Below are 100084 nucleotides of genomic sequence, written 5' to 3'. Positions count from 1 at the left end.
GAGATACGCGACGACATCCACGAAGCCTTCCTCACCCTCGGATGCGCACTCATCTGCTGGAGACGCCTGAAGTCATTGCGATAGGAGTTCTTAGGGGTCCTTTCACCATGCCCGCCCGGGTCGCGTGGTCCGGCACCGCACCTCGCCGCGTTGCCCAAGGGTCCTGGTAGCTCCGCTACGAGGACCTTCCGGCGCCTTGCGATGCACGACACCGGACCACGCGACCTGATCGGACGCTCATAGTGAAAGGACCCCTTAGGGGGCGCGGGAACTCCGCGACAGGCCACGGCGAACCCGCCGTCACCGAGCCGCAGACGCCCCCGCGGCGACCCCATGCCCTACCCCGCCACATGAACGAGGAGTGACCACTTCCCCTCGGTTCCCCTTACCTTCGGCAACCCCCGGCGAACACCCACCGCCCTCGAAGATCCACGTACGGTGATCGGCGCCACCCGTTGCCACCTCGTTAACGTCCAGGTCACCCCGGCTGCCAAGCATTCAGTACGAGCGGGAACCCCACTCCGGCCCCCATCGCGGAGCGGCCCCGCGACCACTGCCGACGCGTTCGCACTCGGGGAGACCGCGCCATGTCGCGCATACGCTCAGTCGCTGCCGCCGCCACCAACCCTGACCGCCGCGCCTTCCTCGCCGCCACCGGCGCGGTCGGCCTCTCGGCGGGCATCGGGATCGCCCTGCGGCCGGAGACGGACGCCCACGCCGCCGCCGCGCGGACCGCCACCGAGGTCCCCCTGGCGAACCTCTCCAACCGCGAGGCCCCGGCCGCCCCGCTCGCGCCGTACACGCGGGGCACCACCCTCGCCTCGGTCGCGGCGCCGCGCAACGCCTCCGGCTACCGCCGCCTCGGCGACGGCCCCGCCTGGAAGCGGGTCGTGCGCTCCGACCTCGCGACGCCCAAGTCCGGCCGGGAGAAGCGCCGTACGGCGCTCGCGTCGTTCGTGCAGTTCACCGATCTGCACATCGTCGACGTGCAGCACCCGCTGCGCTACGAGTACCTGCGCGCCCAGACCGCGAGCGCCTGGCGTCCGCAGGAGGCCCTGTCCGTGGCCGGGGCGGTCTCGCTCGTCGAGCGGGTCAACTCGCTGCGGGGCGCCCCCGTCACAGGATCGCCGCTGCACTTCGTGATGACGACCGGCGACAACACCGACAACAACTCCAGGACGGAACTGGACTGGTTCCTGAAGGTGATGAGCGGCGGCCGCGTCACCCCCAACTCCGGTGACCCGCGCCGCTACGAGGGCGTCCAGAACAGCGGCCTGGGGCTCTACTGGCAGCCGGACTCCACCCTCCGCGACGCCGACAAGAAGCTCGGCTTCCCCCACCTGAACGGCTTCCTGGCGGCCGCCATCCGCGAGGTCAACAGCCCCGGCCTGAACGTCCCCTGGTACTCCACGGTCGGCAACCACGACTCCCTCCCCGGCGGCTGCTACGCCCCCGGTGACTCCTTCTTCGCGGACTTCGCGGTCGGCGGCAAGAAGCTGATGACCCTGGACGAACAGGTCGGCAAGGCCCTCTGGGACAACGTGAGGAGCGGCGGCGACCCCCGCGGGGCCGACTGGAAGGCCGTGCTCAAGTCCCAGGCGAAGAAGATGCGCTCGGTCACCCCCGACGAGGGCCGGGCACCCTTCACGCCCCTGGAGTACCTGAAGGCCCACCTCGACCCGGCCCGCACCGGCCCCGGCCCGGTCGGCCACGGCTACTCGCAGGCCAACCTCGACGCCCGCACCCAGTACTACGTCTTCCGGATCGCCGACGACGTCATCGGCATCAGCCTCGACTCCACCGACCCCGGCGGCCACTACGAGGGCTCACTGGGCACGGCCCAACTGAAGTGGCTGGACCGGACGCTGAAGGAACACGGCAAGAAGGGCACGTACGCCGTCGTCTTCAGCCACCACACCAGCGCGACCATGCGCAACCTCCGCAAGGACCCGTCCCGGCCGGGCGAGGCCCGCCACGGCGGCGACGAGGTGCTGGCCCTGCTGGGCCGCCACCGCAACGTCCTCGCGTGGGTGAACGGCCACAGCCACCGCAATCGCGTCACCCCGCACAAGTACGCCGACGGCGGCTCGTTCTGGGAGGTCTCGACCGCCTCCCACATCGACTTCCCCCAGCTGGCGCGGGTGATCGAGCTGGTGGACAACAAGGACGGCACGATCTCCCTGTTCACGACCCTGATCGAGTCGGCCGCCCCGCACACCACCCGCTTCACGGACCTCAGCCAGACCGGCCTGGCGGCCCTCTACCGCGAGCTGTCGTTCAACGCGCCGGGCCGCCGTGACAGCCTCACCGGAACCCCCGGAGACCGCAACACGGAGCTGGTACTCCGAAAGGGCTGAAAACCGCTCAACGCCCGTGTGTCTGTCAACTCCGGCCACACCACCGGGGTCCTCCTCCGTGACCGGACGATCTTCTCGGACACAGGGGGAACGATGTCAGTACGTACGGGTCTGGTGGCGGCGACCGCGGTGGTCGCGGCGGTGGCGCTCGCCGCCCCGGTGGCGGCGGCCGCGCCCGCCTCCGCGAGAGGCGGCCACGGCGCGACCCGCGAGGCGATGGACGCCAACGTGAAGGACGGCGTCGTGGGCATCGCCCTCCAGGCGAAGGACGCCCACGGCGTGTGGAAGGCGACGGCGGGCCTGGGCGACCTGAGGACCGGCGGGCCGCGCAGCGCCCAGGACCGCTTCCGGGCCGGCAGCATCACCAAGACCTTCGTGGCGACGGTGCTGCTGCAACTGGAGGCCGAGGGCAGGCTGTCGCTGGACGACAAGGTGGACAGGTGGCTGCCCGGCCTGGTGCGCGGCAACGGCCACGACGGCCGGAGGATCACCGTCCGGCAACTCCTCAACCACACCAGCGGGATCTACAACTACACCTCCGACGAGCAGCTCGGCCGGGACTTCTTCCTCGCCGAGGGCTTCTTCAAGAACCGCTACCGCACCTACACCCCGCAACAGCTGGTCGGCATCGCCATGAAGCACAAGCCGGACTTCGCTCCCGGCACCGACTGGAACTACTCCAACACCAACTACCTGCTCGCCGGTCTGGTGATCCAGAAGGTCACGGGCAACCCGTACGGCGACGAGGTCCGCGCCCGCATCATCGAACCCCTCGGCCTGCGCGGCACGAAGCTCCCCGGCACCTCCTCCACCCTGCCGGGGCCGCACAGCCGCGCCTACTCCAAGCTGGCCGAGACCGCGGACGGCAAGACGTACGACGTCACGAAGCTCAACCCCTCCGTGGCCGGCGCGGCGGGTGAACTGGTCTCCAACGCCGCCGACCTGAACCGCTTCTACTCGGCGCTGCTGCGCGGCCGCCTCCTGCCGAAGAAGCAGCTCGACGCGATGAAGACGACGATCCCCGTCGAGGGACTCGGCAGCTACGGCCTCGGCCTCATCGAGCGCAAGCTCTCCTGCGGCGTCCAGCTGTGGGGCCACAGCGGCGGCATCCACGGCTCCCTCTCCGAGTCCGTCACCACCCCCGACGGCGACCACTCCCTCAGCTTCAACCTCAACAGCGACTGGACGGGGGACACCGAGGCGATCGTGGAGGCGGAGTTCTGCGGCAAGTAGGCGGAACCCCGGGGCAGGCGAGAGGGCAGGGGAAGTCTCGGACCTGAAGAGGGGCCGCCGCGAGGTGCGGCGGCCCCTCCTCTCCCCTCCTGCGCTCCGCCCGTACCGGGTTCCCGGATTACCGGGGAAGCACCACCACGTACGCGGCCGGATCGCGGTCGGACGACGCCATCAGCGCGGTACGGACGACCGCCGCCTGTTGCTCCAGGGAATCACGCAGCTTGTGGGGGGTGATGTGGACGACGGTGATGCCGAGCCGTTCCAGAGTCTCGCGCTTGCGGGCGTACTCGGACCGGAGCGCGTCGTCCTCCTGCCGCGGGGTCCGTGTGTCCAGCTCCACCGCGACGGCCTGCTCCGGCCAGTACGCGTCGAGTCCGCCGAGCCGGGGACCGCCGGGAAGCCGTAGCTCCACGTTCCAGACCGGGTCGGGAAGGGTGAACTCCCCGACCATGCGGTACAGATCGTCCTCCGCGATCGCCCGGCCCTCGGCGAGCAGCGAGTCCACCGCGTCCGCGACCTGGGGCCGGCTCAGCAACCGGGCCTGCGTCAACTCCTTTACGATCGCGGTCGGCTCGGTGTGGCCGCCGCGCACCGCCTCCGTCAGCAGCCGGCGTACGGAGTCCGCGTCGGCCGCCTCCGCCACCGCGTCGGCCAGGGCGCGCGGCACGGGGGCGACGGGCAGACCGGTCACGTACTGCGGGGCCGGCACGGTCGCGGTGCGGATGACGCGGGCGCAGCCGACCGAACGCAGCCGGCGCAGGCGCGGGACCAGGACGTCGATGGTGTCCAGGGACAGCAGCGGGGGAGTGGACGAGAAACCGTGCAGCGTCAGGGCCGCGAGGCCCGTGATCACGGCGTCCGGGTAACGGGGCGTCGCGCGGGGCTGGTCGGCGTTCGGCTGCGCCGGGACACCGGCCACCGGCTCACGGAACGGGGCGCGGGCCGCGTACGCCAGGACGGCGTGCAGCCGCTCCTCGGAGGTGGGCGGACCGGGGTGCAGCAGGTAGACGCCGGGGAGGAGCTGCTGCCAGGGACCACCTTGCCGGCACTGCTGGTTCGTCTCGGCCGGGGTGACACCCTGCGCGCGCAACTGCGCGGCTGTCAGTACGCGGCGGTGCACGTCCGCGAGCCGGCGGAGGGGGCGGGAGGAGAGCGGGGTGTTGTGGTTCATGCCCCGGAGGTTCCCGCGCCGGGAGCGACCCCGAACCTCTGTTACAAGTCTGTCGACAAATGCGGACAACCCTGCACTAAAGTACGTGCGTTCGACTGCCGATAGTCGCTGGTCCACCCCATGATCGGGAAGGTCACGGCTGGCGACTACCCGAATTACGTAACGCGGAACCCGGGGAGCGGGGTTGACGCGGATCAGCTCGGCCGGACGTGCGGGAAGGCGACCCGCGGGCGGCCGCGGCGGCCGCGGCGCACCCGGAGCGCCGGAGCCGCGCACCCGGGCCCCCGCTGAGCGGTGGCCGCCGGGCGCGCAACTCCGCAGCCGCCCGGCGGTGATTACCCCGCTGCCCCCGCCCCGGCGTCGCACTCCTGTGCCCGCAGCGCCCGCGCCAGGTCGTCGCGGGCCTCCACCACCAGTCGGCGCAGCGCGGGCGCGGCGTCCTCGTGGGAGGCCAGCCACGCGTCCGTCGCCTCCAGCGTCACCGGGGAGTCCTGCAGCGACGGGAACAGCCCCCGCACCACATCCATCCCGATCTGGATGGACCGCTCGGCCCACACCCGCTCGATCACCTCGAAGTACCGCTCCGCGTACGGCGCCACCAGCTCCCGCTGGGACGGCCGCGCGAACCCCGCGATGGTCGCCTCCGCCAGCGCGTTCGACAGCACGTCCGACTCCACCACCGACGCCCACGCCTGCGCCTTCACCGCGGCCGACGGCCGGGCCGCCAGGCACCGCACCTGATGCCGCTTGCCGGACGCCGTGTCGTCCCGGGCCAGTTCCGCCGCGAGGATCCCCTCGCCGGCCACCCCGTAGGTCGCCAGCGGCTCCAGGAACGCCCACCGCAGTTCCTGGTCGACTTCCAGCCCGTCGACCTTCTCGGTGCCGGCGAGCAGCCCCTGGAGCACCCCGAGGTCGGGCTCGCTCGACGCCACCGACGCGAAGAACCGCGCCCACGTCAGCTGGTGCTGGCTCCCCGGCTCGGCGGCGCGCAGCTCCCGCAGGGCGCCCTCCGCCAGCAGCCGGCCGCCGGTCTCCCGCCACTGCGGCGCGGCGTAGAAGGTGAGCGCCGAGTTCGCCCAGGCGTGCAGCATCTGCAGCACACCGATGTCGGACTCCCGGCCCGCGAACCGCAGCACCAGGTCGACGAAGTCCCGCGCCGGGAGCAGCGCGTCCCGGGTCAGGTTCCACAGCGCCGACCAGCACAGCGCCCGCGCCAGCGGGTCGGAGACGTCCCCGAGCCCGGCCCGCAGCGTGTCCAGCGACCCGGCGTCGAACCGGATCTTGCAGTACGTCAGGTCGTCGTCGTTGACCAGCACCAGCTCCGGCGCCTCGGCCCCGGCCAGCTCGGCCACGACCGTACGCGCCCCGTCGACGTCCGCCTCGGCCCGCGCGTACCGCTCCAGCGCGCCGCCGTCACCGCGCCGGTAGAGTCCGATCGCCACCCGGTGCGGCCGCAGCTCGGGGTGGGACTCGGCGGCCTCCTGCACCACCGCCAGCTCGTCGATCCGGCCCTCGGCGTCGAGCAGCACCTGCGGGGTGAGGGAGTTCACGCCGGCCGTCTCCAGCCAGGCCCGCGACCAGGCCGCCATGTTCCGCCCGCTGGTCTCCTCCAGGACCGACAGCAGGTCACCGAGGCGCGTGTTGCCGTACGCGTTCCGCTTGAAGTAGCGCCGGGCGCCCTCCAGGAACGCCTCTCGGCCCACGTACGCCACCAGCTGCTTCAGGACGGACGCGCCCTTGGCGTAGGTGATGCCGTCGAAGTTGAGCTTGGCGTCCTCCAGGTCCCGGATGTCGGCCGTGATCGGGTGGGTGGAGGGCAGCTGGTCGGCGCGGTACGCCCAGGACTTGCGGTTGTTGGCGAAGGTGATCCAGCCGCTCGTGAAGCGGGTCGCCTCGACCATCGAGAAGGAGCCCATGAAGTCCGCGAAGGACTCCTTCAGCCACAGGTCGTCCCACCACACCATGGTCACGAGGTCCCCGAACCACATGTGCGCCATCTCGTGCAGGATGACGTTGGCCCGCCGCTCGTACGACGCCTGGGTGACCTTGCCACGGAAGATGAACTCCTCGCGGAAGGTGACGAGCCCCGGGTTCTCCATCGCGCCGAGGTTGTACTCGGGGACGAACGCCTGGTCGTACTTCCCGAACGGGTACGGGTAGTCGAAGTGGTCGTGGAAGAAGTCCAGGCCCTGCTTGGTGATCTCGAAGACGTCATCGGAGTCGAAGTAGGGAGCGAGCCCCTTGCGGCACATCGCGCCGAGCGGGATCTCCAGCCGCGTACCGTCCGCGAGGACCCGCTCGTAGGAGTCGGTGACGTAGTGGTACGGGCCGGCGACGACGGCGGTGATGTACGTCGAGATCGGCTTGGTCTCCGCGAAGCGCCACACCCCGTCGGTCCGCTCGCCGACCCCGTTGCTCCACACCACCCAGTCCTCGGGCGCCCGCACCTCGAAGCGGAAGGGGGCCTTGAGGTCCGGCTGCTCGAAGTTGGCGAAGACGCGGCGGCAGTCGGCGGGCTCGTACTGCGTGTAGAGGTAGACCTCGCCGTCCTCGGGGTCGATGAAGCGGTGCATGCCCTCGCCGGTGCGGGAGTAGGCGCACTGGGCGTCGACCACCAGCTCGTTCTCGGCGGCCAGGTCCTCCAGGACGATCCGGGAGCCGTCGAAGACCTCGCTCGGGTCGAGGTCCTTGCCGTTGAGGGAGACCGACGTCACACTCGGCGCGATCAGGTCGGCGAAGCTGGTGGCGCCCGGGTCGGCGCACCGGAAGCGGACGGTCGTCACCGAGCGGAAGGTCCGCGGCGCCTCCCCGCGTTCGCCGACGGCGGACCGCAGGTCGAGGGAGACCTCGTAGCCGTCGACGGACAGCAGCGCGGCCCGCTCCTGGGCCTCGTCGCGGGACAGATTCTCACCGGGCACGGGCGGCACTCCCTCAGGGGTGGTGTTCAGTATGCGGACAGGGCCGATCCTGCCATGTGCTCCTGACCCCGGGCAGTCGGGAATGAGGCGAGCGGTCGCCGGTGTTGCGGGTTGTTGCGCTGTAAACCGACCATCGCACTCTTGCTCTCCCCGAGGAGAACCATGTCCGAGCAGACCTCAGGCAAGACCCCCGTCGACTTCTGGTTCGACCCCCTGTGCCCCTGGGCGTGGATGACCTCGCGGTGGGTTCTGGAGGTGGAGAAGGTCCGGGACATCGAGGTCCGCTGGCATCTGATGAGCCTCGCGGTCCTCAACGAGAACAAGCTGGACGAACTCCCCGAGGAATACCGCGAACTGCTGGAGACAAAGGCCTGGGGCCCGGTCCGGGTGGTCATAGCCGCCCAGGAGGAGCACGGCGCCGAGGTGCTCGGCGACCTCTACACGGCGATCGGCACGCGCGCCCACAACCAGGGCGAGGGCGCCGGCAAGGAGGTCGTCGCCGCGGCACTGAAGGAGGTCGGGCTGCCCGACTCCCTGATGGACCACTGGGACTCCACCCCGTACGAGCCGCAGCTGCGCGCCTCCCACAAGGAGGGCATCGACAAGGTCGGCCAGGACGTCGGCACGCCCGTCATCGCGGTCCCCGGCGCCGACGGCGAGCAGATCGCGTTCTTCGGCCCGGTCGTCACCCCCGCCCCGCAGGGCGAGGAGGCCGCCAGGCTCTGGGACGGCACCCTTCTCGTCGCCTCCGTCCCGGGCTTCTACGAGATCAAGCGCACCCGCACCAAGGGCCCCGACTTCAGCAACCTGGTCTGACGGGTCCGCGGGCCCGGTGGCCGAGGCGGCCCGTCGGCCGAGGGGCCGCCTCGGGGCGCTCACCGCGGCCGGTGCCGGGCGGTGCTCAAGCCGGCCGGTGTTTCGCGTACAGGGCGGCCAGACGGGGCAGTCGGCGCTCCGTCTGCGCCCAGTCGTCGAAGTCGACGTCCCAGGACTGGTCCAGCTCCGGGTGGCGGATGCGGAAGCAGTCCGGGGGCAGCTCCTGACCGGTGGCCTCGCGATGGGCGTCCCCGGCGATCCCGAGCGTGCTCTCGCACTCGACCTCGGTGAAGTCCTCGGACGCCCGCTGGATGACGGGCAGCTCGGCGAGGGAGTCGGGGTCGGCGACGGCACGCCCGAAGACGGCGCGGCCCTGGATCACGAGCCGACCCCGGAAGCAGTCGAAGCCGTCGTCCGAGCAGCCTCCGTTGATCGTGTATGCCGCGGCCCACAAGGGAGCGCGGTACGACGCGCCCAGCAGGTCCCACAGGATCTGCTGGGCGGCCACGATCGCGGTGGCCGGCCGGGCCGCCGGCAGCGCGGCGGCCGCTCGGCGACAGCTTCGGCGCCGTCCGGCTCCTCAGGGGCCGCGGCTGCGCCGGCGCCTCGTCGGCGATGCTCCAGAACTCGTTCACGTCCATGGGCCGAAGAGTGACAGCGGGGTCTGGCAACGCGCCCCGACTGCGGCTCACTCCAGCTCGTCGGGCAGGCGCTTGGTCAGCCTGAAGTGCTTCTCGTTGCCGGCGGTGCGGAGGTTGAGGCAGGTCTTGCCGTCAGGACGGTTGTTGACGCACTTGTAGTAGTTGTCCGGGACCCGGTTGCCGAGCTGTCCCTGGAGCCACTCGCGCTCCTTCGGGGTCAACGGCTCGTGCGGCTCCTCGGAGCGGCACGTCTGGCAGGTCAGTCGTCTCAGCGTGGGCATCCCCCAAGAATTGCGTTGAAACCGCCCGTAACGGAAGACCTTGCGCCGAAAGACCCCCCGAACAGGAGGGCCCCCGCGAGTCACGTCCTCGCGGGGGGCCCTCCCCTCATCCGCCTGCCCGGTGAACGATGAGAAGACGATCACGAGCAGGAGACCGGGAAGCCTGTCTCAGGGGGTCAGCAGCAGCACGTCCGTGCGGGACTTCGCCGCCGCGAGCCGCCGGGCCACGTCCTGCCAGTCGACGACCCGCCACATCGCCTCGACGAAGTCCACCTTCTGGTTCCGGTACTGCAGGTAGAAGGCGTGCTCCCAGGCGTCGAAGACGAGGATCGGCGTCGAGCCCTGCCCGACGTTGCCCTGGTGGTCGTAGACCTGCTCGACGATCAGCCGTCCGCTCAGCGGCTCGTACGCGAGGACACCCCAGCCGGAACCCTGCGTCGTCGCCGCCGCCTTCGACAACTGTGCCTTGAAGGCGGCGAACGACCCGAACGACTCGGTGATCGCGTCCGCCAACTCGCCCACCCCGTCCGCGGCGAGCGGCTCGCCGCCGCCGTCGCCCGTCATGTTCTGCCAGTAGACGGAGTGCAGGATGTGGCCGGAGAGGTGGAAGGCCAGGTTCTTCTCCAGACCGTTGACCGCCGCCCACGACTCCTTGTCCCGCGCCTCGGCCAACTGCTCCAGCGTGTCGTTGGCCCCCTTCACATACGCCGCGTGGTGCTTGTCGTGGTGCAGCTCGATGATCTCCGGGCTGATCACGGGCGCGAGCGCCGCGTAGTCGTACGGCAGTTCAGGGAGCGTGTAGACGGGCATGACAGGTCCCCTCCGACCCCTTATTGCAAGTTCCTTGCAAATGCACGTTAGCAGCAAGAGTGCTGGTGGAGGGTGACGAGGCGCCGGGAAGGGGTGACGGGGCGCGCGAAAGGGGGGAGTGTGGGAGCGGCGGGGCCGATTTACCATCGGTCCTCGTAGACGGGGGATTGGGGGAGGCATGGGACCCGAGATCGCCGATCTGGCGCGGACGGCCGGTACGACGATGGTGGCGCTGATGGCCACCCAGACCTGGGAGTCGGCGCGGGAGGGCGTGGTCGCCCTGTGGCGGCGCTTCCAGCCCGAGCGCGCGGAGGCCGTCGGCGGCGAACTGGAGGCCACCCGCGAGGACCTCCTCCTCGCCCAGCGGGCCGGCGACACCGAGACCGAGGCCGAACTGACCGCCGAGTGGCAGGCACGGGTCCGCCGTCTGCTGGTCGCCCGCCCCGAGGTCGCGGACGAACTGCGCCGCATCCTCGCCGAGCTGAGCCCCGCCCTCCCCGAGGAGCGGCCCGCCGGCGACATCCGGCTTCGCGCGGAGGCCTCCGGCAACGGCCGGATCTACCAGGCGGGCCGCGACCAGCACATCACCGAACGCGCCGACCGGTGAGCGACCTCGGCGCCCGCGCGTCGGGACAGGGCCGTGTCTTCCAGACCAGCGGCGACCAGTACATCCAGGAGCACCACCACCACTACGACGCCGGAGCCGGCGGCCCCCTCTTCACCGGCGAGCCGCAGTCCGCCACCACGCTCCCGGCCGCCCCCGACTCCGTCCGCGTCCCCCTCGTCGGCCGGCCTCCCGGCATCCTGCGCGACCGGGAGGAACTGCGGCAGACCCTCACGGCGGCCGTCACCGGACCCGGCGGCGGGATCCACGTCGTGCACGGCATGGGCGGCTGCGGCAAGACCGCGCTGGCGCACTGGCTCTTCACCGAGGCCGTACGCGCCCACCACCGCGTCGGCTTCTGGGTCAACGCCTCCGAACGGATGTCCCTGCGCGCCGGGATGCTGGCCGTCGCCGGCGACCGGGGCGCCACCGCCGGCGAACTCGCCGCCGCGGCCGCGGGCCAGCGGGCCGCCGCCGACCTCGTCTGGCACCACCTCGACCACTCCGCCGACCCCTGGCTCCTCGTCCTCGACAACGCCGACGACCCCGCCGTCCTGGAGGACGGCGCCTGGCTGCGCGGCAGCGGGCGGGGCACGGTCCTGGTGACCACCCGCCACGCCACCGCCCCGTTGTGGCGCGGACCGGGGGTGACCCGGCACGCGCTGGGCGTCCTGCCGCTGGACGACGCGGCGCGGATCCTGTGCGACCTCGCGCCGGACGCGGGCGACCTGGCCTCGGCCCGCAGGGTCGCCGAGCGGCTGGGCCGCCTGCCGCTCGCCCTCACCCTCGCGGGTTCCCATCTGGCCCACCAACTGCTGGAGTCGTGGTCCATGGACGAGTACGACCGCAAGCTCGGCGAGGAGTCCACGGCGATCGTCGACCGGGGCGCCGCCGGCTACGGCACCGGCCGCTCCCGCCAACTGGTCGGCCGCACCTGGCAGTTGTCCCTGGACACCCTCGCCTCCCAAGGCCTGCCGGAGTCGACGACACTGCTACGGCTGCTGTCCTTCCTCGCGGCGGACCCGGTGCCGCTGACCGTGCTGCTGCCCGTGGCCCGGGGCGAGGTGCCCGTCGACGGCCTCGAACCCCCGCTCACCGCACACCGGTTGGAGCCGGCACTGCGGGGCCTGCTCGACCACTCCCTCGCCGAACTGGTCGAGACGGACGGGGTGCGGTGCGTCCAGGCGCACGGGGTGCTGCTGGACAGCGTGGCGGCGGGGGTGCCGGGGAGGCAGCGGCCGGTGCTGGCGGGGATCGCGGCCGACATTCTGGAGGTCGGCCTGCCGGAGCTGGGCGATGAGTCCCCCGAGGCCAGGGGACGACTGGCGTCGCTGGCACCGCACACCTCGGCGCTGCTGGCCGCCGCGCCGGACGAACGAACAGCGGCACTGGCCGTGCGCGTGGTCCGACAGGTCCACGAGGCCGGGGACTTCGCGGGTGCCCGGGATCTCGCGCCCGCTGTCGCCCGGAGAGTGGCGGACCGCCTGGGGGGTGAGCACCCCGTCACCCTGGACGCCCGGGAATGGGAAGCCAGGGCGCTCTTCCGGATGGGCCTCTACGAGGATTCCGTCGGGTTGCACCGGCAGGTGCTGGAGGCACGTGAACGTCTGCTCGGCGTCGACCACGTGGACACCCTGCGCAGCTGCGAAGGCCTGCTGGCGCCACTCCTCCTGCTCGACCGGCACTCGGAGGCCGTCGCTTACGGCCGGCGCGCCCTGGACGGATACCGCCGGGTGCGGGGCGAGGACTCGCTGGAAGCGCTGAACACATGGGCCGACCTGATCGAACTGCTGCCTCACACCGAAGAGGAGCGACAGTACGAGGAGGAGGGGCGCGCCCTCATCGCCTCCTGCGAACGCGCGCTGCCGCCGGCCCACCCCACGACTGTCCGGGCCCGGCAGAACTACGCATGGACCCTGTGCATGGTGGAGCGGTACGAGGAGGCATGGCGGCTCGCCCCCCAGGTGCTGGCCGACCGGATCCGCGCCCAGGGGAAGGACCACCCCTTCGCTCTGGCGGCCCTGTGCCTCAACGCTGTGGCCGCCCACGGTCTGGGCAGGACCGCCGAGGCCATCGGGATGCTGGAGGAGCTCATCGAACGCCGCGAAGGGGTGCTCGGCCCCGAGCACCCCTTCGTCGTGGAGAACCGCGAGTGGCTCACCCGGTGGCGGGCCGACGCGGCCACCTGATCAGCGCCTCTCCCGTGCCCGCTGCCACCCGTACCCCACGGCCGCCAGCACCGCCGTCATCCCGCCCGACCAGTACAGCTGCACCCGGGTATCCGGCTCCCGCGCCATGAGGACGAACACCGCCGCCATCCCGGCCAGCGCCACCCACGTCAGCCAGGGGAAGGCCCACATGCGTACGACGAGCCGCTCGGGGGCCTCGCGTTCGATGCGGCGGCGCAGCAGCAACTGCGAGACGGCGATGAGGATCCAGACGACCAGGATCACCGCGCCGATCATGTTCAGCAGCCAGGCGAAGACGTCGTCGGGCCGCCAGTAGCTGAGCACGACGCAGAGGAAACCGAAGACGCTGGAGGCCAGCACCGCCACCCTGGGGACACCGCCCGCGACCCGGCCGAGGAACCTCGGGCCCTGCCCGCGCTCCACGAGGGAGTACGCGATGCGCGAGGAGCCGTAGATGTTGGCGTTCATCGCGCTCAGCAGCGCCACGAACACCACCACGTTCATCAGCTGTCCGGCGCCGGGGATGCCGATGTGGTCGAGGGCGGCGACGTACGGGCCCTTCTCGACGACCGCCTTCGAGTCCCACGGGACCAGCGTCACGATGACGGCCATGGAGCCGATGTAGAAGACGGCGATGCGCCACATCGCCGTGCGGACGGCGGTCGCGACGCCCTTCACGGGGTTCTCCGATTCGGCCGCCGCGATCGTCACGGTCTCCAGACCGCCGTACGCGAAGATCGAGGCGAGCAGGCCGACGACGAGGCCGTCCGTGCCGTTGGGCAGCAGGCCGCCCTCGCCGGTGAGGTTGGCCAGGCCCGGCGTGTCGCTGCCGGGGAGGACCCCGGCGACGGCCAGGACGCCGAGCACCAGGAACAGGGTGATCGCGCCGACCTTCAGCGCGGCGAACCAGAATTCGAACTCGCCGAAGTTCTTCACGGCCGCCAGGTTGGTGCCGAGGAACACCAGCATGAACAGCGCGACCCACGCCCACTCGGGCGTCCCGGGCAGCCACCCGGTCACGATCTTCGCGGCGCCGATGCCCTCCAGGCCGACGGCGGTGCACAGCAGCACCCAGAACGACCAGCCGGCGGTGAAGCCGGCCCACGGGCCGACAGCGCGTTCGGCGTGTGCCGAGAAGGAACCCGACGAGGGATACGCGGCGGACATCTCGCCGAGCATCCGCATCACCAGCATCACGAGGAGCCCGGAGAGGGCGTACGCGAGGACGATCGACGGGCCGGCGGCGGCGATCCCCGCTCCGGAGCCGACGAAGAGTCCCGCGCCGATCACCCCGCCGAGGGCGATCATCGACAGATGGCGCTGTTTGAGGCCGTGAGAGAGGGAGGCGTCCTGCTCTTGTGGAGCCTTGACGGTGCTGCTGGGCATGGGCGCGGCTCGTCCAATGCGTGAGAGGGCAAAAACGTCCACAGTCTGGACAGACCTGTCGCGGACAGAAGGCGCCGTCCGCTATCCGGACGCGTCCGGTACGCAGGGTGTCCAGGCGGCTACGGAGACGGTCACCGGGGTGCAGTACGTCGCGTTCTCCTCGATCGAGTGGCTCTCCTTGCCGCGAGGGAGAAAAACGGGAGGGAACGGGAGGGAACTGGGGGGAGACGGGGAACGGAAGGGGAAAGAGTGGGTGCTGCCGCGGTACGGGGCGTCGCGATCATCCTCGGGTGCGGGTCCGACACCGCGCCGTTGTGAGGCAAGGCGCGCCGGAGCCGCCTCACCCGGGGCGGCGACAGGTGGCCGTGCCCGCACGTTCGCAGGACGACGCAGCGACGCGACGAGAAGTACCGGCCCGGGCAGCCATGTGCTCGGCCGGCACAGCGACCCACCGCTGCCCGGACGGCGACCGACGGGTGAGACAGTAGCTGTCCAGCCCCACAACCCGATTGGTGAAACCCTACAGATCCCTCCGACCAGGCCGGCGTGGCCAATGCCACTCCACCTCAGTGACCGGCGTCACGCCCTGCCCGGTGTAACCCAAGGTCATTGTGAAAAGCCCACCAAGCGGCCGTTCTCGCCTTTGTCGACGGCTGACGGTGTCCTGTTCATGACCGCTGGGATAGCGTCACCGTGTTCGATGCCACTTACACCCTTCCTCATCCTCTACCTTCGCGGAGTCCCCATGAGTACGGCCGTCGCCCCCGCCCGCACCGGTCAGGTCCTCGCCGACCTGCTCCCCGCCTCCCGTGTACGGGACATCGCGCTGGTGGCCGGCGGCGCCGCCCTCACCGGGCTCGCCGCGCAGATCGCCGTGCCCGTGCCGGGCTCGCCGGTCCCGGTGACCGGGCAGACCTTTGCCGCGCTGCTCGTGGGCACCGCGCTCGGCGCCGGCCGCGGTGTGGCGTCGCTCGCCCTGTACGCGCTCGCCGGGCTCCTCGGCGTCCCATGGTTCGCGAACGGCACCTCCGGCGTCGGTGTCTCCTTCGGCTACATCCTCGGCATGATCCTCGCCTCCGCCGCCGTGGGCGCCCTCGCCCGCCGGGGCGCCGACCGTTCCGTGCTGCGCATGGCCGGCACGATGCTCGTGGGCGAGGCCATCATCTACGCCGTCGGCGTCCCCTACCTCGCCGCCACCGCCGAGGACATCACCCTCGCCTCCGCCGTCGCGGTCGGCCTCACCCCCTTCCTGATCGGCGACGCGCTCAAGGCCGCGCTGGCGATGGGCGCGCTGCCCACCGCGTGGAAGCTGCTCGACAAGTGACGCCGTAGCCGAAAGCCGGTGACCTCCTCCTCGGACCCTGCGTTACGGGGCACCAGCAGGTCCGCCGCCTTCAGCTCCTTCCCTCGGCTCTTCTGCGTCCCCGTACGCAACACGGTGCCTCCGCGGCCGGACCGCGGAGGCACCGCCGTGCGTGGCGCCCACCCGGGGGCCGGGTGCGGCGCTCGGCCGGTGCTCACCGACGTGTCATGCCTCCCGCCGGCCGCGCCGGTGGCTCCACCACAGGCCCGCCGCGCCGGCCGAGATCAGTGCGGCGCCGACCATGCCGAACGGCAGGACCTGGTCGGCGGGACCGGTCTGCGGCAGCTCGGGCTTGTCGTCCTTGCCGCCCCCGGCCCCGCCGCCCGGCGTGACCGGGCTGTTGTCGGTGCCGAGGAGCAGCGGAGTGGCCGGCTCGTTGGGTGACAGGTTCGTCGTACCGAACGGCACCGGCCCCTGCTGCCAGAACGTCTTCGAGCCGTCGGCGTTCTGCACCGGCAGGCAGATGTCACCCTTCTTCTTCAGGTCGTAGGTGGCGTCGATCGCATAAGTCTTCGACTTTCCGGCCGCGAGATCGTCGATGGCGCAGGCGAAACCACTGTTTGCCCCGTCGGGCAGATCACCCTTCGTGATTTCCGTGCAGCCTGCGACATTCTTGACCGTCAGGCCGTCAAAACCGACCACGAGCAAGCGGATTTTCCCGCTCGCCTTGCTTCCCTCGTTCTTTACGACCCCGGTGATCTCCGTTTCCTGAGACGTGTTGTCGACTTTGATCTCCTTGGACAGCAGTGTCGACAGCCTCACGCCCGCCGGTGCCGCGTCCATGGCTTTTCCGCCGTGATCGCTCAATCCCCCCTCGTCATCAGCCGAGGCCGTGAAGCCGAGGACCATCACCGACGAGAACGCCGCGGTGAGCAGCGATCCCGCGATGGTCATCCTGGCCGTCCCACGCCGAGAACTCATGTTCCATCCCCCTTGCGTCCCCCTGGCCGTGCCTGAATTCACGGCCATTGAAGAGGTACCACAAGATTTCTCACCACTATGCTGGAGCGGCGAGAAGTGTGACCAATGCGCGACTTTTTGGTTCGGCTGTTGCGTTTGTGGGCACGTGTCGGTCGAAGGGGGGCATGGGGGTGCCGGGAATAACGAGGGGCGGCGTGCCGGGGCTTTTGGTGGCCGGCCGTTACACGCTGGTCGAAAGCATCGGCCAGGGCGGAATGGGGCGGGTGTGGCGGGCCGCCGACGAAATACTCGACCGGCAGGTCGCGGTCAAGGAAATGCGTATCGACGGCCTCGATCCGGAGGACACCCGCACCCGGCGCGAGCGAACCCTGCGGGAAGCCAGGGCCACGGCCCGCATCGACCACCCCCATGTCGTCCGTATCTACGACGTCGTCGACGAGGGAGAGCGGCTCTGGATCGTCATGGAACTGGTCGACGGCCGCTCCCTGGAACGTCTCGTGACCGAGGACGGCCCCCTCGACGTACCCGAGACGGCCCGCATCGGTCTCGAACTCGTCGACGCTCTGGGCCAGGTGCACGCCCAGGGCGTACTGCACCGCGACATCAAACCGGCCAACGTCCTCGTCCGGCGCACCGGCGGCCGCCGCGTCGTCCTCACCGACTTCGGTATCGCCGCCATCCAGGACGCGGAAGCCCTGACCATGGCCGGCATGCTCGTCGGCTCCCCCGACTACATGGCCCCCGAGCGGGTCTCCGGCCGCCCCCAGGGCCCGCCCTCCGACCTCTGGTCCCTGGGCGCCACCCTCTGCGCCGCCCTCGGCGGCCGCTCCCCCTTCTCCCGCAGCACCACCCTCGCCACTCTGCACGCCGTCCTCTACGAGGAGCCGGAACTCCCGGCGACCGCGGGCGACTTGCGCGAGGTCCTGGCCGCCCTCCTGGAGAAGGAACCGGACGTACGCCCCGGCCTGCCCGAACTGACGGTGGCTCTCCGCACCCTCGCGACACCCCCGCCCGCCCCGGCCGAGGGAACGGTCGACCTGGATCCGCCGGCCGAGCGGAGGGCTGCCCCGCAGCCCCGGGCCGTCGCACCGCACGGCGCTGATCCGAGAGCTGTCGCACCGCACGGGGCCGATGCCCGGGTCGCCGGGACACATGGCGCCGATCCCCGGGTGGTTGCACCGGACGCCGCCGATCCCCGGGTCGCCGGGAGGGCCGGTCCACAGCCGCCGGTCGTGGGGACGGTCGTCCCGGAACCTCCGGGAAGTACAGAGGAGGCCGCCCATGCCACGGGGCCGGGCTCCGACGGCCGGGAGGCGGTGGCGGGGGCCGTGGTGGGGGCCCCGGCGGCCCCCTCGGAGCCCCCGCGCGAACCCACACTCGTCGTGCCGCCGGCCTCCGAGCAGCCGACGCCGACGTTGCGGAACGCCCTCAAGACCCCGCCGGAGGCGGATCCCGGACGCGAAGCCTCATCCGACCCACCGCCCCCGGCAACTCCCGAACTCCCCACCCGGCCTCGGCCCGCACCCGCGGCCGACCTGCTCGGCCCGCCGACGCCCACCAGGCCTGCCGAACCCCGGCGGAGCAGGCGCCGTACGGTGCTGATCGCTGCGGCCGGGGTGGCCGTGGCCGGAATCCTCGCGGCCGTGCTCGTGCCGACGCTCGACGCGTCGTCCGACGACAAGAAGAAGGCGTCCCCCTCGACATCGTCGAGTCCGTCCCCCACCGTCGCCGGCACGTCACGTCCGCCGACCCTCCCGCCGGGAGCCCGAACCGAGGCCGGGGTCTTCGCCTGGGTCCCGCCCGACGGCTTCTCCCGCGAGGTGCACGCCGGTGCCGAGGTCCACTACACCTCGCCGGACGCCCGGCAGGAGATCGTCGGCAAGGCCTCCCTCGCTCGCGGCGACCTGCTGGACCAGTGGGAGAAGAAGGAGAAGAGCACCAGCAGGGGCCCCGGCTACCAGCGGATCCGCCTGGAGGAGACCGAGTTCCGCGGCAGGCCTGCCGTCATCTGGGAATACACCGTCACCGCCCAGGAACTCCCCTGGCACGTCCGCTCCCTGGGCTTCAACATCGGCGGCAAGTCCTACCAGCTCACCACCTGGTACCACCCGGACATCGAGGACCGGGCCCTGCCTGTGTACAAAAAAGTCGAGAAGAGCTTCACACCGCTGTGAAGCCCTTCTCGACCCACTACCACCTGCCAAGTAGGCACTGCCCGACTGCCCGACTGCCCGACTGCCCGACTGCCTACGGACCAGGCTCCTCAGCCCACCTTGTCGGTGATCTCGGCAGGGGCGGCCGCCTTCGGCCCGCTGATCTTCTCCTTGATCAGGGAGATACCGACGACGGCGGCCGCGACCAGCAGCGAGAGCAGCAGGATCTCCCGGTTGCCGTGCTCCGTGTCGGTGAGCATATAGGCGAGGACGAAGAGGATCAGCCCGATGGTGGCCCACGTCAGATACGGGTACAGCCACATCTTCACGACGAGCTTCTCCGGGGTCTCGCGCTCGATGATCCTGCGCATCCGGAGCTGGGAGAAGCAGATCACCAGCCACACGAACAGCGCGACCGCGCCGGAGGAGTTCACGAGGAACAGGAAGACGCCCTCGGGGAAGAAGTAGTTGAAGATCACCGCGACGAAGCCGAAGACCACCGACGCCAGGATCGCCGTCATCGGCACACCGCGCGACGTGGTCCGCCCGAACGACCGCGGCGCATCCCCGCGCTCACCCAGGGAGAACGCCATACGGGAGGCCGTGTAGAGGCCCGAGTTGAGGCAGGAGAGCACCGACGTCAACACGATGAAGTTCATGATCTGCCCCGCGTGGGCGATCCCGAGCGAGTCCAGCGCGGCGACGTAGGAACCCTTCTCCTTGATCGAGGGGTCGTTCCACGGCAGCAGGGCGACCACGACGAAGATCGACCCCAGGTAGAACACACCGATACGCCAGATGATGCTGTTCGTGGACTTCGTGACGGCCTTCTGCGGGTCCTCCGTCTCCCCGGCCGCGAGCGTGGCGATCTCACTGCCCATGAACGAGAAGACCACCAGCAGGACGCCGATGAGGATGGCGCCCGGACCGTTGGGCAGGAACCCGCCGTGGTCGGTCAGGTTCGCCAGCCCTGCCTTCTCGGCCTCCACACCCGGCAGTACGCCGAACACGGCCAGCCCGCCCACCACGATGAACGCGGCGATCGCGACGACCTTGATGCCGGCGAACCAGAACTCGAACTCGCCGTAGGAGCCCACCGAGACCAGATTGGTGGCGGTCAGCACCACCATCACGATCAGGGCCCAGCCCCACTGCGGTATCGCCGGGATCCAGCCCTCCAGGATCACCGCGCCGGCGGTCGCCTCCACCGCCAGGACGACGACCCAGAAGAACCAGTACAGCCAGCCGATCGAGAACCCGGCCCAGCGCCCCAGTGCGCGGTCGGCGTGCGCGGAGAACGACCCGGAGGTGGGGTTCGCCGCGGACATCTCACCGAGCATCCGCATGACCAGCACGACCATCGTGCCGACCAGGGCGTAGGACAGCAGGATGCCGGGACCGGCGGTCGCGATACCGGAGCTCGACCCGACGAAGAGTCCCGCCCCGATCACACCTCCGATCGCGATCATCGACAGGTGGCGGTTCTTGAGGCCGGCGTGCAGGCCGGGGGAGGGGGAAGAGGAGGAGCCTGATGTGCCGGTGTCGCCCGGCAGAGTCGGCTGGGAGGTCATGGGGGGAGTTTCCTTTGCGCCGTTGTGGGGACTTCCGTGCGTCTGCCCACGCATTCCCCCCGTGACTCTCGTCAGAGCGGGACACGAGAGGCGGCAGGGGGCGCCGCGTGAGCCTCCGTAAAGATCGGTCCAGTGAATCGGAGGTGAAAGAGATCCTGCACCTTTGAATCCAGATCGTTACTTGAGGTTTACTTGAGGTTCCGTGGTGCGGCTCAGGGTTCTCGAGGTCCCGCCCCCCGTCGCGCCCCGACGAAACCGGCGTGTCACACTCGGACCATGCGCGTCTACCTCGGCTCCGATCACGCCGGATACGAACTCAAGAACCACCTCGTCGAGTGGCTGAAGGCCGCCGGTCACGAGGCCGTCGACTGCGGTCCCCACATCTACGACGCCCAGGACGACTACCCGCCGTTCTGCCTCCGCGCGGCGGAGCGCACGGCCACCGACCCCGACTCCCTGGGCATCGTCATCGGCGGCTCCGGCAACGGGGAGCAGATCGCCGCGAACAAGGTGGCCGGGGTGCGGGCCGCGCTCGCGTGGAGCGTCGAGACCGCCGCGCTGGGACGCGAGCACAACAACGCGAACGTGGTGGCCGTAGGGGCGCGTATGCACTCCCAGGAGGACGCCACCAAGTTCGTGGAGACGTTCCTCAACACGCCGTTCTCCGGTGACGAGCGGCACATCCGCCGCATCGACATGCTGGCGGCGTACGAGACCACCGGCGACCTCCCGCCGATTCCCGCGCACCACCCCCAGGCGTAGCCAGGCTCCAGGACGCCTGACAACTCGGGGCCGTGCCTCTCGCCGGCGGCTGCGGGCGGGTCGTGGTCGCTCGCGCAGTTCCCCGCGCCCTGAAAAGCGGCCGGGGCTGCGCCCCGCGCTTCTCAGCTGAAGGGCGGGCCGCAGCAGGCCCGTTCCTCTCAGGGACGCGGGGAACCGCGCGAGCAAACCCCCACCCACCCGCACCCGCGCACGCACGTCACCCACCCCCCCACATGCAGCGCCCCGCCCAGCCCCCGGAGGGCCCCGTGCCGGAAGGCCACACGATTCATCGCCTGGCCGAGGACTACCTCACCCACTTCGGCAACGGCACGAACACCCACGTCACCAGCCCCCAGGGAAAGTTCGCCGACGCCGCCGCCCTCCTCACCGGCACCCCCCTCACCGCTGCCGAGGCGCACGGCAAGCACCTCTTCCTCCACTTCGGCGCCCCCGACGCGGAGGACTGGGTCCACATCCACCTCGGCCTCTTCGGGAAGGTCGACTTCGGCCCCGCCCCCGCACCCCCGCCCACCGACACCGTCCGCCTCCGCCTGCGCAACGACACGTCGTACGTGGATCTCCGCGGCCCCACCACCTGCGCCCTGATCACGGACGCCGAGAAGCAGGCCGTCCACGCCCGCCTCGGTCCGGACCCCCTCCGCCCTGACGCCGACCCGGCCCGCGCCTACACCCGTGTCTCCCGCAGCCGTACGACGATCGCCGCGCTCCTCATGGACCAGAAGATCATCGCGGGCGTCGGCAACGTCTACCGCGCGGAGGTCCTGTTCCGGCACGCCATCGACCCGTACCGCGCCGGGAAGGACATCACCCCGGCGGAATGGGACGCGATCTGGGCCGACCTGGCCGCCCTCATGCGCGAGGGCGTCCGCAACAACCGCATCGACACCGTCCGCCCGGAACACACCCCGGAAGCAATGGGCCGCCCGCCCCGCGTCGACGACCACGGCGGCGAGGTGTACGTGTACCGCAGGGCCCATCTGCCCTGCCACATCTGTGGCGGCGAGATCCGCACCGCCGGTCTCGCCGCCCGCAACCTCTTCTGGTGCCCGACCTGCCAGCACCGCTGACCGGCCCGCAGGCACCCGGCGTCAGAACGAGTGCGGCAACCAGGGCGCCACGGTCGACGAGAGGAAGCCCATCGACGCCTCCTTGAGCGCCCCCTCCCGCAGCTCCCGCACCCTCCCGGCAGCCCCCAGCGACGCGAGGCTCACCCCGCCCAGGTAGGCCGACGCCAACTCCCGTACCGACAGAGCGAGATCGGCGGCCTCCTCGGTCCGCTCGCAGCTCGCCCCCTCCGCGTCGCCCACAAGCCGCCAACGCCCCTCGTTCCAGGGGCAGAAAGCGTCCTCGACCTCCAACACCAGGTCGACCGGGGCCTGATAGGTCCGCGCCCGCAGCGCCGCGCCGACGTCCACGAGCCGTACGTGCAGATCGTCCTGCACCCGCAGCCCGCACCGCCGTACGTCCGACACCATGTGCAGCCACGGCTCGTCCACGGGCCGCCGGTGCGCGACGACCGACGACGTGAGGTCGATGTCGAAGAGAAACCGCCACAACGCGGCGTGCGCGGCGGGATCCACCGCCTCCAGCGCGCTCAGCTGGACGACCCCCGCGGGCCCCTTGGGCTCCCAGCCCGGTTTGATCCGGAACCGCGCGTACCCGACGAGCCCCTCGCCCCCGTCACCCCGCTCGGCCACCACGCACTGCAACGGCGAACTCCCCGCCCGGCGCTGGTCCGTGTCCAGCACCTCCACCTGTTCCCAGCCCGGCCGCCGCACCAGCATGCCCGGCCGCTCCGGCACCCGGCGCGCGTACACCGCCTCACAGGCGTCGAGGACTTCGGCCGGGTCGGCGTACCGCAGCCGTACGTCATCGGTGCCGGGCGGCACGGCCAGCCGTACCCGGGTGGTGTCGATGTCGACGCCGAGCCGGTGCGTGGCGACGCCGTACCCGAACCGGCCGTAGATCGCCGGCTCCGACGCGACCAGCACGGCCAGCGGCTCGCCCCAGGAGCGGACGTCCGCCAACTGCCGCCGCATCATGGACGTCAGGACGCCGCGCCGCCGGTGCGTGGCGGCGACCCCCACCATCGTGACGCCCGCGGCCGGGAGAACCACGCCGCCGGGAACCGTGATCCGGAAGTCGAACGCCGCGGCCGTACCCACGCATTGGTCGCCGTCCCAGGCGCCGAGCGCACGGTCGTGGTCGATCAGCGACTCGTCGAGGTCGCGCTCCTCGGCCGGGACCGGCATCCCCCCGAAAGCGCGGAGAAGGTTCGCGTACCAGACATTCCAGTCGTCCTTGCGTAACGCCCGCAGCTCAGTCGTCATGTGCCATGCGTAGCAGTGCGATTCGTTACGAGCGAGTGAATTTCCCCGTGCGGCGCCGGGACGCCGTGGGATCCTTCACAGGTGCCGCGCGAGGGCCGCAGGACGGGCTCTCGTGTGAGATCTGTGTGAGATTCGTCGTGAACCGGCCCTCGGAAGGGGGACAAGTAGGACCTCCTGTGCACAGGGGCTGGTCCGATGGATAAGGTCCCGAACAATGGCAGCAGGACGAGAGCGGCGCGCGGCAGCCGATACGTTCACGGCCCGGATGAAGAAGCTGGCTCACCGGGTCCGTACCGGCGTGCGCAAATCCGCCGTCGACTACTTCCGGGGCGACGGCTCCGACTGGGTCGCCCTGGCGGGTCTGCTGCTGATGATCCCGCTCATCGCGATGCTCACGATGATCGACCCGGTGTGGTTCTCGCCCGCCGCGCTGGTCCTGCCCATCGTCGCGGGCGGTCTTCTGCTGCGTCCCGCCAGCCTGCTCGGCCTGTACGCGGCCGCCGCGACCGCGCTCATCATCGAGTCCGTGAATCTCGGCCCCTACACCGAGGGGCCGGCCCGAGTGACGCCCGGCATCGTGCTCGTGGTCGCCGCCTGCGGTTTCTTCGGCCTGCTCATCGCCCAGTTCCGCAGCCGCGTCGGCGTCCCCTGGCGCCGCGGCGGCACCATGCTCTTCGACCTCCGCGAACGCATCCGGGTGCAGAGCAAGCTGCCGCAGCTGCCCGCCGGTTGGCATCGCGAGATGGCGCTGCGCCCCGCGGGCGGCCAGTCGTTCTCCGGTGACTTCGTCGTCGCGGCGCGTACGAACGGCGGCCGCACCCTCGAAGTCGTCCTCACCGACGTCTCCGGCAAGGGCATGGACGCCGGCTCCCGAGCGCTCCTTCTCTCCGGCGCCTTCGGCGGGCTGCTGGGATCGCTCCCACCACACGCGTTCCTCCCCGCGGCGAACGGCTACCTCCTCCGCCAGGACTGGGACGAGGGCTTCGCGACCTCCATCCATCTCGTCCTCGACCTCGACTCCGGCGACTACGAACTCTTCTCCGCGGGCCACCCGCCCGGCCTCCAGCTCAGCGCCGGCACCGGCCGCTGGGAGGAGAAGGCCGCCGAGGGTCCGCTCCTCGGCGTCTACGACGGCGCCCAGTTCGACCCCGTGAAGGGCTCGCTGCGCCCGGGCGACGTCCTCATGCTGTTCACCGACGGCCTCGTCGAGACCTCCGACCGCGACATAGTCGAGGGCATCGACCGCCTCACCGGCGAGGCCGACCGCTACGTCCCCGGCGGCTTCCACGGCGCCGCCTGGCATCTCATCGAGGCGGTGGCCAAGGACGTGAACGACGACCGGGCCCTGCTCCTCATCTGCCGAGAGGGCCCCACGGCCCCGAAGTGACAGGGGTGACCCCAGGGGTGCGGGGACCGAGCGACCGACCACAGCAAGCCAGCCCGCTCGACACCACAGGAGCCCACCCATGCCCCTCTCCCTCCCGGACATCGAAGCCCTCGCCCGCAGCGCGCACGCCGCCCAGACCGACAAAGCGGGCCGCCCCTACGCCGAGCACCTCCAGGCGGTGGCCCACGGCGTGGCCGCCCGCGGTGGCGACGAGGACCAGATCGCCGCGGCCTGGCTGCACGACGCCATCGAGGACGAGGCACTCACCGAGGACTGGCTCTCCGAGGCCCCCCTCACCGCCCGTACGAAGAACATCGTGCTGGCCCTCACCAAGCGCCCCGGAGAGGCCCCGGAGGCGTACGCCGCGCGCATCCTGGCCACCCCTGGCGCCCTCCTCGTCAAACAGTCCGACCTCGCCCACAACGCGAACCCGGCCCGCCTGGCCGTCCTGGACGAGTTCACCCGCGCCCGGCTGACGCACAAGTACGCCCACATGCGAAACCTCCTCGGCCTGCCGGACGAACCGGCGACCGAGGAGGTCACGGACGAAGGAGACGAGTGAGGACTAGGTCCTGGCGCCGGCCTTCCCGCGCTCCCGAGCCAGCTCGGTCGCGTCCCGCTTGAAGGCCCACTCCATCTTCGGCTCCATCGCGAACCGGAACATCCGCTGCACCGGCGGCGTGCACAGCACGGTGATGACGGCGGCCGCGAAGAAGGTGACGAAGAGCTCGCCGAGCGGCTGGTAGATCCACGCGTTCAGGTCGTACCAGTCCCAGAAGCGCGAACCCTTCGCGAGGAACCCGTGCAGCAGGTAGCCGTACAGGGTGCCCGCGCCCAGCACGGTGAACCACATCTTCCGCCGGGGCACCCAGGCGAAGAAGCACGTGGTCAGCACCATGGAGCAGCCGAACAGCGCGAAGGTCATCACGACACCGGCCCACCACGGCGCACCCAGCTCCTGGGCGCTGTCCCGGTGGTAGAACCAGGCCGAGTTCATGTCCGGGCCCAGCCAGTACGCCATCGCCAGCGCGCTCGCCATCACCGGCACGGACAGGATCCGCACCTCACGGCGGCGCATGAACTGGAAGTGCGCCGGCTTCATGAACAGACCCACCACGAAGAACGGCAGGAACTGCAGGACGCGCTGGAGATCCAGGTCGTCACCGATGTCCGGCGACACGGAGGCGAGCGCCGCGATGGCGAGTGCGAGCGGCACCGGCCACCGCACCACCTTCCACAGCGGCGTCGTCAGCCGCCAGACGAACAGCGCGATCAGGAACCAGGTGAGGTACCAGGGGTCGAGCAGGCTGATCGGGTGCGACGGGTCGTCGTCGGCGTACCACTTGAAGACCGAGTACGCGACCTCGAACAGCACGTACGGCACGGCGATGCCGGTGACCAGCCGCCGCAACCGGTCCGGGCGCATGTCGAAACTGCGCGAGAAATAGCCGGAGATGATGATGAACGCCGGCATGTGAAAGGTGTAGACGACCATGTACAGCGCCTCGGCGGCGCGACTGTGGTCGGTCAGCGGCTCCCAGGCGTGGCCCATCGCGACGAGCACGATGGCCAGGTACTTGGCGTTGTCGAAGAACGCGTCGCGTTGTCTGGCCGGTCTGGTGTCCGGGGTGGCGCCGCTCGGGGCCGGGTGGGGGGACGAGGACTTCAGCGAGCGCGGACTCGGCACTCCGTCCGCCGGCGCCTGGGCCGGGGGGAGCGGCGCGCTGGTGTGGCCATGCGGTCGCAGCGAGTTCGTCACAGACCCTCCCGCCGGGAACGGCGCGGGCTGGTCCGAGCACTCGCTGCGCAAGAGGGGGACGAGGCAGCGGTGAACATCTGAGGCACCCTAGCGTTGTCTGTGCGATTCAGTAAAACCATCGACGTTAATCCCGTATTGAGGACCGTGTGTCCTCTCCGGGTACCCGGCATTCGGTGAAGTGAGCATCAGTCAGAGCGTCACTGTCTGTGCACCGAGGAGCATGACGTAGGCACCTTCTGTCCGCATTCATCCGGACTAAACGGTGCATAACATGCTCGGGCGACTCCGGCGGAATGTCCGGTTAATTCCCGTTCTCCGCATGGCCCTTGATGTGTCTGTGGCAACAATTCGAATTACCTGCGAACGGGATGTGTGTGCACGGAAATGATCACCTGGAATTCCCTCCCCGTGCCCTCTCGTCGCTCGCAGACCGGGGCTGCGGTTCCGCGTCACAGTGGCCGACGTTGCCTCACCTGCCGCATAGGACGGCCTGGTTGGTGGCACGATGGTTCTGGCGGGGTGCGCGTGGGGTCGGCGCCCCGGGCCGGGAGTGCGGACCGACCGAGGGTGTGATCTGTTGTGGCCATTTCGCTGTCAGTGGTTCTGTTGCTGGGGATCATCCTCGTCGTCCTGATGCGAGGCGGGACGATCAAGGCCGGCCCGGCCGTCGTCGCCATCCTCTTCGGCTTCTTCCTCGCCTCCACCGGCATGGCCGACGACATCCAACGCTTCCTGAACTCGATAGCGGAAACGATCAACTCGATCCAGTTCTAGCGACGCGACGTGATGCGACGCGCGGCGCCGCCCCGGCTGCGCCCCCGACGGCGCTCCGGCCGTGACAAAAACCTCCGGCCCGGATCCGAGGAAGTCCCTCGAAGCCGGGCCGGAGGCCGTTGGAGCGGGCGACGGGAATCGAACCCGCGTAGCTAGTTTGGAAGACTAGGGCTCTACCATTGAGCTACGCCCGCACAGGTCGCGCCGCAGGTCGGGAGACCGCGGCACTGAAGGCATCGTAGCGGGTCGGGCGCCCTCGTCGCACACCCCTTCCGAGTCGCCCCCGGTGTCCGCCCGCGCGCACGCCCGCGCACTCGGCAAATGCGGCGGTCCGGCTGTCCTGGGGCATGTACCCTACGTGTCGCACCAGACGGGGTGTGGCGCAGCTTGGTAGCGCGTCCGCTTTGGGAGCGGAAGGCCGTGGGTTCAAATCCCGCCACCCCGACCACCAGCCGGGACCCGATGGGCCGACCAGCCGGGACCCGCCGGGGCACGACCCGCGGGGCACCCGGTGTCTCAAGATCACCTTTTGGGGCGTGTACCGCCTGCGGTTACTATGCAAGCTGCGCGCCCGTGTGTCTGCACTCTCACGTCTCTCAAGGGCCGCTAATCCGCTGAGGCTCTGCCGGATCCGGCAGGGGGCCCAGCAGAACCCCAAGAAGTCAGCCACAAGGAGACCGAACCGTGAAGAGCGCCGTGGAGACCCTGAACCCGACCCGGGTTCGGCTCACTGTCGAGGTGCCCTTCGAGGAGCTCAAGGACAGCCTCGACGCGGCGTACAAGAAGATCAACCAGCAGGTCACGGTGAAGGGCTTCCGCAAGGGCAAGATCCCGGCCCGGGTCATCGACCAGCGGTTCGGTCGCGGCGCCGTGCTGGAGGAGGCTGTCAACGACGCACTTCCGAAGCTCTACACCGAGGCGGTCAACGAGGCCGAGCTCAACGTCCTCGGCCAGCCCGAGGTCGACATCACGGAGCTGAAGGACGGCGAGACGCTGAACTTCACCGCCGAGGTCGACGTCCGCCCGACCATCGAGATCCCGGACTTCTCCGGCATCGAGGTCGAGGTCGACGCCGTCGAGGTCACCGACGAGGACATCGACAAGGCGGTCGAGCAGCTCCGCGAGCGCTTCGCCTCCACCTCCCCGGTCGAGCGTGCCGCCGAGGACGGCGATGTCGTCACGATCGACCTGCAGGCCAAGGTCGACGGCGAGGTCCTGGAGGACGGCGTCGCCGAGGGCGTCTCCTACACCATCGGCTCGGGCGAGCTGCTCGACGGCATCGACGACGCCGTGAAGGGCCTGGAGGCCGGGGCCGAGGCCACCTTCACCTCCGAGCTCAAGGGCGGTTCGGCGGCCGGCAAGGAGGCCGAGGTCACCGTCAAGGTCACCCAGGTCGCCGCCCGTGAGCTGCCGGAGCTGGACGACGAGTTCGCCCAGCTCGCCTCCGAGTTCGACACCCTCGAGGAGCTGCGCGCGGACAGCCGCAAGCGCCTGGAGAACATGAAGCAGTACGACCAGGCCACGCAGGCCCAGGAGCGCGTCCTGGAGAAGCTGCTCGAGCTGGTCGAGGTGCCCGTCCCCGAGAAGCTGCTCGAGGACGAGATCAACACCCGCAAGCACAACCTGGAGCACCACCAGCTCGGCCAGATGGGCCTCGACCTCGCGAAGTACCTGGAGATCCAGGGCAAGACCGAGGAGGAGTTCGAGACCGAGACGCGCGAGGCCGCGATCAAGGGCATCAAGACCCAGTTCGTCCTCGACGAGCTGGTCTCCAAGGAGAAGCTGAACGTCAACCAGGAGGAGCTCACCGAGCACCTCATGCGGCGTGCGGCCTCCTCCGGCATGTCCCCCGACCAGTTCGCCCAGGCCGTCGTCCAGAACAACCAGGTCCAGCTCCTGGTCGGCGAGGTCGCCCGCGGCAAGGCCCTGGCCCTGGTCGTCGAGGCCTCCACGGTGAAGGACACCAACGGCGAGCTCGTCGACCTCGACGACGAGGACGAGGACGAGACCACGGAGGGCTCCGCCGAGGCCGCCGAGGAGACCCCGGCCGCCGCCGAGGAGAAGGCCCCCGAGGCCTGATCGCTCCGTTCACAGCGCCATGACGGGCCCCCGGATCACTTGTGACCCGGGGGCCCGTCTGCCTACCCGGGGGCGCGGGGAACTGCGCGACCAGCCCCGTACGAGCCGCACTCGCGTCTGCCACGCCAGGCGGATCGGCGGGTGCGGCTTTGTTGTGGGCCGGTCGCGCAGTTCCCCGCGCCCCCGGGTGGGGCCGGGGGTGACACGGTGCCCTGTTCCCCCAGCGGAGCGCATGCGCTGACAGCGAACAGTTCCCTTTGCGGGATTCCCCGGCGGAGCCTCCGCGTTAGGGTCCATGAATACGGGGCCGGAGCACTCGGCGAAACCGCCGCCAGGCCCCCCGCAGGGAAACGTGAGACGGCCCGGCGCCGTCGTAAGACGAGCAGGTGGATACGTGACGAATCTGATGCCCTCCGCCGCCGGCGAACCTTCCATCGGCGGTGGCCTCGGCGACCATGTCTACAACCGGCTGCTCAACGAGCGGATCATCTTCCTCGGCCAGCCGGTCGACGACGACATCGCGAACAAGATCACCGCACAGCTGCTGCTCCTTGCCGCCGACCCGGACAAGGACATTTACCTGTACATCAACAGCCCGGGCGGTTCGATCACGGCCGGTATGGCGATCTACGACACCATGCAGTACATCAAGAACGACGTGGTAACCATCGCCATGGGCCTCGCGGCCTCGATGGGCCAGTTCCTGCTCAGCGCGGGCACGCCCGGCAAGCGCTTCGCGCTCCCGAACGCGGAGATCCTGATCCACCAGCCCTCCGCCGGCCTCGCCGGCTCGGCCTCGGACATCAAGATCCACGCCGAGCGGCTGCTGCACACCAAGAAGCGCATGGCCGAGCTCACGTCGCAGCACACCGGCCAGTCGGTCGAGCAGATCACCCGCGACTCGGACCGCGACCGTTGGTTCGACGCCTTCGAGGCCAAGGAGTACGGCCTCATCGACGACGTCATCGCCACGGCCGCCGGCATGCCGGGCGGCGGCGGCACCGGGGCCGGGCAGGCGTAACGGCACCCGCCGTGCCGCGCGTCGCCGTGTGCGAGCCCGGTCGCGTCCTACCGCCGTAGGAGCCCCCAGGAGGGCCTACGGCGGAGGGATCGGCTCCGGGCCCCGTACGGGGCGTACGACGGCCGTCACGGACGTACGACGGCGCGCAGCCCGGCGCGGCAGCCGACCCCGCACCCCCGAAAGCCCCCAGCCGACCGCCTCAGCCCCTCTCAGGCTCCCAGGAGACCCACAGTGAACGACTTCCCCGGCCACGGCCTCTACGACCGTGCGAGCTCCCAGTACACCGGCCCCACGGCCGAGTCCCGCTATGTGATCCCGCGCTTCGTCGAGCGCACCTCGCAGGGCATCCGCGAGTACGACCCGTACGCGAAGCTCTTCGAGGAGCGGGTGATCTTCCTCGGCGTCCAGATCGACGACGCCTCCGCCAACGACGTCATGGCACAGCTGCTGTGCCTGGAGTCGATGGACCCCGACCGTGACATCTCGGTCTACATCAACAGCCCTGGCGGCTCGTTCACGGCGCTCACCGCGATCTACGACACGATGCAGTTCGTGAAGCCGGACATCCAGACGGTCTGCATGGGCCAGGCGGCCTCCGCCGCCGCGATCCTGCTGGCCGCCGGCACGCCCGGCAAGCGCATGGCGCTGCCGAACGCGCGCGTGCTGATCCACCAGCCGTACAGCGAGACGGGCCGCGGCCAGGTCTCCGACCTGGAGATCGCCGCCAACGAAATCCTCCGGATGCGTTCGCAGCTGGAGGAGATGCTGGCCAAGCACTCCACCACGCCGATCGAGAAGATCCGCGAGGACATCGAGCGCGACAAGATCCTCACGGCCGAGGACGCGCTGTCGTACGGCCTGATCGACCAGATCATCTCCACGCGGAAGATGAACAACAGCAGCGTCCGCTGACGGCGGAAAGGCTGTATTGTTCGCCGCCCCTTGGCATGGTTGGCACCGTTTGACCCAGTGCACGACAAGGTGCACGTCAAAGCGAACCGTGCCAAGGGGGGCCCGAACGGGGGGCCCGGCAAGGTACCGTCGACATAAGGCAGCACCAGGAGCCGCTGGATTCCAATCGTCCAGGCGTCTCCCAGGCGAAGGGGAAGCACACCGTGGCACGCATCGGTGACGGCGGCGATCTGCTCAAGTGCTCGTTCTGCGGCAAGAGCCAGAAGCAGGTCAAGAAGCTCATCGCAGGGCCCGGTGTGTACATCTGCGACGAGTGCATCGACCTCTGCAACGAGATCATCGAGGAAGAGCTCGCGGAGACCAGTGAGGTCCGCTGGGAGGAGCTTCCGAAGCCCCGCGAGATCTACGAGTTCCTCGAGGGGTACGTGGTAGGCCAGGAGGCCGCCAAGAAGGCCCTGTCGGTCGCGGTGTACAACCACTACAAGCGCGTCCAGGCCGGGGAGAACGGCGGCGGCCAAGGCCGTGACGACGCGATCGAGTTGGCCAAGTCCAACATCCTCCTGCTCGGCCCCACCGGCTCCGGCAAGACCCTGCTCGCCCAGACGCTGGCCCGCATGCTGAACGTCCCGTTCGCCATCGCGGACGCGACGGCGCTGACGGAGGCCGGCTATGTGGGCGAGGACGTCGAGAACATCCTCCTGAAGCTCATCCAGGCGGCCGACTACGACGTCAAGAAGGCCGAGACCGGGATCATCTACATCGATGAGATCGACAAGGTCGCGCGGAAGAGTGAAAACCCGTCGATCACGCGGGACGTGAGCGGCGAGGGCGTGCAGCAGGCCCTCCTCAAGATCCTCGAGGGCACGACGGCCTCCGTGCCGCCGCAGGGCGGCCGCAAGCACCCGCACCAGGAGTTCATCCAGATCGACACGACGAACGTCCTGTTCATCGTGGGCGGTGCCTTCGCCGGCCTGGAGAAGATCATCGAGTCGCGGGCGGGCGCCAAGGGCATCGGCTTCGGCGCGACGATCCGCTCGAAGCGGGAGTTGGAGTCCAAGGACCAGTTCGAGGACGTCATGCCCGAGGACCTGGTCAAGTTCGGCATGATCCCCGAGTTCATCGGCCGCCTTCCGGTCATCACCTCGGTCCACAACCTGGACCGGGAAGCCCTCCTCCAGATCCTGGTGGAGCCCCGCAACGCCCTGGTGAAGCAGTACCAGCGCCTCTTCGAACTCGACGGTGTCGAGCTGGACTTCGAGCGCGAGGCCCTGGAGGCCATCGCCGACCAGGCCATCCTCCGCCAGACCGGCGCGCGCGGCCTGCGCGCCATCATGGAGGAGGTCCTGATGTCGGTGATGTACGAGGTCCCGTCCCGCAAGGACGTGGCCCGTGTCGTCATCACCGCCGACGTGGTCCACTCCAACGTGAACCCGACGCTCATCCCGAGGGACGCGCGGGGGCGGGGGCCGGGGGAGCAGAAGACGGCGTAACCGCCGGACACGTGCACCAAGAGGGCACCCGAGGCATCGCCTTGGGTGCCCTTTTGCGTTGACCGCCGGCGGGATCCAGCCAGGCACGGCAAACGCGCTGGCGTCATGCGCACTTCAAGTGATCTTCTGTGTGTCTCGGGTCCGACCACCCCGAGCCCGTGAACGGAAGGAATGTGACGATGAGGGCAAGGCGCTTTCTGGCAGTGCTGAGTGTGGTGGCGGCAGCGGGGGTCATGCCCGTGGTCACGGCCGGCCCCGCGCAGGCCGACCCGTTCGACTGCGTGGAGTACCTCAAGGACCAGGGCTACCGTGTGGGTCCCAGGGTGACGCAGGCATGCGGCTACAACCGGGTCTCCAACAACTGGAAGTGCGTGGGTCAGCTCTCCCTGCTGATAACCAACACACGTCACATCTCCGCCGCGTGCAACAAGGCGTTGGGTGACTGACGGCGCCACGACAAAGGGGCACCCGCGCCGGATTGGCCGGGTGCCCCTTCGCGTAGGGGTCAGATCTTGACGCGAACTTCCTTGCGGAGCTTCGCCGCGATGTCGGCCGCCGTGTTCGGGTCCGTCGACTTGCCCGCCGCGAGGTCCGCGTACTCCATGGGCATCACGAAGCCGAGGGTGCTGTAGTCGCCCCAGACGCAGTAGACCAGGTTCATCTCGCTCGGCCCGCCGTTGCCGGTGGCACTCTCGTCCAACTCCCCCTTCGCCTTCTGGCACTTCATGATGGCGCCGTCCAGCGAGTCGGGCGTGTACTCCTCGGGCTCACCGACGAAGGTGACGTCGTTCTTCTCGGCCTCCTCCTTCTGGAGGGCGAGGAACCCGTCGACGGCCTTCCCCGGGTCCTCGATCTCGCCGTAGACGCCGCCGTACGTGATCGCCTTCCCGGACAGGGGGTTGTTCTTGTCACCGGCCTGGTAGCTGGCGCTGACGTCCTTGGGGTTCTTGATACCGAAGCTCTCGGCCTTCTTCAGCTCCTCGGCGGTCATCCCGTCGCCGGAGTCGTTGCCCTTCTTGTACTCACTGAGCACCGTCTCGGGCGCAGTCAGCTTGTGCGGGCCGTCGTCCGCGATGTCTGCGCTGCCGCTTGCGCCGAAGACGAAGTACGCGCCGACCGCGACCGCCGCGACCACGGCGACCGCGCCCAGGATGATGCCGATCTTCTTGCCGGCACCGCCGGGGGCCACCGGGGGCTGGGGCACCGTCGGGTAGCCCGGCTGCTGGCCGTACGGGGCCTGGGGCTGGCCGTAGGGCGGGGTCTGGGGCGGGACACCCTGAGGGGTCTGCTGCGGGTACCCGTAGCCCGGCTGCTGCGGGGGCGCCTGCTGCGGGTAGCCGTAGCCGGGCTGGGGGGCGGCCTGCGGCTGCTGCTGGCCGTAGGGGCCCGGCTGACCGTACGGCCCGGGCTGCTGGGGCTGCCCGCCGTACGGGCCCGGCTGGTTGTGACTCATGTTCTGGGTTCCCCTCCAGATGCTTATGTGTTCCTGACATCCTGGCGCAAAGTCGATGGGTCCCACGCACCGGGGGGCACACCGTTACCGAAGAATCGAGTTTCGGGACCACCCCGTGACACCCCTAAACTGAGCGCGTGACCGAGAACGCTCAGCAGCAGCCTCCAGCGCCCGCCACCGATCTGCCGACCCAGTACACGCCGGCCGATGTAGAGGGGACGCTGTACGAGCGCTGGGTAGAGAAGGGTTACTTCGCGGCCGACGCCAAGAGCGACAAGCCCGCGTACACCATCGTCATCCCGCCGCCGAACGTCACCGGCAGCCTGCACCTCGGGCACGCCTTCCAGCACACCCTCATGGACGCCCTGACCCGGCGCAAGCGCATGCAGGGGTACGAGTCGCTGTGGCTCCCCGGTATGGACCACGCCGGTATCGCCACACAGAACAAGGTCGAGCAGCAGCTCGCCGAAGAGGGCAAGTCCCGCCACGACCTGGGCCGCGAGGAGTTCGTCGAGCGCGTCTGGCAGTGGAAGGAGGAGTACGGCGGCAAGATCCTCGGCCAGATGCGTCGGCTGGGCGACGGAGTCGACTGGGACCGTGAGCGGTTCACCATGGACGAAGGGCTGTCCAAGGCCGTCCAGACCATCTTCAAGCGGCTCTACGACGACGAGCTGATCTACCGCGCCGAGCGCATCATCAACTGGTGCCCCCGGTGTCTGACGGCCATCTCCGACATCGAGGTCGAGCACCAGGAGGACGCCGGCGAGCTGGTCTCCATCCGGTACGGCGAGGGGGAGGACAGCCTCGTCGTCGCCACCACGCGTGCGGAGACGATGCTCGGTGACACCGCCGTCGCCGTCCACCCGGACGACGAGCGCTACCAGCACCTCATCGGCAAGCTGATCAAGCTGCCGCTCACCGACCGCAGCATCCCGGTCGTCGCCGACACCCACGTCGACCCGGAGTTCGGCACCGGCGCCGTCAAGGTCACCCCCGCCCACGACCCGAACGACTTCGCGATCGGCCAGCGCCACGGCCTGCCCTCCATGACGATCATGGACGAGCACGGCATCATCACGGTCCACGGCCCGTTCCTCGGCCAGGACCGCTTCGAGGCCCGTGACGCCGTCGTCGGCGCGCTGCGCTCGCAGGGCCGGATCGTCGCCGAGAAGCGCCCCTACATCCACTCCGTCGGCCACTGCTCCCGCTGCAAGACGACCGTCGAGCCGCGGCTGTCGATGCAGTGGTGGGTCAGGGTCGCGCCCCTGGCCAAGGCCGCCGGTGACGCGGTCCGCGACGGCCGGGTCAAGATCCACCCCGAGGACATGTCGAAGCGCTACTTCGACTGGGTGGACAACATGTTCGACTGGTGCATCTCCCGCCAGCTCTGGTGGGGCCACCGCATCCCGGTCTGGTACGGCCCGGACGGCGAGACGGTCTGCGTCGGTCCCGACGAGGAGCCGCCCACCGGCGAGGGCTGGACCCAGGACACCGACGTCCTCGACACCTGGTTCTCCTCCGGCCTGTGGCCGTTCTCCACGCTCGGCTGGCCCGAACAGACCGAGGACCTGCGGAAGTTCTACTCCACCGACGTCCTGCTCACCGGCCACGACATCATCTTCTTCTGGGTCGCCCGGATGATGATGTTCGGCCTCTACGCGATGGACGGCGAGGTCCCCTTCAAGACCATCGCGCTGACCGGCCTGGTCCGCGACGAGCGCGGCAAGAAGATGTCGAAGTCCTTCGGTAACGTCGTCGACCCGCTCGACTGGATGGACAAGTACGGCTCCGACGCGCTCCGCTTCACCCTCGCGCGCGGCGCCAACCCGGGCACCGACGTCCCGATCGGCGAGGACTGGGTCCAGGCCTCCCGCAACTTCGCCAACAAGATCTGGAACGCCACGCGCTTCGCGCTGATGAACGGCGCCACGGTCGAGGGCCCGCTGCCGGACGCGTCGAAGCTCTCGGCGACCGACCGCTGGATCCTCGCCCGCCTCGACGAGACGATCGAGCAGGTCGACGCGTACTACGAGGACTTCCAGTTCGCCAAGCTCAGCGAGGCGCTCTATCACTTCGCGTGGGACGAGGTCTTCGACTGGTACGTGGAGCTGTCCAAGACCACGTTCCAGGCGGGCGGCGAGCCGGCCGAGGTCAGCAAGCGGGTCCTGGGTGAGGTCCTCGACGTCACCCTGAAGCTGCTGCACCCGATCGTCCCGTTCGTCACGGACACCCTGTGGACGACGCTGACCGGCGGCGAGTCCCTCGTCATCGCCGACTGGCCGAAGGCCGTGTCCGTTCCGGGTGCCGAGGCGCCGGGCGGCTTCCGCGACGACGCCGCCGAGCGGGAGATCGAGCTGGTCCAGCAGGTCGTCACCGAGGTCCGCCGCTTCCGCGCCGACCAGGGCCTCCAGCCCGGCCAGCGCGTCCCGGCCCGTCTCACCCTCGACGGCACGGCGCTCGCCCCGCACGAGGCGGCCATCCGCCAGTTGCTCCGTCTCCAGCCCGAGGGCGAGGGCTTCTCGGCGACCGCGACCCTGCCGGTGGCCGGGGCCGAGGTCGCGCTGGACCTCTCCGGTGTGATCGATGTCGCCGCCGAGCGCAAGCGGCTCGCGAAGGACCTCGCCGCCGCCGAGAAGGAGAAGGCCCAGGCCACGGCCAAGCTGGGCAACGAGGCGTTCCTCGCGAAGGCCCCGGACCAGGTGGTCGAGAAGATCCGTGGCCGCCTTGCCAAGGCGGACGAGGACATCGCCCGCATCGCCGCCCAGCTGGAGCGGTTGCCGAAGGCGTAGCCGTCCTAAGGGCTGTCCCGTAATCCGCGGTGGATCAGCGCACGGCGTCGGATGCTGGGGGCACCTCCCACGCCGTTCAGGCAGTGGGGGAGCATCGCAAGGCGGAGGGGCGTCCGCATACTGGATGTATGCGGGCGTTCCGACAACGCGGCGAGGTGCCGTAGCCGGCGTCGTGCGCCCGCCGGGGATTACGGGACAGCCCTTAGGCCCACGAAGGCCCCCGGTGCTCCTGGGCACCGGGGGTTTCCGCTTGCCGGGGCGGGCCGCACGACCCGGCGCTCACCAGTGCCGCCCCAGCGGCACGACTGCCCGCAGCTGAACAGGGCGACGGGTAACCGCTGGAGACAGGGGGCGCGGGGAACCGCGCGGCCGGCCACACACCACCCGCACCCGCACTCGCCCTCGAACGCGTACCCCGAGCCGTTGGGCGCCCGGCGGTCGGTCCTCCGTAGACTGGGCCCCGTGAGCGAACGCAGTGACCAGCAGCCCGACCCGATCGACCCCTTCGAGGAGATCATCGCCGCTGAGACGGACCGTGACCCGGACCTCGCGGTGATCGAGGCCGGCAGCCGTACCCTGCGCGCGCAGGGCGGGGCCCCGCAGACCGACGTACCGTCGCGGCCCGCGGACCCGGAGGTCGACAAGGCACTGCGCGAGGTCGAGGCCGACCTCGCGACCCGCTGGGGCGAGACCAAGCTGGAGCCGTCGGTCCAGCGGATCGCCGCGCTGATGGACGTCCTGGGCGAGCCGCAGCGGTCGTACCCCTCGATCCACATCACCGGCACCAACGGCAAGACCTCCACCGCCCGCATGATCGAGGCCCTGCTCGGCGCCTTCGAACTGCGCACCGGCCGCTACACCTCCCCCCACGTCCAGTCGATCACCGAGCGCATCAGCTTGGACGGCGCGCCGATCTCGGCCGAGCGGTTCGTCGAGACGTACCAGGACATCAAGCCGTACGTCGAGATGGTGGACGGCTCCCAGGAGTACCGGCTCTCCTTCTTCGAGGTGCTCACCGGTATGGCGTACGCCGCCTTCGCCGACGCGCCGGTGGACGTTGCCGTCGTCGAGGTCGGCATGGGCGGCTCCTGGGACGCCACCAACGTCATCGACGGGGACGTCGCCGTCATCACCCCCATCGACCTGGACCACACGGACCGGCTGGGCACGACGCCCGCCGAGATCGCCGGGGAGAAGTCCGGGATCATCAAGCAGGACGCGACGGTGATCCTGGCGCAGCAGCCGGTCGACGCGGCGCAGGTGATGCTGAAGAAGGCCGTGGAGGTCGACGCGACCGTGGCCCGTGAGGGCCTGGAGTTCGGGGTCGTCTCGCGGCAGGTCGCCGTCGGCGGGCAGATGCTCACCCTGCGCGGGCTGGGCGGCGAGTACCCCGAGGTCTACCTCCCGCTGCACGGCCCCTACCAGGCGCACAACGCGGCCGTTGCCCTCGCGGCCGTCGAGGCGTTCTTCGGCGTCGGGTCGCAGCGGCCGGAGCCGCTGGACGCGGACACGGTCCGCAAGGCGTTCGCGTCGGTGTCGTCGCCGGGCCGACTGGAGGTCGTTCGTCGCTCCCCGACGGTCGTGCTGGACGCGGCGCACAATCCGGCGGGCGCCCGGGCCACGGCCGAGGCGGTCGGTGAGGCGTTCGACTTCAGCCGGCTCGTCGGAGTCGTGGGCGCGAGCGGCGACAAGAACGTACGGGGTGTCCTGGAGGCCTTCGAGCCGATCTTCGCCGAGGTCGTGATCACCCAGAACTCCAGCCACCGCGCGATGGACGCCGACGAACTGGCGGCGATCGCGGTGGAGGTCTTCGGCGAGGAGCGCGTCCAGGTCGAGCCGCGGCTGCCGGACGCCCTGGAGGCGGCGATCACGCTCGCCGAGGAGGAGGGCGAGTTCGCGGGCGCCGGTGTCCTCGTCACCGGTTCCGTCATCACCGTCGGCGAAGCCCGGCTGCTGTTGGGGAAGGGCTGATCTCACCCATGCGTACCCTCTGTGCCTCCACCCTGATCGGTGAGCTCTTCGTGATCGGCTTCGCCGGGCTGGTCGCCATGAAGGACCCGGACCTGGCCATGTCGACCGTCTGGACGGTCAGCGGTGTCGCCATGTTCCTGTGCGTCGTGCTGTGCGGGCTGGTCACCCGGCCCGGCGGTGTCATGCTCGGCTGGGCGCTCCAGATCGCGCTGATCCTGTCCGGGTTCTTCGTGCCCACCATGTTCTTCATGGGCGCGGTGTTCGCGGCCCTGTGGTGGGCGTCCGTCCACTTCGGCCGCAAGGTCGACGAGGCGAAGGCACGGTTCGCGGCCCAGGCCGCCTCCACCGAGGCCGGTGCGGGAGCGTCCTGAACCGTCCGGCCGCGGTTTGTCCCGGCCCCGTCCCGCGGCGGGCATCCTGACGCTGCGTGACACCCTCTCGGGCCCGCCCTGTAGCCTCTGAGCTCCGCACACTTGTGAAATGAAGGAGTCACCACCGTGAGCCAGCGCACCCTCGTCCTCCTCAAGCCCGACGCCGTCCGGCGCGGCCTGACCGGCGAGATCATCAGCCGTATCGAGCGGAAGGCCGGCTGGCAGATCACCGCGCTGGAACTGCGGACGCTGGATCAGGACACCCTGGAGCAGCACTACGGCGAGCACAAGGGCAAGCCGTTCTACGAGCCGCTGGTGGAGTTCATGTCCTCCGGGCCGGTCGTGGCGCTGATCGTCGAGGGCGAGCGTGTCATCGAGGGTGTGCGGGCGCTGGCCGGTCCGACCGACCCGATCGCCGCGGCGCCCGGGTCCATCCGTGGTGACTACGGCGTCATCGTCCGCGAGAACCTCATCCACGCGTCGGACTCCGAGGAGTCGGCCGAGCGCGAGGTCAAGATCTTCTTCCCCGGCCGGGCGTAGTACCCTTCGCGGCGGCGGGGGCGTTGAGGTCCGCTCGCCCCCATCGTCCTTGTCCCGCCGCGGTATTCGGCCACCACCCACACGGCCTACTCCCCGCCTGACCTGCCAAACCGCCGAAAAACGGCCGTACAACGGCATATGCGTGGCGATCGGGGGAACGCGCACCCCCGATGGACCGTCTCCAGAGGCGAGGCGACGCATCGCATGCCCACAATGGCGAAGACCCTCGCGCAGTGTTCGTGCGGGCGAGACTACGATGTAAGCCTTCACGTCACAGCACCCACTTCGCCGACCCGTAAAAGCCCTGAAACGCCCTCAAAAGCCCTCAGCGCTCAACTTGGGAAGGCCAGACGAATCCTGATGGGGAACTCAATGTCGTTCATCGGCCGTGACATGGCTGTCGACCTCGGGACCGCCAACACGCTGGTGTACGTCAGGGGTCGCGGGATCGTACTGAACGAGCCGTCCGTCGTCGCGATCAACACCAACACCGGTGGCATCCTCGCGGTCGGCGCGGAGGCGAAGAAGATGATCGGCCGGACGCCCGGCAACATCGTTGCCGTACGGCCGCTGAAGGACGGTGTGATCGCCGACTTCGAGATCACCGAGCGGATGCTCCGCTACTTCATCCTGAAGATCCACAAGCGGCGCTATCTCGCCCGGCCCCGGGTCGTCGTCTGCGTGCCGTCCGGTATCACCGGGGTCGAGCGACGCGCCGTCATCGAGGCGTCCTCCCAGGCCGGCGCGCGTCAGGTGCACATCATCGAGGAGCCCATGGCCGCGGCCATCGGCTCCGGCCTGCCGGTCCACGAGGCCACGGGCAACATGGTGGTGGACATCGGCGGCGGCACCACGGAGGTCGCGGTCATCTCCCTCGGCGGCATCGTCACCGCCCAGTCCATCCGCGTCGCGGGCGACGAGTTGGACAATGCGATCATCCAGCACATCAAGAAGGAGTACAGCCTCCTCCTCGGTGAGCGGACGGCCGAACAGATCAAGATCACGATTGGTTCGGCGTACGACCTCGACGCTGACGAGCACACCGAAATCCGCGGCAGGGACCTGGTGTCCGGGCTGCCCAAGACCGTCGTCATCTCCGCCGCGGAAGTGCGGAAGGCGATCGAGGAACCCGTCAACGCCATCGTCGACGCCGTGAAGACGACCCTCGACAAATGCCCGCCGGAACTCTCCGGTGACATCATGGACCGCGGCATCGTCCTCACCGGCGGAGGTGCCCTGCTCCGCGGACTGGACGAGCGGCTGCGCCGGGAGACCGGTATGCCGATCCATATCGCCGAGGACCCGCTGGACAGCGTGGCGCTCGGTTCCGGCAAGTGTGTCGAGGAGTTCGAGGCGTTGCAGCAGGTGCTCGACGCCCAGCCCCGCAGATGACGTAACACTTCGATTCCGCCGTACGGGACGTTCTCCTCTCGTACGGCGGATCATTGATATTGAGGCATAAGCTCCCCCAAAGGCCCCTGCCGTTCCCGTCCGGGGAATCCCAGGGGCTACCCGAATTCCCCAATTCCTGTCGAATTGCTATGAGGAAGGCACGGCCGCCGCACGTGAGGGACACACGAGAGAGCCGGCTGCTCCTGGTGCTGCTGGTCGCCGTCGCGTTCGCACTGATCACGGTGGACATCCGCGGCGGGGAGGACTCACCGGTCGACGGTGCCCGACGTGCCGCGGCCGCCGTCTTCGGCCCGATCGAGGACGGGGTGTCGACCGCCGTCGACCCGATCGGCAACGCCATAAGCGCGGTCCGCGACTCCGGGTCCCGCCACGACCGCCTCGCCGCACTGGAGAAGGAGAACGCCGAGCTGAAGGCGTCGCTCGGCAGCGACGCCCGTAACAGCAGCAGGGTGCGCCAACTCGACAAGATGCTGAAGACCGCCGCCAACGGCCGGTACGGCATCAAGGGCGCCGAGGTCATCGCCGTAGGAGCCGCCCAGGGCTTCTCCTGGACCGTCACCATCGACATCGGCACCAACGACGGCATCACCCGCGACATGACGGTCCTCAACGGCGACGGACTCGTCGGCCGCGTCACCACCGTCGGCCCGAACACCGCGACGGTCCTCCTCGCCAACGACCCCGACTTCACCGTCGGCACCCGGATGGAGGCGACCGACGAACTCGGCTTCGCCTCCGGCCAGGGCGACCGCCCGCTGCGCGTCGAACTCCTCAACGGCAAGGCCAAGGTGAAGGCGGGCGACCGTCTCGTCACCTTCGGCTCCCAGGCCGACAAGCCGTTCGTGCCCGGCGTTCCGGTCGGCGTCGTCTCCCGCGTCGACCCCTCCGGCGGCGACCTCACCCGCACCGTCTACGTCAAGCCGTACGTGGCCTTCACCCAACTCGACATCGTCGGCGTCGTCGTCCAGCCGCCCCGCAAGGACCCACGCGACACGGTGCTTCCGGAGAAGCCGAAGCCCACCCCGCGGCCGACCGTGACGGTCACCGTCACCCCGCGCGCCGACGAACCCGGCGACGGCGCCGGCGTGCAGCAAGAGCAGTAGACGTAGGACAGTAGGAGCTGACCCCTTCATGCGTTTCAACCGGATGCTGCTCTCCACCACCCTGGTGATCGTCGCCCTGGTGATCCAGGTGAGCGTCCTCGCCAGACTCCACCTGCCGGGCGCCGTACCCGACCTGGTCCTCCTCACCGTCCTCGGCCTCGCCCTGGTGTACGGCCACGTCGGCGGCGCCCTCATCGGGTTCGGCGCCGGACTGCTGTCCGACCTCGCCCCGCCGGCCGACAACGCCGCCGGACGGTACGCCCTGGTCCTGTGCGTCATCGGCTACCTCGCGGGCCTCGCCAAGCCCGAGACGGGCCGCCTGAAGTCGGCCACCGGGCCGATGCTCGTGGTCGTCGTCGCCGCGCTCGGCGCCACACTGCTGTACGCCGGTGTCGGCGCCCTCGTCGGCGACGACGCCGCCCGCCATGTCGGCCTGCCCGGCCTGCTGTTCACCGCCGCGCTCTACGACCTGCTGCTCGCACCCTTCGTCGTCCCCGGCATCATGGCGCTCGCCCGGCGCGCCGACAACGACCCGCTCGCCGAGACCAACAACGCGGCCAAGGCCGCCGACGTCTCCGCCGGCTGGCTCTCCTCCGGCACCGGCCTGCGCATCGGCAGCCAGCGCGGGGGCCTGCGCATCAAGGCCGCGCGGTCACGGGCGGCCCGGGCGGGCCGCATCAAGGGGGTCAAGCGGCTGTGACGGGACGTCAGATGGCATGGCAGACGGAGACGGGAACCCATCACGGCCGAGCGGTGCACTCCCCGCACCGGCATCACTCGTCCACGCACTGAGAGGGGGAGACAGTGACCAACATCCCGGAGACCGGGCGGACGCCACGGGTCCAGATCCGGCTCGTCATCATCCAGATCCTCGTCTTCTCCCTCCTCGGCACCCTCGGCGGACGCCTCTGGTACCTCCAGATCCGCGAGGGCGACGCCTACGCCAAGGAGGCCTCCGGCAATCACGTCCAGCAGGTCGTCCAGCCCGCCGTGCGCGGCTCGATCCTGGACGCGCGCGGAGTGCCCATCGCGGACAACGAGACACGGCTCGTCGTCTCCGCCTCCCGCACCGAGCTGCTGAAGATGGACGACGACGGAAAGGGCGTCCTCACCAAGCTCGCCGGCGTCCTGGGCATGAAGCCCAAGGAGGTCATGGACAAGGTCCGGCTGTGCGACTCCGAGACCCCCCAGCCCTGCTGGAACGGCTCGCCCTACCAGCCGATCCCCATCACCGACGAGGCCACCGCCAAGCAGGCCCTCCAGATCCGCGAGCGCTCCGAGGACTTCCCCGGCATCACCGCCGAACCCCAGGCCGTACGGCGCTACGCCAGCCCCGGCGGCGCCGACACCGCCCAGGTCCTCGGCTACCTCTCGCCGGTCACCGACGAGGAGATCACCAAGGCGCAGGACACCGACTCCCCGTATCTGCGCTCCGACCAGGTCGGCCGGTCCGGCCTGGAGCGGCAGTACGACAAGGAACTGCGAGGCAAGGCCGGCGTCACCCGCTACGAGGTGGACAACCTCGGCCGCGTCATCGGTGAGGCCGAGGCCGACCCCGCCAAGCCCGGCGCCAACCTGGTCACCAGCATCGACGCCCGGGTGCAGCGCATCGCCGAGTACGAACTCAACGAAGCGATGAAGGAAGCCCGCAAGCAGGTGGACCGGAACACCGGCACCAACTACAAGGCCGACTCCGGTGCCGTCGTCGTCATGGAGGCAAAGACCGGCCGCGTCGTCGCCATGGCCTCCAACCCGGACTACGACCCGAACGCCTGGGTCGGCGGCATCTCCGCCAAGGACTACGCCAAGCTCACCGGCAAGAAGTCCAACTACCCGCTGCTGAACCGTGCGATCCAGGGCCAGTCGGCCCCCGGCTCCGTCTTCAAGGTGGTCCCGACCGCCGCCGCGGTGAACGCGGGCTACTCCTTCAACGGCCCGTACGAATGCTCCAGTTCGTACGCCATCGGCGGCCAGGTCTTCAAGAACTTCGAGTCCAAGGGATACGGCGCGATCAGCCTCGGCCGCGCCCTGGAGGTCTCCTGCGACACCGTCTTCTACCGCCTCTCCCACGAGGAGTGGAAGCGCGACGGCGGCACCGAGCCGAAGAAGAACGCCAAGGACTGGTTCTACAAGACCGCCCACCAGTTCGGCCTCGGTGCCGAGACCGGCATCGACCTGCCCAACGAGGTCACCGGCCGCATCCCCGACCGCAAGTGGAAGCAGAACTACTGGAAGGCCAACAAGGACGTCTGGTGCAAGACCGGCAAGAAGAGCGGCACCTACGCCGAGCGCATCGCCTACGAGAACTGCCTCGAAGGCAACCGCCTGCGCGCCGGTGACTCCGTCAACTACTCCATCGGCCAGGGCGACACCCTCGTCACCCCCATCCAGATGGCCACCATCTACGCCGCCATCTCCAACGGCGGCACCCTGTACGACCCCACCGTCGGCAAGGCCATCATCAGCGCCGACGGCAAGCACGTGCGGGAGATCGCGCCCAAGTCGCACGGCAAGCTCCCGATGTCGAAGCAGACCCGCGACGAGATAGACGAAGCCCTTGAGGGAGTCGCCACCCGCGGTACGGCAGCCTGGCGTTTCCAGGGCTGGCCGCAGGACGAGATCCCGATGCACGCCAAGACCGGTACCGCCGAGGTCTACGGCAAGCAGACGACCTCCTGGTTCACCACCTACACCAAGGACTACGCGATCGTCATGACGATCTCCCAGGGTGGTACGGGTTCCGGCGCCTCGGCGCCCGCCGTGCGCAAGCTCTACAACGCGCTCTACGGAGTCTCCGAGGACGGCAAGATCGACAAGAGCAAGGCGTTGCTGCCGACCCCGCAGAAGAAGCTGCCGAAGATCGAGTCCGACGGCTCGATCGACGCCCCGAAGGTGGAGACGTACCCGCCGAAGAAGACCGACGAGGAGCAGGCCACCGAAGACGCCCGGACGCTGGCCGCGGGGCCGGGCGCCCTCCCCGTCTCCTACCGTCAAGGGACGGACGGCGCGGTCACCGCACCGGCGACGGGACCCCTCGGCACCGCGCCGTTGACGGCGGCCGTCGTCACCGAGCCGGGCGCCCGGACCATGGCGCCCGACGAACCCGCGGCGATCGTCAGCACACGCGGCGGCGCCGGCAACCGCGCGGCACGACGGCGTACCGGCTGCGGCAGCGCCCCGAAGGGGCGCGGGGAACTGCGCCACCAGCCACGGCAGCGCCGCAGCCGACCGACGACGGCCTCCATCGGCACCCCCGGCGGAGAGCCCACGCGGAGGACATCCGTATGACCGGCAACAGCTTCTCCGTCTCCGGGTACGGGCCCGAACGCTCCGGCTGGACCCGGCTGCTGGCCCGTGACTCGCTCGCCCGCCGGCTCGACTGGCCGATACTGCTCTCGGCCATCGCGCTCTCCCTGATCGGCGCGGCCCTCGTCTACTCGGCGACCCGCAACCGCACCGAGCTCAACCAGGGCGACCCGTACTACTTCCTGCTCCGCCACCTGCTCAACACCGGCATCGGCATCGCCCTGATGGCCGGCACGGTCTGGCTCGGCCACCGCACACTGCGCACGGCCGTACCGATCCTGTACGGCATCTCGGTCCTGCTGATCCTGCTGGTGCTGACCCCCCTCGGCGCGACCATCAACGGCGCCCACGCGTGGATCGTCATCGGCGGCGGCTTCTCCCTCCAGCCCTCCGAGTTCGTGAAGATCACGATCATCCTGGGGATGGCGATGCTGCTCGCGGCGCGGGTCGACGCGGGGGACAAACCGCACCCGGACCATCGCACCGTCGTGCAGGCCCTCGGGCTCGCCACCGTGCCGATACTGATCGTGCTGCTCATGCCCGACCTCGGCTCGGTCATGGTCATGGTGGTCATCGTGCTGGGTGTACTGCTCACCTCCGGCGCGTCCAACCGGTGGGTCTTCGGACTCATCGGCACCGGCGCGATCGGCGCGATCGCCGTCTGGCAGCTCGGGGTGCTCGACGAGTACCAGATCAACCGGTTCGCGGCCTTCGCCAACCCCGAGCTGGACCCGGCGGGCGTCGGCTACAACACCAACCAGGCCCGGATCGCCATCGGCTCCGGCGGCCTGCTCGGCACCGGGCTGTTCAAGGGCTCGCAGACCACCGGACAGTTCGTGCCGGAGCAGCAGACCGACTTCGTCTTCACGGTGGCCGGGGAGGAGCTGGGCTTCGTCGGAGCCGGGCTGATCATCCTGCTGCTCGGTGTCGTCCTGTGGCGCGCCTGCCGGATCGCCCGCGAGACCACCGAGCTGTACGGCACGATCGTCGCCGGCGGCATCATCGCGTGGTTCGCGTTCCAGTCCTTCGAGAACATCGGCATGACCCTCGGCATCATGCCGGTCGCCGGTCTGCCGCTGCCGTTCGTGTCGTACGGCGGTTCGTCGATGTTCGCGGTATGGGTGGCGGTGGGGTTGCTGCAGTCGATCAGAGTGGAGCGGCCCATGTCGGCGTAGCGTGGACGCCGGCCCACCTGAGCCCTCAGGGCGCCTGTGGTCTGCCCTTCTGCCGCCGTGCCGACTAGATTCGGTTCATGGCGGACACCAAGCGCGAGATCGAGCGTAAGTACGAGTCCGACGAGAGCGGCCTGCCGGATCTGACCGGTGTGGCCGGTGTCGCGACGGTCATCGACAAGGGCGTGGCGGAGCTGGACGCCGTCTACTACGACACCCCCGACGAACGTCTCGCCGCCGCCTCGATCACACTGCGGCGCCGCACCGGGGGCGCCGACGCCGGCTGGCATCTGAAGTTCCCCGTCTCCTCGGGGGTACGGGACGAGATCCGCGCCCCGCTGTCCGACACGCTGCCCCGCGATCTGGCGGGGCTCGTGCGTTCCCGGGTCCGTGAGGCGGAGCTGGTGCCTCTGGTCAGGCTCCGGTCCACACGGGACGTCAGCGATCTGCTCGACGCGGACGGTGCCCTGCTCGCCGAGGTCAGTGTGGACGCCGTGCACGCCGAGCGGCTCACCGGCGGCGGCCGTACCGCGCAGTGGTCCGAGATCGAGGTGGAGCTCGCGGACGACGGAGATCCGGCGTTCCTCGACAAGGTCGAGAAGAGGCTGCGCAAGGCGGGCGTACGGCCGTCCGCGTCACCGTCGAAACTGGCGAGAGCCCTGCGGGAGACGGCCGGGAAGCCCGAGGCCGAGAACGGCAAGCGCGGGAAGAAGGGCGGCGGGGGCGGCGCCGGGGAGCCCCGCGGCGCCGCCGCGCACGTCCTCGCGTACATCCGCGTCCAGCGGGACGCGATCGTCGAGCTCGACCCGGCCGTCCGCCGGGACCTCTTCGACTCCGTGCACAGCATGCGGGTGGCCACCCGTCGGCTGCGGAGCACCTTCAAGTCGTACGGGAAGGTGCTGGACCGTACCGTCACCGACCCGATCGGTGCGGAACTGAAGTGGCTGGCGGGGGAGCTGGGCATCGGCCGGGACCACGAGGTACTGGCGGAGCGCGTGACCGAGGCGCTCGCCGAACTGCCCGAGGGGCTGGTCGTCGGTGCGGTGCGGACCCGGATGCGGACGTGGGTGGAGGCAGGGAGCACCGGGTCCCGGCGCGCTCTGCTCGCCGCACTGGACGGCGAGCGGTATCTGGCGCTCCTGCGGACCCTGGACGCCGTGATCGCCGAGCCGCCGCTGGTCGAGGGGGCCGGGGGCGATCCGGAGAAGGTGATCGGCAAGGCGGTCGCCCGGGCCTTCGGCAAGGTGGCGGACCTGGTGGAGGAGGCTCTGGCCCAGCCGTCCGGCACTGAGCGGGACCTCGCCATGCACGAGGCCCGCAAGAAGGCCAAGCGCACCCGGTACGCGGCCGAGGCGGCCACCCCGCTCCTCGGCGAGCCCGCCAAGCAGCTCGCGCGGGACATGAAGTCCCTCCAGTCCCTGCTCGGCGACCACCAGGACAGCGTGATGGCCCGTGAGGCCCTGCGGGACATGGCGTTCCAGGCCGACCAGGCGGGAGAGAGCTCCTTCACGTACGGCGTGCTGTACGGGAGGGAGGAGCGCAGGGCGGAGCTCGCGGAGGCGGCGCTGCCGGAGGCATGGCGGACGATCACGGCCGAGGGGGCCTTCTGAGGGGCCCGGGTGCGGGGAACGCCGGCGTGCGAGGGGTGGCTCCAGGGGCGTTACGCTAGATGGTCACCCCTGTCAGCTCACGAAGGTAACCCCCGCGATGTCTGTCGAGTCGGTCTTCCCACAGCTAGAGGCCCTGCTCCCGCATGTGCAGAAGCCGATCCAGTACGTGGGCGGCGAGCTCAATTCCACCGTCAAGGACTGGGACGCCTGCGACGTCCGCTGGGCGCTCATGTACCCGGACGCCTACGAGGTCGGCCTGCCCAACCAGGGCGTCATGATCCTCTACGAGGTACTCAACGAGCGCGAGGGCGTCCTGGCCGAGCGCACCTACAGCGTGTGGCCCGACCTCGAACAGCTGATGCGTGACAACGGGGTGCCCCAGTTCACGGTGGACAGCCACCGCCCGGTGAAGGCCTTCGACGTGTTCGGCCTGTCCTTCTCCACGGAGCTGGGCTACACGAACATGCTGACCGCCCTGGACCTCGCCGGGATCCCCCTGGAGTCCAAGGACCGCACCCTCGACGACCCGATCGTCCTGGCCGGCGGCCACGCGGCCTTCAACCCGGAGCCGATCGCGGACTTCATCGACGCGGCGATCATCGGCGACGGCGAGCAGGCCGTTCTCGACATGACCGAGATCATCCGCGCCTGGAAGGCCGAGGGCCGTCCCGGCGGCCGCGAGGAGGTCCTGCTCCGCCTCGCGAAGACGGGCTCGGTGTACATCCCGGCCTTCTACGACGTCGAGTACCTCCCCGACGGCCGTATCGCCCGCGTCGTCCCGAACAGGTCGGGTGTGCCGTGGCGGGTGTCCAAGCACACCGTCATGGACCTGGACGAGTGGCCGTACCCCAAGCAGCCGCTCGTGCCGCTCGCCGAGACGGTCCACGAGCGCATGTCAGTGGAGATCTTCCGCGGCTGCACCCGCGGCTGCCGCTTCTGCCAGGCCGGCATGATCACCCGCCCGGTGCGCGAGCGTTCCATCACGGGCATCGGCGAGATGGTCGAGAAGGGCCTGAAGGCGACCGGCTTCGAGGAGGTCGGCCTGCTGTCCCTGTCCTCCGCGGACCACAGCGAGATCGGCGACATCGCGAAGGGCCTGGCGGACCGGTACGAGGAGGACAAGATCGGTCTGTCGCTCCCGTCGACCCGCGTGGACGCCTTCAACGTCGACCTGGCGAACGAGCTGACGCGCAACGGCCGGCGGTCCGGTCTGACGTTCGCGCCCGAGGGCGGCTCCGAGCGCATGCGCAAGGTCATCAACAAGATGGTCTCGGAAGAGGACCTGATCAGGACCGTCGCCACGGCCTACGGCAACGGCTGGCGCCAGGTGAAGCTGTACTTCATGTGCGGCCTGCCGACGGAGACCGACGACGACGTCCTCCAGATCGCCGACATGGCGATGAACGTGATCGCGAAGGGCCGTGAGGTCTCCCGGTCGAACGACATCCGCTGCACCGTGTCGATCGGCGGGTTCGTCCCCAAGCCCCACACCCCCTTCCAGTGGGCGCCGCAGCTCTCCGCCGAGGAGACGGACGCGCGTCTGGAGAAGCTCCGCGACAAGATCCGCGGCGACAAGAAGTACGGCCGCTCCATCGGCTTCCGCTACCACGACGGCAAGCCGGGCATCGTGGAGGGCCTGCTCTCGCGCGGCGACCGCCGGGTCGGCGCCGTCATCCGCGCCGTCTACGAGGACGGCGGCCGCTTCGACGGCTGGCGCGAGCACTTCTCCTACGACCGCTGGATGAGCTGCGCCGACAAGGCCCTCGCCGACTTCGGCGTGGACGTCGACTGGTACACCACCCGCGAGCGCACCTACGAGGAGGTCCTGCCCTGGGACCACCTCGACTCCGGTCTCGACAAGGACTGGCTGTGGGAGGACTGGCAGGACGCCCTCGACGAGACGGAGGTCGAGGACTGCCGCTGGACGCCGTGCTTCGATTGTGGGGTGTGTCCTCAGATGGACACCCACATCCAGATCGGCCCCACCGGCAAGAAGCTGCTGCCGCTCACGGTCAAAAAGTAGCCGTTACCTGCGGCGATGCCATCCGGCGGATGGCTGAGACGCTTGCCGACGTACCCGAGGCGGACCGCACCGAAGCCTTTCGAGGGCTCGGCGCGAGGAGCGCGAGCCGGCTCCCCGCCCCACGCGGTGCACGCCGCTTCCCCGCCCCTCGGCGGGACCCGGGCATCGTCTCGGCAGTCGAGTGCGCGTAGCGCGTAGAGAGGCGTTCGGACGATCCTGTCCGGGCGCCTCTCGGCGTTTCCGGGGGCTACGGGAGGCGTACGAGATGAGCAGCGAGCAGACCACCATGCCGGGCCCCGTACACCTGTCCCTTCCGTCTCCACCTCCGGACCCCGTTCGGTCGGCCCTGACGGGGTGACCTGCCCGAAGGCAGGCGTGGCGGGCCGGTCGGGCCCGTGACGAAGTCGAGGGTGCGGGGCTGCATCCGGACAGGGTCGCTACGGCGTCTTGGTCGGCATGGACCTGGAGAAGCGGCCCGCGCCGCAGCCCGCCGAGCCGTCGGCGGGGCGGACGCCCCCGCGGCGGACGCCCGCGCCTGAGACACCCGAGGGGTGCCTCACCGTCGCGATCCGGATTCCCGTACGGATCGCCGTGCTGGTGCTGGTTCTTCCGGTGCGGATGGCGTGGGACGCGCTCGTCGCGGCGGGCCGGTTCCTGAGCGACACCGTGCTGCGGCCCGTGGGGCGGGCCCTGCTGTGGGTCGCCGAGGCCGTCCTCGTGTGGCCGTGGGTGGCGCTGTGGCGCCATGTCGTCGTACCGGTGGCCAAGGGGCTCGGCCGGCTCGGGTACTGGCTGCTCGTCCTGCCGCTGGTCTGGCTCTACCGGTACGTCCTGTCCCCGGTCGGCCGCGCCGTCGCGTGGGCGGCGGCGGGTGTCCGGGCCGGGCTGGCCTGGGGCGCCACAGGTCTCCGGGCCGGGCTCGTGTGGCTGTGCGGGTGGACGCTGGTGCCGCTCGCGCGGGGGCTTGTCTGGCTGGCCAGGGGGATGTGGCGCGGGATCGCGGCCGTCGGGCTCGGGGTGTTCACCGTCGTGGCGTGGCTGGTGCGGTACCTCGTGGTCGTACCGGCCGTGTGGCTGTACCGGTACGTGTTGACGCCCGTGGGCCACGCCCTCGCGTGGACGGCCGGGGGAGTCGTCCGACTCATACGGATGATCTTCACCGGGCTCGGGCTCGGCCTCTACTGGACGCTGCGCGTCCTGCTCGTGCTGCCCGCGCTCGCGCTGTGGCGGTGGGTGCTCGCGCCGGTCGGGCGGGCCCTCGCCGTCGTGGGACGCGAGGTGCGGGACGCGCTCGGCCATGCCTGGCGGATCGCCGGACGGGTGTCGCTGGCCGTCGGACGGGCACTGGCCACCGTCTTCCGGTGGATCGTCGTCGAGCCGACGCGCTGGGCGTACCGGACCGTCCTCACCCCCGTCGGCCATGTCGTGCGGGACGTCCTCTGGAAGCCCGCCGCCGCTGCCGCGCGCACCGTCGGCCGCACCGCCCGCCAGGCGCTGGACACCGCCCGTGAGTCCCTCCGGCAGGCCCGCGCCGGTGTGCGCTCGGCACTCTTCGGACAGCCGACGGAACCGACGCCGGTCGCCCGGCGGGAACCGGGAGCCGCCGAGGCACGTACTCTTGGTAGCAGTACGACCGCTCTCACGAAGGAATGAACGACACTGGGCAAGCGACAGCCCGAAGGCCCGCCGCCCGCACCCGCGGTGCAGCGCATCCGACTGCGCTACACCAAGCGCGGCCGCCTCCGGTTCACCAGCCACCGTGACTTCCAGCGCGCCTTCGAGCGTGCGCTGCGCCGCGCCGAGGTGCCCATGGCGTACTCGGCGGGGTTCACGCCGCATCCGAAGGTGTCGTACGCCAATGCCGCACCCACCGGCACGGGCAGTGAGGCGGAGTATCTGGAGATCGCGCTCACGGACGCGCGTGACCCGGAGAAGCTCAGGCTCCTCCTCGACGAGTCACTGCCCGCCGGGCTCGACATCGTCGACGCGGTCGAGGCCCGCACCTCCGGCCTCGCCGACCGGCTCACGGCCTCCGTCTGGGAGCTGCGGCTGGACGGCGTGGACCCGGCGGAAGCCGCCCGCGCGGTCGCGGCCTTCAACGCGGCCGACGCCGTCGAGGTCCAGCGCATGACCAAGAACGGCGTACGGACGTTCGACGCCCGTGTCGCCGTGGTCGAGCTCGACAGCGTCGACGGTTCCGAGAAGCGGAGTCCAGAGGCTGATAGGCCGACCGACCAGCCCTGTGCGATACTGCGGCTGGTTGTTCGGCACGTGACGCCTGCCGTACGACCCGACGACGTCCTGTCCGGTCTCCGCGCCGTGGCCGACCTGGCGCCGCCGGTCCCCGCAGCGGTGACCAGGCTGGCGCAGGGGCTGTTCGATGAAGAGACCGGCACGGTGACCGACCCGCTCGCGCCCGACCGCGAGGCAGCGGCGGCCCTCACAACGGCCGCCCCCACTGCCGCCGCGAAGGCGTCGGCGCCGGAAGGCTCCGCGTAGGACTGACGTCGTAGCGCCGCCCTCGTATCCGGGAGCCACCTGGGTCGGGCAGCGCACCCACCACAAGACTTTCGCCAGGCCGTCCGCAACACGGCGGACGGAACCGGCGAGACAGGACACAGAGAGCTCCCGAGCGGCGCCCGCGCCCCGGACGGCGGCAGTCGCGTACGACGCGAGCCGCGGACGTCACCGGCCACGCCGGACCCGGGTGCGGCGCCCGGGAGCCTGACGGGAGAAACGCCCGCATGCCCGAACAGATCGAACCCGCGGAGTCCGCACAGGGCTCCGAGCACAACACGCCGAGCGACACCCTGCCGCCGCGCCGTCGCCGCCGCGCCGCGTCCCGCCCCGCGGGACCGCCGTCCACGGCGAACGAGGCGTCCGCCGAGACCGTCGAGCCGACCGTGTCGGCGGCGGAGCCGGCGGACCTCGCGACCGTCGAGCCCGATGAGGCCGTGGTGACCGACGAGAAGGCCGTGGATGCCGAGAGTGATGTGGCTGCTATGACCGGCGAGGCCGAAGAGGCTTCTGAGATCGAGGCCACCGCTGACGCGGAAGCCGACAAGACAGCCGAGCCTGCGCCTGCCGGGCGCACGCGCCGACGTGCCACGCGCCGCGCCTCCGCGCCCGCCGGCGCCCCCAAGGGCGCCGAGGCCGTCGAGATCGCTGAGACCGTCGTGCCGGCCGCCGCCGAGGAGAGCACTGCCGCTGTCACCGAGGCGCCCGCTGCCGCCGAGGTGTCCGCGCCCGCCGAGGAAGCCGCGCCCGCCGCACGTCCGCGTCGCCGCGCCACCCGTCGTGCGTCGGCCCCCGCCGGCGCGCCCCTGGGCGCCGAGAGCACCGAGACCGTGGTGGCTGCCGAGAGCACCGGGTCGGCCGCGCCCGAGGCCACCGCCGAAACCTCCCCCGGGGAAGCGGACAGCAAGGCCGCCGAGGTCGTCGAGGCCGCCCCCGCCGGGCGTACGCGCCGGCGTGCCACGCGCCGTGCCTCCGCGCCCGCCGGTGAGCCGAAGGCGGCCGAGGCCGTGGCGGCCCCCGCCGAGACCCCGAAGGCCCCGGAGACCGTGGCGCCGGTGGAGACCGCGCCTGCCGCCGTCGCGGACCCGGCCACCGCCGAGCCCGCTCAGGACGCCGCGCCCGTCGAGGCGGCGGCCGAGGAGGCCGCGCCGCGCCGGACGCGCCGTCGTGCCACGCGTCGGGTGACCGCTCCCACGAGCACCCCGGAGGGCGAGACCTCCGCCGACACCCCGTCGGCCGAGGCCCCCGCCGCTGAGACCCCGGCCGCTGCGACCGCTCAGGCCGCCGTCGGCGAGCCCGCGCCTGCCCAGGCACCCTCAGCCCCGGCCGGGAAGGCGTCCGCCGAGGGTGAGGACGGCGGGGCACGGCGTGCCCGGCGCCGGGTCGCCCGGAAGGCGGCCGTCGGGTTCTCCGAGCCGACGGCGTCCGCGGCCGAGGACGCGCCCGTGCGGCCCGCCCGGCCCGCCGTGGCCGTGTTCCAGGCGCCGGTGTTCACCGAGCCGATGTTCCAGACGCCGGAGCGGGCGGCCGCGCAGGCCGCCGCCGAGGCCGAGGCGGAGGTCGCCGGGAGCGACGAGACCGCCGACCTCGGCGGGCAGGCCGAGGAGGAGAACACCGGCGGTTCGCGTCGTCGGCGCCGCCGCCGCGGCGAGCCCGCCGAGACGGAGCCCGTGACGGCCGAGGAGGCCGCCGAGGCCGACGAGGCCGGGGAGACGGACGAGTCCGAGGAGCCCGAGGGGGCCGCCGAGGACGAGGCCGACGGCGAGGAGTTCGGCGAGGAGGAGACCACCGGTTCGCGTCGTCGCCGTCGCCGTGGTGGCCGTCGTCGCCGCCGGGGCGAGTCGGCCGAGGGCGAGGGCGACGACCTCGGCGCCGAGCAGGCCGCTCAGGACGCCGAGGACACCGCCGAGCAGGTGGACGAGGACGCCGAGGACGAGGGCGACTCCGACGAGCGCGAGGAGGCGTCCGGCTCCAGCAGCAGCCGGCGTCGCCGTAGGCGTCGTCGCCGCGCCGGGGACTCCTCCGGCGAGGCCGAGGCGGCGACGGACGACCCCGAGCGCACCGTCGTCAAGGTCCGCGAACCGCGTGAGCGCCGCGCCAAGGAGACCGAGCCGTCGGACGAGGTGCAGTCCATCAAGGGCTCGACCCGTCTGGAGGCGAAGAAGCAGCGCCGCCGGGAAGGCCGTGAGCAGGGGCGCCGTCGCGTCCCGATCATCACCGAGGCCGAGTTCCTCGCCCGCCGCGAGGCCGTGGAGCGCGTCATGGTCGTCCGCCAGAGCGGCGAGCGCACCCAGATCGGCGTCCTCGAGGACAACGTGCTCGTCGAGCACTACGTCAACAAGGAGCAGGCCACCTCGTACGTCGGCAACGTCTACCTCGGCAAGGTGCAGAACGTGCTGCCGTCGATGGAGGCCGCCTTCATCGACATCGGCAAGGGCCGCAACGCCGTCCTGTACGCCGGTGAGGTCAACTTCGAGGCACTCGGCATGGCCAACGGGCCGCGCCGTATCGAGAGCGCGCTCAAGTCCGGGCAGTCGGTCCTCGTCCAGGTCACCAAGGACCCGATCGGACACAAGGGCGCCCGCCTGACCAGTCAGGTCTCGCTGCCCGGCCGCTACCTGGTGTACGTCCCCGAGGGGTCGATGACCGGTATCAGCCGCAAGCTGCCCGACACCGAGCGGGCCCGGCTGAAGACCATCCTCAAGAAGATCGTCCCCGAGGACGCGGGCGTCATCGTGCGTACCGCCGCCGAGGGCGCGAGCGAGGACGAGCTGCGCCGTGACGTCGAGCGACTGCAGGCGCAGTGGGAGGACATCCAGAAGAAGGCGAAGAGCGGCAACGCCCCGACGCTGCTGTACGGCGAGCCGGACATGACCGTCCGCGTCGTGCGCGACATCTTCAACGAGGACTTCTCCAAGGTCATCGTCAGCGGTGGGGACGCGTGGGAGACCATCCACGGATACGTCTCCCATGTCGCGCCCGACCTCGCGGACCGGCTGCAGAAGTGGACCTCCGAGGTCGACGTCTTCGCGACGTACCGCATCGACGAGCAGCTGATGAAGGCGCTGGACCGCAAGGTGTGGCTGCCCAGCGGTGGTTCGCTGGTGATCGACAAGACCGAGGCCATGGTCGTGATCGACGTCAATACCGGCAAGTTCACCGGCCAGGGCGGCAACCTGGAGGAGACGGTCACCAGGAACAACCTGGAGGCGGCCGAGGAGATCGTGCGTCAGCTGCGGCTGCGCGACCTCGGTGGCATCGTCGTCATCGACTTCATCGACATGGTGCTGGAGTCCAACCGGGACCTGGTGCTGCGGCGCCTGCTGGAGTGCCTGGGCCGTGACCGTACGAAGCACCAGGTGGCCGAGGTCACCTCGCTGGGCCTCGTGCAGATGACCCGCAAGCGGGTCGGGCAGGGTCTGCTGGAGTCCTTCTCGGAGACCTGCGTCCACTGCAACGGGCGTGGCGTGATCGTGCACATGGACCAGCCGACGGCTGCCGGTGGCGGCGGCAAGCGCCGCAAGCGCGGGCGGGGCGGCGCGGAGCAGGACCACGAGCACGTGGCCGCGCCCGAGGCCGTCGAGCCGGAGACCGTCGAGACGGAGACCGTCGAGACGGTGGAGCCTGTCGAGGCCGAGGTCGCGGAGGTGGCCGCCGAGGTCGCCGAGCCGGTGGCGCTCCCCTCGCCGGAGTTCGAGCCGGACGAGGAGCTGTACAGCAGCGTCGCCGAGGCGGAGGCCGCGGTCACGCGCGGTCGTTCGCGGCGCCGGGTGACCCGTCGGGCCTCCGCGCCCTCGGGCGCGCCGAAGAGGCGGGAGACCGTGGCGGCGGTCGTGTCCGACGAGGTCGAGGAGCGGGCTCCCAAGTCCCGCGAGGCCGCCGAGGCCGAGCCGGTCGCGGTGGAGGACCCGGTCGTCGAGACGCCGGCCGCGGTGAGCGCCGAGGAGGCCGCGCCCAAGGGCCGCACGCGCCGTCGGGCGACCCGGAAGGTGTCCGCGCCCGCGGGTGCCCCCGCCGGCACGGCCGCGGACGACGCCGTCGTGACGGTGGCGGAGTCCGTCGCGGAGCCGGTCGTCGAAGCCGTGGCCGAGCCGGTCGTGGAAGCGGCGGCGGAGCAGCCCGAGGCGGTCGCCGCTGCCGAGAGCGCGGCTCCGGCCCGCCCGAGGCGGCGTGCCGTGCGCAAGGCGACGGCGCCCACCGCGTCGGAGGAGGCCGCTGTGGTGGTCGTCCCGTCCGCCTCGGCGGAGGAGACGGCGCAGGCTCCGGCCGAGGAGGCCGCCGAGGTCGCGGAGGCGTCCGAGGCGCCCGCCAAGAAGGCGACGGCGCGGAAGACGGCCAAGAAGGCGACGGCGAAGAAGGCCGCCACCAAGAAGACGGCGGCCAAGAAGACGGTCGCGAAGAAGGCCACCGCCAAGAAGGCGGCGACGAAGAAGTCGGCCTCGAAGAAGACCACGGTCGCCGCCGAGCAGGCGTCGAACACGGTCACCGCTTCGACCGAGGAGAGCTGAGCCCCACGGGGCGGGCCACGGCCCGCCCCGGACTGAGGCCCCCGTCCGGCGGATCAACTGCCGGGCGGGGGCCTTCGCGTTGCCCCGACAGGGGGAGAAACCTCACACAACGCCGGGGTGTTTGGGGGCGTTTGGGAGGCGCTTTTGGCGCGTAAGCACCTTCCGCCTCTTGGATCACCGGCAGACGCCTGCAAGACTCACGTAGTCGTACGAGCAAGAGCGTTGAAGCACTACCCCGACAACGCGGTCCGCCCGTGGAAGCAAGTGCCCGGGACCGTGAGCGGGGAACGGGGAGGGGATCGCATGGCGCGTGCGCGCCTGACGAGGACAAGGCGGCACCGTGCTGTGGGGCCGGTCGGGGCAGCGCGCAAGGCGGTGGCGCTGGCCACCGTCCTGTCGGCGGCCGGGGTGCACACGGCGGTGTCCGCCGGGACCGCGCAGGCCGCCCCCACCTGGACCGAAGGGCCCGTCTTCAACGACCCGTTGGGCGAGGAGAGCGAGCAACTCGCCATCCGCACGCGCCTCATCGACCTCACGGCCGCCGCGCTGCCAGGCTCCACCATCAAGGTCGCCGTCTACCACGTGTGGGAGGCGCCCGTCGTCAACGCGCTCGTCGCCGCCAAGGACCGGGGCGTCAACGTCCAGGTCCTGCTCGACGAGTCGAGCATCAGCGACCGCCCCGCCAACACCGCGTACAGCAGCCTCGCCGCCGCCCTCGGCACCGACCGTACGAAGGGCTCGTACATCGCGACCTGTCCCGTCGACAAGTCCTGCCTCGGCGACCCGAAGTACGGGCAGTCGATCATGCACAACAAGTTCTGGCTGTTCTCCGCGGTCGAGGGCGCCAGGAACGTCGTCGTGCAGACCACCTCGAACTCGACGCCCTCCGCGCACACCAAGTTCTTCAACGACGCGCTGCTGCTGCCGAACAACCCGACGATGTACGACGCCTACGCGGACTACTTCGACACCATGGTGGCCCGGGACTGGGCGGGCTGGGAGTACCGGACCGTCAGCAACGGCCTCTACAAGGCGTACTTCTTCCCCCGCGCAGGGAACACCCGGGCCACCGACAGCGTGTACTCGGTGCTCAACAACGTGCAGTGCTCCTACAAGGACACCGGCGGGGTCACCCGGAGGACCTGGGTGCGGGTGGCGATCTTCAAGATCACGCGGATGGCGATCGCGGAGAAGCTGGTCGCGCTGAAGAAGGCCGGCTGCAACGTGAGCATCGTGTACGCCGAGTCGGACAGTGCGAAGAGTTCGGGCGGCACGCCGGGCACCTGGGAGAAGATGCACACCTCCGGCGGGCCGACCGTGCGCTGCTACAACGACGACCGGGACCCGCTGAACCCCGGTCAGAAGCTGACCACGCCGTACATCATCCACTCCAAGTACATCCTCGTGGACGGCATGTACGACGGGGTCCGCAACAAGATCAGCTTCACTGGGTCCGGCAACTACACGGGGCCCGCGCTGCGCGAGAACGACGAGTCGATCGTCAAGGTCGACGACGACGCCGTGCACGACATGTACAAGGCCCACTTCGACCAGGTGATCCGTGTCGCGTACCCGGGCAGGTCCGACACCACGGACCTCTGCAAGGGTGTGAAGCCGCTGCCGGCGGACGGCGAGAAGCCGACCGGGTGAGGACCGCGGGCGTCCGGCGGGGCTCGGTTTGACCCGTTCGAGCGTCGCCCCGTAACCTTGACCGTCGGCGTGTCCGTAAGCAGACGCGCCACATCCCCGTAAACCTCATCCTTCCGGGCGCCGGGCGCCCCGGGAGAGGCCGTCCGCATGCCGGGTGGCTGGACTGCGGGGGTGCCGTTCCCGAGCGAGAGAGTGAGATCCGCGTGTACGCCATCGTGCGCAGCGGTGGTCGCCAGCACAAGGTTGCTGTCGGCGACATCGTTGAGGTTGACAAGATTTCCACCGCCAAGGTTGGCGACACGGTCGAGCTCTCGACCCTGCTCGTTGTCGACGGCGACGCTGTGACCAGCGACCCGTGGGTGCTGGCCGGCATCAAGGTCCAGGCCGAGGTCGTGGACCACCACAAGGGCCAGAAGATCGACATTCTGCGCTACAAGAACAAGACCGGCTACCGCCGTCGTCAGGGCCACCGCCAGCAGTACACGGCGATCAAGGTCACTGAGATCCCCACGGCTGCGAAGTAAGGGACTGAGGAGAGATGGCACACAAGAAGGGCGCATCGTCCACCCGGAACGGTCGCGACTCGAACGCCCAGCGGCTCGGCGTGAAGCGCTTCGGCGGTCAGGTCGTCAACGCGGGTGAGATCCTGGTCCGCCAGCGCGGCACCCACTTCCACCCGGGCGCGGGCGTCGGCCGCGGCGGCGACGACACGCTGTTCGCGCTGCAGTCCGGTGCGGTGCAGTTCGGCACCAGCCGTGGCCGCAAGGTCGTGAACATCGTTCCGGTCGCCTGAGTCTTCCGACCAGGGCTTCCGTAGAGCGATTCGTCGAGGCGGACCTCACTTCCCGTAGCGGGAAGCGGGTCCGCCTTTGACGTGTTACAGCTGAGACAATTCCGTACACCACGCATTGCGCGTAACTGGAGGCACCCACCATGACCACCTTCGTGGACCGCGTCGAGCTGCATGTCGCCGCGGGTAACGGAGGCCACGGCTGTGCCTCCGTCCACCGTGAGAAGTTCAAGCCGCTGGGCGGCCCCGACGGGGGGAACGGCGGCCGGGGCGGCGACGTGATCCTCACCGTGGACCAGTCCGTCACGACGCTGCTCGAATACCACCACTCCCCGCACCGCAAGGCCACCAACGGCAAGCCGGGCGAGGGCGGCAACCGCTCCGGCAAGGACGGCCAGGACCTCGTCCTGTCCGTACCGGACGGCACGGTGGTGCTCGACAAGCAGGGGAACGTCCTCGCCGACCTCGTCGGCCACGGCACCTCCTTCGTCGCCGCGCAGGGCGGCCGGGGCGGCCTCGGCAACGCGGCCCTCGCCTCCGCCCGCCGTAAGGCGCCCGGCTTCGCGCTGCTCGGCGAGCCGGGAGACCTGCGGGACATCGTCCTGGAGCTGAAGACCGTCGCCGACGTGGCGCTGGTCGGTTACCCGAGCGCGGGCAAGTCCTCGCTGATCTCGGTGCTGAGCGCGGCGAAGCCGAAGATCGCGGACTATCCCTTCACGACCCTCGTCCCCAACCTCGGGGTCGTGACGGCCGGCTCGACGGTCTACACGATCGCCGACGTGCCGGGCCTGATCCCCGGCGCCAGCCAGGGCAAGGGCCTCGGCCTGGAGTTCCTCCGCCATGTGGAGCGCTGCAGTGTCCTCGTCCACGTCCTGGACACGGCGACGCTGGAGTCCGAGCGCGACCCCGTCTCCGACCTCGACGTCATCGAGGAGGAGCTGAAGCAGTACGGCGGGCTCGACAACCGGCCGCGGATCGTCGTCCTCAACAAGATCGACGTGCCCGACGGCAAGGACCTCGCCGAGATGGTGCGGCCGGACCTGGAGGCCCGCGGCTACCGGGTCTTCGAGGTGTCCGCGGTCGCCCACACCGGTCTGAAGGAGCTGTCCTTCGCGCTCGCGGACCTCGTCGGCAAGGCGCGGGCCGCCAAGCCGAAGGAGGAGGCGACCCGGATCGTCATCCGCCCGAAGGCGGTCGACGACGCGGGCTTCACCGTCACCCGCGAGGACGACGGGCTCTTCCGTGTGCGGGGCGAGAAGCCGGAGCGCTGGGTACGCCAGACCGACTTCAACAACGACGAGGCGGTGGGTTATCTCGCCGACCGTCTGAACCGGCTCGGCGTCGAGGAGGAGCTGATGAAGGCGGGCGCCCGCTCCGGCGACGGCGTCGCCATCGGCCCCGAGGACAACGCGGTCGTCTTCGACTGGGAGCCGACGGTCACGGCCGGCGCGGAGATGCTCGGCCGCCGAGGCGAGGACCACCGCTTCGAAGCGCCCCGTCCCGCCGTCCAGCGCCGCCGCGACCGCCAGGCCGAACGCGACGAGATCGAACAGGCCTACGACGACTTCGAGCCGTTCTAAAGGGGCCGAAGCGTTCCGGGGGCCCTGTCGCTGTCTCCTCAAGGCCCCCGGCAGCTGCTGCCGACCGGGGCCAGGCCGCCCCACTCGGCGCTCCCAGGCACCGCCGCGGGCTGAAGCGTTCCGGGGGCCCTGTGGCTGTCTCCTCAAGGCCCCCGGTAGCTGCTGCCGACCGGGGCCAGGCCGCCCCCCTCGGCGCTCCCAGGCACCGCCGCGCCCACCCGTGCCGCCCCAGCGGCACGACTGCCCGCGGCTGGAGCGGCGGCAGCGGGGGCGGCGGGGGCGGCCACGAGCGCGACCCGGACGCCGGCCGGGGCGGGCGACGGTGACTTTTCGCGGCTGGTGGTCCGGCTCCTGAGGGGCGCGGGGAACTGCGCGACCAGGCCCCACGGACCCGCAGTCGCCTCACCCCCCTGGTGCCCCCGAACCCGTGGCGTGGGACAGGCAAGGCAAAGGCCCCGGCCGACGATCGCTAGAACTCAAGATCCACCACCGGGGCCTTTTTCGGCTGCACCTAGCGGAGCGCCTCCGCGTCGCTGGGCTCGCCCTCGGCCGCCACTTCGTCCTGGGACTGGCGGGGGGAGGGGATCTCGGCCGCGAGGCGGGACTCCATACGGACCCGGCGGTCGTCGGCCTTGGCGCAGAGCGCCGTGACGGCGGCACCGAACCGGACGATGGACGGCGGGTCCGACGGCCCGAGCAGCTGCTCCTTCAGATCGGCGCGGGCCTGCGTGAACCTGTCCTTCTCCGGGTGGCGCACCGCGTCCAGCAGCCCCGGCACCTGACGGGCGTCCGGCGTGATCACCACACCCGCCGACACGGTCGGGAACGCCGCACGGAACGCCGCCTCCGGCAGTCCGGAGGTGTTGCCCACGGCGTACGGCTTCTCGCTGGACAGCCAGTCCGAGACCACCGACGAGACATCGCTGATCAGCAGGTCGGACGCGTTGAAGCAGGCGAAGATCGCCGGCCTGGCCTCGGTGATGATGAGGTGCTCCCACTCGGGGAACGACGCCCAGTACGCCTTCTCCCAGGCCAGCGTGGCCTCGGCGATGGCCGCCTCACGGTCACCGCTCGGCGTGCCCTGGAGCAGCATCCGCTCCATCTCGTCCGCGCTGGAGCGGAACGACGTCGACGTCAGCCTGTCCAGCTCGGCCGTGCGGCGCACCAGCTCCGCGGCGGCGTCGGCCCCCGGCCGCGCCCCCGAGCGCTTCGTGTTGGCCTCGCGGATCATCGCCTTGATGCGCTCGTTCGCCGCGCCCGCGCGCGGGTCGACCGAGCCGGTCATCGGGTGCGGCTTGTACAGCAGCCGTACCTTCTCGTCGGCGAGCAGCGCGCGGACGATGTTCTCGCCGGCCAGGACCACCGAGGTGTTGCCGGGATTGCCGTCCCAGCCCTCCCACGTGGGGGCGTACAGGACGGTCGTGTACGTGCCGGTCGGCGGGCCCGCGTACGGGCGGATCGGGGCCAGCTGCGGCCGGCCCACCTCGACGATGTCCTTGTCCTCGACACCGACCTCGGCGAGCGCGTACCGCTCGCGCGCGGCGGGACCGGCGACCCACACCTCGTCGTACGCCTTCGCGTACGGGTTGCACGAGGACAGCTTGTCGCTCTCGCCGTGGTTGATGAAGGCGTGCTTGATGGTGGGGATGCGCAGCACCTGGGAGGTCTTCGCGGCGTTGGCCGGGTGCAGCATCATCTTCAGGGTCGAGTTCTCCAGGGAGAACATCGTCGCGACCTTCGGGAAGCAGATGATCGGGACGTCCGTGGCGTCGATCTTCTGGACCATGAAGCGCTCGCGCAGCACGATCAGCGGCTTGTCCAGCTGGGACAGCGTGGAGAGCCACATGTTCGCCTGGTACGCCGAGGTCGTGCCGCCGGAGAAGTACATGGCGACGGTCGGCTGGTAGCGCTCCAGCCACTGGTCCAGCCACTCCATGACCTGCTGCTCGCTCTTCGCCCGCTTCTTGGGCAGCAGCCAGGTCGCCAGGTACGCCGTCCCCCCGACGAGGAGGGTGAGGCCGAAGCCGAGGCCGACGCCGCCCCAGGTGGCGTCCTTCGTGGCCGCCGTGACCAGCAGACCGGCGGTGATCGGCAGCGAGAAGGTCAGCAGACGGTGGGCCTGGCGGCGGGCCAGGATGCGCGGCGGGGCGGCGGTCAGGCGCAGCTCGGAGGCGTCGATGTTGCGCGTGACGATCGGCAGCGTCCGGCTGCGGCGGACCAGCACGGAGACACCCTGGCAGGCGAAGTGCACCGCGTAGAAGAGGCACAGGCCGACCAGCAGCGGGGCCTGCTCGCGCAGCGGGTCGATGCCGTCGATGCGCAACAGCCCCACCAGGATCAGCATGTCGCGCAGCAGCTGGCGCACCAGCGCGTCGAAGCGGACCTTGCCCAGCAGTGCGAGGAGTCCGGGGTCCCGGTACTGCAGATACGTGTCCAGGACGAGGCCCGCCGCGCCGGCGGCGACGAACAGGGGGATGTTCGGCAGCAGCGCGGAGACGATCTGGACCGTGAAGAGCGCGAACATCGCGAACAGCGCTGACAGCTGCACGATGCGGCGGGGTACGAGGCCTGCGGAGGGCACGGGCTGGGCTCCTGCGGAGGGTGCGACGGACGGAGGGGGGAATGAGAGTAGTGGGGCCGGCCCGCCACGGTGCGCGCGCCCCCGGGCGCCTTCCGACCCAGGAACGCCGCGCGAGAGGAGGAAGGCCGATCCTGACCGTATGACCTAGGGCGGTCGGGGAGCAATCTTCCGTGAGATCAATCACCGGCAATCGGGCATAACGCCCGGAAATCCCGGGGTGTTCGCCACCCTCTTCCTCTCGTGGGCTCAGCCGCGGGCCGGAGCGGACCCGAGCCGTCCGCTCCTCGAAATGAAGACGCGTCCGGCCCGGCCGCTCACGTAGATTGCGCACTGCACACACCGGGCTGGTTCGGAACATTGGGGATACAGGTGTCAGCGGCAAGGCAGGGAGTGGCGGAAGCGCACCGGATCGTCGTCAAGGTGGGCTCCTCGTCGCTGACGACGGCCTCCGGGGGCCTCGACGCGGACCGGGTGGACGCCCTCGTGGACGTCCTCGCCAAGGCGCGCAGCGGGGGCGAGCGGGAGATCGTCCTCGTCTCGTCCGGCGCCATCGCCGCCGGGCTCTCGCCGCTGGGCCTGCGCCGCCGTCCCAAGGACCTCGCCCGGCAGCAGGCCGCCGCCAGCGTCGGCCAGGGGCTCCTGGTGGCCCGTTACACGGCCTCCTGCGCCCGTTACGGCGTCCGGGTCGGCCAGGTGCTCCTGACCTCCGACGACATGAGCCGCCGCTCCCACCACCGCAACGCCTCCCGCACCCTCGACAAGCTCCTCGCGATGGGCGCACTGCCGGTCGTCAACGAGAACGACACGGTGGCCACGGACGAGATCCGCTTCGGCGACAACGACCGTCTCGCCGCCCTCGTCGCCCACCTCGTCCGAGCGGACCTGCTGGTCCTGCTGTCGGACGTGGACGGTGTGTACGACGGAGACCCCAGCCGTCCGGGCACGTCGCGGATAGCGGAGGTACGGGGCCCGGAGGACCTCGCGCACGTGGAGATCGGCAGCGCGGGCAAGGCCGGCGTCGGCACCGGCGGCATGGTCACCAAGGTCGAGGCGGCCGCAATCGCCACCGGCGCGGGCATCCCCGTGGTCCTGACCAGCGCCATCCACGCCGCGGACGCCCTCGCCGGCCGTGACACCGGCACCTACTTCCACCCCACCGGCAAGCGCTCGGCCGACCGGCTGCTGTGGCTCCAGCACGCGTCCACCCCACAGGGCGCGCTCACCCTGGACGACGGGGCCGTGCGCGCGGTGGTCGAGCGCCGCAAGTCACTGCTGCCGGCCGGTATCGCGGCCGTCGACGGCGACTTCAGCGCCGGGGACCCGGTCGAGCTGCGCGACGGGGCGGGCCGGGCCGTCGCCCGCGGGCTGGTCAACTTCGACGCCAAGGAGATCCCCCAGCTGATCGGCCGCTCGACCCGGGAACTGGCGCGCGAGCTGGGTCCCGCGTACGAACGAGAGGTCGTACACAGGGACGACCTCGTGCTCCTGCACCCCTGACCAGCGACCCCGCGAAGGGTGCCGCAGCACGACCCACGCCGGTGTCCGTTCCGTAAAACCGCCCCACGGAGCCCCTGAGCCTGCTCAACTTTGTCCCAGGGGCATTCCGCACCACCCAATGCGAAGCCCGCATCGTTGCGAAGGAGGCCGTCGTGAGACGAGTGCGCCCCGGGGCCGCGGCGTCCCGTGGTGGTGGTACCTCCCGTGCGGCCGGAGAGGAGCGGACGCTCACCAGTGTCACCTCCTCGGACACGTACGAGGGCGGAGCCGAGGAGCCGCAGGACCTGCCCCGGCTGTGGCACGTCACGCTGAGCGTCTCCGGGCCCGAGGCCCCGCTGAAGGAGGTGCGGCGCGGCCTGGAACAGCTGGCCCACGACCACCCCTTCCTGCTGACCAGCCGCTATGCGAACGACCACGCCGAGATCCGCTACTGGGAGGAGGCCCGCGACCTCCACGACGCGGCCGCCGTCGCCCTGCGGCTGTGGGGCGAGCACCGCCGTACGGCGGGACTGCCGCCCTGGGAGATCGTCGGCCTGGAGGTCATCGACCGCCAGACCTACCACCAGCGCATCGCCGAGGGCTGCGGCCCGCCACCGGCGGCCCGCGTCGGCGTCCACCCCTTCTAGGCCCCTACGGGCCCGTTCCGGGCCCGTCCTGCGCCGTGTCCGCAGTCCCGCCCGCCCCGCGGCACTGCGCGGACACGACCTGGGGCGACAGGGCCCGGGTGTGCCGTCCGGCGCTCGGAGCAGAGGCACGGGTCGCCGCGCGGGGGCGCGTCCGGGGTCCGTCTCGGCTTGTGGGACGGCGACTGGGGCCCCCTCCCGCGGCGCACTACCCTTCCCTTATGACCACGCTCTCGCCTTACGACTCCATGTCACCGGTCACCCGGGCCGCCTACCGAGCCAAGGGCGCCGCCGCCGACCTCGCGCCGCTCCCGCGCGCCGACAAGGACGACGCGCTGCTCGCCATCGCCGACGCGCTGGAAGTCCGTACGAGTGAGATCGTCGAGGCCAACGCCAAGGACATCGGGCGCGCCCGCGAGGCCGGCACGAGTGAGGCGATCATCGACCGGCTCACGCTCACCCCCGAGCGGATCCGCGCGATCGCCGCCGATGTGCGCGACGTGGCCGCGCTGCCCGACCCGGTCGGCGAGGTCGTCCGCGGCTCCACCCTGCCCAACGGCATCGACCTGCGCCAGGTCCGCGTCCCGCTCGGTGTCGTCGGCATCATCTACGAGGCCCGCCCGAACGTCACCGTGGACGCCGCCGCCCTCTGCCTGAAGTCCGGCAACGCGGTCCTGCTGCGCGGCTCGTCCTCCGCCTACGAGTCCAACACCGCCCTCGTCCGCGTCCTGCGCGACGCCGTCGGCGGCGCCGGGCTGCCGGCCGACGCCATCCAGCTCGTCCCCGGCGAGAGCCGTGACTCCGTGCGCGAGCTGATGCGCGCCCGCGGCCTGGTCGACGTGCTCATCCCGCGCGGCGGCGCCTCCCTGATCCGCGCCGTCGTCGAGGAGTCCACCGTCCCGGTGATCGAGACCGGCACCGGCAACTGCCACGTCTACGTCGACGCGGTCGCCGACCTCGACACGGCGGTCGAGATCCTGATCAACTCCAAGGCCCAGCGGGTCAGCGTCTGCAACGCCGCCGAGACCCTCCTGGTCCACCAGGACATCGCCCCCGAGTTCCTGCCCCGCGCGCTCGACGCCCTCGCCGACGCCGGGGTCACCGTCCACGGCGACGAGCGCGTCCTCGCCTACGCCAAGGAGACCCGCGCCACGGTCGTCGAGGCCACCACGGAGGACTGGGAGACCGAGTACCTCTCGTACGACATCGCCGCCGCGGTCGTCGACTCGCTCGACCGGGCCGTGGAGCACATCCGGCTGTGGAGCTCCGGGCACACCGAGGCGATCGTGACGACCTCCCAGCAGGCCGCCCGCCGCTTCACCCAGTTGGTCGACTCCACGACCGTCGCCGTCAACGCCTCCACCCGTTTCACCGACGGCGGTCAGTTCGGCTTCGGCGCCGAGATCGGCATCTCCACCCAGAAGCTGCACGCCCGCGGCCCCATGGGTCTGCCCGAGCTGACCAGCACGAAGTACATCGTCACCGGCGACGGACACGTACGCCGCTGACAACCGGCGCGTACGGCGCCCAGCAGGGCGTACGGGTCTCGTGGGGCGCCGGTGGTTTCTGTGAAACCACCGGCGAACCGCTGAGCAGAACGGATGAATTTCCTTACCGTCTGCCCAAATTGACCACCCCGGTCTACTCTGGATCCGTGCCGGAGGACGTGGGGGGCACGCCGTTCCCTGACGGCTGGGAGCCCGACGACGACCGCGACCGCGGAGGTATGGACGAAGAGTTCGCCTCCGTGGTCTTCGACGAGGACTTCGTACGGGCGGCCGTGGTCCACGAGCCGACCGCGGTCGAGCGGCTGCTCGCCGCCGCGGAGGCCCGCGCCGCGGCCCAGGAGGCCGAGGCCCGCCGGGCCCACTCCAGAGGCCCCCGCGGCGAGGACTACGACGACGGCTTCGCCGACGGCCCCGACTTCGGTCACGACCCCGATCTCGACGATCTCGACGACCCCGAGATCCTGGAGGGCCGCTACGGCTCCGCCGCGCCCTACGGCAAGCAGACCCGCTGGCACCGCCCCGTCGCCTGGGTCCTCGCCCTGGTCATGGGCATCGGCATGGTGGCGCTGGCCTTCACCGCCGTCTACCGGGGCGCCTCCTCCAGCCGCGGCGACGAGATTCCTCCCCCCGCCACCACCGGAGTCGAACAGGGCACCTCGGCCGGCCCCTCGGCCTCCGCCGACTACTCCCAGCCGGCCGTGCCGGCGGTACCGCGCCAGCCCTGACCCGCGGTTCGACGAGACGTTCGAAAACCTGGTGAGAACCTGTCAGAAGTTGTCGTGCACCACGGCGTTTACCGGAGCTCCCGCAGACCTACCCTGAAGGTATGGGCGGGCCCGGAGACCCACCCGAGGGGACACCCGAGGGCACCCCCGGCGGTGGCGGCGAGGACGAATACCGATCCGTCGTGTTCGACGAATCGTTCGTTCGTGCTGCCCGCCTCCAGGAGTTCTCCGCCCAGGAACGCCTCACCGACCACGCCCCGGCCGTCCGCCGCCGCCCGCCCATGCGCCGCGGCTTCTCCCGACAGGCGCTGATCCTCGTCCTGCTGATCGCCGTCGCCTTCGGCACCGCGATCTACATGGGCGTCCGCCATCCGTACCAACCCCGGGCCACGAGTCCCACCGAGCCGCTGAGGATGACGGTGATCCCGCTGGCCCCCCAGGCCGCGGTCCCCGGCGCCGACGACCCCGAGACGCTCTACGAGAACAGCCCCGCCGCCCACTTCCGCGTCGGCGCCGACGGCATCACGATGCCGGCCACCCGCCGCACCGAGCACTTCTCCGACAGTCAGGTCGTCACCTCACTGACCGTCGCCAAGGAGTACCTGGTCGCCTCCGCGCTCGACCCGCAGGTGCTCGGCGGCACCACCGTCGAGCCGGTGCGACGGCTGCTCGACTCCGACCAGCTCGACCAGTTCGATCAGAGTTTCGACCACCCCGCCGCCGACGGACGCCACGCACCCACCGGCTGGCTGGTCCGCTTCGATCCCTCCCGTGCCCAGCTCGCCGACACCAGGATCCGCGTCCAGGGCACCCTCCAGGCGGCGGAGTTCGACCCAGGCACGCTGGAGGTCGTCGCCGCCCACACCTTCGTGTACGCGCTGCGTCCGGCGGGCACCCGGGGAGGTGCCGAGGCGTCCCTCTTCACCGTGCGACGCGAGCTGCACTTCCGCTTCGACCAGGACGACCTGCGCACCCGCCAGGCCGAGGTGCTCGTCTCCTACGTCCAGGCCGGACCACTGGCCTGCGCCGACGACGCAACGAACCATCTGCGGCCGCTGCTCGCCGGCCAGAAGGACAGGGCCGGCGGCCCGGCCGGCACCGACCCGTACGCCACCGGCGGCGCCACCGCCCTGTGCGGCTCCCTGGCCCAGAGCGCCCAGCCGAAGGTGTGAGACCCACGAAGAAGCGCCCGGTCCGGAGGCGGAACCTCCGGACCGGGCGCTCGCACCAGTGGTGCCCGCCGCGTCACTCGTCGTCCGGACGCCTGTCCTGCGCGGTGTCCGTGCCCGTGCCGCCACCGGACGCGGTGCCGCCGGGCGCCGAGCCGCCTCCGTTGGCGAAGCCGCTGAAGCCGCGCCGTACCCGGCCGCCGAGGTCGCCCGCGCCGCCCGCGATGTCGGTGACCAGCTTCATCAGCGGGTCCTTGGAACTCTTCACGTGGTTCGTGTAGTGCTCCGCCGACTCACGGAAGGAGTCGGTCACCGAGGTGTCCTTGTCCTCGCTGCGCCGCGGGTAGTGGCCGTCCATGATCCGCTGGAAGTCGCGGGACTCCGCCCACTTCTTCAGCTCGGCCGCGCGCACCGTGGTGAAGGGGTGCGAGCGGGGCAGCACATTGAGGATCTTCAGCACGGAGTCACGAAGATCGCCGCCGGCCTCGTACTCCTCGGCCTGCGCGAGGAACGCGTCCACGTTCATCTCGTGCAGGTGGTTGCCGCCCGCGATCTTCATCAGACCGCGCATCGAGGCCCGCAGATCCTGACCCACCAGGAGACCGGCACGGTCGGCGGACAGCTCCGACTTGCGGAACCACTCGCGCAGCGCGGTCACGATCGCCATGATCGCGAGGTTGCCCAGCGGGATCCAGGCGACCTTCAGCGCGAGGCTGGTGAGGAACAGCAGGATCGTGCGGTACACCGAGTGGCCGGAGAGCGCGTGGCCCACCTCGTGGCCGATGACGGCCCGCATCTCCTCCTCGTCGAGCAGCTCGACGAGCCCGGTCGTCACGACGATGATCGGCTCGTCCAGGCCGATGCACATCGCGTTCGGCTGCGGGTCCTGGTTGACGTACATCGGCGGGACCTTCTCCAGGTCCAGGATGTAACAGGCGTCGCGCAGCATGTCGTTGAGGTGAGCGAACTGCTGGTCCGAGACCCGTACGGAGTCGGACAGGAACAGCAGCCTGAGGCTGCGGTCCGGCAGCAGACCGCTGAGTGCCTTGAACACCGTGTCGAAGCCGCTGAGCTTGCGCAGCGCCACCAGCGCCGAGCGGTCCGCGGGGTGTTCGTACGCCCGCGAGGAGATCCCCTCGAAGCGCCTGCGCTGCCTGCTCGGCACGTTCTCGTGCCCGTTCTGCTCGTGGCTGTCGTCCGGCATGTTTCCCCCATGCGTTTGATTGCCCATATTGCCCCCGAAGCGGAGTCCAGCCTAGGCGGAGTTACCGTGGCGGGGCATCAACCGTAAGGAGCGATCTCATGGAGCATCTCCGCCAGGTCACCGCGACCTCCTGGTTCAGCGAGGCCGCGGGCGCCGCCGCGAAGGAGCAGGGCGCGGGAAACCTGCTGCGTGTGGTGCTGATCGTGATGGTTCTGGGGTCTGTCCTGTCGGCCTGGTTCCTCCTGCGCGGATACAAGCGGGACGACTGACGGTACGGAGGCGGGGCCCCGTCCGTTCACCTCTGGGCGGAGTCGGCGTGATCGCCGGCGCGGCCCCCGCTTACGATGGGCCGAGTCTTTATCCCGATCCCACACGGATAGGTCCTGCCGACGATGAGCTTCCACAGCACCGCTGCCGACTTGGTCACTTTCGCCGCCGAGGGCGGCGGGGAGCACGGCGGCAACCACGAGAGCCTCAGCCCCTACCTGACCGGCGGCGGAGCCCTCTTCGTCCTGCTCCTGCTGCTGTGGATCACCACTCGTTTCAACCGGGACCGCTAATCCGCGCAAAAGGTCATTCGAACAGAGTGTGTCCGCCGGGCCGGTAGGGTCTCGACGCATGGGAGAGCAGGAACCGCCTACCGGTCCGGAGCACGACGAGGCGAACGACCAGGCGCACGAGACCACCGGCGGTCGGGCCGGCAGCACCGGCACGGCACCGGGGAACATCCCCCCGAGGACGGGGCGCAGGCGCCTCGGTGTCATGGGCGGAACGTTCGACCCGATCCACCACGGGCACCTCGTGGCGGCCCAGGAGGTCGCGGCCCAGTTCGGTCTCGACGAGGTCGTCTTCGTGCCGACCGGCCAGCCCTGGCAGAAGTCCCACCGCACGGTGTCGGCCGCCGAGGACCGGTATCTGATGACGGTCATCGCGACCGCGGAGAACCCCCACTTCTCCGTGAGCCGCATCGACATCGACCGCAAGGGTCCCACGTACACCATCGACACCCTGCGCGAGCTGCACGAACTCAACCCGGACACGGACCTCTTCTTCATCACCGGCGCCGACGCGCTGGGCCAGATCCTCACCTGGCGTGACGCCGAGGAGCTGTTCTCCCTCGCGCACTTCATCGGGGTCACCCGTCCCGGCCACACTTTGGCCGACCCCGGCCTGCCCGCGGGCGGGGTCACGCTCGTTGAGGTTCCGGCGCTGGCCATCTCGTCCACCGACTGCCGTGCGAGGGTCGCGAAGGGCGACCCCGTCTGGTATCTGGTGCCGGACGGAGTGGTGCGCTACATCGACAAGCGGCAGCTGTACCGCGGCGAGTGAGCCGAGAGGGGCACCGGTGAACGACCGATACGACGACGGCTACGGGGGCGACCAGAGTTACGAACTCGTCGGCTACGACGAGTTCGGACAGCCGGTGTACCGACAGGCGCCCACCCGGCAGGTGCCTCAGCAACAGACGTACGACCTCTACGGACAGCAGCAGGGCTACGGTCAGAGCTACGGCCAGGGATACGGCTACGATCCGTACGCGACCGGCCACGTCCAGCAGCCCACCCAGGGCTACGGCGCCGCCTACGACACGGGCCGGCAGGCACCGGCACCCGGGTACGACGCGTACGACCCGTACGGCCAGACCGCGGTCACCGGCCATCAGGCCCAGGTCACCGAGCAGACCGCCTACATCCCGCAGCAGACGGGCCCGCAGGAGACCGCCGGGGACAGCGGTCCCGAGGCCGGTGCGGCCGGCGATCCGGAGTACCGCACCGCGCAGTTCGCCTTCGTCGACCAGCCCGACGACGACTCCGAGGACGTCATCGACTGGCTGAACTTCACCGAGAACCGCACCGAGCGCCGCGAGGAGGCCAAGCGGCGGGCCAAGAGCCGCATGATCGCTCTGGTGGTCGTGCTGGCGCTGGTCGCGGTCGGCGGCGTCGGCTATCTGTGGTTCGCGGGCATGCTGCCCGGCTCCTCCTCCGAGGGGAAGACCGGCACGACGACCGCCGCGGGCGCCCAGAAGCGGGATGTGATCGCCGTCCATCTGCACGACACCAAGAAGGGCGGCACCTCCACGGCGCTGCTCGTCGACAACACCACGACCAAGCGGGGCGCGACCGTCCTGCTGCCCAACTCCCTCGCCATGACCGGCGACGACGGCACCACGACCACGCTCGCCAAGTCCGTCGAGGACGACGGGTCCGCCGGCACCCGTGAGGGACTCGACACCGTCCTCGGCACCGACATCGAGGGCACCTGGCGCCTGGACACCCCCTTCCTGAACAACCTCGTCGAGCTCGTCGGCAACATCGACATCGACACCGACGCCTCGGTACCGGACCCGGAGGCGAAGAAGAAGGGCGAGGCGCCCCTCGTCACCAAGGGCGAGAACCAGACGCTCAGCGGCAAGATGGCCGTCGCGTACGCCACCTACCGGGCTTCCGGTGAGTCACAGGACGCCCAGCTGAAGCGGTTCGGGCAGGTCATGCAGGGCGTGCTGCGCAAGCTGTCCTCCGATGCCCAGGCCGCCACGGTCACCGTGCAGACCCTCGGCCAGATCCTCGACCCCTCGCTCGGCGAGAAGGACCTCGGCGCCTTCCTCGCCAAGCTCGCCGACCGGGCCAAGGGCGGCGACTACACAACCAGGCTGCTCCCCGTCCAGCAGGACGGCACCCTCAGTGCGGAGGACTCCGACAGGGTGGTCAAGGACCTGCTCGGCGGCGCCGCCAGGAGTCCCGGGGCAGGGGACGCCGTCCGGGTCGGCATCCGCAACGCCACCGGTGACAAGGACGTCACCGAACAGGCCCGCGTGGTCCTGCTCAACGGCGGCTACACCATCCTCGACGCCGGCACCGTCGGTACCGCCCAGGCCGCCTCCCGGGTGGTCTACTCCGACGCCGCCCGCAAGCAGGACGCCGTCGAGGTCGCCAAGACCCTCGGCCTCCCCGTGAGCGCCGTCAAGAAGGGCGAGACCACGTCCAACGCCGATGTCACCGTCGTACTCGGCCAGAACTACGAGACGACCGACTCGACGGGCACGACGGGTACGACGGGCACCACCGGGACCACCGGCTGACCGTCCCCGTGGATCGGCAGCGATCACGATCAGGCCCCGGGGCCGCCCGACGGCGGTGCTCCGGGGCCTGATCGCTTAACCCGTGGGGCAGCGTCGGCGGTCCGTGAGACCCTTGAGGCAGCCCGTGAGGGTTCCTGACCGCCGACGGAAAGCCACGTAGTGACCGCCACCGACCGCTCCCTCGAGCTCATCCACACCGCCGCGCAGGCGGCCGCCGACAAGCTCGCGCACGACATCATCGCGTACGACGTCAGTGATGTGCTGTCCATCACGGACGCCTTCCTGCTCGCCTCCGCGCCCAACGACCGCCAGGTCAAGTCGATCGTCGACGAGATCGAGGAGCGGCTGAACAAGGAGCTCGGCGCCAAGCCGGTCCGCCGCGAGGGCGACCGCGAGGCCCGTTGGGTGCTGCTGGACTACGTCGACATCGTCGTGCACGTGCAGCACAGCGAGGAGCGCGTCTTCTACGCCCTGGAGCGGCTCTGGAAGGACTGCCCCGAGCTGGAGCTGCCCGCCGATGCCAAGGCCACCAAGGGCAGGGCCGAGGAGCACGCGAAGCTGCAGGCCGCCGAGGAGGCCGCCGAGCTGGGCGGGGAACTGCGGTGACCGCGGGGGTCGACGCGGCGGACCGCAGAGGCCGCGGGCGCCGGATCATCCTGTGGCGGCACGGCCAGACCTCGTGGAACGTGGAGCGCCGCTTCCAGGGCACCACCGATGTCGAGCTGACCGAGACCGGCCTCGGTCAGGCCCGCCGCGCCGCCCGGCTGCTCGCCTCCCTCAAGCCCGACGCGATCGTCGCCTCCGACCTCCGGCGCGCCGCGCGGACGGCCGCCGAGCTGGCCGCCCTCACCGGCCTGGAGGTCTCGCTCGACGAGGGCCTGCGGGAGACGTACGCGGGCGTCTGGCAGGGCCTCACGCACGACGAGATCATCGCCCGGTACGGCGAGGAGTACGGCGCCTGGAAGCGGGGTGAGGCGGTCCGCCGCGGTGGCGGCGAACTGGAGACCGAGGTCGCCGACCGCGCCGCCCCGGTGGTGATCCGGCACGCCGACAAGCTCCCGGAGAACGGCACGCTCGTGGTCACCAGCCACGGTGGCACCATCCGCACCACCATCGGGCGCCTCCTCGGCCTGGAGCCGCACCACTGGGAGAGCCTCGGCGGCCTCTCCAACTGCTGCTGGTCCGTCCTCGGTGAGGGCGCCCGCGGCTGGCGCCTGCTGGAGCACAACGCCGGCACCCTCCCGGAGCCGGTGCTCGGCGACGACGACTGAGCGGCCGCGGAAGGCCCCGGCAGCGGGGCCGGGGGCCGGATTTCACTTTCCGGCTGGTCGCAGGCTAGAGTTCTTCTTGTTCGCCCCGCCGAGCGGGGCGAAACACCATACGGCCTCGGCCGCATGGGGCAAGGGGCTATAGCTCAGTTGGTAGAGCGCCTGCATGGCATGCAGGAGGTCAGGAGTTCAATTCTCCTTAGCTCCACACATCGGACAGAAGATCCCGTTCCCGGCAGGGGACGGGATTTTTCGTGTGAGATCCGTGACCTCCTTGAGTGCGCGGCGCCCCGGAGGCGTATACCTCTGAGGACGACCTTCTTTCCTGCCGCGTGTCCGGACTGGTACGAAGGCGTCGCTGACCGTATTGGTCCGGCCGTGGCAGAATCAAACGGCCGGAAGGGGGCGCGGCCCGACGGGAGGGAGAAGCGATGCCTGCGAGCATCCGCGGGAAGGTCCACGACCTCACCGCCGCTGTGGTGATGCGGAGCAAGACCACCCTCCTGTGCCCTTCCTGCGGCTCGCTCCACGTTGCCCAAGTACTCGGTGACAACGGAGGTATTTCCTACGTGTGCACGGCCTGCGGCCACAGCTGGAGCTGATCGATGGGCGCACACAGGAGGAAATGCGACTGGTGCGGCAGCGGCACGCCGATCGTCCGCGACATGGAACCCGTCAACGCCGACTACCAGTACTGGTGCGAGGAATGCGCACGGGCGCTGATCATAAAAGGCGACCCGATCGAGACGTACCGCGAGCTGGAGGGTGAGCCGATCTACGGCCGGCTCCTCGAAGAGCACTGCACGCTCAAGCGTTTCTACTCGTTCGTGACCGCCTGAGCGGCAGGACGCCAACTCGACGCCGTTGTGGTGCGGTACGCGAACGGCGAGTGCGGAGGCGGCGGTTCGGCCGCCCTCGATTCGACGGACATAACCTAGCAAATCACCCATAGGGTGCACCGGTCGGAAAGGATTTGGTGGTCAGCGCGGGGGACCGGTAATGTTGGCGTCGTCGCCGGGGGAACCCGGCGAAAACCGCAAGGGGCTATAGCTCAGTTGGTAGAGCGCCTGCATGGCATGCAGGAGGTCAGGAGTTCAATTCTCCTTAGCTCCACAGACAAGACCCCGTCCAAGTGGACGGGGTCTTCGCGTTGTTGGGGCCGTACGACGTCGGTGGGTGCGACGCCGGCCACGGGTGCGTGGGACAGCGGCCGAGGGTACGTGCGGGAGCGGCCGTGCGACAGCCGCCGAGGGTACGTGCGAGGGCGGCCACGGGTGCGTGCGACAGCCGCCGAGGGTACGTGCGAGGGCGGCCGTGGGTAAGCAGAAGGGCGGGCCGCCCCCGACCGGGGTGACCCGCCCTTCCGTGTGCTCAGGTACTCAGCGACCGCTGCCCAGGGCCCGCCGGCCCCGGCCCTGGGAGAGGACCGGGAGGTTGCGGGACGGGGCGTTGCCCCGGGTGTCCTCCTCGATGCGCAGGGCCAGCGCCGGGCAGCGCCGTACCGCGCGCAGCGCCTTGGCCTCGGCGTACTGCGGGACCTTCGCCTGGGCGACGGTGGGGAAGCCGTCGGCGCCCAGCTGGAAGACCTCCGGGAGGATGTCGGCGCACAGACCGTGGCCCCGGCACAGCGTCCAGTCGACGAAGATCTTCTGTCGGCTGGCGCCGCTCTCCTCCTGGCCGGCGCCACCCGGGATGCCCGTGGGGGCCCTGCCGCCCTCGAACAGCGGCAGGACACCTTCCACGGGCCGTCCACAGCCGTTGCCGAGGACGTGGGCGGCGAGGTCGTCGGTGAAGGCCTTGATGGTCGACTCAAGGAACATCGCGGAGCCGTCGGGGTGCGAGCACGCCCCGCGGCGCTTGACGTTCTTGGCGACCTGCTTGAGGGCCTCCAGGGCCGCCGGGCCACCGCCGTTGAGGATGTCCTCCATGCCACGCGCGGCGGCCGGCAGACCGAGATAGCAGGGGCCGCACTGCCCCGCGCTCTCCTCGGCGAGCCACTTGGCGACCTGGAGCGACTCGCCGAGCGGGCAGGTGTCCTGGCTGATCGGCAGGATCGCGCCCGCGCCGAGCGCACCGCCCACCGCGTCCAGGGAGTTGCGGGAGACGACCGCCTCGTTGACCGTCGCCGCGTCGATCCACTTGCCGTGGTAGCCGCCGGTCAGCACGCCCTGCGGGACCGGCGGCGCGCCGGCGAGCTGGAGGATGTAGCGCAGCGGCACGCCGGTGGGGGCCTCGATCACCATGGGGCGGGCGACCGCGCCGGAGACGGTGAGCATCACGGTGCCCGGCTCGTCGTACAGACCGGTGTTGCCGTACCGCTCGGCGCCGATGCGGGCGCCGATGGCGAGCTGGGCGAAGGTCTCGGCGTTCGAGAGCAGGGTCGGCGCGCCTCCGACACCGCTCTTGGACGCGCTGGTCTTGCGGCCGGGCGGGATGGCCGGGCCTCCGTCGATGGAACGGATCAGTGAGGCGGCCGCGCCGGTGACCATGCGGACCGGGTTGCGCTGCACGCTCGCGCGGATGGCCGCGCCGCGCCGGTTGCCGAGGCCCCGCTCGGCGAGGGCGGCCTCCATCGACCGCTGGGTGGATTCACGTGTCACCCCTACGACCAGCTGGCGGGCGCCCAGGGCCTCCGCGACCAGCAGGGCGCCGTCCAGGATGAGGTGCGGGGCACGGTTGATCAGCACCGTGTCCTTGCGGCAGGCGGGTTCGTCCTCGCTGCCGTTGACGACCACGACCGGCCGGATGCCGCGCTTGATCGCCGACTCGGCGACCGAGCGCAGCTTCTTGTGGAACGGGAAGCCCGCGCCGCCCCTGCCCTTCAGATTGATCCGCTCGGACAGCTGGGCCAACTGCTCCCCGCCCATCGGTTCGAGCGGACCGTGCACCTTCAGGTGCATGGGGAGATCGAGTCTCTCGACGAGGTCGAAGCCCGAGGTGAGCTGGGGGAGCCCCACCACACGGACTTCGGGGACGTCGGGAAGGGCCTCGTTCACTTAAAGCCTCCGGAAGGCGCGTTCCAGGGTTCGCCTGAGCCCGGCTGGTCGTATCCGGGCAGCGTTTCAGTGGCGGGACCGCTGTTGTACGTGTCGTTCGGGTTGTACGTGCCGTAGGGGGTGTTCGTCTCAGCGGTTCCGTAGGAAGTTTCCGGGACCCCCGTGGGGTACGCCTCGCCCTGGTACGTCTGGCCCGGGTACGCCTGCCCGCCGAGCGTCTGGCCGCCGAGCGGCTGCCCGGCGAAGGTGTCCTGCAGCGGGTCGTACGCCGACGGCGGCGCCTCGCCGACCGGCGGCGGGGACGGGGACGGCCAGCGCGTGCCCGTGGCCGGACCGTCGTCCAGACGGGGCATGGCCTGCGTGAGCTGCATGTCCAGCGGAGGCTGCTGCTGGGTGAGGTAGGGCGCCGTGGGCTCCGCGGCGCGCGGTGTCATCGACACGGCGCGGTACGCCGCCGCGAAACCGGGGCCGCTGTCGGCCGACGCCGACGCCGCCGTGCGCGGCGGGGGCACCAGGGTGTCGCCCAGGGCCGGGTTCGGGGCCTGGCCGCCGAAGCCCGGCAGCGGGAACTGCCCGGTGTCCCGCTTCTGGGACTCGCGCGGTCCGTCCTCGCGTCGCCCGCCGGGGTCCTGGCGGGCGGCCCGGGACTTGACGAGCTCCTCGACCTCGGGGGGACGCTGGCCGTCGGTGCCCAGGATGGCCGTGATGCGCTCGACGACCTGGCGCTTGACCGAACGGGGGGCCGCCCGCAGCAGGAGCGCGGCGGCCACTGCGACCAGGCCCAGCGAGTAGAGGGTCACGAAGATCGGCTTGGCCTCGCGACCCGCGTAGAGTCCGTGGACGAGCGCGAAACACCAGGCCGGGTAGGCCATCATGTGCATCGTCCGCCAGCGTGCCGCGGTCTCGGCCGGCGAGGCGAAGTTGCTGCGCAGCGCGCCGGTGATGGCGACGAAGATCATCAGGGATCCAGCGGTCGCGCCGAAGCCGATGAGCGCGCCCGTGCCCGTCACGCCGAGGGCGAAGGGGAACAGGGCGATCGCGGAGACGTGGTCCAGTGCCAGCTTGACGGTGACATGCAGGACCAGGAACGCGACGGCCGCGATGGCGGTCGTCCGGTGGACGGCCTGGCCGATGATCCGCTGGCGCACGCTGAGCAGGGTCCGGTCCTGGGCGACGAGCCCCCAGAGCACCGAGAGGGTCAGCGACACGAGGGAGAGAACGCCCGCGCCGAAGTCGAGGAACTCCCGGTACGCGTCACCTCCGACCAGCACACTTACGGGTATCAGCAGCAAAGCGGCAGCGGTCGCGATCCCATAGGCCGAACGGCCGGTCTGGGGCATCGAGCTGTTACTGCGACGAGGGTTCATGGGGGCAACTCCGAACAGTTCGGGAAAGCGGTCCCGTCGTCGAACTGTAAGTGGTGCCAAACCGAGCAGTAGGTGGTTTGAGTTATTGCGCTGTTATCAAGGGCCAATCTCACATCTGTGATGTCCCTTAGTGGTTGTTACGCGAAGTAAGATTTGAACTTCGTTCAACTTTTTTGGCCGGATCGCATGGCTGACACACCGCTGGTCCCGTCCGTCGATGGCGTGGAACCTCGTCGCTGCGGCTGTGGACCCTGGGGTACCCTGAGCCCATGCGTGCCGTACGCCTTCTGCTTAGCGAGCCGCGCTGATCAGTCCCGACCGCCGATGAACGGCGTGGTCGGAATCGGCGCGGCGTCCCCTCCTGTGCGAGGGGATTTTTCGTTTCCGGACGACACATACCGCTGGCAGAGACGATCGATGGAGCTTTGAGGATCATGAGCGAGACGAACCCCGCTGCCACAGGTGCATCGGTGGATGCCGCGCCGCACCGCTACACGGCCGCCGTCGCGGCCGAGATCGAGGCACGCTGGCAGGACTTCTGGGACGCCGAGGGCACCTACGCGGCACCGAACCCCAAGGGTGACCTGGCGGGCGACCCCGAGCTGGCCGTCCGGCCCAAGAAGTTCATCATGGACATGTTCCCGTACCCCTCGGGTGCGGGTCTGCACGTCGGCCACCCCCTCGGATACATCGCCACCGACGTCTTCGCCCGCTACCAGCGGATGACCGGCCACAACGTCCTGCACACCCTGGGCTTCGACGCCTTCGGCCTGCCCGCCGAGCAGCACGCCGTGGCCACCGGCGAGCACCCCCGGGTCACCACCGAGGCCGCCATCACCAACATGAAGTCCCAGCTGCGCCGGCTGGGCCTGGGCCACGACAAGCGCCGGTCGTTCGCCACGATCGACCCGGACTACTACAAGTGGACCCAGTGGATCTTCCTGCAGATCTTCAACTCCTGGTACGACGACGAGGCGAGGAAGGCCCGCCCCATCGCCGAGCTGGTCGCCCAGTTCGAGTCGGGTGAGCGCGCCGTGCCCGGCGGGCGTTCCTGGAACACGCTGAGCGCCGCCGAACGCGCCGACGTCCTGGGCGAGTACCGCCTGGCCTACGCGTCCGACGCGCCGGTCAACTGGTGCCCCGGCCTGGGCACCGTACTGGCCAACGAGGAGGTCACCGCCGACGGCCGCTCCGAGCGCGGCAACTTCCCCGTCTTCAAGGCCAAGCTGCGCCAGTGGAACATGCGCATCACCGCGTACGCCGACCGTCTGCTGGACGACCTGAACGAGCTGGACTGGCCCGAGGCCATCAAGCTGCAGCAGCGCAACTGGATCGGCCGCTCCGAGGGCGCCCGCGTCGACTTCCCCATCGACGGCGAGAACATCACCGTGTTCACCACGCGCCCCGACACGCTGTTCGGCGCGAGCTACATGGTGCTGGCCCCGGAGCACCCGCTGGTCGAGAAGTTCACCCCGGCCGTCTGGCCCGAGGGCACCCACGACGTGTGGACCGGCGGTCACGCCACCCCCGGCGAGGCCGTCTCCGCCTACCGCGCCCAGGCCGCCTCGAAGTCCGACGTCGAACGCCAGGCCGAGGCCAAGGACAAGACCGGCGTCTTCATCGGCTCCTACGCCACCAACCCCGTCAACGGCGAGAAGATCCCCGTCTTCATCGCCGACTACGTCCTGATGGGTTACGGCACCGGCGCGATCATGGCCGTCCCGGCGCACGACTCACGTGACTTCGCGTTCGCGCGCGCCTTCGAGCTGCCGATCACCTGTGTCGTCGAGCCGACGGACGGCCGGGGCACGGACACGTCGACCTGGGACGACGCCTTCGTGTCGTACGACGCGAAGATCGTCAACTCCACCGGTGAGGGCGTCCGTCTGGACGGCCTGGGCGTCGTCGAGGCCAAGGCGCGCATCACCGAGTGGCTGGAGCGGTCCGGCATCGGCCAGGGCACCGTCAACTTCCGCCTGCGGGACTGGCTGTTCAGCCGTCAGCGCTACTGGGGCGAGCCCTTCCCGATCGTCTACGACGAGGACGGCGTCGCCCACTCGCTGCCCGAGTCGATGCTGCCGCTGGAACTGCCCGAGGTCGAGGACTACTCGCCCCGCACCTTCGACCCGGACGACGCCGACACCCAGCCCGAGACGCCGCTGTCGCGCAACGAGGAGTGGGTCAACGTCACGCTGGACCTGGGCGACGGCCCCCGGAAGTACCGGCGCGAGACCAACACCATGCCCAACTGGGCCGGTTCCTGCTGGTACGAGCTGCGCTACCTGGACCCGCACAACGACCGGCAGATGGTCGACCCCGAGATCGAGCGCTACTGGATGGGCCCGGGCGAGGGCCGTCCGCACGGCGGCGTCGACCTGTACGTCGGCGGTGCCGAGCACGCCGTGCTGCACCTGCTGTACGCGCGCTTCTGGTCCAAGGTCCTGTACGACCTGGGGTACGTCTCGTCCGCCGAGCCGTTCCACAAGCTGTTCAACCAGGGCATGATCCAGGCGTTCGTCTACCGCGACAGCCGTGGTTTCGCGGTGCCGGCCGTCGAGGTGGAGGAGCGCGACGGCGCGTTCTACTACCAGGGCGAGAAGGTCAGCCGCCTGCTGGGCAAGATGGGCAAGTCCCTGAAGAACGCGGTCACCCCGGAGTCCATCTGCGAGGAGTACGGCGCCGACACGCTGCGTCTGTACGAGATGGCGATGGGCCCGCTGGACGTCTCCCGGCCGTGGGACACGCGCGCGGTCGTGGGCCAGTTCCGGCTGCTGCAGCGGCTGTGGCGCAACATCGTCGACGAGGCGACCGGTGAGGTCACGGTCGTCGACACCGAGCCCGGCGAGGACACCCTGCGGGTGCTGCACAAGGTGATCGACGGCGTGCGCCAGGACCTGGAGGGCCTGCGCTTCAACACCGCGATCGCCAAGGTCACCGAGCTGAACAACCACCTGACCAAGGCGGGCGGCCCGGTCTCGCGGTCCGTCGCCGAGGCCCTGGTCCTGCTGGTCGCGCCGCTGGCCCCGCACATCGCTGAGGAGCTGTGGCGCAAGCTGGGCCACACCGACTCCGTCGTCCACCGGGACTTCCCGGTCGCCGACCCGGCGTACACCGTCGACGAGGCCGTCACCTGCGTCGTCCAGATCAAGGGCAAGGTCAAGGCCCGTCTGGAGGTCCCGCCGGCCATCTCCGACGAGGAGCTGGAGAAGGTGGCCCTGGCAGACGAGAAGGTGGTCGCGGCACTGGCCGGGGCGCCGATCCGCAAGGTGATCGTCCGCGCGCCGAAGCTGGTCAACATCGTCGTGTGACGGGCAGCGGTGGGGGCAGGGGCATGGCCGTCGTCGTGGGGCGGTGTCGGTTCTCTGCCCCGGCTGCTGTGAGGGAGGCCGCGGGCGGCCCGGGCTCCGCACGGCCTCGACGGAGGCCGTGCGGCTGGAGCGAGGCCGTGCGGGCGGAGCAAGGTCGTGCGGGCGGACTGAGGTCGTGCGGGCGGAGCCAGGTCCTGCGGCCGGACTGAGTCCGCGCGGCCGGAGTGACTTCGTGCGGCCGGTCCGGGTGATCCCTTACGGGCAGGTTCGGGGTTCTGATGGAACTGTGGACCTGCCCGTTGCGTTTACCGTGGAAGAGCGCCGCAGTATGTGGCGTGCCGGTCGAAGGAGGAGCGCGCCGTGGAAGCCGTGATCGCAATCGTCGCCCTGCTCTTCGTGCTGTGCGTGGCGCTCGGCGCGTACGCCACGGTGAAGGCGGTCGGCGCGGCCAAGCGCGGCGTGGACCGTACGCTCACGCAGGCCAAGCGGACGGTCGAGGACACCACCCTGCGCGCCCGGAGTCTCGCCCAACCGGGCCCCGTCGGCCAACTGGCCGACCTGCGCCTGAGGTTGCGCACCTCGATGCGGGCCACCCAGGAGGCGCTCCAGGCGGGCGTCGGCGAGGACGAGTCGCTCAAGGAGTCCCTCGCCCTGTTCCAGCAGCTCAGCAGGCACGGCCGCGAGCTGGACGACGAGCTCAAGCGGCTGGAGCCGGAGCCGGACCGCGCGAAGCTGGCCCAGCGGCTGCCCGACCTGCGTGTCCGCACGGAGAAGATCATCAAGTCGGCCGACGCCCTGCGCTGGGCGGCGCACGACCGGGCCCGCAAGTTCGCCGAGGACGACCTGGAGACCCTCAGCGCGCAGATCGACGTCGAGGCGGGCGCGCTGCGGCACTGGACGACCGATCCGACCGAGCCGGCGCAGGTCTGGCCCGAGGCGCCGAAGCCCGAGCCGACCACTTCCGGCGGACAGACGTGGCAGGAGACCCCCGGGTCCCGAACCCCCGGGTCCCGCAGCACCGAGGAACCACCCCGGCCAGCGATCACCCCGCCGGGACCGCGTCCGACGTATCCGTGGCAGAAGAAGCCGCGCCCGGAGAGCACGACTTGATGAGGTGCGCAGTGGGCCGGCGGTGTGGTGCGGTGGTCGGCGGGGCCGGGCTGCCGTCGAGGGGACTTGGCGGGTAACCTCCAGCTCATGTCCCGCCATGTCGCGATCGTCACCGATTCCACGGCCTATCTGCCGCCGCCGGCGATGGAGCGTCACGGCATCATCGCGGTGCCGCTGACCGTGGTCCTCGGCGACCAGGCGCTCGAGGAGGGGACCGAGATCTCGGCCCGCTCCCTGGCCCAGGCACTGCAGAAGAGACGGTCCGTCACGACTTCCCGCCCCAGCCCCGAACTGTTCGCGGAGACCTACCGCAAGGTGGCCGAGTCGGGCGCCACGGGCATCGTCTCGCTCCACCTGTCCGCCGAGTTCTCGGGTACGTACGACGCCGCCGTGCTCGCGGCGCGCGAGGCACCCGTGCCCGTGCGCGTGGTGGACACCGGGATGGTCGCGATGGCCCTCGGGTTCTGCGCCCTGGCCGCCGCCGAGGCCGCGGAGGCGGGCGGCACGGTGGACGAGGCCGTCACAGCCGCCGAGAAGCGGGCGTCGGGTACGTCCGCGTTCTTCTACGTCGACACCCTGGACTATCTGCGCCGCGGCGGCCGGATCGGCGCGGCGCAGGCACTGTTCGGCTCCGCGCTCGCGGTGAAGCCGCTGCTGCAGCTCGACGGCGGCCGCATCGAGATGCTGGAGAAGGTGCGCACGGCGTCCAGGGCGATCGCCCGTCTGGAGGAGATCGTCGCCGAGCGGGCCGGTGGGGCGCCGGTCGACATCGCCGTCCACCATCTCGCCGCGCCCGAGCGGGCGTCGGCACTCGCGGAGCGACTCCGGGCGCGGGTGCCGGGGCTCGCCGATCTGTATGTGAGCGAGGTCGGAGCGGTCATCGGGGCGCACACCGGGCCCGGGTTGCTGGCGGCGGTCGTCTCGCCCCGGTGAGGGGCGGCGGGTTGCCGTCAATGGTCCTTGTCGCTCATGTGGGTGATCGATTTATCCACAACTGGTGAGTAATCCACGGGAATTGAGCAAGATCATCGCGGATGTGCGGTGTTGCCCGATCCTCGTCGCATGGCACTGCGATCACGTTCACGTACAGCGACAGTCACCAGTGGGCCGGGGCGAGGTCCGTCCTCCGACGGCCGCACGCGGAACCGCCCTCGGCGGCCGAGGGGCCGTGTCGGGCGCCACCAGGCCTCGGCGGAGACGCTGAGGCTCCGCGCGGAGGCGCTCTTCCCGGAGAGGACGGCCGGGCCACGGGAGTTGGGGCATGGGCCGCCGCGAGGGCGGCGGGGCGGGGTGGCTGTCGGGGCCGGGGATGCCGGGGACTTTGGTGATACCTGGGATGCCTGGGATGGAGATGCCAGGGCCGGCGAGGCCTGGGGTGGGAGGTCCGAGGGTTCCGGTGGGGTGCGTGCGGATGGGGCGGACGATGAGTCGCTGGGCGGGGCCGAGGACTTGCGGCACCCGCCCGGCGCCGGTGGCGGTGATGGCGCCCGGGGTGATGGCGCCCGCGGTATGCGCGTCAGTGGCCGTGCTGAGCGCGTTGGTGACGGTGATGCCCTCGCCGATGACGGTGATGCCCTCGCCGGTGAGGTGAGAGACGGCTGGCGGGAGCGGGTCGGGCCGGCTGTGCGGGAGCGGCTGCCGTTGTGGTTGCAGGTGCGGTGCGGCATCGAACGCAAGAGCGTGATCGCGCTGAGCGTCGTGCTCGTCGTCGCCGCGGTGTTCGCGGGGCAGCACTTCTGGACCGGCCGGACCCAACCGGTGAGCGCTCCCGAGGTCGTGCGGGCAGGAGGCCCGTCGGCTGCGTCGGCTGCGTCGGCTCCGGCGGTGTCCTTCGGCGAGGAGGGCGGTGGTCCGGGGGCCTCGACCGGGGCCGGCGCTTCCACGGCCGGGCCCTCGATCGTCGTGGACGTCAGCGGCAAGGTCCGCAGCCCGGGCATCCAACGGCTGCCGGCCGGCTCCCGTGTGGCCGACGCGCTTCGGGCCGCGGGCGGAGTACGGCCGGGCGCGAACACCGACGGACTCAACCGAGCCCGCCTCCTCGTCGACGGCGAACAGGTGCTGGTCGGCGGCCCGGCACCGGGGGCGGGGACAGGCGCCGGTGCGGGGCCGGGCGCGGGCGGCACCGGTGCGGCCGGGGCCGGAACCGGGGGAACGGCCGCCGGGACGGCTCCCACGACGCCCGTCTCCCTCAACACCGCCACCGCGGAGCAGCTCGACACCTTGCCGGGGGTCGGCCCCGTCCTCGCGCAGCACATCATCGCCTACCGCACCCAACACGGAGGCTTCCGGTCGGTCGACGAACTGCGCGAGGTGAACGGCATCGGCGACCGCCGCTTCGCCGACCTGCGGAACCTCGTACGGCCATGAGGGCGCCCGGGACAGGGGTACCGGTGTCCGGCGAGGCGCGTACCGGGGTACGGGCGGCTCCGTGCCGTCCGACCGTGCACGCGGCCTCCGGGCACCGGCTCGGCGTCGCCCATCCGCGACAGGAGGGCCCGACGGATCTGCGTCTTGTGCCACCGGCGCTGGCGGCGTGGGGGACGGCGGCGCTGATGGTGCACGCCTCGCCCAGGTGGGTCGTCGGCGTGGTCGCGGTCTGCCTGGTCGTGGGGGTGGCGCTGCTCGTCGCGGCCTCTCGGGCCGGACGTGGGCCTCGTGCCGGGCGGGAGTCTCGTGTGAGGCGGGAGTCTCGTGTGAGGCGGGTGCCGGATCAACCGGCGTCGTGTCCCGCGGGGACGAAGGTGGCCGTCGCCGCCGTGCTGCTGTGTGTCGCCGCGTCGGCCGCCTCTGCGGGGCTGCACGGGGCGGATCTGCGTCGTGGCCCGGTTCCCGGGCTGGCGGAGCGGTACACGCATGTCACCGCCGAGGTCGAGCTGACGTCCGACCCCCGGCTCACCCGTCCGCGCATCAAGGGCAACCACGCTGCCCCGACGGCCGTGCTCCTCCAGGCCGAGATCCGCAGGGTGAAGGGGCCGGACGGGGTGGTCGTGGACACACGGACGCCGGTGCTGGTGATCGTCGACGTGGGACGGCGGTCGTCCGCGGGAGAAACGGGCCGTTCGCCCTGGCTCACCCTGTTGCCGTCGACGCGGGTGCGGGTCGCCGCGCAGGCCGTGCCGGCCCTGGCCGGGGGAGACCGGGTCGCGGCGGTGCTGCGGGTGCGAGGGGGCAGGCCGCCGGAGGTGGTGGCAGGGGCGAGTACGGCGCAGCGGTTCGCCGGGCGGCTGCGGGAAGGGCTGCGAAGGGCGACGGACGGGCTGGACGCGGATGCACGGGCGTTGCTGCCGGGGTTCGTCGTGGGGGACACCGCGCGGGTCCCGGCGGAGTTGGAGGAGGCGTTCAAGGCGACCGACCTCACCCATCTGCTGGCCGTCAGCGGGGCCAACTTCACCATTCTCCTCGCCCTGTTCATCGGCCCGCCGGGACTGGCCCAGCGGGCGGAACGGCGCGGGCCGGCGCCCCGGCTGGGGATCCCGTTGCGGGCGACCGCGCTGGTCGGCGGTGCGCTGACGCTCGGCTTCGTGATCGTGTGCCGACCGGAACCGAGCGTGGTGCGGGCGGCGGCCTGCGGGTCGATCGCGCTGCTGGCCATCGCGACGGGGCGCCGCAGATCCCTCATCCCCGCGCTGGCGACGGCAGTCCTGCTGCTGGTGCTGTACGACCCGTGGCTCGCCCGGAGTTACGGCTTCCTGCTGTCCGTCCTGGCGACCGGGGCCCTGCTCACGCTCGCTCCGCGGTGGAGCGCCGCGCTCCAGCGGCGCGGGGTGCCGCCGCGGCCTGCCGAGGCGCTGGCGGCTGCGGGAGCCGCGCAGGCGGTGTGCGCGCCGGTCGTGGTGGTGCTGTCGGCGAAGGTGAGCCTGGTGGCGGTGCCGTGCAATCTGCTGGCGGAGTTCGCCGTGGCACCGGCGACGGTGCTCGGGTTCGCCACGCTGGCGGTGGCTCCGGTGGCGATGCCCGTGGCCGAGTGCATCGCCTGGTGCGCTGGTTGGCCCGCCGGATGGATCGCGGACATCGCGCGCACAGGGGCGGCGCTGCCGGGAGCGGGCGTGGACTGGCCGGGCAGTTGGACGGGCGCGGCGCTGCTGGCCCTCGTGACGGTGGCGGCGGTGTGCGTCGGGCGGCGGGTCGTCGGCCGCCCGTGGCTGGTGGCGGTCTGCCTGGTGGTGTTCCTGCTGGCCGTGGTGCAGCCACCGCCGCTGACCAGAGTGATCACGGGGTGGCCGCCGCCCGCTTGGCGGTTCGTGATGTGCGATGTCGGGCAGGGCGACGCGACCGTGCTGGCGGCGGGTGACGGCAGCGGGGTGGTCGTGGACGCAGGCCCCGATCCGGTGCTGGTGGACCGCTGTCTGACGGCTCTCGGCATCACCGAGGTTCCCCTTGTGGTCCTCACCCACTTCCACGCCGACCATGTGGCCGGGTTGCCGGGGGTGCTGCGGGGGCGTGCGGTGGGGGCGATCGAGACGACGGGTTTCCAGGAGCCCGCGGACCAGGCCGAGTTCGTGCACAGGGAGGCGGCGGCCCGGGGGATTCCGGTGACCCGCGCCGTCGCCGGACAGGAACGGCGGACGGGAGGCCTCGCGTGGCGGGTGCTGTGGCCGCCGGGCGACGCGGCCACCCCGGACGGGCCGAACGACGCCAGCGTGACCATGCTCGTCCGCTCGGCCGGGCTGACCCTGCTGCTGCTCGGCGATCTCGAACCGCCCGCGCAGCGGGAGCTGTCGAGATCACCGGCGGCAGCGGAGCTGGCAGCGGTGGACGTGGTGAAGGTCGCCCATCACGGGTCGGCCTACCAGGACCCGGACCTGATACGCGCACTGGCCCCGAGGTTGGCACTCATCTCCGTGGGCGCCGACAACCCCTATGGCCACCCGGCGCCGAGCACGGTGGGCGCGCTGCGGGCCGGGGGCGCCACGGTGCTGCGTACGGACGAGGACGGCGCGATCGCCGTCGCGGGTACGGCCGAGGAGCTGCTGGTGGCGAGAGACTGAGGTCATGGATACCGCAGAGCTTGACGCCTACCTTCGCCGCATCGGAGCCGAGCACCCGGCCTGGCCCACCGTCGACGTACTGCGTGAACTGCACCTGCGCCATCTGCGGACGGTGCCGTTCGAGAACCTCTCGATCCATCTCGGGGAGGAGATCGTGCTGGAGGAGAAGCGACTGCTCGACAAGATCGTCGGGGAGCGCAGGGGTGGCTTCTGCTACGAACTGAACGGGCTGTTCGGGGCGATGCTCGCGGCGCTGGGTTTCGACGTGACGCTGCTCGCGGCCCGGGTCTACGGCGACGGGAAGCGACTGGGCATCCCGTACGACCATCTCGCGCTGCGGGTGCGGACGGTGGACGGGGGCGACTGGCTCGCCGACGTGGGGTTCGGGACGAACAGCCACTATCCGCTGGAGTTCGGAGGGAGAGGGGAGCAGGAGGATCCGGTGGGCACGTTCCGGGTGGTGGAGGCGGACCGGCAGAGCGGGGCGCGGGAGTTCGGGGACCTGGACGTGCTGCGGGACGGCAAGCCCCAGTACCGGCTGGAGGTACGGCCGCGGATGCTGGGGGACTTCGTGGCCGGGGCCTGGTGGCACAGCACCTCGCCGGCCTCGCACTTCACCCAGTCGCTGGTCTGCTCACGGGTAGGCGACGCGGGCGGGCGGATCACGCTCAGCGGCCGCACCCTCACGGTCACATCCGCGGAGGGCGAGAGGGAGGTGACCGAGCTGGGGACGGACGAGGAGGTCCTGGCGGTGTACCGGGAGCGGTTCGGGATGGAGTTGGGCCGGGTGCCGGAGGTGCGGCGGGCGCCGCAGGGCAGGCCCGGCGGCTGACAGCCGGGCGGGGGCGCTGGGCGGGTCGCGGAGAATGAGGGCGTGAGCGATGTGAGACATGTGCTGGTGCTGCCTGATCGTGAGGCCGCGGAAGAAGCGGCGGAGGCGCTCGGGGAGCGGTTCGGGGTGAACGAGGAACCGCAGCTGGTGCGGGACGCGCTGGCCGGCGAGGACGACGCGGAGGACGCGCAGTGGCTGCTGGTGCTGCGGGACGAGGGCGAGCGGCTCGACCCGGTGGCGCTGGACGAGTTCGCGGGTGAGTGGGAGGGATGGCGGGAGGAACCGTAGGGGCATGAGCCGTGGGGGCGGGGGCGGGGGCGGGGCTGGGGGCGGGGTTGTGGGCGGCCGGCTGGGGTGCTCGGGCTCCCTGTCGTGCGCATCGCGCCCGGTCGGACCTGCCCGCCCCGAGGGGTGGCCTGGCCCGTTGCAGGGGGTGACCTTGGCCCGCAGTGCGCGGCCGGTGCTGGTTGTCGGTGCCCCGTGGGATGCTGTGCGTGATGGCCAAGAAGACCGCTCATGATGATCCCCTCGCTTCTGTCACCCTCGCTGTGGGGCAGGAGGAGCTGCTGCTCGACCGGGCTGTGCAGGAGGTGGTGGCTGCCGCCAGGGCCGCCGATGCCGACACCGATGTGCGCGACCTCACCTCGGACCAGTTGCAGCCGGGCACGCTCGCCGAGCTGACGAGCCCGTCGCTGTTCGCCGAGCGGAAGGTCGTGATCGTGCGCAACGCGCAGGATCTGTCGGCCGACACGATCAAGGACGTGAAGGCCTACCTGGGGGCCCCGGCCGAGGAGATCACCCTCGTGCTGCTGCACGCGGGCGGCGCCAAGGGCAAGGGGCTGCTGGACGCGGCGCGCAAGGCGGGGGCGCGGGAGGTGGCCTGCCCGAAGATGACGAAGCCCGCGGAGCGGCTGGCGTTCGTGCGGGGGGAGTTCCGGACGCTCGGGCGGTCCGCGACACCGGAGGCGTGCCAGGCGCTGGTCGACGCGATCGGCAGCGACCTGCGGGAGCTGGCATCGGCGGCGTCACAGCTGGTCGCGGATGTCGAGGGGACCATCGACGAGGCCGTGGTCGGGCGGTACTACACCGGGCGGGCCGAGGCGTCGAGCTTCGAGGTGGCCGACCGGGCCGTCGAGGGACGGGCGGCGGAGGCGCTGGAGGCGCTCAGGTGGTCGCTGTCCACCGGTGTGGCGCCGGTGCTGATCACCAGCGCGCTGGCACAGGGCGTCCGGGCGATCGGGAAGCTGTCGTCCGCGCGCGGCGGCCGGCCGGCGGATCTGGCGAGGGAGCTGGGCATGCCGCCCTGGAAGATCGACCGGGTGCGGCAGCAGATGCGGGGGTGGACGCCGGAAGGGGTCGCCGTGGCGATGCGAGCCGTCGCGGAGGCCGATGCCGGGGTCAAGGGCGGCGGGGACGATCCCGAGTACGCGCTGGAGAAAGCGGTCGTAGCGATCGCCCGGGCGGCGCGGTCCCGCCGCGGGTGAGCCACCCGACGCGCACGTAGGCACAACGCGTACGGACAACGCGAAGGCCCCGTCCGTCGTCCCTGGGGAAGGGAGCGACGGGCGGGGCCCTCGGTCACGATGGTGGACTTGCACCCGCGTGGCGAACGCAGGCCGCGTGCAGGTCCGGGGGTGCCGGGCGGGAGCGGATGAGAGAGGGCCCGCTCTGGGTCCGTCCGACGGTCAGATCAAAGGTGAAGCTCAGCCCTTGAGAGAAGCGACCTTGGAAGCAAGCGCCGACTTCTTGTTGGCGGCCTGGTTCTTGTGGATGACGCCCTTCGAGACGGCCTTGTCGAGCTGACGCGCGGCAGCGCGCTGGTACTCGGTGGCCTTCTCGACGTCACCCGCGGCAGCGGCCTCACGGGCCTTGCGGATCGCGGTCTTGAGCGACGACTTGACGGCCTTGTTGCGAAGGCGCGCCTTCTCGTTGGTCTTGTTCCGCTTGATCTGGGACTTGATGTTCGCCACGAATGAGCCTTTTCAGCTACCGGCGACCGAGGACATGCAGAGCCTGCGTGCCCCGGGCACCACTTGGTTTTCCTTGGGATGTGCCTCCTGCAGAGAGGGCATGAGACACAGCCACCCAGGCTACCAGTGGCTGCGCGAGTGGCCCAAACCCGCCCCAGCCCCGCGCCCGTGGGACCATGGAGCCTACGCATAGACCCGGTAGACCCCGTTCGTACAGACCCGCTAGATCCGACCCGAGACCGCAGACGGCTGCGGACGCCTCAAGAATCAGGACCCTGCGTGCCCGCGATCCCTAGCCATGTGCCCGAGCCGAGCCGTACCGACCCGGCTCTGATCCGCAATTTCTGCATCATCGCGCACATCGACCACGGCAAGTCCACGCTCGCCGACCGGATGCTCCAGTTGACCGGTGTGGTCGAGCAGCGGCAGATGCGTGCTCAGTACCTCGACCGCATGGACATCGAGCGTGAGCGCGGCATCACGATCAAGTCCCAGGCGGTGCGTCTGCCCTGGGCGCCGACCGGTGATCCGGGCAACACGCACATCCTCAACATGATCGACACCCCCGGGCACGTCGACTTCACCTACGAGGTGTCACGGTCGCTGGCCGCCTGCGAGGGGACCATCCTCCTCGTGGACGCCGCGCAGGGCATCGAGGCGCAGACCCTCGCCAACCTGTACCTGGCGATGGAGAACGACCTCACGATCATCCCGGTCCTCAACAAGATCGACCTGCCCGCCGCCCAGCCGGAGAAGTTCGCCGAGGAGCTCGCCAACCTCGTCGGGTGCGACCCCGACGACGTGCTGCGGGTCTCCGCCAAGACGGGCGTCGGCGTCGACGCGCTGCTCGACAAGGTCGTCGCCCAGGTCCCCGCCCCGGTCGGCGTCAAGGACGCCCCGGCCCGCGCGATGATCTTCGACTCGGTGTACGACTCGTACCGGGGCGTGGTCACGTACGTCCGTGTCATCGACGGGCAGCTCAACAAGCGCGAGCGCATCAAGATGATGTCCACGGGCGCCACGCACGAGCTGCTGGAGATCGGGACGAACTCACCGGAGATGCTGTCCGCCGACGGCCTCGGCGTCGGTGAGGTCGGCTACCTCATCACCGGCGTGAAGGACGTCCGCCAGTCCAAGGTCGGTGACACCGTCACCAGCCAGCAGAAGGGGGCCACGGAGCCGCTCGGCGGCTACAAGGACCCCAAGCCCATGGTCTTCTCCGGTCTGTACCCGCTGGACGGCTCGGACTATCCGGAGCTGCGTGAGGCCCTCGACAAGCTCCAGCTCAACGACGCCGCGCTCGTCTACGAGCCGGAGACGTCCGCGGCGCTCGGCTTCGGCTTCCGTGTCGGCTTCCTCGGGCTGCTGCACCTCGATGTGATCCGGGAGCGGCTGGAACGCGAGTTCGGCCTCGACCTGATCGCGACCGCGCCCAACGTGGTCTACCGGGTCGTCATGGAGGACGGCAGCGAGCACACCGTCACCAACCCGAGCGAGTTCCCCGAGGGCAAGATCAACGAGGTGTACGAGCCCGTCGTACGCGCCACGATCCTCGCGCCGACCGAGTTCATCGGCTCGATCATGGAGCTGTGCCAGACCCGGCGCGGCACGCTCCTCGGCATGGACTACCTGTCCGAGGACCGGGTCGAGATCCGCTACACGCTGCCCCTCGCCGAGATCGTCTTCGACTTCTTCGACCAGCTGAAGTCCAAGACCCGCGGCTACGCCTCGCTCGACTACGAGCCCACCGGCGAGCAGACCTCCAGCCTCGTCAAGGTCGACATCCTGCTGCACGGCGACAAGGTGGACGCCTTCTCGGCGATCACCCACAAGGACGCCGCGTACGCGTACGGGGTGCGGCTCGTCGCCAAGCTGCGCGAGCTGATCCCGCGGCAGGCCTTCGAGGTGCCGATCCAGGCCGCCATCGGCTCCCGGGTCATCGCCCGCGAGACCATCCGCGCCATCCGCAAGGACGTCCTCGCCAAGTGCTACGGCGGTGACATCTCCCGGAAGCGGAAGCTGCTGGAGAAGCAGAAGGAGGGCAAGAAGCGGATGAAGATGGTGGGCTCTGTGGAGGTTCCGCAGGAGGCCTTCATCGCCGTACTGTCCAGCGACGACAGCGCCGGCGGCGCCAAGGGCAAGAAATAGCCACCTGCGGCGATCGCCGCAGCTCCCGGCGGTGGCCGTTGTTACCTCCGGAAACCTGGGCAGAATGCGGGCCCGTCGCGTTTCGGCGCGGCGGGCCCGCATGTCTTCGGGGTGTCGGGGCCTCGTGCTCGTACGGTCGTTCTCGGTGGAAAGTGACGGCCCGCCGCCCCTTACGAACCAGCCAACCTCGCTCTACCCTGATCACCACTCGATAGTTACTCGCGAGTTAAACAACAGCCGCTTTGAGCCAGCCGCGCAGTCCATGCTGCCCCTGCCGCACTGTCGCGGGCCCCGGAGGATGTCGTGAGCGACACACAGACCCTGATCGAGAACCGCCCGCCGTCCATGGCGGCCCTCTTCCTGGAGCGCGTGGCGGCCACGCCCGACGCCGAGGCATTCCGCTACCCGGTGCCGCCGGCCTCCGGCCAGGGACCTTCCGAGTGGAAGCCGATGACCTGGGCGGAGGCCGCCGCACGGGTCGACGCCATCGCGGCCGGGCTGGTCGAGCTGGGCGTGCAGCCGGAGGAGCGCATCGCGCTCGCCTCCGCCACCAGGATCGAGTGGATCCTGTGCGACCTCGGCATCATGTGCGCCGGCGCCGCCAACACGACGATCTACCCGTCGACCAACGCCGAGGAGTCGGCGTACATCCTGTCCGACTCCGCCAGCAAGATCCTCATCGCGGAGAACGCCGAGCAGCTCGACAAGGCCCGGGAGAAGAAGGCCGAGCTGCCCGAGCTGACCCATGTGGTCGTCATCGACCCCGAGGGCGCCGATCTCTCGGAGGACTGGGTCCTGTCGCTCGCGGAGCTGGAGAAGCGCGGCGCCGCGTACCTGGAGAAGAAGCCCGACCTGATCAAGGAGAAGGTCGGGGCGATCACCAAGGACCAGCTCGCCACCCTCATCTACACCTCCGGCACCACCGGCCGCCCCAAGGGCGTGCGCCTCCCGCACGACAACTGGGCGTACATGGGCAAGGCCATCGCCGCGACCGGCCTGCTCAGCGCGGAGGACGTGCAGTACCTGTGGCTGCCGCTCGCGCACGTCATGGGCAAGGTGCTGCTGTCCGGTCACATCGAGGTCGGGCACATCACCGCCGTCGACGGCCGCGTCGACAAGATCATCGAGAATCTGCCGGTCGTGCAGCCGACGTACATGGCCGCCGTGCCGCGCATCTTCGAGAAGGTCTACAACGGCGTCGCCGCGAAGGCCCGCGAGGGAGGCGCCGCCAAGTACAGGATCTTCCAGTGGGCGTCGGGTGTCGCCCGCGAGTACGCCAAGGTCAGCCAGGACAACTTCCGCCGCACCGGCACCGCGTCCGTGCCGTTCGGGCTGGGGGCCAAGCACAAGGTCGCCGACGCGCTGGTCTACAAGAAGCTGCGTGAGGCGTTCGGCGGGCGGCTGCGCGCCTGTATCTCCGGCTCGGTGGCGCTGGCACCCGAGATCGGCTTCTTCTTCGCCGGCGCGGGCATTCCCATCCTGGAGGGCTACGGCCTGACCGAGTCCTCCGCGGCGTCGTTCCTGAACCCGGGCGAGGCGTTCCGCACGGGGACGGTCGGCAAGCCGCTGCCCGGCTGCGAGGTGCGTATCGCGGACGACGGAGAGATCCTGCTGCGCGGCCCCGGCATCATGGAGGGCTACCACGGGCTGCCGGAGAAGACCGCCGAGGTCCTGGAGCCGGACGGCTGGTTCCACACCGGTGACATCGGTGAGCTGTCGCCGGACGGGTACCTGCGGATCACCGACCGCAAGAAGGACCTCTTCAAGACGTCCGGCGGCAAGTACATCGCGCCGACCGAGATCGAGGGCCAGTTCAAGGCGCTGTGCCCCTTCACGTCCAACGTCATGGTCATCGGCGCGGACCGCAACTTCTGCACGGCCCTCATCGCGCTCGACGAGCCGGCCATCCTCGGCTGGGCCAAGGAGAACGGCCTGGAGGGTAAGTCGTACGAGCAGGTCATCGCGGCGCCGGCCACGGTGGAGCTCATCGAGGGGTACGTCACCCAGCTCAACCAGGGGTTGCAGCGGTGGCAGACCGTCAAGAAGTTCCGGTTGCTGCCGAGGGATCTGGATGTCGAGCACGGTGAGCTGACGCCGAGCCTGAAGCTGAAGCGGCCGGTGGTGGAGAAGGAGTACCAGCACCTCATCGACGAGATGTACGCGGGCACTCGGGAGAAGTAGCGCTCCGCTCGAAAACCGGGGGGACTGCGGGCCGTTGTCAGCAGCGGGTACGTGGTGACCGGTCGCGCAGTTCCCCGCGCCCCTTCAGGTCAGCCGGTGGGGTCCTTCGTTATCAGGGCCCGGAGGTCCTGCACCTGTATACGGACCTCCGTCAGGTCCGGGGACTCCTCGGACAGTTGCTTCTCCAGAGCCGTCAGGCGGGAAGCGACCTGTTCCGCCTGTTCCTGCTGCCGTGCCCGCAGTGTCTCCAGCCGGCGGGTCTTGCGGTCCAGCTCCAGGAAGACGCTGACCTTCGCGCGCAGGACCCAGGGGTCGAAGGGCTTGGTCAGATAGTCGGCGGCGCCGGTGGCGTAGCCGCGGAAGGCGTAGCCCATCTCGGCGTCCGTTCCGGTGAGGAAGATGATCGGGACGTCCTTGGTCTGGTCGAGGCGCTTGAGGTTGGCTGCGGTCTCGAAACCGTCCATACCGGGCATGCGGATGTCGAGGAGGACGACGGCGAAGCGTTGCCGGAGGAGGGCCTTCATGGCCTCCTCGCCGGAACGGGCCCGTACCAGCGGCTCGTTGAGCGATGCCAGGACGGCCTCCAGCGCGATCAGGTTGTCCTCCATGTCGTCGACGAGGAGGATGCCCGCGCATCCGTCGGTCCGGTCCTGAGTGGTCATGGTGAGGATGCCTCGTTCTCTTCGGTGTGTTTCTCGGGCGACGGCTCGGCGCCCTCCGGGTCCAGGACGGCGCACACCACGGTGAGCAGCTGGTCGACGTCCACCGGCTTGGGTACATAGTCGTTGGCGCCCCGGGCGATGGACTTCTCGCGGTCGCCGGGCATCGCCTTCGCGGTCAGCGCGACGATGGGCAGACCGGCCCAGCGGGGCGTGCGACGGATGGCTGAGATCGTCTCGTAGCCGTCCATCTCCGGCATCATGATGTCCATCAGGACCAGTTCCACGTCCGGATTGCGCTCCAGGGTCTCGATGCCCTCCCGGCCGTTCTCCGCGTACAGGACCGGCATGCCGACGCGGCCCAGGACATGGGTGAGCGCGAAGACGTTGCGGATGTCGTCGTCCACGATCAGCACCCGGCGGCCGGGCAGGATCTGGCCCGCGCGCCCCGCCTGCCACGCCTCCAGCTTGGTGGGGGCGGGCCAGGTGTCGTCCTCGGGGGCGGCCGGGTAGGGCTCGGCGGTGAGCTGGTCGGGGATCAGCGCGGCCGGCGTCTCGGCGGTGCCGGTCGCCGCGTGGCCGGGGCTGACGACGGGCACGTACAGCGTGAACGTCGAGCCCTTGCCGGGGATGCTCTCGGCGACGATGCGGCCGCCCAGCAGACCAGCGATCTCCCGGCTGATGGACAGGCCGAGGCCGGTGCCGCCGTACTTGCGGTTCGTGGTGCCGTCGGCCTGCTGGAACGCTTCGAAGATCACCGGCAGTTTCTCCGGCGCGATACCGATGCCGGTGTCGGAGACCGCGAACGCGATCACCTCGTCGGTGTCCTCGCGGACGTGGCGGTGCTCGGGATCCTTGACGCGGCCGACGGTCAGCTCGACCCGGCCGGACGCGGTGAACTTGATCGCGTTGGAGAGCAGATTGCGCAGGATCTGCTGGAGCCGCTGCTCGTCCGAGTACATCTCGCGCGGTACGTCCTCGCCGACCGTGACCTCGAAGGCCAGGCCCCGGTCGAGGGTCAGCGGGCGGAAGGTGGCGTGGACGTAGTCCAGCAGCTTGATGAGCGGGAGACGCTTGGGGCGTACGTCCATCCGGCCCGCCTCGATCTTCGACAGGTCCAGGATGTCGTTGATCAGCTGGAGGAGGTCGGAGCCCGAGCGGTGGATCGTCGACGCGAACTGGACCTCCTGGTCGGAGAGATGGCCGTCCGGGTTGTCCGAGAGCAGGCGTGCCAGGATGAGCAGTGAGTTCAGGGGTGTGCGGAGTTCGTGCGACATGTTCGCCAGGAACTCCGACTTGTACTGGGAGGAGGTCGCGAGCAGGGCCGCCTTCTCCTCCAGTTCGGCGTTCGAGCGCTGGAGCTCCGCCTGCTGCTTCTGGAGTTCGTCGGAGCGTTCCTGGAGCTGCATGGCCAGGCGCTGGGACTCGCCGAGCAGGGACTCCGTGCGGGAGTTGGCGATGATGGTGTTGATCGCGACGCCGATGGTGTTCACGAACTGGTCGAAGAACGCCAGGTGGACGTCCGAGAAACGGGAGAACGAGGCGAGTTCGATCACGCCGAGGAGCTTGTCCTCGAACAGGATCGGGATGATGACCACGCTGGACGGGGCGGCCTCCCCGAGGCCGCTGTTGATCTTGATGTAGTCGGGCGGGGTCTGCTCGACCAGGATCCGCTTCTTCTCGCGGGCCGCCTGGGCGACGAGTCCGTGCACGGGGAGGCCGCCGGTCTCGACCGTCGCGTCCTGCGCCGACCCGTACCCCGCGATGAAGGCCAGGCCCTTGCCGGGGGCCACCGTGCGCAGCGCCGCCCCGTCCTGGTCGGGATCGGCCAGGTAGAAGGCGCCGTACTGGGCCTTCACCAGCGGCGTCAGCTCACGCAGGATCAGGTCGGCGACCTCCATCAGATCGCGGTGGCCCTGCATCAGGGCGGCGAGGCGGGCGAGGTTGGACTCCAGCCAGTCCTTCGCCCGGGTCGTCTCGCGGAGGTTGGCCACCATCAGGTTGATGTTGTCCTTCAGTTCGGCGACCTCGCCGCGCGCCTCCACCGTGATCGAGCGGGACATGTCGCCCTGGGCCACGGCCGAGGCCACCTCGGCGATGGCGCGGACCTGGGTGGTCAGGTTGAGCGCGAGCTCGTTCACGTTCGTCGTGAGGCGCTTCCAGGTGCCGTACACGCCCTCGACCCGCGCCTGACCGCCGAGCTGGCCCTCCGAACCGACCTCGCGGGCGACCCGGGTGACCTCGGAGGAGAACGAGGAGAGGGTGTCGACCATGGTGTTGATGGCGGTCTTCAGTTCGAGGATCTCGCCGCGCGCGTCCACGTCGATCTTCTTGGAGAGGTCGCCGTTCGCGACCGCGGTCGTCACCTGGGCGATGTTGCGGACCTGGGACGTCAGGTTGTCGGCCATGGAGTTGACGTTGTCGGTCAGATCCCGCCACACACCGGACACGCCCAGCACCTGGGCGCGCCCGCCGAGCCGCCCGTCGGTGCCGACCTCGCGGGCGACCCTCGTCACCTCGTCGGCGAACGCCCGCAGTTGCTCCACCATCGTGTTGACGGTGTCCTTCAGCTCGAGGATCTCCCCGCGCGCGTCGACGGTGATCTTCTTGGAGAGGTCGCCGTTGGCGACGGCGGTCGTCACCTGGGCGATGTTGCGGACCTGGGACGTCAGGTTCAGGGCCATGAAGTTGACGTTGTCGGTGAGGTCCTTCCAGACTCCGGAGACGCCTCTGACCTGGGCCTGACCACCGAGATTGCCTTCGGTGCCGACTTCGCGGGCGACGCGGGTGACCTCGTCGGCGAAGGCGGAGAGCTGGTCGACCATGGTGTTGATCGTCGACTTCAGCTCCAGGATCTCGCCCTTCGCCTCGACCGTGATCTTCTTGCCGAGATCGCCCTGGGCGACCGCCGTGGAGACGAGGGCGATGTTGCGGACCTGGGAGGTCAGGTTGTCCGCCATGAAGTTGACGTTGTCGGTGAGGTCCTTCCAGACTCCGGAGACGCCTCTGACCTGGGCCCGGCCGCCGAGGTTGCCTTCGGTGCCGACTTCGCGGGCGACGCGGGTGACCTCGTCGGCGAAGGCGGAGAGCTGGTCGACCATGGTGTTGATCGTCGACTTCAGCTCC

General features: G+C 70.5%; 76 protein-coding genes and 4 tRNA genes. 61 read left to right on the top strand and 19 right to left on the bottom strand.

Going from position 1 to position 100084, the window contains the following annotated elements; translation table 11 throughout:
- The first annotated feature begins 587 nt into the window (after positions 1-587).
- Both ACZ43N_RS32765 and ACZ43N_RS32760 read left to right on the top strand, forming a co-directional pair.
- Positions 588-2357, top strand: coding sequence for a TIGR03767 family metallophosphoesterase (locus tag ACZ43N_RS32765; RefSeq protein ID WP_468102676.1), 1770 nt, complete (start codon positions 588-590; stop codon positions 2355-2357).
- Positions 2358-2450: 93 nt separating this feature from the next.
- Positions 2451-3590 carry a serine hydrolase domain-containing protein gene (locus ACZ43N_RS32760; protein WP_468102675.1) on the top strand — a complete coding sequence of 380 codons (1140 nt, stop codon included), beginning with the start codon at positions 2451-2453 and terminating at the stop codon, positions 3588-3590.
- Positions 3591-3708: 118 nt separating this feature from the next.
- On the opposite strand, the gene ACZ43N_RS32755 is transcribed toward ACZ43N_RS32760, so the two are convergent.
- Both ACZ43N_RS32755 and pepN read right to left on the bottom strand, forming a co-directional pair.
- Positions 3709-4761 carry a hypothetical protein gene (locus ACZ43N_RS32755; protein WP_468102674.1) on the bottom strand — a complete coding sequence of 351 codons (1053 nt, stop codon included), beginning with the start codon at positions 4759-4761 and terminating at the stop codon, positions 3709-3711.
- A gap of 335 nt (positions 4762-5096) precedes the next feature.
- The gene (gene pepN / locus ACZ43N_RS32750; protein ID WP_468102673.1) at positions 5097-7679 is read right to left on the bottom strand and encodes an aminopeptidase N; all 2583 of its coding nucleotides are present in this window, start codon (positions 7677-7679) and stop codon (positions 5097-5099) included.
- Between the two features lie 162 nt (positions 7680-7841).
- On the opposite strand from pepN, the gene ACZ43N_RS32745 reads away from it, so the two are divergent.
- Positions 7842-8495, top strand: a complete 654-nt coding sequence (locus ACZ43N_RS32745) for a mycothiol-dependent nitroreductase Rv2466c family protein (protein WP_468102672.1) — start codon at positions 7842-7844, stop codon at positions 8493-8495.
- A gap of 85 nt (positions 8496-8580) precedes the next feature.
- On the opposite strand, the gene ACZ43N_RS32740 is transcribed toward ACZ43N_RS32745, so the two are convergent.
- From ACZ43N_RS32740 to ACZ43N_RS32730, 3 genes are all read right to left on the bottom strand, one after another.
- A complete protein-coding gene (locus ACZ43N_RS32740) occupies positions 8581-9003 on the bottom strand; it encodes a DUF4240 domain-containing protein (RefSeq protein WP_468102671.1) in 423 nt (140 codons plus the stop codon).
- Between the two features lie 180 nt (positions 9004-9183).
- Positions 9184-9417, bottom strand: coding sequence for a hypothetical protein (locus ACZ43N_RS32735; protein WP_468102670.1), 234 nt, complete (start codon positions 9415-9417; stop codon positions 9184-9186).
- A gap of 168 nt (positions 9418-9585) precedes the next feature.
- Positions 9586-10227: a superoxide dismutase gene (locus tag ACZ43N_RS32730; RefSeq protein ID WP_468102669.1), complete on the bottom strand. Its 642-nt coding sequence runs from the start codon at positions 10225-10227 to the stop codon at positions 9586-9588.
- A 178-nt stretch (positions 10228-10405) separates the two neighbouring features.
- Here ACZ43N_RS32730 and ACZ43N_RS32725 point away from each other — a divergent pair, with 178 nt between their 5' ends.
- Both ACZ43N_RS32725 and ACZ43N_RS32720 read left to right on the top strand, forming a co-directional pair.
- Positions 10406-10834: a hypothetical protein gene (locus tag ACZ43N_RS32725; RefSeq protein WP_468102668.1), complete on the top strand. Its 429-nt coding sequence runs from the start codon at positions 10406-10408 to the stop codon at positions 10832-10834.
- Positions 10831-13020, top strand: a complete 2190-nt coding sequence (locus tag ACZ43N_RS32720; protein WP_468102667.1) for a tetratricopeptide repeat protein — start codon at positions 10831-10833, stop codon at positions 13018-13020. The genes ACZ43N_RS32725 and ACZ43N_RS32720 overlap by 4 nt, the downstream gene beginning before the upstream one ends.
- On the opposite strand, the gene ACZ43N_RS32715 is transcribed toward ACZ43N_RS32720, so the two are convergent.
- Complete coding sequence (locus tag ACZ43N_RS32715; protein ID WP_468102666.1) at positions 13021-14406, bottom strand: amino acid permease; 1386 nt, start codon at positions 14404-14406, stop codon at positions 13021-13023. It abuts the gene before it with no gap.
- 745 nt (positions 14407-15151) lie between these two features.
- Between ACZ43N_RS32715 and ACZ43N_RS32710 the strand changes: the two genes are divergently transcribed.
- The gene (locus ACZ43N_RS32710; protein WP_468102665.1) at positions 15152-15730 is read left to right on the top strand and encodes a biotin transporter BioY; all 579 of its coding nucleotides are present in this window, start codon (positions 15152-15154) and stop codon (positions 15728-15730) included.
- A 204-nt stretch (positions 15731-15934) separates the two neighbouring features.
- Here the strand turns inward: ACZ43N_RS32710 and ACZ43N_RS32705 are convergent, their stop codons facing one another.
- Positions 15935-16690: an LPXTG cell wall anchor domain-containing protein gene (locus ACZ43N_RS32705; RefSeq protein ID WP_468102664.1), complete on the bottom strand. Its 756-nt coding sequence runs from the start codon at positions 16688-16690 to the stop codon at positions 15935-15937.
- A 164-nt stretch (positions 16691-16854) separates the two neighbouring features.
- On the opposite strand from ACZ43N_RS32705, the gene ACZ43N_RS32700 reads away from it, so the two are divergent.
- Positions 16855-18864, top strand: coding sequence for a serine/threonine-protein kinase (locus ACZ43N_RS32700; RefSeq protein ID WP_468102663.1), 2010 nt, complete (start codon positions 16855-16857; stop codon positions 18862-18864).
- A gap of 89 nt (positions 18865-18953) precedes the next feature.
- Here ACZ43N_RS32700 and ACZ43N_RS32695 read toward each other — a convergent pair whose 3' ends face one another.
- On the bottom strand, positions 18954-20414 hold the full coding sequence (locus ACZ43N_RS32695; protein WP_468102662.1) for an amino acid permease: 1461 nt from the start codon (positions 20412-20414) through the stop codon (positions 18954-18956).
- Positions 20415-20690: 276 nt separating this feature from the next.
- Here ACZ43N_RS32695 and ACZ43N_RS32690 point away from each other — a divergent pair, with 276 nt between their 5' ends.
- Together ACZ43N_RS32690 and ACZ43N_RS32685 are read left to right on the top strand one after the other, a co-directional pair.
- Positions 20691-21176: a ribose-5-phosphate isomerase gene (locus tag ACZ43N_RS32690; protein WP_468102661.1), complete on the top strand. Its 486-nt coding sequence runs from the start codon at positions 20691-20693 to the stop codon at positions 21174-21176.
- A gap of 266 nt (positions 21177-21442) precedes the next feature.
- A complete protein-coding gene (locus tag ACZ43N_RS32685; protein ID WP_468102660.1) occupies positions 21443-22264 on the top strand; it encodes an Fpg/Nei family DNA glycosylase in 822 nt (273 codons plus the stop codon).
- A gap of 21 nt (positions 22265-22285) precedes the next feature.
- Here ACZ43N_RS32685 and ACZ43N_RS32680 read toward each other — a convergent pair whose 3' ends face one another.
- Positions 22286-23527 carry a GNAT family N-acetyltransferase gene (locus ACZ43N_RS32680; protein ID WP_468102659.1) on the bottom strand — a complete coding sequence of 414 codons (1242 nt, stop codon included), beginning with the start codon at positions 23525-23527 and terminating at the stop codon, positions 22286-22288.
- A gap of 214 nt (positions 23528-23741) precedes the next feature.
- Between ACZ43N_RS32680 and ACZ43N_RS32675 the strand changes: the two genes are divergently transcribed.
- A complete protein-coding gene (locus ACZ43N_RS32675) occupies positions 23742-24914 on the top strand; it encodes a PP2C family protein-serine/threonine phosphatase (RefSeq protein ID WP_468102658.1) in 1173 nt (390 codons plus the stop codon).
- 79 nt (positions 24915-24993) lie between these two features.
- Positions 24994-25476 carry an HD domain-containing protein gene (locus ACZ43N_RS32670; protein WP_468102657.1) on the top strand — a complete coding sequence of 161 codons (483 nt, stop codon included), beginning with the start codon at positions 24994-24996 and terminating at the stop codon, positions 25474-25476.
- Between the two features lie 3 nt (positions 25477-25479).
- Here ACZ43N_RS32670 and ACZ43N_RS32665 read toward each other — a convergent pair whose 3' ends face one another.
- Positions 25480-26673, bottom strand: coding sequence for an acyltransferase family protein (locus tag ACZ43N_RS32665; protein WP_468102656.1), 1194 nt, complete (start codon positions 26671-26673; stop codon positions 25480-25482).
- 579 nt (positions 26674-27252) lie between these two features.
- On the opposite strand from ACZ43N_RS32665, the gene ACZ43N_RS32660 reads away from it, so the two are divergent.
- Entirely contained in the window at positions 27253-27447 is a 195-nt protein-coding gene (locus ACZ43N_RS32660; RefSeq protein WP_286256627.1) for a hypothetical protein, read from the top strand.
- A gap of 120 nt (positions 27448-27567) precedes the next feature.
- On the opposite strand, the gene ACZ43N_RS32655 is transcribed toward ACZ43N_RS32660, so the two are convergent.
- Positions 27568-27641 (bottom strand) — tRNA-Gly (locus ACZ43N_RS32655).
- 177 nt (positions 27642-27818) lie between these two features.
- Here ACZ43N_RS32655 and ACZ43N_RS32650 point away from each other — a divergent pair.
- The 6 genes from ACZ43N_RS32650 to ACZ43N_RS32625 all read left to right on the top strand — a co-directional run bounded on the left by ACZ43N_RS32650 (position 27819) and on the right by ACZ43N_RS32625 (position 33395).
- A tRNA-Pro gene (locus ACZ43N_RS32650) sits at positions 27819-27895 on the top strand.
- Positions 27896-28131: 236 nt separating this feature from the next.
- Positions 28132-29526: a trigger factor gene (tig, locus tag ACZ43N_RS32645; RefSeq protein ID WP_468102655.1), complete on the top strand. Its 1395-nt coding sequence runs from the start codon at positions 28132-28134 to the stop codon at positions 29524-29526.
- A 406-nt stretch (positions 29527-29932) separates the two neighbouring features.
- Complete coding sequence (locus ACZ43N_RS32640; RefSeq protein ID WP_055519442.1) at positions 29933-30547, top strand: ATP-dependent Clp protease proteolytic subunit; 615 nt, start codon at positions 29933-29935, stop codon at positions 30545-30547.
- Between the two features lie 231 nt (positions 30548-30778).
- A complete protein-coding gene (locus ACZ43N_RS32635; protein ID WP_468102654.1) occupies positions 30779-31459 on the top strand; it encodes an ATP-dependent Clp protease proteolytic subunit in 681 nt (226 codons plus the stop codon).
- Between the two features lie 203 nt (positions 31460-31662).
- A complete protein-coding gene (gene clpX / locus ACZ43N_RS32630; RefSeq protein ID WP_468102653.1) occupies positions 31663-32949 on the top strand; it encodes an ATP-dependent Clp protease ATP-binding subunit ClpX in 1287 nt (428 codons plus the stop codon).
- 179 nt (positions 32950-33128) lie between these two features.
- Positions 33129-33395, top strand: a complete 267-nt coding sequence (locus ACZ43N_RS32625; RefSeq protein ID WP_468102652.1) for a hypothetical protein — start codon at positions 33129-33131, stop codon at positions 33393-33395.
- A 59-nt stretch (positions 33396-33454) separates the two neighbouring features.
- Here the strand turns inward: ACZ43N_RS32625 and ACZ43N_RS32620 are convergent, their stop codons facing one another.
- Positions 33455-34402, bottom strand: coding sequence for a hypothetical protein (locus ACZ43N_RS32620; protein WP_468102651.1), 948 nt, complete (start codon positions 34400-34402; stop codon positions 33455-33457).
- A gap of 137 nt (positions 34403-34539) precedes the next feature.
- On the opposite strand from ACZ43N_RS32620, the gene ACZ43N_RS32615 reads away from it, so the two are divergent.
- From ACZ43N_RS32615 to obgE, 18 genes are all read left to right on the top strand, one after another.
- Positions 34540-37191: a valine--tRNA ligase gene (locus ACZ43N_RS32615; protein ID WP_468102650.1), complete on the top strand. Its 2652-nt coding sequence runs from the start codon at positions 34540-34542 to the stop codon at positions 37189-37191.
- 462 nt (positions 37192-37653) lie between these two features.
- Entirely contained in the window at positions 37654-39162 is a 1509-nt protein-coding gene (gene folC, locus ACZ43N_RS32610) for a bifunctional tetrahydrofolate synthase/dihydrofolate synthase (RefSeq protein ID WP_468102649.1), read from the top strand.
- An 8-nt stretch (positions 39163-39170) separates the two neighbouring features.
- Entirely contained in the window at positions 39171-39533 is a 363-nt protein-coding gene (locus ACZ43N_RS32605; protein ID WP_468102648.1) for a DUF4233 domain-containing protein, read from the top strand.
- A 126-nt stretch (positions 39534-39659) separates the two neighbouring features.
- Positions 39660-40073, top strand: coding sequence for a nucleoside-diphosphate kinase (gene ndk / locus ACZ43N_RS32600; protein WP_189941963.1), 414 nt, complete (start codon positions 39660-39662; stop codon positions 40071-40073).
- A gap of 372 nt (positions 40074-40445) precedes the next feature.
- Positions 40446-41465, top strand: a complete 1020-nt coding sequence (locus ACZ43N_RS32595; RefSeq protein WP_004931372.1) for a rod shape-determining protein — start codon at positions 40446-40448, stop codon at positions 41463-41465.
- Positions 41466-41638: 173 nt separating this feature from the next.
- A complete protein-coding gene (gene mreC, locus ACZ43N_RS32590) occupies positions 41639-42589 on the top strand; it encodes a rod shape-determining protein MreC (protein ID WP_468102647.1) in 951 nt (316 codons plus the stop codon).
- Positions 42590-42617: 28 nt separating this feature from the next.
- The gene (gene mreD / locus ACZ43N_RS32585; protein WP_468102646.1) at positions 42618-43289 is read left to right on the top strand and encodes a rod shape-determining protein MreD; all 672 of its coding nucleotides are present in this window, start codon (positions 42618-42620) and stop codon (positions 43287-43289) included.
- A gap of 104 nt (positions 43290-43393) precedes the next feature.
- Positions 43394-45877 carry a penicillin-binding protein 2 gene (mrdA, locus tag ACZ43N_RS32580; RefSeq protein WP_468102645.1) on the top strand — a complete coding sequence of 828 codons (2484 nt, stop codon included), beginning with the start codon at positions 43394-43396 and terminating at the stop codon, positions 45875-45877.
- Positions 45874-47070, top strand: coding sequence for a rod shape-determining protein RodA (gene rodA, locus ACZ43N_RS32575; RefSeq protein WP_468102644.1), 1197 nt, complete (start codon positions 45874-45876; stop codon positions 47068-47070). The genes mrdA and rodA overlap by 4 nt, the downstream gene beginning before the upstream one ends.
- Before the next feature lie 77 nt (positions 47071-47147).
- Complete coding sequence (locus ACZ43N_RS32570) at positions 47148-48677, top strand: CYTH and CHAD domain-containing protein (RefSeq protein WP_468102643.1); 1530 nt, start codon at positions 47148-47150, stop codon at positions 48675-48677.
- Between the two features lie 97 nt (positions 48678-48774).
- The gene (locus ACZ43N_RS32565; protein ID WP_468102642.1) at positions 48775-50700 is read left to right on the top strand and encodes a TIGR03960 family B12-binding radical SAM protein; all 1926 of its coding nucleotides are present in this window, start codon (positions 48775-48777) and stop codon (positions 50698-50700) included.
- Between the two features lie 456 nt (positions 50701-51156).
- Positions 51157-52353 (top strand): hypothetical protein, encoded by a 1197-nt coding sequence (locus ACZ43N_RS32560; protein ID WP_468102641.1) that lies wholly within the window; start codon positions 51157-51159, stop codon positions 52351-52353.
- Positions 52354-52401: 48 nt separating this feature from the next.
- Positions 52402-53199 (top strand): TIGR03936 family radical SAM-associated protein, encoded by a 798-nt coding sequence (locus ACZ43N_RS32555; RefSeq protein WP_468102640.1) that lies wholly within the window; start codon positions 52402-52404, stop codon positions 53197-53199.
- Positions 53200-53444: 245 nt separating this feature from the next.
- Positions 53445-57725, top strand: a complete 4281-nt coding sequence (locus tag ACZ43N_RS32550) for an Rne/Rng family ribonuclease (protein WP_468102639.1) — start codon at positions 53445-53447, stop codon at positions 57723-57725.
- Between the two features lie 303 nt (positions 57726-58028).
- Positions 58029-59375, top strand: coding sequence for a phospholipase D-like domain-containing protein (locus ACZ43N_RS32545; RefSeq protein ID WP_468102638.1), 1347 nt, complete (start codon positions 58029-58031; stop codon positions 59373-59375).
- Between the two features lie 203 nt (positions 59376-59578).
- Positions 59579-59899 carry a 50S ribosomal protein L21 gene (gene rplU / locus ACZ43N_RS32540; protein WP_003990208.1) on the top strand — a complete coding sequence of 107 codons (321 nt, stop codon included), beginning with the start codon at positions 59579-59581 and terminating at the stop codon, positions 59897-59899.
- 14 nt (positions 59900-59913) lie between these two features.
- Entirely contained in the window at positions 59914-60168 is a 255-nt protein-coding gene (gene rpmA / locus ACZ43N_RS32535) for a 50S ribosomal protein L27 (RefSeq protein ID WP_468102637.1), read from the top strand.
- Positions 60169-60308: 140 nt separating this feature from the next.
- Positions 60309-61745 carry a GTPase ObgE gene (obgE, locus tag ACZ43N_RS32530; RefSeq protein WP_468102636.1) on the top strand — a complete coding sequence of 479 codons (1437 nt, stop codon included), beginning with the start codon at positions 60309-60311 and terminating at the stop codon, positions 61743-61745.
- A 511-nt stretch (positions 61746-62256) separates the two neighbouring features.
- Here the strand turns inward: obgE and ACZ43N_RS32525 are convergent.
- Positions 62257-64326 (bottom strand): hypothetical protein, encoded by a 2070-nt coding sequence (locus tag ACZ43N_RS32525; protein WP_468102635.1) that lies wholly within the window; start codon positions 64324-64326, stop codon positions 62257-62259.
- 390 nt (positions 64327-64716) lie between these two features.
- Here ACZ43N_RS32525 and proB point away from each other — a divergent pair, with 390 nt between their 5' ends.
- The 5 genes from proB (at position 64717) to ACZ43N_RS32500 (ending at position 69851) form a co-directional block, all read left to right on the top strand.
- Positions 64717-65823 (top strand): glutamate 5-kinase, encoded by a 1107-nt coding sequence (gene proB / locus ACZ43N_RS32520; protein WP_468102634.1) that lies wholly within the window; start codon positions 64717-64719, stop codon positions 65821-65823.
- A 161-nt stretch (positions 65824-65984) separates the two neighbouring features.
- On the top strand, positions 65985-66449 hold the full coding sequence (locus ACZ43N_RS32515; RefSeq protein WP_468102681.1) for a hypothetical protein: 465 nt from the start codon (positions 65985-65987) through the stop codon (positions 66447-66449).
- A gap of 218 nt (positions 66450-66667) precedes the next feature.
- Positions 66668-67954, top strand: coding sequence for a glutamate-5-semialdehyde dehydrogenase (locus tag ACZ43N_RS32510; RefSeq protein ID WP_468102633.1), 1287 nt, complete (start codon positions 66668-66670; stop codon positions 67952-67954).
- 146 nt (positions 67955-68100) lie between these two features.
- Complete coding sequence (locus ACZ43N_RS32505; RefSeq protein WP_468102632.1) at positions 68101-68679, top strand: SCO2584 family spore wall biosynthesis protein; 579 nt, start codon at positions 68101-68103, stop codon at positions 68677-68679.
- A gap of 101 nt (positions 68680-68780) precedes the next feature.
- Positions 68781-69851 (top strand): SCO2583 family membrane protein, encoded by a 1071-nt coding sequence (locus tag ACZ43N_RS32500; protein WP_468102631.1) that lies wholly within the window; start codon positions 68781-68783, stop codon positions 69849-69851.
- A gap of 73 nt (positions 69852-69924) precedes the next feature.
- On the opposite strand, the gene ACZ43N_RS32495 is transcribed toward ACZ43N_RS32500, so the two are convergent.
- Positions 69925-71052, bottom strand: a complete 1128-nt coding sequence (locus ACZ43N_RS32495) for a M48 family metallopeptidase (protein WP_468102630.1) — start codon at positions 71050-71052, stop codon at positions 69925-69927.
- Positions 71053-71150: 98 nt separating this feature from the next.
- Between ACZ43N_RS32495 and ACZ43N_RS32490 the strand changes: the two genes are divergently transcribed.
- The 10 genes from ACZ43N_RS32490 to ACZ43N_RS32445 all read left to right on the top strand — a co-directional run bounded on the left by ACZ43N_RS32490 (position 71151) and on the right by ACZ43N_RS32445 (position 76512).
- On the top strand, positions 71151-71321 hold the full coding sequence (locus ACZ43N_RS32490) for a hypothetical protein (protein WP_468102629.1): 171 nt from the start codon (positions 71151-71153) through the stop codon (positions 71319-71321).
- A 123-nt stretch (positions 71322-71444) separates the two neighbouring features.
- Positions 71445-71612, top strand: coding sequence for a hypothetical protein (locus ACZ43N_RS32485; RefSeq protein ID WP_468102628.1), 168 nt, complete (start codon positions 71445-71447; stop codon positions 71610-71612).
- Positions 71613-71670: 58 nt separating this feature from the next.
- Positions 71671-72381 carry a nicotinate-nucleotide adenylyltransferase gene (gene nadD, locus ACZ43N_RS32480; RefSeq protein WP_468102627.1) on the top strand — a complete coding sequence of 237 codons (711 nt, stop codon included), beginning with the start codon at positions 71671-71673 and terminating at the stop codon, positions 72379-72381.
- 16 nt (positions 72382-72397) lie between these two features.
- Complete coding sequence (locus tag ACZ43N_RS32475; RefSeq protein ID WP_468102626.1) at positions 72398-74131, top strand: LCP family protein; 1734 nt, start codon at positions 72398-72400, stop codon at positions 74129-74131.
- Between the two features lie 159 nt (positions 74132-74290).
- Positions 74291-74737: a ribosome silencing factor gene (gene rsfS / locus ACZ43N_RS32470; protein WP_468102625.1), complete on the top strand. Its 447-nt coding sequence runs from the start codon at positions 74291-74293 to the stop codon at positions 74735-74737.
- Complete coding sequence (locus tag ACZ43N_RS32465; protein ID WP_468102624.1) at positions 74734-75402, top strand: histidine phosphatase family protein; 669 nt, start codon at positions 74734-74736, stop codon at positions 75400-75402. The genes rsfS and ACZ43N_RS32465 overlap by 4 nt, the downstream gene beginning before the upstream one ends.
- A 132-nt stretch (positions 75403-75534) precedes the next feature.
- Positions 75535-75607 (top strand) — tRNA-Ala (locus ACZ43N_RS32460).
- Between the two features lie 223 nt (positions 75608-75830).
- On the top strand, positions 75831-76001 hold the full coding sequence (locus tag ACZ43N_RS32455) for a hypothetical protein (protein ID WP_468102623.1): 171 nt from the start codon (positions 75831-75833) through the stop codon (positions 75999-76001).
- 3 nt (positions 76002-76004) lie between these two features.
- Positions 76005-76238, top strand: coding sequence for a hypothetical protein (locus ACZ43N_RS32450; protein WP_005479297.1), 234 nt, complete (start codon positions 76005-76007; stop codon positions 76236-76238).
- A gap of 201 nt (positions 76239-76439) precedes the next feature.
- Positions 76440-76512 (top strand) — tRNA-Ala (locus ACZ43N_RS32445).
- Positions 76513-76778: 266 nt separating this feature from the next.
- On the opposite strand, the gene ACZ43N_RS32440 is transcribed toward ACZ43N_RS32445, so the two are convergent.
- Complete coding sequence (locus ACZ43N_RS32440; RefSeq protein WP_468102622.1) at positions 76779-78395, bottom strand: NADH-ubiquinone oxidoreductase-F iron-sulfur binding region domain-containing protein; 1617 nt, start codon at positions 78393-78395, stop codon at positions 76779-76781.
- The gene (locus tag ACZ43N_RS32435) at positions 78392-79762 is read right to left on the bottom strand and encodes a cytochrome b/b6 domain-containing protein (protein WP_468102621.1); all 1371 of its coding nucleotides are present in this window, start codon (positions 79760-79762) and stop codon (positions 78392-78394) included. Before ACZ43N_RS32435 ends, ACZ43N_RS32440 begins: the two co-directional genes overlap by 4 nt.
- Positions 79763-80196: 434 nt before the next feature.
- Between ACZ43N_RS32435 and leuS the strand changes: the two genes are divergently transcribed.
- The 8 genes from leuS to holA all read left to right on the top strand — a co-directional run bounded on the left by leuS (position 80197) and on the right by holA (position 91484).
- A complete protein-coding gene (gene leuS / locus ACZ43N_RS32430) occupies positions 80197-83070 on the top strand; it encodes a leucine--tRNA ligase (protein ID WP_468102620.1) in 2874 nt (957 codons plus the stop codon).
- A 360-nt stretch (positions 83071-83430) separates the two neighbouring features.
- On the top strand, positions 83431-84180 hold the full coding sequence (locus ACZ43N_RS32425) for a hypothetical protein (RefSeq protein WP_468102619.1): 750 nt from the start codon (positions 83431-83433) through the stop codon (positions 84178-84180).
- 87 nt (positions 84181-84267) lie between these two features.
- Positions 84268-85113, top strand: a complete 846-nt coding sequence (locus ACZ43N_RS32420) for a DegV family protein (RefSeq protein ID WP_468102618.1) — start codon at positions 84268-84270, stop codon at positions 85111-85113.
- A gap of 498 nt (positions 85114-85611) precedes the next feature.
- The gene (locus ACZ43N_RS32415; RefSeq protein ID WP_468102680.1) at positions 85612-86547 is read left to right on the top strand and encodes a ComEA family DNA-binding protein; all 936 of its coding nucleotides are present in this window, start codon (positions 85612-85614) and stop codon (positions 86545-86547) included.
- Between the two features lie 74 nt (positions 86548-86621).
- The gene (locus tag ACZ43N_RS32410) at positions 86622-89168 is read left to right on the top strand and encodes a ComEC/Rec2 family competence protein (protein ID WP_468102617.1); all 2547 of its coding nucleotides are present in this window, start codon (positions 86622-86624) and stop codon (positions 89166-89168) included.
- A 4-nt stretch (positions 89169-89172) separates the two neighbouring features.
- Positions 89173-90000, top strand: a complete 828-nt coding sequence (locus ACZ43N_RS32405; RefSeq protein ID WP_468102616.1) for an arylamine N-acetyltransferase family protein — start codon at positions 89173-89175, stop codon at positions 89998-90000.
- A 42-nt stretch (positions 90001-90042) separates the two neighbouring features.
- Positions 90043-90288 (top strand): hypothetical protein, encoded by a 246-nt coding sequence (locus ACZ43N_RS32400; RefSeq protein WP_468102615.1) that lies wholly within the window; start codon positions 90043-90045, stop codon positions 90286-90288.
- 209 nt (positions 90289-90497) lie between these two features.
- Positions 90498-91484, top strand: a complete 987-nt coding sequence (gene holA, locus ACZ43N_RS32395) for a DNA polymerase III subunit delta (RefSeq protein ID WP_468102614.1) — start codon at positions 90498-90500, stop codon at positions 91482-91484.
- Positions 91485-91703: 219 nt separating this feature from the next.
- Here holA and rpsT read toward each other — a convergent pair whose 3' ends face one another.
- Positions 91704-91970: a 30S ribosomal protein S20 gene (gene rpsT / locus ACZ43N_RS32390; protein ID WP_033525839.1), complete on the bottom strand. Its 267-nt coding sequence runs from the start codon at positions 91968-91970 to the stop codon at positions 91704-91706.
- A gap of 279 nt (positions 91971-92249) precedes the next feature.
- Between rpsT and lepA the strand changes: the two genes are divergently transcribed.
- Both lepA and ACZ43N_RS32380 read left to right on the top strand, forming a co-directional pair.
- A complete protein-coding gene (gene lepA, locus ACZ43N_RS32385) occupies positions 92250-94118 on the top strand; it encodes a translation elongation factor 4 (protein WP_468102613.1) in 1869 nt (622 codons plus the stop codon).
- A 303-nt stretch (positions 94119-94421) separates the two neighbouring features.
- Entirely contained in the window at positions 94422-96299 is a 1878-nt protein-coding gene (locus tag ACZ43N_RS32380) for an AMP-dependent synthetase/ligase (protein ID WP_468102612.1), read from the top strand.
- An 89-nt stretch (positions 96300-96388) separates the two neighbouring features.
- On the opposite strand, the gene ACZ43N_RS32375 is transcribed toward ACZ43N_RS32380, so the two are convergent.
- The gene (locus tag ACZ43N_RS32375) at positions 96389-96961 is read right to left on the bottom strand and encodes a response regulator (protein WP_468102611.1); all 573 of its coding nucleotides are present in this window, start codon (positions 96959-96961) and stop codon (positions 96389-96391) included.
- A partial coding sequence (locus tag ACZ43N_RS32370; RefSeq protein ID WP_468102610.1) for a HAMP domain-containing protein occupies positions 96958-100084 on the bottom strand: 3127 nt, incomplete at its 5' end. The genes ACZ43N_RS32370 and ACZ43N_RS32375, both read right to left, overlap by 4 nt.

This window comes from Streptomyces sp. NPDC030814 (assembly GCF_055572155.1).
Note: the sequence above shows the minus strand (reverse complement) of the source record. Positions and strands in the feature narration are given on the sequence as shown.

Excerpts from the sequence above, each read along its gene's own strand:
- ACZ43N_RS32715 (WP_468102666.1), bottom strand. The coding sequence starts at position 14,406 with ATGCCCAGCAGCACCGTCAAGGCTCCACAAGAGCAGGACGCCTCCCTC.
- ACZ43N_RS32405 (WP_468102616.1), top strand. The coding sequence starts at position 89,173 with ATGGATACCGCAGAGCTTGACGCCTACCTTCGCCGCATCGGAGCCGAG.
- ACZ43N_RS32700 (WP_468102663.1), top strand. The coding sequence starts at position 16,855 with ATGGGGGTGCCGGGAATAACGAGGGGCGGCGTGCCGGGGCTTTTGGTG.
- ACZ43N_RS32485 (WP_468102628.1), top strand. The coding sequence starts at position 71,445 with ATGAGCTTCCACAGCACCGCTGCCGACTTGGTCACTTTCGCCGCCGAG.
- ACZ43N_RS32675 (WP_468102658.1), top strand. The coding sequence starts at position 23,742 with ATGGCAGCAGGACGAGAGCGGCGCGCGGCAGCCGATACGTTCACGGCC.
- ACZ43N_RS32375 (WP_468102611.1), bottom strand. The coding sequence starts at position 96,961 with ATGACCACTCAGGACCGGACCGACGGATGCGCGGGCATCCTCCTCGTC.
- ACZ43N_RS32710 (WP_468102665.1), top strand. The coding sequence starts at position 15,152 with ATGAGTACGGCCGTCGCCCCCGCCCGCACCGGTCAGGTCCTCGCCGAC.
- ACZ43N_RS32495 (WP_468102630.1), bottom strand. The coding sequence starts at position 71,052 with ATGCCGGACGACAGCCACGAGCAGAACGGGCACGAGAACGTGCCGAGC.
- ACZ43N_RS32745 (WP_468102672.1), top strand. The coding sequence starts at position 7,842 with ATGTCCGAGCAGACCTCAGGCAAGACCCCCGTCGACTTCTGGTTCGAC.
- ACZ43N_RS32595 (WP_004931372.1), top strand. The coding sequence starts at position 40,446 with ATGTCGTTCATCGGCCGTGACATGGCTGTCGACCTCGGGACCGCCAAC.
- ACZ43N_RS32490 (WP_468102629.1), top strand. The coding sequence starts at position 71,151 with ATGGAGCATCTCCGCCAGGTCACCGCGACCTCCTGGTTCAGCGAGGCC.
- ACZ43N_RS32570 (WP_468102643.1), top strand. The coding sequence starts at position 47,148 with ATGGCGGACACCAAGCGCGAGATCGAGCGTAAGTACGAGTCCGACGAG.
- ACZ43N_RS32690 (WP_468102661.1), top strand. The coding sequence starts at position 20,691 with ATGCGCGTCTACCTCGGCTCCGATCACGCCGGATACGAACTCAAGAAC.
- rodA (WP_468102644.1), top strand. The coding sequence starts at position 45,874 with ATGACCGGCAACAGCTTCTCCGTCTCCGGGTACGGGCCCGAACGCTCC.
- ACZ43N_RS32725 (WP_468102668.1), top strand. The coding sequence starts at position 10,406 with ATGGGACCCGAGATCGCCGATCTGGCGCGGACGGCCGGTACGACGATG.
- ACZ43N_RS32680 (WP_468102659.1), bottom strand. The coding sequence starts at position 23,527 with ATGACGACTGAGCTGCGGGCGTTACGCAAGGACGACTGGAATGTCTGG.
- ACZ43N_RS32705 (WP_468102664.1), bottom strand. The coding sequence starts at position 16,690 with ATGAGTTCTCGGCGTGGGACGGCCAGGATGACCATCGCGGGATCGCTG.
- ACZ43N_RS32760 (WP_468102675.1), top strand. The coding sequence starts at position 2,451 with ATGTCAGTACGTACGGGTCTGGTGGCGGCGACCGCGGTGGTCGCGGCG.
- ACZ43N_RS32640 (WP_055519442.1), top strand. The coding sequence starts at position 29,933 with ATGCCCTCCGCCGCCGGCGAACCTTCCATCGGCGGTGGCCTCGGCGAC.
- obgE (WP_468102636.1), top strand. The coding sequence starts at position 60,309 with ATGACCACCTTCGTGGACCGCGTCGAGCTGCATGTCGCCGCGGGTAAC.
- mreD (WP_468102646.1), top strand. The coding sequence starts at position 42,618 with ATGCGTTTCAACCGGATGCTGCTCTCCACCACCCTGGTGATCGTCGCC.
- ACZ43N_RS32435 (WP_468102621.1), bottom strand. The coding sequence starts at position 79,762 with ATGAACCCTCGTCGCAGTAACAGCTCGATGCCCCAGACCGGCCGTTCG.
- ACZ43N_RS32550 (WP_468102639.1), top strand. The coding sequence starts at position 53,445 with ATGCCCGAACAGATCGAACCCGCGGAGTCCGCACAGGGCTCCGAGCAC.
- ACZ43N_RS32510 (WP_468102633.1), top strand. The coding sequence starts at position 66,668 with ATGACCACGCTCTCGCCTTACGACTCCATGTCACCGGTCACCCGGGCC.
- ACZ43N_RS32565 (WP_468102642.1), top strand. The coding sequence starts at position 48,775 with ATGTCTGTCGAGTCGGTCTTCCCACAGCTAGAGGCCCTGCTCCCGCAT.
- ACZ43N_RS32545 (WP_468102638.1), top strand. The coding sequence starts at position 58,029 with ATGGCGCGTGCGCGCCTGACGAGGACAAGGCGGCACCGTGCTGTGGGG.
- ACZ43N_RS32695 (WP_468102662.1), bottom strand. The coding sequence starts at position 20,414 with ATGACCTCCCAGCCGACTCTGCCGGGCGACACCGGCACATCAGGCTCC.
- ACZ43N_RS32625 (WP_468102652.1), top strand. The coding sequence starts at position 33,129 with ATGAGGGCAAGGCGCTTTCTGGCAGTGCTGAGTGTGGTGGCGGCAGCG.
- ACZ43N_RS32755 (WP_468102674.1), bottom strand. The coding sequence starts at position 4,761 with ATGAACCACAACACCCCGCTCTCCTCCCGCCCCCTCCGCCGGCTCGCG.
- ACZ43N_RS32605 (WP_468102648.1), top strand. The coding sequence starts at position 39,171 with ATGCGTACCCTCTGTGCCTCCACCCTGATCGGTGAGCTCTTCGTGATC.
- ACZ43N_RS32730 (WP_468102669.1), bottom strand. The coding sequence starts at position 10,227 with ATGCCCGTCTACACGCTCCCTGAACTGCCGTACGACTACGCGGCGCTC.
- ACZ43N_RS32450 (WP_005479297.1), top strand. The coding sequence starts at position 76,005 with ATGGGCGCACACAGGAGGAAATGCGACTGGTGCGGCAGCGGCACGCCG.
- ACZ43N_RS32620 (WP_468102651.1), bottom strand. The coding sequence starts at position 34,402 with ATGAGTCACAACCAGCCGGGCCCGTACGGCGGGCAGCCCCAGCAGCCC.
- ACZ43N_RS32670 (WP_468102657.1), top strand. The coding sequence starts at position 24,994 with ATGCCCCTCTCCCTCCCGGACATCGAAGCCCTCGCCCGCAGCGCGCAC.
- ACZ43N_RS32560 (WP_468102641.1), top strand. The coding sequence starts at position 51,157 with ATGGACCTGGAGAAGCGGCCCGCGCCGCAGCCCGCCGAGCCGTCGGCG.
- ACZ43N_RS32500 (WP_468102631.1), top strand. The coding sequence starts at position 68,781 with ATGGGCGGGCCCGGAGACCCACCCGAGGGGACACCCGAGGGCACCCCC.
- leuS (WP_468102620.1), top strand. The coding sequence starts at position 80,197 with ATGAGCGAGACGAACCCCGCTGCCACAGGTGCATCGGTGGATGCCGCG.
- rpmA (WP_468102637.1), top strand. The coding sequence starts at position 59,914 with ATGGCACACAAGAAGGGCGCATCGTCCACCCGGAACGGTCGCGACTCG.
- ACZ43N_RS32420 (WP_468102618.1), top strand. The coding sequence starts at position 84,268 with ATGTCCCGCCATGTCGCGATCGTCACCGATTCCACGGCCTATCTGCCG.
- ACZ43N_RS32735 (WP_468102670.1), bottom strand. The coding sequence starts at position 9,417 with ATGCCCACGCTGAGACGACTGACCTGCCAGACGTGCCGCTCCGAGGAG.
- nadD (WP_468102627.1), top strand. The coding sequence starts at position 71,671 with ATGGGAGAGCAGGAACCGCCTACCGGTCCGGAGCACGACGAGGCGAAC.
- ACZ43N_RS32455 (WP_468102623.1), top strand. The coding sequence starts at position 75,831 with ATGCCTGCGAGCATCCGCGGGAAGGTCCACGACCTCACCGCCGCTGTG.
- holA (WP_468102614.1), top strand. The coding sequence starts at position 90,498 with ATGGCCAAGAAGACCGCTCATGATGATCCCCTCGCTTCTGTCACCCTC.
- ACZ43N_RS32765 (WP_468102676.1), top strand. The coding sequence starts at position 588 with ATGTCGCGCATACGCTCAGTCGCTGCCGCCGCCACCAACCCTGACCGC.